The sequence below is a fragment of the Amycolatopsis sp. NPDC047767 genome, from assembly GCF_040704195.1.
Taxonomy (GTDB): Bacteria; Actinomycetota; Actinomycetes; order Mycobacteriales; family Pseudonocardiaceae; genus Amycolatopsis.
Genome location: NZ_JBEYSJ010000011.1, coordinates 1 through 115,343 on the forward strand (window position 1 = coordinate 1; position 115,343 = coordinate 115,343).

The 115,343-nt window shown below is 71.9% G+C and carries 101 protein-coding genes and 2 pseudogenes; 62 read left to right on the plus strand and 41 right to left on the minus strand.

Features of this window, described 5'->3' with window-relative positions; all coding sequences use genetic code 11:
* Positions 1–185: 185 nt before the first annotated feature.
* From AB0878_RS21045 to AB0878_RS21085, 9 genes are all read left to right on the plus strand, one after another.
* Positions 186–1,010, plus strand: coding sequence for an MFS transporter (locus AB0878_RS21045; protein WP_366582099.1), 825 nt, complete (start codon positions 186–188; stop codon positions 1,008–1,010).
* Between the two features lie 10 nt (positions 1,011–1,020).
* The gene (locus tag AB0878_RS21050) at positions 1,021–1,746 is read left to right on the plus strand and encodes an alpha/beta hydrolase (protein ID WP_366581930.1); all 726 of its coding nucleotides are present in this window, start codon (positions 1,021–1,023) and stop codon (positions 1,744–1,746) included.
* A 12-nt stretch (positions 1,747–1,758) separates the two neighbouring features.
* Entirely contained in the window at positions 1,759–2,247 is a 489-nt protein-coding gene (gene tsaA, locus AB0878_RS21055) for a tRNA (N6-threonylcarbamoyladenosine(37)-N6)-methyltransferase TrmO (RefSeq protein WP_366581931.1), read from the plus strand.
* 116 nt (positions 2,248–2,363) lie between these two features.
* Positions 2,364–3,692, plus strand: coding sequence for an LLM class flavin-dependent oxidoreductase (locus AB0878_RS21060; RefSeq protein WP_366581932.1), 1,329 nt, complete (start codon positions 2,364–2,366; stop codon positions 3,690–3,692).
* Positions 3,693–3,703: 11 nt separating this feature from the next.
* Positions 3,704–4,294, plus strand: a complete 591-nt coding sequence (locus AB0878_RS21065; protein ID WP_366581933.1) for an NADPH-dependent FMN reductase — start codon at positions 3,704–3,706, stop codon at positions 4,292–4,294.
* Complete coding sequence (locus AB0878_RS21070; RefSeq protein ID WP_366581934.1) at positions 4,291–5,187, plus strand: 3,4-dihydroxy-2-butanone-4-phosphate synthase; 897 nt, start codon at positions 4,291–4,293, stop codon at positions 5,185–5,187. Before AB0878_RS21065 ends, AB0878_RS21070 begins: the two co-directional genes overlap by 4 nt.
* 281 nt (positions 5,188–5,468) lie before the next feature.
* Positions 5,469–6,446: a polyphosphate kinase 2 family protein gene (locus tag AB0878_RS21075; protein WP_366581935.1), complete on the plus strand. Its 978-nt coding sequence runs from the start codon at positions 5,469–5,471 to the stop codon at positions 6,444–6,446.
* A gap of 38 nt (positions 6,447–6,484) precedes the next feature.
* On the plus strand, positions 6,485–9,256 hold the full coding sequence (locus AB0878_RS21080) for an HAD-IC family P-type ATPase (protein ID WP_366581936.1): 2,772 nt from the start codon (positions 6,485–6,487) through the stop codon (positions 9,254–9,256).
* Between the two features lie 16 nt (positions 9,257–9,272).
* Positions 9,273–9,920, plus strand: a complete 648-nt coding sequence (locus AB0878_RS21085; RefSeq protein ID WP_366581937.1) for an AAA family ATPase — start codon at positions 9,273–9,275, stop codon at positions 9,918–9,920.
* A 1,148-nt stretch (positions 9,921–11,068) separates the two neighbouring features.
* Here the strand turns inward: AB0878_RS21085 and AB0878_RS21090 are convergent.
* From AB0878_RS21090 to AB0878_RS21130, 9 genes and pseudogenes are all read right to left on the minus strand, one after another.
* Positions 11,069–11,677: pseudogene (locus AB0878_RS21090) on the minus strand (ATP-binding cassette domain-containing protein); the annotation flags it as partial.
* Positions 11,569–11,973, minus strand: coding sequence for a GntR family transcriptional regulator (locus tag AB0878_RS21095; RefSeq protein ID WP_366581938.1), 405 nt, complete (start codon positions 11,971–11,973; stop codon positions 11,569–11,571). The pseudogene AB0878_RS21090 and the gene AB0878_RS21095, both read right to left, overlap by 109 nt.
* A gap of 72 nt (positions 11,974–12,045) precedes the next feature.
* Positions 12,046–14,418: an arylsulfatase gene (locus tag AB0878_RS21100; protein WP_366581939.1), complete on the minus strand. Its 2,373-nt coding sequence runs from the start codon at positions 14,416–14,418 to the stop codon at positions 12,046–12,048.
* A gap of 112 nt (positions 14,419–14,530) precedes the next feature.
* Positions 14,531–15,397 (minus strand): LysR family transcriptional regulator, encoded by an 867-nt coding sequence (locus tag AB0878_RS21105; protein WP_366581940.1) that lies wholly within the window; start codon positions 15,395–15,397, stop codon positions 14,531–14,533.
* Between the two features lie 9 nt (positions 15,398–15,406).
* On the minus strand, positions 15,407–16,579 hold the full coding sequence (locus AB0878_RS21110) for an FAD-dependent oxidoreductase (protein WP_366581941.1): 1,173 nt from the start codon (positions 16,577–16,579) through the stop codon (positions 15,407–15,409).
* Positions 16,576–16,893: a bifunctional 3-phenylpropionate/cinnamic acid dioxygenase ferredoxin subunit gene (locus AB0878_RS21115; RefSeq protein ID WP_366581942.1), complete on the minus strand. Its 318-nt coding sequence runs from the start codon at positions 16,891–16,893 to the stop codon at positions 16,576–16,578. The genes AB0878_RS21110 and AB0878_RS21115 overlap by 4 nt, the downstream gene beginning before the upstream one ends.
* Positions 16,894–17,098: 205 nt before the next feature.
* Positions 17,099–18,757 carry a choline dehydrogenase gene (betA, locus tag AB0878_RS21120; protein WP_366581943.1) on the minus strand — a complete coding sequence of 553 codons (1,659 nt, stop codon included), beginning with the start codon at positions 18,755–18,757 and terminating at the stop codon, positions 17,099–17,101.
* Between the two features lie 14 nt (positions 18,758–18,771).
* A complete protein-coding gene (locus AB0878_RS21125) occupies positions 18,772–20,349 on the minus strand; it encodes an amino acid permease (RefSeq protein ID WP_366581944.1) in 1,578 nt (525 codons plus the stop codon).
* Between the two features lie 35 nt (positions 20,350–20,384).
* Positions 20,385–21,851 (minus strand): aldehyde dehydrogenase family protein, encoded by a 1,467-nt coding sequence (locus tag AB0878_RS21130; RefSeq protein WP_366581945.1) that lies wholly within the window; start codon positions 21,849–21,851, stop codon positions 20,385–20,387.
* Positions 21,852–22,048: 197 nt separating this feature from the next.
* Between AB0878_RS21130 and AB0878_RS21135 the strand changes: the two genes are divergently transcribed.
* The 4 genes from AB0878_RS21135 (at position 22,049) to AB0878_RS21150 (ending at position 26,494) form a co-directional block, all read left to right on the plus strand.
* The gene (locus AB0878_RS21135) at positions 22,049–22,630 is read left to right on the plus strand and encodes a TetR family transcriptional regulator (RefSeq protein ID WP_366581946.1); all 582 of its coding nucleotides are present in this window, start codon (positions 22,049–22,051) and stop codon (positions 22,628–22,630) included.
* 253 nt (positions 22,631–22,883) lie between these two features.
* A complete protein-coding gene (locus AB0878_RS21140) occupies positions 22,884–24,005 on the plus strand; it encodes an aromatic ring-hydroxylating dioxygenase subunit alpha (protein WP_366581947.1) in 1,122 nt (373 codons plus the stop codon).
* A 31-nt stretch (positions 24,006–24,036) separates the two neighbouring features.
* Positions 24,037–24,795, plus strand: a complete 759-nt coding sequence (locus AB0878_RS21145; RefSeq protein WP_366581948.1) for an IclR family transcriptional regulator — start codon at positions 24,037–24,039, stop codon at positions 24,793–24,795.
* 73 nt (positions 24,796–24,868) lie between these two features.
* Entirely contained in the window at positions 24,869–26,494 is a 1,626-nt protein-coding gene (locus tag AB0878_RS21150; protein ID WP_366581949.1) for an NAD(P)/FAD-dependent oxidoreductase, read from the plus strand.
* A gap of 21 nt (positions 26,495–26,515) precedes the next feature.
* Here the strand turns inward: AB0878_RS21150 and AB0878_RS21155 are convergent, their stop codons facing one another.
* Positions 26,516–27,178 (minus strand): GntR family transcriptional regulator, encoded by a 663-nt coding sequence (locus AB0878_RS21155; protein ID WP_366581950.1) that lies wholly within the window; start codon positions 27,176–27,178, stop codon positions 26,516–26,518.
* A gap of 80 nt (positions 27,179–27,258) precedes the next feature.
* Here AB0878_RS21155 and glyA point away from each other — a divergent pair, with 80 nt between their 5' ends.
* From glyA to AB0878_RS21210, 11 genes are all read left to right on the plus strand, one after another.
* Complete coding sequence (gene glyA, locus AB0878_RS21160; protein WP_366581951.1) at positions 27,259–28,566, plus strand: serine hydroxymethyltransferase; 1,308 nt, start codon at positions 27,259–27,261, stop codon at positions 28,564–28,566.
* Positions 28,563–29,795: a sarcosine oxidase subunit beta family protein gene (locus tag AB0878_RS21165; RefSeq protein ID WP_366581952.1), complete on the plus strand. Its 1,233-nt coding sequence runs from the start codon at positions 28,563–28,565 to the stop codon at positions 29,793–29,795. The genes glyA and AB0878_RS21165 overlap by 4 nt, the downstream gene beginning before the upstream one ends.
* Before the next feature lie 9 nt (positions 29,796–29,804).
* The gene (locus AB0878_RS21170) at positions 29,805–30,083 is read left to right on the plus strand and encodes a sarcosine oxidase subunit delta (protein WP_366581953.1); all 279 of its coding nucleotides are present in this window, start codon (positions 29,805–29,807) and stop codon (positions 30,081–30,083) included.
* Positions 30,080–32,713, plus strand: coding sequence for a 2Fe-2S iron-sulfur cluster-binding protein (locus AB0878_RS21175; RefSeq protein ID WP_366581954.1), 2,634 nt, complete (start codon positions 30,080–30,082; stop codon positions 32,711–32,713). The genes AB0878_RS21170 and AB0878_RS21175 overlap by 4 nt, the downstream gene beginning before the upstream one ends.
* Positions 32,703–33,347, plus strand: a complete 645-nt coding sequence (locus AB0878_RS21180) for a sarcosine oxidase subunit gamma family protein (RefSeq protein WP_366581955.1) — start codon at positions 32,703–32,705, stop codon at positions 33,345–33,347. Before AB0878_RS21175 ends, AB0878_RS21180 begins: the two co-directional genes overlap by 11 nt.
* The gene (gene purU, locus AB0878_RS21185) at positions 33,332–34,174 is read left to right on the plus strand and encodes a formyltetrahydrofolate deformylase (RefSeq protein ID WP_366581956.1); all 843 of its coding nucleotides are present in this window, start codon (positions 33,332–33,334) and stop codon (positions 34,172–34,174) included. The genes AB0878_RS21180 and purU overlap by 16 nt, the downstream gene beginning before the upstream one ends.
* 11 nt (positions 34,175–34,185) lie before the next feature.
* The gene (locus tag AB0878_RS21190; protein ID WP_366581957.1) at positions 34,186–36,630 is read left to right on the plus strand and encodes an FAD-dependent oxidoreductase; all 2,445 of its coding nucleotides are present in this window, start codon (positions 34,186–34,188) and stop codon (positions 36,628–36,630) included.
* A gap of 27 nt (positions 36,631–36,657) precedes the next feature.
* Entirely contained in the window at positions 36,658–37,137 is a 480-nt protein-coding gene (locus AB0878_RS21195) for a hypothetical protein (RefSeq protein WP_366581958.1), read from the plus strand.
* A 58-nt stretch (positions 37,138–37,195) separates the two neighbouring features.
* Positions 37,196–38,032 carry an oxidoreductase gene (locus AB0878_RS21200; protein ID WP_366581959.1) on the plus strand — a complete coding sequence of 279 codons (837 nt, stop codon included), beginning with the start codon at positions 37,196–37,198 and terminating at the stop codon, positions 38,030–38,032.
* A gap of 227 nt (positions 38,033–38,259) precedes the next feature.
* Positions 38,260–38,421: a hypothetical protein gene (locus AB0878_RS21205; protein ID WP_366581960.1), complete on the plus strand. Its 162-nt coding sequence runs from the start codon at positions 38,260–38,262 to the stop codon at positions 38,419–38,421.
* Between the two features lie 80 nt (positions 38,422–38,501).
* Positions 38,502–39,506 (plus strand): alcohol dehydrogenase catalytic domain-containing protein, encoded by a 1,005-nt coding sequence (locus AB0878_RS21210; protein ID WP_366581961.1) that lies wholly within the window; start codon positions 38,502–38,504, stop codon positions 39,504–39,506.
* 48 nt (positions 39,507–39,554) lie between these two features.
* Here AB0878_RS21210 and AB0878_RS21215 read toward each other — a convergent pair whose 3' ends face one another.
* From AB0878_RS21215 to AB0878_RS21240, 6 genes are all read right to left on the minus strand, one after another.
* The gene (locus AB0878_RS21215; RefSeq protein ID WP_366581962.1) at positions 39,555–40,991 is read right to left on the minus strand and encodes a glycoside hydrolase family 3 N-terminal domain-containing protein; all 1,437 of its coding nucleotides are present in this window, start codon (positions 40,989–40,991) and stop codon (positions 39,555–39,557) included.
* Between the two features lie 3 nt (positions 40,992–40,994).
* A complete protein-coding gene (locus tag AB0878_RS21220; RefSeq protein ID WP_364048234.1) occupies positions 40,995–41,825 on the minus strand; it encodes a carbohydrate ABC transporter permease in 831 nt (276 codons plus the stop codon).
* Positions 41,822–42,808: a sugar ABC transporter permease gene (locus tag AB0878_RS21225; RefSeq protein WP_366581963.1), complete on the minus strand. Its 987-nt coding sequence runs from the start codon at positions 42,806–42,808 to the stop codon at positions 41,822–41,824. The genes AB0878_RS21220 and AB0878_RS21225 overlap by 4 nt, the downstream gene beginning before the upstream one ends.
* A complete protein-coding gene (locus AB0878_RS21230; protein ID WP_366581964.1) occupies positions 42,805–44,097 on the minus strand; it encodes a sugar ABC transporter substrate-binding protein in 1,293 nt (430 codons plus the stop codon). Before AB0878_RS21230 ends, AB0878_RS21225 begins: the two co-directional genes overlap by 4 nt.
* A gap of 611 nt (positions 44,098–44,708) precedes the next feature.
* On the minus strand, positions 44,709–45,485 hold the full coding sequence (locus tag AB0878_RS21235) for a hypothetical protein (RefSeq protein WP_366581965.1): 777 nt from the start codon (positions 45,483–45,485) through the stop codon (positions 44,709–44,711).
* Positions 45,486–45,599: 114 nt separating this feature from the next.
* Positions 45,600–46,532 carry a MurR/RpiR family transcriptional regulator gene (locus AB0878_RS21240; RefSeq protein ID WP_366581966.1) on the minus strand — a complete coding sequence of 311 codons (933 nt, stop codon included), beginning with the start codon at positions 46,530–46,532 and terminating at the stop codon, positions 45,600–45,602.
* A 181-nt stretch (positions 46,533–46,713) separates the two neighbouring features.
* Here AB0878_RS21240 and AB0878_RS21245 point away from each other — a divergent pair, with 181 nt between their 5' ends.
* On the plus strand, positions 46,714–47,838 hold the full coding sequence (locus AB0878_RS21245) for an alpha/beta fold hydrolase (protein WP_366581967.1): 1,125 nt from the start codon (positions 46,714–46,716) through the stop codon (positions 47,836–47,838).
* 176 nt (positions 47,839–48,014) lie between these two features.
* On the opposite strand, the gene AB0878_RS21250 is transcribed toward AB0878_RS21245, so the two are convergent.
* Entirely contained in the window at positions 48,015–48,767 is a 753-nt protein-coding gene (locus AB0878_RS21250) for an FHA domain-containing protein (protein WP_366581968.1), read from the minus strand.
* 55 nt (positions 48,768–48,822) lie between these two features.
* Here AB0878_RS21250 and AB0878_RS21255 point away from each other — a divergent pair, with 55 nt between their 5' ends.
* Positions 48,823–49,296 (plus strand): hypothetical protein, encoded by a 474-nt coding sequence (locus AB0878_RS21255; protein ID WP_366581969.1) that lies wholly within the window; start codon positions 48,823–48,825, stop codon positions 49,294–49,296.
* 6 nt (positions 49,297–49,302) lie between these two features.
* Here AB0878_RS21255 and AB0878_RS21260 read toward each other — a convergent pair whose 3' ends face one another.
* Complete coding sequence (locus AB0878_RS21260) at positions 49,303–51,537, minus strand: protein kinase (protein WP_366581970.1); 2,235 nt, start codon at positions 51,535–51,537, stop codon at positions 49,303–49,305.
* A gap of 113 nt (positions 51,538–51,650) precedes the next feature.
* On the opposite strand from AB0878_RS21260, the gene AB0878_RS21265 reads away from it, so the two are divergent.
* Positions 51,651–53,282 carry an acyl-CoA synthetase gene (locus AB0878_RS21265; protein WP_366581971.1) on the plus strand — a complete coding sequence of 544 codons (1,632 nt, stop codon included), beginning with the start codon at positions 51,651–51,653 and terminating at the stop codon, positions 53,280–53,282.
* On the opposite strand, the gene AB0878_RS21270 is transcribed toward AB0878_RS21265, so the two are convergent.
* Complete coding sequence (locus AB0878_RS21270; RefSeq protein WP_366581972.1) at positions 53,258–53,758, minus strand: MarR family transcriptional regulator; 501 nt, start codon at positions 53,756–53,758, stop codon at positions 53,258–53,260. The genes AB0878_RS21265 and AB0878_RS21270 overlap by 25 nt on opposite strands.
* Positions 53,759–53,934: 176 nt before the next feature.
* On the opposite strand from AB0878_RS21270, the gene AB0878_RS21275 reads away from it, so the two are divergent.
* The 4 genes from AB0878_RS21275 (at position 53,935) to AB0878_RS21290 (ending at position 58,725) form a co-directional block, all read left to right on the plus strand.
* Complete coding sequence (locus tag AB0878_RS21275; protein WP_366581973.1) at positions 53,935–56,121, plus strand: FUSC family protein; 2,187 nt, start codon at positions 53,935–53,937, stop codon at positions 56,119–56,121.
* A gap of 113 nt (positions 56,122–56,234) precedes the next feature.
* The gene (locus AB0878_RS21280) at positions 56,235–56,429 is read left to right on the plus strand and encodes a hypothetical protein (protein ID WP_366581974.1); all 195 of its coding nucleotides are present in this window, start codon (positions 56,235–56,237) and stop codon (positions 56,427–56,429) included.
* A 27-nt stretch (positions 56,430–56,456) separates the two neighbouring features.
* Positions 56,457–57,185: a GntR family transcriptional regulator gene (locus tag AB0878_RS21285; protein WP_366581975.1), complete on the plus strand. Its 729-nt coding sequence runs from the start codon at positions 56,457–56,459 to the stop codon at positions 57,183–57,185.
* Positions 57,186–57,483: 298 nt separating this feature from the next.
* A complete protein-coding gene (locus tag AB0878_RS21290) occupies positions 57,484–58,725 on the plus strand; it encodes an MFS transporter (protein ID WP_366581976.1) in 1,242 nt (413 codons plus the stop codon).
* Here the strand turns inward: AB0878_RS21290 and AB0878_RS21295 are convergent.
* Positions 58,616–59,704 (minus strand): mandelate racemase/muconate lactonizing enzyme family protein, encoded by a 1,089-nt coding sequence (locus AB0878_RS21295; RefSeq protein WP_366581977.1) that lies wholly within the window; start codon positions 59,702–59,704, stop codon positions 58,616–58,618. The genes AB0878_RS21290 and AB0878_RS21295 overlap by 110 nt on opposite strands.
* A 112-nt stretch (positions 59,705–59,816) precedes the next feature.
* Between AB0878_RS21295 and AB0878_RS21300 the strand changes: the two genes are divergently transcribed.
* Complete coding sequence (locus tag AB0878_RS21300; RefSeq protein WP_366581978.1) at positions 59,817–60,356, plus strand: dihydrofolate reductase family protein; 540 nt, start codon at positions 59,817–59,819, stop codon at positions 60,354–60,356.
* Here AB0878_RS21300 and AB0878_RS21305 read toward each other — a convergent pair.
* Entirely contained in the window at positions 60,339–61,007 is a 669-nt protein-coding gene (locus tag AB0878_RS21305) for a TetR/AcrR family transcriptional regulator (RefSeq protein ID WP_366581979.1), read from the minus strand. The genes AB0878_RS21300 and AB0878_RS21305 overlap by 18 nt on opposite strands.
* Positions 61,008–61,108: 101 nt before the next feature.
* Here AB0878_RS21305 and AB0878_RS21310 point away from each other — a divergent pair, with 101 nt between their 5' ends.
* Together AB0878_RS21310 and speB are read left to right on the plus strand one after the other, a co-directional pair.
* Complete coding sequence (locus AB0878_RS21310; RefSeq protein WP_366581980.1) at positions 61,109–61,939, plus strand: SDR family NAD(P)-dependent oxidoreductase; 831 nt, start codon at positions 61,109–61,111, stop codon at positions 61,937–61,939.
* 121 nt (positions 61,940–62,060) lie between these two features.
* A complete protein-coding gene (gene speB, locus AB0878_RS21315; protein ID WP_366581981.1) occupies positions 62,061–64,370 on the plus strand; it encodes an agmatinase in 2,310 nt (769 codons plus the stop codon).
* A gap of 1 nt (position 64,371) precedes the next feature.
* Here the strand turns inward: speB and pip are convergent, their stop codons facing one another.
* Together pip and AB0878_RS21325 are read right to left on the minus strand one after the other, a co-directional pair.
* Positions 64,372–65,328, minus strand: coding sequence for a prolyl aminopeptidase (gene pip / locus AB0878_RS21320; protein WP_366581982.1), 957 nt, complete (start codon positions 65,326–65,328; stop codon positions 64,372–64,374).
* Between the two features lie 82 nt (positions 65,329–65,410).
* Positions 65,411–65,692, minus strand: a complete 282-nt coding sequence (locus tag AB0878_RS21325) for a hypothetical protein (RefSeq protein ID WP_366581983.1) — start codon at positions 65,690–65,692, stop codon at positions 65,411–65,413.
* Positions 65,693–65,819: 127 nt separating this feature from the next.
* Here AB0878_RS21325 and AB0878_RS21330 point away from each other — a divergent pair, with 127 nt between their 5' ends.
* Positions 65,820–66,284: a GNAT family N-acetyltransferase gene (locus tag AB0878_RS21330; RefSeq protein WP_366581984.1), complete on the plus strand. Its 465-nt coding sequence runs from the start codon at positions 65,820–65,822 to the stop codon at positions 66,282–66,284.
* Here the strand turns inward: AB0878_RS21330 and AB0878_RS21335 are convergent, their stop codons facing one another.
* Complete coding sequence (locus tag AB0878_RS21335; protein ID WP_366581985.1) at positions 66,285–67,607, minus strand: hypothetical protein; 1,323 nt, start codon at positions 67,605–67,607, stop codon at positions 66,285–66,287.
* Positions 67,608–67,922: 315 nt separating this feature from the next.
* Here AB0878_RS21335 and AB0878_RS21340 point away from each other — a divergent pair, with 315 nt between their 5' ends.
* Complete coding sequence (locus AB0878_RS21340; RefSeq protein WP_366581986.1) at positions 67,923–68,636, plus strand: hypothetical protein; 714 nt, start codon at positions 67,923–67,925, stop codon at positions 68,634–68,636.
* 149 nt (positions 68,637–68,785) lie between these two features.
* Positions 68,786–69,643: an SAM-dependent methyltransferase gene (locus AB0878_RS21345; protein WP_366581987.1), complete on the plus strand. Its 858-nt coding sequence runs from the start codon at positions 68,786–68,788 to the stop codon at positions 69,641–69,643.
* Between the two features lie 69 nt (positions 69,644–69,712).
* On the opposite strand, the gene AB0878_RS21350 is transcribed toward AB0878_RS21345, so the two are convergent.
* Complete coding sequence (locus tag AB0878_RS21350) at positions 69,713–70,621, minus strand: LysR family transcriptional regulator (protein ID WP_366581988.1); 909 nt, start codon at positions 70,619–70,621, stop codon at positions 69,713–69,715.
* A gap of 106 nt (positions 70,622–70,727) precedes the next feature.
* Between AB0878_RS21350 and AB0878_RS21355 the strand changes: the two genes are divergently transcribed.
* The 3 genes from AB0878_RS21355 to AB0878_RS21365 all read left to right on the plus strand — a co-directional run bounded on the left by AB0878_RS21355 (position 70,728) and on the right by AB0878_RS21365 (position 74,770).
* Positions 70,728–72,461 carry a pyruvate dehydrogenase gene (locus AB0878_RS21355; protein ID WP_366581989.1) on the plus strand — a complete coding sequence of 578 codons (1,734 nt, stop codon included), beginning with the start codon at positions 70,728–70,730 and terminating at the stop codon, positions 72,459–72,461.
* A gap of 44 nt (positions 72,462–72,505) precedes the next feature.
* Positions 72,506–73,720: a helix-turn-helix domain-containing protein gene (locus AB0878_RS21360; protein WP_366581990.1), complete on the plus strand. Its 1,215-nt coding sequence runs from the start codon at positions 72,506–72,508 to the stop codon at positions 73,718–73,720.
* Between the two features lie 99 nt (positions 73,721–73,819).
* The gene (locus tag AB0878_RS21365; protein WP_366581991.1) at positions 73,820–74,770 is read left to right on the plus strand and encodes an alpha/beta hydrolase; all 951 of its coding nucleotides are present in this window, start codon (positions 73,820–73,822) and stop codon (positions 74,768–74,770) included.
* Position 74,771: 1 nt separating this feature from the next.
* Here AB0878_RS21365 and AB0878_RS21370 read toward each other — a convergent pair whose 3' ends face one another.
* The 3 genes from AB0878_RS21370 to AB0878_RS21380 are packed head-to-tail and all read right to left on the minus strand — an operon-like array spanning position 74,772 to position 78,156.
* Entirely contained in the window at positions 74,772–75,518 is a 747-nt protein-coding gene (locus AB0878_RS21370; RefSeq protein ID WP_366581992.1) for a succinate dehydrogenase/fumarate reductase iron-sulfur subunit, read from the minus strand.
* Entirely contained in the window at positions 75,515–77,443 is a 1,929-nt protein-coding gene (locus AB0878_RS21375; RefSeq protein WP_366582100.1) for a fumarate reductase/succinate dehydrogenase flavoprotein subunit, read from the minus strand. The genes AB0878_RS21370 and AB0878_RS21375 overlap by 4 nt, the downstream gene beginning before the upstream one ends.
* Before the next feature lie 2 nt (positions 77,444–77,445).
* Entirely contained in the window at positions 77,446–78,156 is a 711-nt protein-coding gene (locus AB0878_RS21380) for a succinate dehydrogenase cytochrome b subunit (RefSeq protein ID WP_366581993.1), read from the minus strand.
* An 83-nt stretch (positions 78,157–78,239) separates the two neighbouring features.
* Here AB0878_RS21380 and AB0878_RS21385 point away from each other — a divergent pair, with 83 nt between their 5' ends.
* From AB0878_RS21385 to fdhD, 4 genes are all read left to right on the plus strand, one after another.
* Positions 78,240–79,169, plus strand: a complete 930-nt coding sequence (locus AB0878_RS21385) for a LysR substrate-binding domain-containing protein (protein WP_366581994.1) — start codon at positions 78,240–78,242, stop codon at positions 79,167–79,169.
* 42 nt (positions 79,170–79,211) lie between these two features.
* Complete coding sequence (locus AB0878_RS21390) at positions 79,212–80,120, plus strand: MBL fold metallo-hydrolase (RefSeq protein ID WP_366581995.1); 909 nt, start codon at positions 79,212–79,214, stop codon at positions 80,118–80,120.
* Between the two features lie 104 nt (positions 80,121–80,224).
* Positions 80,225–81,580: an OFA family MFS transporter gene (locus AB0878_RS21395; RefSeq protein ID WP_366581996.1), complete on the plus strand. Its 1,356-nt coding sequence runs from the start codon at positions 80,225–80,227 to the stop codon at positions 81,578–81,580.
* Positions 81,581–81,596: 16 nt separating this feature from the next.
* Entirely contained in the window at positions 81,597–82,448 is an 852-nt protein-coding gene (gene fdhD, locus AB0878_RS21400) for a formate dehydrogenase accessory sulfurtransferase FdhD (protein ID WP_366581997.1), read from the plus strand.
* A 62-nt stretch (positions 82,449–82,510) separates the two neighbouring features.
* Here fdhD and AB0878_RS21405 read toward each other — a convergent pair whose 3' ends face one another.
* The 8 genes and pseudogenes from AB0878_RS21405 to sucC form a co-directional block, all read right to left on the minus strand.
* Entirely contained in the window at positions 82,511–83,671 is a 1,161-nt protein-coding gene (locus AB0878_RS21405; RefSeq protein WP_366581998.1) for an NAD-dependent formate dehydrogenase, read from the minus strand.
* 103 nt (positions 83,672–83,774) lie between these two features.
* On the minus strand, positions 83,775–84,272 hold the full coding sequence (locus AB0878_RS21410) for a LysR family transcriptional regulator substrate-binding protein (protein WP_366581999.1): 498 nt from the start codon (positions 84,270–84,272) through the stop codon (positions 83,775–83,777).
* Positions 84,273–84,324: 52 nt separating this feature from the next.
* Positions 84,325–84,708 (minus strand): annotated as a pseudogene (locus AB0878_RS21415) (LysR family transcriptional regulator); the annotation flags it as partial.
* A 46-nt stretch (positions 84,709–84,754) separates the two neighbouring features.
* A complete protein-coding gene (locus tag AB0878_RS21420; RefSeq protein WP_366582000.1) occupies positions 84,755–85,612 on the minus strand; it encodes a LysR family transcriptional regulator in 858 nt (285 codons plus the stop codon).
* Between the two features lie 26 nt (positions 85,613–85,638).
* On the minus strand, positions 85,639–86,781 hold the full coding sequence (locus tag AB0878_RS21425) for a molybdopterin molybdotransferase MoeA (protein ID WP_366582001.1): 1,143 nt from the start codon (positions 86,779–86,781) through the stop codon (positions 85,639–85,641).
* 10 nt (positions 86,782–86,791) lie between these two features.
* Complete coding sequence (locus tag AB0878_RS21430; RefSeq protein ID WP_366582002.1) at positions 86,792–87,301, minus strand: carbonic anhydrase; 510 nt, start codon at positions 87,299–87,301, stop codon at positions 86,792–86,794.
* A 2-nt stretch (positions 87,302–87,303) separates the two neighbouring features.
* The gene (gene sucD, locus AB0878_RS21435) at positions 87,304–88,194 is read right to left on the minus strand and encodes a succinate--CoA ligase subunit alpha (protein WP_366582003.1); all 891 of its coding nucleotides are present in this window, start codon (positions 88,192–88,194) and stop codon (positions 87,304–87,306) included.
* Between the two features lie 3 nt (positions 88,195–88,197).
* Positions 88,198–89,379, minus strand: coding sequence for an ADP-forming succinate--CoA ligase subunit beta (gene sucC, locus AB0878_RS21440; protein ID WP_366582004.1), 1,182 nt, complete (start codon positions 89,377–89,379; stop codon positions 88,198–88,200).
* Positions 89,380–89,703: 324 nt separating this feature from the next.
* On the opposite strand from sucC, the gene AB0878_RS21445 reads away from it, so the two are divergent.
* The 4 genes from AB0878_RS21445 to AB0878_RS21460 all read left to right on the plus strand — a co-directional run bounded on the left by AB0878_RS21445 (position 89,704) and on the right by AB0878_RS21460 (position 96,419).
* Positions 89,704–91,446, plus strand: coding sequence for a thiamine pyrophosphate-binding protein (locus AB0878_RS21445; protein ID WP_366582005.1), 1,743 nt, complete (start codon positions 89,704–89,706; stop codon positions 91,444–91,446).
* A gap of 16 nt (positions 91,447–91,462) precedes the next feature.
* Complete coding sequence (frc, locus tag AB0878_RS21450; RefSeq protein ID WP_366582006.1) at positions 91,463–92,692, plus strand: formyl-CoA transferase; 1,230 nt, start codon at positions 91,463–91,465, stop codon at positions 92,690–92,692.
* An 11-nt stretch (positions 92,693–92,703) separates the two neighbouring features.
* Positions 92,704–94,842: an acetate--CoA ligase family protein gene (locus AB0878_RS21455; protein WP_366582007.1), complete on the plus strand. Its 2,139-nt coding sequence runs from the start codon at positions 92,704–92,706 to the stop codon at positions 94,840–94,842.
* Positions 94,843–95,015: 173 nt separating this feature from the next.
* A complete protein-coding gene (locus AB0878_RS21460; protein WP_366582008.1) occupies positions 95,016–96,419 on the plus strand; it encodes an OFA family MFS transporter in 1,404 nt (467 codons plus the stop codon).
* 60 nt (positions 96,420–96,479) lie between these two features.
* Here AB0878_RS21460 and AB0878_RS21465 read toward each other — a convergent pair whose 3' ends face one another.
* The gene (locus tag AB0878_RS21465; RefSeq protein ID WP_366582009.1) at positions 96,480–97,217 is read right to left on the minus strand and encodes a GntR family transcriptional regulator; all 738 of its coding nucleotides are present in this window, start codon (positions 97,215–97,217) and stop codon (positions 96,480–96,482) included.
* A 292-nt stretch (positions 97,218–97,509) separates the two neighbouring features.
* On the opposite strand from AB0878_RS21465, the gene AB0878_RS21470 reads away from it, so the two are divergent.
* The 7 genes from AB0878_RS21470 (at position 97,510) to AB0878_RS21500 (ending at position 106,229) form a co-directional block, all read left to right on the plus strand.
* Complete coding sequence (locus tag AB0878_RS21470; protein WP_366582010.1) at positions 97,510–98,496, plus strand: 2-dehydropantoate 2-reductase; 987 nt, start codon at positions 97,510–97,512, stop codon at positions 98,494–98,496.
* Positions 98,497–98,528: 32 nt separating this feature from the next.
* Positions 98,529–100,466, plus strand: a complete 1,938-nt coding sequence (locus tag AB0878_RS21475) for a molybdopterin-dependent oxidoreductase (RefSeq protein ID WP_366582011.1) — start codon at positions 98,529–98,531, stop codon at positions 100,464–100,466.
* Between the two features lie 10 nt (positions 100,467–100,476).
* The gene (locus tag AB0878_RS21480; protein ID WP_366582012.1) at positions 100,477–102,258 is read left to right on the plus strand and encodes an NAD(P)H-dependent oxidoreductase subunit E; all 1,782 of its coding nucleotides are present in this window, start codon (positions 100,477–100,479) and stop codon (positions 102,256–102,258) included.
* Positions 102,259–102,292: 34 nt separating this feature from the next.
* Entirely contained in the window at positions 102,293–103,216 is a 924-nt protein-coding gene (locus AB0878_RS21485) for a 2Fe-2S iron-sulfur cluster-binding protein (protein WP_366582013.1), read from the plus strand.
* Positions 103,217–103,337: 121 nt separating this feature from the next.
* The gene (locus tag AB0878_RS21490; protein WP_366582014.1) at positions 103,338–104,417 is read left to right on the plus strand and encodes an acyl-CoA dehydrogenase family protein; all 1,080 of its coding nucleotides are present in this window, start codon (positions 103,338–103,340) and stop codon (positions 104,415–104,417) included.
* Positions 104,418–104,514: 97 nt separating this feature from the next.
* Entirely contained in the window at positions 104,515–105,342 is an 828-nt protein-coding gene (locus AB0878_RS21495; protein ID WP_366582015.1) for a TIM barrel protein, read from the plus strand.
* Positions 105,339–106,229, plus strand: coding sequence for a 2-hydroxy-3-oxopropionate reductase (locus AB0878_RS21500; protein WP_366582016.1), 891 nt, complete (start codon positions 105,339–105,341; stop codon positions 106,227–106,229). The genes AB0878_RS21495 and AB0878_RS21500 overlap by 4 nt, the downstream gene beginning before the upstream one ends.
* 194 nt (positions 106,230–106,423) lie before the next feature.
* Here the strand turns inward: AB0878_RS21500 and AB0878_RS21505 are convergent, their stop codons facing one another.
* Together AB0878_RS21505 and AB0878_RS21510 are read right to left on the minus strand one after the other, a co-directional pair.
* Positions 106,424–107,236 carry a helix-turn-helix transcriptional regulator gene (locus AB0878_RS21505; RefSeq protein WP_366582017.1) on the minus strand — a complete coding sequence of 271 codons (813 nt, stop codon included), beginning with the start codon at positions 107,234–107,236 and terminating at the stop codon, positions 106,424–106,426.
* Positions 107,237–107,246: 10 nt separating this feature from the next.
* Positions 107,247–107,864 carry a hypothetical protein gene (locus AB0878_RS21510; RefSeq protein ID WP_366582018.1) on the minus strand — a complete coding sequence of 206 codons (618 nt, stop codon included), beginning with the start codon at positions 107,862–107,864 and terminating at the stop codon, positions 107,247–107,249.
* Between the two features lie 137 nt (positions 107,865–108,001).
* On the opposite strand from AB0878_RS21510, the gene AB0878_RS21515 reads away from it, so the two are divergent.
* Positions 108,002–108,346, plus strand: a complete 345-nt coding sequence (locus tag AB0878_RS21515) for a metalloregulator ArsR/SmtB family transcription factor (protein ID WP_366582019.1) — start codon at positions 108,002–108,004, stop codon at positions 108,344–108,346.
* A gap of 605 nt (positions 108,347–108,951) precedes the next feature.
* Positions 108,952–109,557: a cation transporter gene (locus tag AB0878_RS21520; protein WP_366582101.1), complete on the plus strand. Its 606-nt coding sequence runs from the start codon at positions 108,952–108,954 to the stop codon at positions 109,555–109,557.
* A 184-nt stretch (positions 109,558–109,741) separates the two neighbouring features.
* Here AB0878_RS21520 and AB0878_RS21525 read toward each other — a convergent pair whose 3' ends face one another.
* On the minus strand, positions 109,742–110,746 hold the full coding sequence (locus tag AB0878_RS21525) for a cation diffusion facilitator family transporter (protein WP_366582020.1): 1,005 nt from the start codon (positions 110,744–110,746) through the stop codon (positions 109,742–109,744).
* A 67-nt stretch (positions 110,747–110,813) separates the two neighbouring features.
* Here AB0878_RS21525 and AB0878_RS21530 point away from each other — a divergent pair, with 67 nt between their 5' ends.
* Both AB0878_RS21530 and AB0878_RS21535 read left to right on the plus strand, forming a co-directional pair.
* Positions 110,814–111,176, plus strand: coding sequence for a metalloregulator ArsR/SmtB family transcription factor (locus tag AB0878_RS21530; RefSeq protein WP_364177866.1), 363 nt, complete (start codon positions 110,814–110,816; stop codon positions 111,174–111,176).
* A 65-nt stretch (positions 111,177–111,241) separates the two neighbouring features.
* Entirely contained in the window at positions 111,242–111,739 is a 498-nt protein-coding gene (locus tag AB0878_RS21535; protein WP_366582021.1) for a MarR family transcriptional regulator, read from the plus strand.
* A gap of 595 nt (positions 111,740–112,334) precedes the next feature.
* Here the strand turns inward: AB0878_RS21535 and AB0878_RS21540 are convergent.
* On the minus strand, positions 112,335–112,811 hold the full coding sequence (locus tag AB0878_RS21540) for a single-stranded DNA-binding protein (protein ID WP_366582022.1): 477 nt from the start codon (positions 112,809–112,811) through the stop codon (positions 112,335–112,337).
* A gap of 195 nt (positions 112,812–113,006) precedes the next feature.
* Between AB0878_RS21540 and AB0878_RS21545 the strand changes: the two genes are divergently transcribed.
* From AB0878_RS21545 to AB0878_RS21555, 3 genes are read left to right on the plus strand one after another with little or no spacing between them, the layout of a single operon-like run.
* Positions 113,007–114,251 carry a hypothetical protein gene (locus AB0878_RS21545; protein ID WP_366582023.1) on the plus strand — a complete coding sequence of 415 codons (1,245 nt, stop codon included), beginning with the start codon at positions 113,007–113,009 and terminating at the stop codon, positions 114,249–114,251.
* Positions 114,248–114,430 carry a hypothetical protein gene (locus AB0878_RS21550; RefSeq protein ID WP_366582024.1) on the plus strand — a complete coding sequence of 61 codons (183 nt, stop codon included), beginning with the start codon at positions 114,248–114,250 and terminating at the stop codon, positions 114,428–114,430. The genes AB0878_RS21545 and AB0878_RS21550 overlap by 4 nt, the downstream gene beginning before the upstream one ends.
* Positions 114,431–114,481: 51 nt before the next feature.
* Positions 114,482–115,216 (plus strand): glycoside hydrolase family 15 protein, encoded by a 735-nt coding sequence (locus AB0878_RS21555; RefSeq protein WP_366582025.1) that lies wholly within the window; start codon positions 114,482–114,484, stop codon positions 115,214–115,216.
* The last annotated feature ends 127 nt before the right edge of the window (positions 115,217–115,343 follow it).

The following is a 115,343-nucleotide window of genomic DNA, read 5'->3' on the forward strand; positions in this document are numbered from 1 at the left end:
GGATGGGGCGGTCGGATCGGCCGGGGGCCGATCGCACCGCCCCATCCGGAAGCCGGCGCGATCTCGCGCCATGGTCGCCTCGGCATAACGAGTTGGGCGGGCGCCGCCGATTAAGACGAACACCAGCTGCGGAAGCGATCCGGCCGTGGCGACCGCGCTCACGGCGACCACCGTAGGCGAAACGGCTGCCCGATACTGTTGCGCCGGCACGGCTTGACGCGGCGAACGGCCGGTTGCAGGGCAGCCAGGTGATCGGGTTGCAGTTCGTCGGGCCGCCGCTGGGGGCGGCGTTGTTCGCGGCTTCGGCCGGGGCGCCGCTGGTCGTGGACGCGGCGTCGTTCGCGCTGGCCGCCGTGCTGATGTGGTTCGTCCGGGCGCGGCCCGCCGTGCCGGCGCGCTCGGGTCGGTCGATGCGCGCGGAGATCGCCGAAGGCGTTCGTTGGCTCTGGGGTCATCACGGGCTGCGGCTGCTCGCGTTCGAACTCGGGCTCGCCGCGCTGGCGGTGCAGCTCGCGACTTCGGTGCTGGTGCTGCTGGTTGTCCAGACGCTGCGGGCGCCGGAGTTCGCCTACGGTCTGGTCCTCGCGTCGGGTGCCGCCGGTGGCGTGCTGGGGTCGTTCGTGGCGGGGCCGCTGAAGCGGCGGTTGCCGCTCGGCGCGCGGATCGGCCTCGCGATCACGGCCATCGGTGCCGCCCTGGTGGTGACGTCGTTCGCGACCTCCGTGGTGCTCGTGGGCGGAATGTACGCACTGGGCAGTTTCGGCATCGTCGTCTGGAACGTGCAGGCCGTCTCGGTGCGCCAGCGCCTGGTCCCGCGTGAGCTGCGCGGCCGCGTGAGCAGCGCCTACCGCCTCATCGGCTGGGGCGGCATCCCGCTCGGCGCGGCGCTCGGCGGCGTCCTCGGCACGGCGGCGGGCGTCCGGGTCCCGATCCTGGTGGGTGGGTGCCTGGTGCTCGGTTCGCTCGTGCTGGTCCCGAAGCTGGGCAACCTGGAGCAGGACGCTCGCTAGGCTGGCCGGCATGGACCTCACCGTGCGGTACGGGCCGGAAACCGACCAGCTCGCCGACGTGTTCTTCCCCGGCATCGCTCCCGCGCCCCTCGTTCTCGTGCTGCACGGCGGATCCTGGCGGCTCGACGTCGACCGCGGGTACGTCGAACCACTGGCTCGGGCGTTGCCGCGCCACGGGTTCGCCGTGGCCAACGTGGAGTACCGCCGGCCCGGCGGCGGTGGTGGCTGGCCCGAGACCTTCGCCGACACCGGGCTCGCCGTGGACACGCTGCCGGGCCTCATCGAGCGCGCGGCGCCGGGCCGCATCGACCCGGCGCGGGTGGTGGTGCTGGGGCACTCGGCCGGCGGCACGCTCGCGCTGTGGGCCGCCCACCGCCCCGGTGCGCCCGGGGTCGTCGCGCTCGCTCCGGTGACCGCCCTGGCCGACGCCCACCGCCGTGATCCCGAAGGTCCCGTCGACCGGCTGATGGGCGGCGGACCGGAGGACGTGCCGGAGCGCTACGCCGAGGCCGACCCCGCCGCGCTCGGCACGCCACCGGGGCCCGTCGTCCTCTTCCACGGAGAGCTCGACACCGCGCTGCCGCCGCAGCTGTCCCGCGACTACGCGACCGCGATCGGCGCGGAGCTGGTGCTGGTTCCCGGCGCCGGGCACCTGGACGTCGTGGTGGCGGACGGACCGGCGTGGCCCGTGCTGGTCGACACCCTCGCCAAACTGTCCACAGTGGAGCGGTCCTGAATGGAATGTCCCTTGCCCGTCATCGGATTCGTCCGCACGGCCCGGACGGAACTCGAGCGCACGCCCGTGCAGGCCGGTGCCAACCGCGGTGAGGAGGGCGTGCTCGAACTCGCCGAGGAGTACGTCGAAGGTCTCGACGGGCTGGCCGGCTTCGACTACGCCTGGCTGCTGAGCTGGCTCGACCGCCCGGACCGGCCCCTGATCAGCCTCACCCAGGTCCCGTACCTGCTCCGGCGCGAGCAACGGCGCATGGGCATCTTCGCGATGCGCGGGCCGCGGCGGCCGAACCCGATCGGGCTGAGCCTCGTGCGGATCGTGGAGGTCGGCGGGAACACGGTGCGCTTCGCCGGGGTCGACCTGCTCGACGGCACGCCGATCCTCGACCTCAAGCCGTACGTCAGCACGTTCGACCGGCCTCCGGGCGAGCCGAGCAGCGGCTGGTTCGACGACGTCACGGTCGCCGAGGGCACCACCCCGGAGGACCTCGCGCCACCGGGGTGAGCGGAGGTGTTAGCCGCGCTAAGGGATCCCCTCACAGAACGCCGCTGGTCGCCGCCGCGGCGCGAACCTAGCGTCGATCGTGGCCCTGATCCCCGACGACGCCAAGGAGACCCCCAGTGGACGCCGGCACCCCCTCCATGATCCTGACGGCCGCGCTGATGCACGGCCTCGGCATGCACACCGGCGCGTGGATGGCGCGCGAAGGCGATGCCGGTGACCACCTGACCCCCGCGCTGTACAAGGACATCGCCCGCACCGCCGAAGCCGGGAAGCTGCACGCGATCTTCCTCACCGAGCAGATGACCAACCAGGAGGTCGGCACCGAGCGCCCGTGCGGCGCGCTCGACACCGTGACCGTGCTGTCGCTGATGGCCGGGATCACCGACAAGATCGGCCTGGTCGGCACCGCCTCGACCACCTACAACCAGCCCTACGACCTGGCGCGGCGGTTCGCGTCGCTGGACCACCTCAGCCAGGGCCGCGTCGGCTGGAACTCCATCGCCACGCAGAACCCCACCGTGATCGAGATGTTCGGCGGCGGCAGCCACCCCGACCACGCGGAACGCTACGCGCGCGCCGACGAGTTCATCGACGTGGTGCTCAAGCTGTGGGACAGCTGGGAGGAGGGCGCGCTCGTCGGCGACAAGGAAGCCGGCGTGTTCGCCGACCCCGACCGGGTGCACGAGATCAACCACGTCGGCGAGTACTTCTCGGTGAAGGGCCCGATGCCGTTCGCGCGCTCGCCGCAGGGCCGCCCGGTGATCTTCCAGGCCGGCTCGTCCGACCGCGGCCGCGACCAGGCGGCCAAGTACGCCGACGTGGTCTTCACCGCCCAGCACGTGCTCGAAGACGCCGTCGCCTTCCGCGACGACATGCGCCGCCGCGCCGCCGACTACGGGCGCCACCCCGACAGCATCAAGATCCTGCCCGGCATGTCCGTGGTCCTCGGCGCCACCGAGAAGGACGCGCAGGACCGCAAGCAGCTGATGGACGAGGTCTTCGGTGTCACCGCGAACATCAAGAAGCTCTCCAAGCGCGTCGGCCTGCCGGTCGAGGTGCTCAAGCTCGACGAGAAGTTCCCCGCCCACCTGCTCGGCCCCGACGAGGAGTTCACCGGCTCGATCGGGTTCCGCCGCAGCATCGTGAGCCTCGCGGTGAAGGAGGACCTGACCGTCCGCGAGCTCATCGGCAGCTACGGCGGCGGCCACCACCAGGTCGTGGGCACCGCGGAGCAGGTCGCCGACCAGATGCAGGAACGCCTGCTGGCCGGTGCCGCCGACGGCTTCACGCTCATGGTGGACATGCTGCCCTCGGGTGTGCACGACGCCGTCGACATGCTGGTGCCGGAGCTGCAGCGGCGCGGCCTGTTCCACACCGACTACGAGCACGACACCCTGCGCGAGAGCCTGGGCCTGCCCGCCCCGTCGCTCGTCCCGGCCGGCTGAAGGAGTCGATCATGACCGTTGTGCCGATCACCGGGGGAGACCCCGTGCGCGTGCTGGGAATCGGCGGCACGCTGCGGCCGGGTTCGACGTCGGAGCGCGCGCTGCGGCACGCGCTGGCGGCGGCCGAGGCCGAGGGCGCCGAGACCGAGCTGATCACCGCCGCCGAGCTGACGCTGCCGATGTACGACCCGGGCGTGGCCCCGCTGACCGACGAGGCCGTGCGGCTGCTCGAAGCCGTCCGGCGCGCCGACGCCCTCGTGCTGTCCGTGCCCGGCTATCACGGCGGGATCTCCGGGCTGCTCAAGAACGCGCTCGACCACCTGCAGGAGCTCGCCGACGACCCGGCGCCCTACCTCGATGGCAAGGCCGTGGGCTGCGTCGTTGCCACGGGCGGCTGGCAGGCCGGGGTCACCACGCTGACGTCGCTGCGTTCGACGGTCCACGCCCTGCGCGGCTGGCCGACGCCCCTGGGGGTCGTGGTGAACTCGGCGACCAAGCCGTTCGACGCGGCGGGCGGGCTCACCGACGCGAAGGTCGGCGACCAGCTGGCCACGGTGGGCCGGCAGGTGTGCGGGTTCGCGCGGCTGTGGAGTGCCGCGTGACGCTGTCACCGGCCCGGGAGACGGTCGCGGCGGCTGGTGTCACGGACGCCGCCGCGGCGCTGGCCCGGGGTGAGGTCGTGCTGGTCGCGGGCGAGGCGGGGGCGGCACTGGTCGCCGCCGCCGAGCTCGTCACCGACGAGACGGCCCGGTTCCTGGCCGCCCACGGCGGGCCGGTCGGCTGCGCGCTCCCCGGTGCGTGGCTCGATCGGCTGCGGATCCCCGCGATGGTGCCCGGCTCCGACGTCCACGTCGGGGTGGGGCAGGGGTCCCCGGCCCGCACTCTGCGCGCACTGGCGGATCCCGCGACGCGGCGTGAGGACTTGCGCGTGCCCGGGCCGGTGTTCCCCACCCGCACGCGTGAGCTCGGCGTGCTCGGCCGCTCCGGTCTCGCCGAGGCGGCCGTGGACCTGACCCGGATCGCGGGCTGCGAACCCGTCGCGGCCTTCGTGGAGCTCGACGCCACGGCCGAGGGCCTGGCGTGGGTGACCGTCAGCGAAGTGGCCGCGTACCGGCGAGCGCGCGAACGGCTCGTCGAACGGGCCGCGAACGCCCGGCTTCCCTTGGCGCACGGCGGTTTCCGGGCGCTCGGCTACCGCGACCTCGTCGACGGCGGCGAGCAGGTCGCCCTCGTCCACGGCGAACCGGAGCGCGGCGCGGTGGTGCGCGTCCACGTGGAGTGCCCGGCCGGCGACGCGTTCGGCGCCCGGCACTGCGGGTGCGCGCAGGCCGTGCGCGATTCACTCGCCGAGATCACGCGCGCCGGGTCGGGCGTGCTGGTCTACGTCCGCGGCCGCCGCTCGCTGTGGTCCACGCTCACCGCGCACGCGGTGCCGGACGGGCGCACGGACCAGGTCGCGGACCAGATCCTGCGCGACCTCGGGGTGAGGGACTGACCGCATCCGGGTTTCCACTGTGGACTTCCGGCCGCGAAGGCGGGCTCCCGCCGCTCGCCTCACCCGAAACGGGTGAGGCGACGCGCGTCGAACGGTGCCGGCAGCGGACCGTTGACCGAACCGGTCCGCCGGCGCCCGCGCCCGCACCGCCGGTGCGGAGGGCGGTGCGCGGGCCGGCGGGATATCTCGCCCTCAGCAGATGAGGGGGAAACCCGCGGACGCTGAAAGGTTCAGGCGTCACCGGGGGAAGGGACCCTGGTCGGTGCGAAGAGGACTGAACCATGGCGGGCGAGAAGCGGGCCGAGCGGATCGCGGAGTTCATCAGGCCGTTGCGCGTCGAGCCGGGGTCGAAAGTACTGCTTTCCCGGGACTTCGACCCGGCCTACCGAGGTGACGTGCTGCGCAAGAAAGACGGCCGCGAGCTGCTCGCGGCGGGAGTCACCCTGCTGGCGGACTACCAGCGCCGCCTGGCCGCTCAGAACACCTACGGCGTGCTGGTGTGCCTTCAGGCGCTGGACGCCGGCGGCAAGGACGGCACGATCCGGCACGTGATGAGCGGCGTGAACCCGCAGGGCGTGCGCGTGAGCGGGTTCAAGGTGCCCTCGTCCGAGGAGCTGGACCACGACTACCTGTGGCGCTACGCGCGCCGGCTCCCCGCGCGCGGCGACATCGGGATCTTCAACCGGTCGCACTACGAGGAGGTACTCGTGGTGCGAGTGCACCCGGAGCACCTGGACCACCAGCAGCTGCCCGCGTCCGCGCGCCAAGGAAAGGTGTGGGCGCGCCGGTTCCGCGAGATCAACGACTGGGAACGCTACCTGACCGGCAACGGATTCAAGATCGTGAAGATGTTCCTCAACCTCTCGAAGGAAGAACAGCGCGCGCGGTTCCTCCGGCGGATCGACCGGCCCGACCGCAACTGGAAGTTCTCCGCGGCCGACGCCCGCGAACGCCGGTTCTGGGACGACTACCAGCACGCGTTCTCAAAGGTGCTCTCGGCGACCAGCACGGAATGGGCCCCGTGGTACGTGATCCCGGCCGACCGCAAGTGGTTCGCCCGCACGTGCGCGGCCGCCGTCCTGGCGCACACCCTGATCGACATCGACCCGCAGTACCCCACGGTGAGCGACGAGCGGCGCGACGACCTCCTCGTCGCGCGGGCGGAGCTGGAAGCCGAAGCACCCGAAGGCGCGCCCGCCGACCCGTACGCGGCGGCCGCCGAGAAGAAGCGGGGCAAGAAGAAGAAAAAGAAGCACTGAAGGCCGCTGTTTCGGCTCACGGCGATCGGAGGGCGGAAATGGTCGCACAGGAGCACGTGCCGGCGAAGGAGCACAACTGGTACTCGCGCACGCCGGGTGACGTGGCGTCGGCGTTCGGCGTCGACCTGGAGTTCGGGCTCTCGTCGGCGACGGCGGCCGAACGGCTCAGCGTGAACGGCCCCAACGCGCTGCCCGAGGAGAAACCGAAAGCGGCCTGGCGGCGGTTCCTCGACCAGTACACCAGCTACATGCAGCTCATCCTGGTCGCCGCCGCCGTGGTGTCGCTGGTGATCAAGCAGTGGGGCACGGCCCTGCTGCTGCTGGTGCTGACCGTGGGCAACGCCGTCGCGGGCCTGCGCCAGGAGGGCAAGGCCGAGAGCGCGATGAACGCGCTGAAGTCGATGATGAAGGCGAGCGCGCGGGTCCGCCGCGACGGGGTCGAAGAGGCGATCCCGGCCGAGGAGCTCGTGGTCGGCGACGTCGTGCTGATCACGGCGGGCGACCAGATCCCGGCCGACTGCCGCATCGTCGCGGCCAACGCGTTGCAGATCGACGAGTCGGCGCTGACGGGCGAGAGCACGCCGGCGGCCAAGGACGCAACCGCGTTGCCCGCCGGCAAGCTCGGCCCGGGCGACCAGTCGAACATGGCCTTCATGAACTGCCCGGTCACGCACGGCAGCGCGACCGTCATCGTGACCGGCACGGGCCAGGACACGGAGCTGGGCAAGATCTCCGGGATGCTCTCGGCCACGGCGCGGGAGCAGTCGCCGCTGACCAAGCAGCTCAATACGCTGACGTTGTGGATCGCCGCGGCGGCCGGGATCACGATGGTCGTGATGTTCGTGCTGGGCCGCAGCCGGGACCTGTCCTGGGACGTCCTGTTCGTGAGCGCGATCTCCCTGGCGATCGCGGCCATCCCCGAGGCGCTGCCGACGGTGAGCCAGGTGATCCTCTCGCTCGGCAGCGTGGATCTGGCCAAGCGCAACGCGATCGTCAAAGACCTTCCGTCGGTCGAGACGCTGGGGTTCACCTCCGCGATCAACTCGGACAAGACCGGCACGCTGACGATGAACCAGATGACCGCCGTCGAGGTGGTGACCCAGACGGACCGCTACACCGTGAGCGGCATCGGGTACAGCACCGAGGGCAAGGTGCACCACGCCGCCGGTTCGGCGGGCGGCATCGAGAGCGCGATCCTGCCCTACCTGCTCGCCAGCGACGCGAAGATCGTCGAAGGCAAGGTCGTCGGCGACCCCACGGAGGGTGCGCTGCTCGTGCTCGGCGCCAAGGCCGGCCTCGACGTGGACGCGACACGGGAGAAGCTGCCGCGCACGGCGACGTTGCCCTTCGACCCGTCGTACAAGCTGATGGCCACCTTCCACCCGACGACCGACTACTTGGGCCGGGCAGTGGTGCGCTGCTTCGTGAAAGGTGCCGCGCCCGCGGTGCTGGACCGGGCCGCCACCGCCTTGTCGGGCAGCGAATCCGTGCCCTGGGACGAAGCTGTGAACCGGCGGGCCCGCGAACGCATGAAGAGCATGGAAGCGCAGGGCCGGCGCGTGATGGCCGCCGCCCAGTGCGACCTCGACCCGGCCGCGTTCGACGCGAACGGCGACCTGCTGTCCTTCGTGACCGGCCTGCAGGTGATGAGCCTGGTCGCGATGGTCGACCCGCCGCGGGAGCAGTCCAAGGCCGCGGTGGCCAGCGCGCAGGCGGCGCACATCCGGGTGCGCATGGTGACCGGCGACGACGTCACCACGGGCGCGGCGATCGCGAAGCAGCTCGGCATCCCGGGTGACGCGGTCCTGGGTTCGGACTTCGCGGACCTGCCCGAGACCGAGCGGCTGTCCCGGATCGAGGACATCGGCGTCGTGGGGCGAGTTTCCCCGGAGCACAAGGTGATCCTGGCCGACACACTCAAGAAGAAGGGCGATGTCGTCGCGATGACCGGCGACGGCGTGAACGACGCGCCGGCCATCAAGGCGGCGGACCTCGGGATCGCGATGGGCAGCGGCACCGACGTCGCGAAGAACGCGAGCCGGATGATCCTGTCGGACGACAACTTCGCGACGATCGTGTTCGCCGTCGAACAGGGCCGCAAGATCTACGACAACCTCACGAAGTACATCCGCTTCGTCCTGGTGCTGCTGGTCGTGTTCGTGCTGACGTTCCTGGGCGCCAGCCTGTTCAACATCGCCGCGGGGGAGCCGTTCACCCCGGCGCAGGTCCTGTGGATCCACTTCGTGGTCAACGCGCCCTTCGGGTTCGCGCTCGGGTTCGACCGCGAGACGCCGGGGCTCATGGGGCTGAAACCGCGGCCGCGCGGTGAATCCGTGCTCACGCGCCCGGTGTTCATCACCGTCGGGCTCTCGGGGCTGGCCGTGAGCGTCGGACTGCTCCTGCTGCTTTCGCTGGGCCAGGCGTACTACGGCAGCGCCGAGGTCGCCACGACGATCGCGTTGACAGCCTTCGCCCTGTGCCTGATCGTGGCCGCGGTCGAGTGCCGCAGCGAGACCGGGACGGCGCTGACCGTCGCCACGTTCGACAGCAAGCAGATGAACTGGGCGATGCTGGGCGAGTTCGTGCTCGCGGTACTGGTCATCAAGATGGACGTCTTCAACAAGCTGCTGGGCACCACGGACCTGACGCTGACGCAGTTCTTCTGGGCCCTGGTCCCGGCGGCCTCGCTGCTCATCCTGTGGGAGGCCGGCAAGGCCGTGGCGCGGTGGCTGAAGGGGAGCGGCGCGCACCGGGTCACCCGCACGCGAGGCGAGAGTAAAGGAACCATTACCTTTCGTCGCGCGTTGTGAGGGCATGGAGCGCACGGTGATCGAGCTCGGGAGCCGCGACCTGCTCGTGGTGGCGGGACTGCCCGGCGCGGGCAAGACGACCCTGCTGCGGCACGCCGCCGGCTCCCTGCGCGTGCTCGATTCGGACCAGGTCCGCGGCCGCCTCGGCGCCGTGCTGCCCGCCGCCGTGCCGTACCGGCTCTACCGGCCGGTGGTGCACGTGTGCCACCGCGCGCGGATCGTGCTGTTCGCGGCGCTGCGGCGCGGGCCGCTGGTCGTGCACGAGCCTGCCACCCGCGCCTCGACGCGGCGGTGGCTCGGGCTGGTGGCCCGGGGCACCCGCCGTCCGGCGCGGCTGCTGTGGCTCGACGCGACCGCCGAGGAGGCGCTGGCCGGGCAGCACAGCCGGGCCCGGATCGTGCGCGGCCGCTCGTTCGCCCGGCACGTCGCGAGGGCCCGCGTCGTGCGGGAGGAGCTGCGTGCGGGGCGGGTGCCCCCGGGCTTCGGCAGTGCCCAGGTGCTCACCCGCTCCGCCGCGTCGCACGCCGTGCTCAGGCCAGGCGCCGGCGGACCCACCAGAACGCCACCGCCACGCACAGCGCGGCCAGCAGCACGAACAGACCCGCCTCGCACAGCTGCAACGTCCAGAACCGTCCGGCCGGCTGCACGGGGTACAGCCGGGTGAACCCGGCCGCGGCCAGCCGGCCGACCGGCTCCATCCCCGGGATCGGGGGCCGCGGGATCCCGGCCAGGGCGAGGGTTTCGTCGTACCCGTGGATCTTGCCGGCGGTGTCGCGGAACACCTGCGTGCCGACGGCGAGGTCGCCGAAGTGGATCTGTTCGGTGAGCACGGGGGAGAGCAGCCGCGGGCGCACGAGGTTCTTCACGACCACGATCACCGGCAGGAAACCGACCAGTGCGACGGCCGCGCCGGCGAGCGTCCGCCGGAACACCGCACCGCCCGCCACGCCGAGCGCGTACCCGAACAGGCAGGTCGCCGGAAACGAGACGAGCCCGAAGTCGAAGGTCGGGAACCAGCCGTCGAACCGCGTGGCCGGCGCGTGCCACCACGCGTACGCGGCGGCGAAGACGAGCCCGTAGGCCACGGAGAACGCGCCGCCCAGCAGCAGCTTCGAGCCCAGCCACCGGCCGCGGGTCACCGACTGCGTCCAGGTGAACCGGAACGTGTGGTGCTCCAGCTCCGTGGCCACGACGGGCGCGCCGAGGAACATGCCGAGCGCGGCGGGCAGGAGCGTGAGCAGCAGCTGCGCGTAGTTGTGCACGAAGGCGATCAGCGCCGGCCAGTCGCCGCACCGCGGGTCCGGCGCGCCGGAGAAGCAGCCGGGCAGGTCCACTGTGGACAGCGAGCCCCGCATGCCGGCGCCCATCGCCACGTAACCCGCGGCCAGGACGACGAACAGGACGGCGAGGCCCAGCAGGCGGGCGCGGTCCTGCCGCCAGGAAACCCAGATCACGCCACGGCCTCCTTCGGCTGCCCGGCCGCGAGGTGGTGCAGCACGAGGTCTTCCAGTGACACCGGCTCGGCGCGCCAGCCGGGGGGAGCTCCGGCCGCGGCCCGCGGAAGAGCAGCGTGGCCGCCTCGCCCCGGCGTTCGACGGACAATGCGAGACCGCGGATCTCGTCCACAGTGGACGCCGGGCCGGTGAGCCGCACGTGCTCGGTCATGAGGTCGTCGACGTCGCCGGACAGCACGACCCGGCCGTGGTCGAGCACCACGAGGTGGTCGCACAGCCGCTCCAGCTCGGACACCACGTGCGAGGACAGCACCACCGTGCAGTCGTGGTCGGCCTTCGCCGCCATGAGGCTGCCCATGAGGTCGCGGCGGGCGAGCGGGTCGAGGCTCGCGACGGGTTCGTCGAGCACCAGCAGCTCCGGGCGCCGCGCGAGGGCGACGCTCAGCGCCACCTGCGCCCGCTGGCCCCCGGAGAGCTCGCCGACCCGGCGCCGCAGCGGAATGCCCAGCTCGCGCACCCGGTCGAGCGCGGCGCGGTGGTCCCAGCGCCGGTTGAGGCGGCGGGCGGCTTCGAGCATCTCGCGCACGCGGAACGACTCGTAGAGCGAATGCCGCTGGTCGAGGTACGCGACGCCGTCGGACGGCTCGCCCGGCTTCACCGGGCGGCCGAACAGCTCGAGGTCCCCGGCCGAGGGCCGCAGGAGCCCGGCCAGGAGGTTCAGCAGGGTCGACTTCCCCGCACCGTTGGGCCCGACGAGGCCGACCACGCGACCCTCGCCGATTTCGAGTGTGCAGTCCCGAAGCCCCCAGGTGCGACCGTAGCGCCGGCCCAGGCCGTGGGTCGCGATCGCCGCTGTGCTCACTCGTTCTCCTTCCCGGAACGTTTTCCGATGCGCAGGAGCACGGACGAGACGAGGGCCTCGACGTCGGCGACGGTCAGGCCCGACGCGCGGGCTTCGTTGATCCACCGCTCGAACCCGGCGCGCAGCTGCGCCTGCCGTTCGGGCGACACGCCCGCCGGGTCGTCGCGCGCGACGAACGTGCCCATCCCGGGCCGGCCGCGCACGATGCCGCGGTGGTCGAGCTCGCGGTACGCCTTCTGCACGGTGTTCGGGTTGATCACGAGCTGCCGCGCGACCTCCTTGACCGTCGGCAGCCGGTCGCCCCGCTTGAGCTCACCGAGCCGCACGGCGTGCTCGACCTGTCGCACCAGCTGCAGGTACGGGGGCACCCCCGAACCACTCTCGAACCGGAACTCGAACACCGCGTCCGTTCCCTCTGTCTCCGTTACCCCAATTGACTAGGGAACTAGGTTAACGGCCGGTCAGAGCCCTGATCATCCGGGGGTGGTCACTGGGCGCCCAGGATCCGTCGCTGCAGGCCACCGTCGGATTCCGCGCCTTCGGCGGCCGGACCGAGGTCGATCCGGACCGTGTGCACGAGCCCCGGTGAACGCGGTGGTCCCGGCGGCGTAGGCCTCGGACACCGGCGTGCCGAGGTCGACACCCACGTCGAGCGTCTCGTCGAAGGAGAAGTAGTACGCGATCGTGCGCTCCACGCGGGCCGCGGCGAGCTTCTCGCCGTCGGCGGTGAGCACGGCTTCCCCGCCGAGGCCGGGTCCGCCGCCGTCGTAGGTGAATTCGAGGCGCAGTTCGTGCCGGCCCGGGGCGAGCGGGTCGGTCGCGGCGGCGGTGAAGTGCTGGAGGCCGAAGTAGTTGTAGACGTAGACCGGGCGCCCGTCGGTGAAGTACAGCGCCCAGCCGCCGAAGCGGCCGCCCTGCGCGATCACGACGCCGGACGCGGGCGCGCCGGCGAGTTCCACGTCGGCGGTGACGACGTGGGAGCGGTTCTTGACGTTCGGGGTGGTCTCCTCGGTGAAACGCCGCATCCCGCCGCGGTAGGTCACCGACGTCCGCGCGCCGAGCAGGTCGAGCCGGCCGGCCGGCACGGGGTTCTCGCGTTCGGTGACGCGGTCGTCGAGCGGGAAGACCTGGTGTTTCGCCGCTTCCACGAGGAAAAGGTCCTGCAGTTCCCGCAGTTTCGCAGGGTGGTCGGCGGCGAGATCGTGGGCCTGGCTCGGATCGCGAGTGAGGTCGTAGAGCTCCCAGACGTCGTCGGAGAACGGCCGCCGGTTCGTCGCCACCATCTCCCACGGGACGCCGTGGCGCGTCACCGCGGTCCAGCCTTCGTGGTAGATCCCGCGGTTGCCGCACATCTCGTAGTACTGCGTGTGGTGGCGTTCGGGCACGGCGGCGTCGGTGATCGTCTCGCGCAGGCTGACGCCCTCGATCGGTTGCTGCTGCACGCCGTCCACGCTGTGGGGCGCGGGGATGCCCGCGCAGTCGAGGATCGTGGGCAGCACGTCGATCACGTGGCCGTACTGGTGGCGCAGCCCGCCGGCCTCGGCGCCGCCCGCGGGCCAGTGCACGATCAGCCCGTCGCGGGTGCCGCCGAGGTGCGAGGCGACCTGTTTCGTCCACTGGTACGGCGTGTTCAGCGCCAGCGCCCAGCCGGCCGGCGCGATCGGGTAGGTGCTCGGGTCCCCGATCTCGTCGAGGTGGCGGATCATCTCCTCCGGGTCGTCCACGAGGCCGTGGCCCAGCCGGTGTTCCACGAGCGTGCCCTCGATGCCGCCTTCGCCCGACGCGCCGTTGTCGCCGAGCAGGTAGAGGAACAGCGTGTTGTCGAGTTCGCCGAGCTCTTCGAGCGCGGCGACGAACCGGCCCACCTGCGTGTCGGCGTGCTCGACGAACCCGGCGAACGTCTCCATGAACCGCGCGGCCAGCCGCCGGCGGGTGTCGTCGAGCTCGGCCCACCGTGGCACGCCTTCGGCCCAGGGCGCGAGTTCGGCGCCCTCGGGCACCACGCCGAGCTCTTTCTGCCGCGCCAGCGTGAGCTCCCGTTGCCGGTCCCAGCCGTGGTCGAACCGGCCGCGCCGGCGTTCGCGCCATTCGCGGCCGACGTGCAGCGGCGCGTGGGCGGCGCCGAGGGCGAGGTAGGTGAAGAACGGGCGGTCGGGCGTGAGCGTGCGCTGCGTGCGCACCCAGTCGACGGCGTGGTCGACGAGGTCCTCGGTGAGGTGGTAGCCGTCCTCCGGTCGCCGGTCCGGCTCGACCGGCGTGGTTCCCTGATACAGCAACGGGTACCAGTGGTTCATCTCCGCGCCCAGGAAGCCGTAGAAGGTGTCGAACCCCTCGCCGGTCGGCCAGCGGTCGAAGGGGCCGACCGCGCTGATCTCGCGCGGCGGCGTCTGGTGCCACTTGCCGAACGCGGCGGTGCTGTACCCGTTGCCCTGCAGGATCTGCGCCAGCGTCGCGGCACTGCGCGGGCGAAAGCCGTGGTAGCCCGGCGCGGAAGTCGCCATCTCCGTGGTGCCGCCCATGCCGACGGAGTGGTGGTTGCGCCCGGTCAGCAGCGCCTGGCGGGTCGGTGAACACAGCGCGGTGACGTGGAAGCGGGTGTAGCGCAGCCCGCCGGCCGCGAGCCGGTCGGCCGTCGGCATGGTGCACGGACCGCCGAACGCGCTCGACGTGCCGAAGCCCAGGTCGTCGGCCAGCACGAGCACGACGTTCGGCGCGCCCGCCGGTGGGGGCACCGGCCCGATCGGTGTTCCCTGCCCGCGTTGCTCGCGCACGTCGAGTGCCGTGGACGCGGTCACGGGGACGTCCGGGCGCGGCAGAACGTGACGCCCGGCGGGGAACGCGGACATGAAGGCTCCTTCCGAAGTGGACGCCACCGAGCTTCACAGCGCCGCACCCCGGCGGCCAGGCTCCGGACGGGGGTGGCCCAGACCGGAATCCGATCAGGCCGAGAGGCGATCTTTATGGGGTCGGGCCGGCCAGGGCCAGAAACCGTTCCGCGGCGGGGGAGAGCGGCCCGGCGCGCCAGACCATCCGGCCGCGCCGCAGCAACGGCGGGTCCAGCGGCACGGTGACCGCGCCCTGGCGGCGGGCGTCGTCGGCCATCGCGCGGGGGAGCAGCGCCGCGCCGGCCCCGGCCAGCACGAGGGGCACGATCATGGCGCGGTGCTCGGTCTCCACGACGACCCGGGGCTCGGCCGTGCCGCGCAGCGCTTCCTCCACGATCCACCGCGTGGCCGTGCCGGGTGGGGTGGTCACCAGGTCCAGCGCGGCCAGCTCGGTCACCGGCAGCACGTCGCGCACCGGCGAGTCGGCGGGCAGCACGGCGAGCACCTCCTGCTCGGCGAGGTCGAGCCCGGCGAGCCCGGGCGTTTCGGCTCCGGACTCGACGAGTCCGACCTCGCTCTGTCCATTTCGGACCCGGTTGACCACGTCCGAGCCCGTCTCCGGCGCCCGCACGCGCACGAGGACCTTGGGGTGTGCCGCGCGGAACCGGCCGAGCAGCTTCGCGAGCGGGTCGACGGCGAGCGTGGTCTGCGACGCGAGGTCCAGCGTCCCGCCGCCGAGCCCGAGGACCTCGCGCACGGACGCGTCGGCCGTGCGCAGGTCGCGCAGGATCTGCCGCGCCGGGGCGACGAGCGCCGCGCCGGCCGGGGTCAGCGTGGCGCCGTGGGGCAGGCGGTGGAACAGCAGCCCGCCGAGCTCCTTTTCCAGCGTGCGCACGGCGTGCGAGAGCGACGGCTGCGCGAGGTGCAGCCGCCGGGCCGCGTTGGTGAAGCCGCCGTGGTCGACGACGGCGAGGAAGTACTGAAGCTGGCGGCGTTCCATCCCCGCAGTTCAGGCCACGGGGGCGGGCCGCCGCAAGGCCTGGCGCCGCAACCGCGTGAACTGCTTGGCACTGTTGAGGGCGAAGACCCCGACCGTCACGCCGTTGCGCTGGTAGGTCGCCACGAACGCGGGGTCGTCGGGGCCGCCCTCGGTGAACACGACCTCGTCGCCGGGCTCGGGGTGCCCGGCGAGCTGCAGGGTGCCCTCGTACTGGTCCGACCAGACGTAGCCGCTCGGCGCGTAGTGCCGCGTGGTGGCGCCGGCGAGCAGGTTCGCGACGGCGACGCCCGCCTGCTCGCTCGCGTTGGTCCAGTGCTCGTGGCGGTGCCGCCGCCCGCTCTCGGCGGAGGTGTACGCCGCGACGTCGCCGATCGCCACCACGTTGGGCAACGCGGTGACCAGCCCGCTCGAGACGTGCACGCCGTTGCCCACCTCCAGGCCCGAACCGGCCAGCCACTCGGTCGCGGGCACCATGCCGATCCCGACGACGACCACGTCGGCCGGCAGCTCCTCCCCGCCCACGAGCCGGACACCGGTCACGCGCCCGCCCGCGGTGACCAGCTCGTCGACGGCGGCGCCGCAGCGCAGGACCGTGCCGTGACGGTCGTGCAGGCGCGAGCACACCTCGGCCAGCCGCGGCCCCAGCGCGCGTTCGAGCGGTGTGGCCAGCGCTTCGAGCACGGTGACGTCGAGACCGAGCGAGCGGCAGGTCGACGCGACCTCCGCCCCGATGAACCCGGCGCCCACGATCACCACCCGCGCGCCCGGCACCAGTTCCGCGCGCAGGGCGAGTGCGTCGTCCAGTGTCCGCAGCACGTGGACGCAGGCGACGCCTTCCGTGCCGGGCAGCGCCCGCGCGCGGCCACCGGTGGCGAGCACGACGCCGTCCACGGCCAGGTCGGCGCCGTCGGAGAGCACGAGCCGGCCGCCGGCGGCGTCGAGCCGTTCAGCCCGGGTGCCCAGCCGCAGCTCCAGCGACCCGGTGTCGTCGGCGTCGAGGAGCTCCAGCGACTCGCGCTCGGCGGTGCCGGCGAGGAAGGCCTTCGACAGCGGCGGCCGGTCGTAGGGCAGGTGCGGTTCGGCCCCGACGAGCACGACACGGCCGTCGAACCCCTGCGCGCGCAGCTCCTGCGCGGCTCGCGCCCCGGCGAGCGAAGCGCCGACGATCGCGACGCTCTTCACGCGGCGTCCTCGGCGCGCTCCGCCTGTACGTAGATCACGCCACTGTCGACGAGCACCTCGTAGGTGCGCACCGGCTGCTTCGCGGGCAGGCACGACGGCATCCCCGTCCGCAGGTCGAACAGCGCCGCGTGCAGCGGGCATTCGACGAAGCAGCCTTCGAGCCAGCCGTCGGCGAGAGACGCGTCCTGGTGGCTGCACGTGTCGCCGATCGCGTAGAGCTCGCCGTCGGCGTTGAACACCGCGATCGGCTCGGGCCCCGCGATCCGCACGGATTCGCCGGGGGGCAGTTCGTCCATTGTGCACGCGCGCAGCATCTGGGCCTCCGGGAGGAGCTGGGGTGGGTGGTTTGACTGTTGCGTATGAGGGAACGCGGAACGCGATACGCAACAAGTCTGAGTGCGCGGGCGGGGCGTCGTCAAGGGGTGCCCGGGGTCCGATCGGGACGGATTTTGTGGCCTGTCCGCAGACACGCCAGAGACCCGTGCGCCGCGGAAGCGCACGGGTCCGGCCGGCCGGCGGTTACGCGGGACTGTGGCGGTAGAAGGGCTGCTTGATCGGCGCGAGCGGGGTGTTGCCGAGGATCAGGTCCGCGGACTTCTCGGCGGTCATCATCACCGGCGCGTAGATGTTGCCGTTGGGGATGTAGGGCAGCACCGACGCGTCGACCACCCGCAGGCCCTCGGTGCCGTGCACGCGCATGCTGCCCGGGTCCACCACGGACAGCTCGTCCACGCCCATCTTCGCGGTGCACGAGGGGTGCAGCGCGGTCTCGGCGTCCTTGGCGACCCAGTCGAGGATCTCCTCGTCGGTCTCCACCGCGGGTCCGGGCGAGATCTCGCCGCCGTTGAACGGGTCGAGCGCGCTCTGGTTGAGGATCTTGCGGGCCACCCGCACGGCCTCCACCCACTCGCGGCGGTCGTTCTCCGTGGACAGGTAGTTGAACCGCAGCGCCGGGTGCTCGCGCGGATCGGTGGAGGTGATCTTCACCGATCCTCGGGTGTCGGCGTACATCGGCCCGACGTGCACCTGGTAGCCGTGCCCGCCCGCCGGCACCGAGCCGTCGTAGCGGATGGCGATGGGCAGGAAGTGGAACATCAGGTTGGGGTAGGCCACCTCGTCGTTGCTGCGGACGAACCCGCCGCCTTCGAAGTGGTTGGTGGCGGCCGGTCCCGAGCGCAGGAACAGCCACTGCGCGCCGATCCACGGCCGCTTCCACTTCGCGAGCGAAGGCTGCATCGACACGGGCTGCTTGCACGCGTACTGGATGTAGACCTCGAGGTGGTCCTGCAGGTTTTCGCCGACGCCCGGCACGTCGCGCACCACGTCGACGCCCAGCTTCTCCAGCTCGGCCGCGTTGCCGACACCGGAGAGCTGCAGCAGCTGCGGCGTGTTGATCGCGCCGCCGCACAGGATGATCTCCTTGCCGTACACCTCACCCGGCGCGCCGCGGCCCTGGGCGTACTCGACGCCGATCGCGCGGGTGCCGTCGAAGAGGATCTGCGACACGAACGCACGGGTCTTCACCGTGAGGTTCTTGCGGTGCAGCACCGGGTGCAGGTACGCGCGGGCGGCCGAGAGGCGCCGTCCTTTGCGGACGTTGCGGTCGAAGGCGGCGAAACCCTCCTGCCGGAAGCCGTTCACGTCGTCGGTGCGCGGGTAGCCCGCCTGCACCGCGGCGTCGAAGAAGGCCTCGAACAACGGGTTCGTGGCCGGGCCGCGTTCCAGCTCGAGCGGGCCGTCGTGGCCACGCCACGGCCCGTCCGGCGCGTCGGCGAGGCAGTTCTCCATGCGGCGGAAGTACGGCAGGCAGTGGGCGTAGTCCCATTCGGACATCCCCGGGTCACCCGCCCAGCGCTCGTAGTCGAGCGGGTTGCCGCGCTGGAAGATCATCCCGTTGATGCTGCTGGACCCGCCGAGCACCTTGCCGCGCGCGTGGTAGATCCGCCGCCGGTTCATGTGCGGCTCGGGTTCGCTGCGGTAGCCCCAGTCGTAGTACTTGCTGCCGATGGGGAACGTCAGCGCGGCGGGCATGTGGATGAACACGTCCCACTTCGCGTCTTCGCGACCGGCTTCGAGAACCAGCACCTTCGTCGCGGGGTCGGCGGAGAGGCGGTTGGCGAGCGCGCAGCCCGCGGACCCACCGCCGACGATGACGAAGTCGTAGGTCTCGGTACTCATGTCTCCTCCTTCTCTCAGCCGGTCACGGAACCGGGCGCCGGGGTGTCCGGCTGGTGTTCGGGGCTCGTGTGCGCGGCCGCCCAGTGCCTGCGGCGCACCCACAGCAGGACCCCGCCCACGAGCACGATCAGCCCCGTGATGAGCACCGCGCCCCACTGGAAGTACCAGTGGTCGTCGCCGTAGACCTCGGCCCGCGGCCAGATCAGGTTGATCGTCATGCCCGCGCCGTAGAGGACCGCGACGAAGTTCACGAGCGTGCCCCAGCGGCCGAGCTTGAAGTACGGGCCGTGCCCGGGGCGCGGCCACTGCCCGCGCAGGCGGCGTACCAGCATCGGGCCGGTGACCATCAGGTAGGGGATGTAGAACAGGATGATCGCCGTCGAGGTGAGCACGAAGAACGCCCGCTGGTTGCCGAGATTGATCAGCAGCACCACCACGGTGAGCCCGCCGGTGATCAGCGCCGGCAGGATCGGCGTCTTCGAGCGCGGCGACACCTTCGCCAGCGCCTTGCTGAACGGCAGCCGCCCGTCGCGCGCCATCGCGAACGTCATGCGGATCGCGGCGGTCTGCACGGCCAGGCAGCACACGGTGATCGCGATGGCCGAGCAGATCAGGAACGCGTCGCCGAGGCCGGTGCCGAGCGTGCTCTTGAGCAGGTACGGCATGCCGGACGTGGAGAGCTCCTCGGCGTTGAGGTCGCCGACGGCCATCATGCCGACGAGCATCATCAGCCCGCCCACGATGAAGGCGGCCGTGATCGCGCGGATGATGGCCCGGGGCGCGTGCTTGCGCGGCTGCGTGGTCTCCTCGGCGAGCGAGCCCGCGGTGTCGAAGCCGTAGAACACATACGCGCTCATCAGCGACGCGACCAGGAACGCGCCGAGGTACCCGAGCGACTGGCCGTCGCCGGTGCCGTGGGTGTCGAACACCAGACCGGGGCCGCGCTTGATGTGCACGGCGAGCGCGATGATCAGCAGGACGCTCGCGCCGAGCTCCACCGCCACGCCGAAGTTGTTGATCTTCGCCATCAGCTTCACGCCGATGATGTTCACGATCGTCGCGAACACCACGAGCACGAGCGCGAGGATGATCGCGTTCTGCGCGCCGCCGGGCGTGGAGGTGAGGCCGGCGTCGGAGTCGCTGCCGACGATCTGGAACGCGGTGGAGACCTGCGGCAGGATGATCTGGTACGCGACCGCGACGGCCGCGGCGGTCACGATCGCGCCGATGATCATGATCCAGCCCGCGAGCCACGACGTCGCGGGTTTCGCGATCTGCTTGGCCCACTGGTACACCGAACCGGCGAGCGGGAACTGCCCGGCCAGCTCGGCGAAGCACAGCGCCACGGCCAGCTGGCCGATGAACACGAGCGGCCAGGTCCAGATGAAGGCCGGGCCGCCCGAGCCGAAGCCGAAGAAGAACAGCTGGAACACGCCGGTCATGATCGAGATGTAGCTGAACCCGGCGGCGAAGCTGGAGAAGGAGCCGAGGGAACGCTCGAGCTCCTGGCGGTAGCCGAACTTGGCGAGCTCGGAGCTGTCGGAGTGGTCCCCGGCGGACCCCCCGCCCGCCGGCTTGGATCGTGTGGTCATGGTTCGTCGTCCTCGAAGGTGGTGGGGGAGGGGAATCAGCCTTTGAACCAGCGCTGCGGTACGGGATCGATGTTGTGGTAGACGTGCTTGGTCTCGCGGTACTCCGCCAGCCCCGAAGGGCCGAGCTCACGGCCGATGCCCGACCGGCCGAACCCGCCCCACTCCGCCTGCGGCAGGTAGGGGTGGTAGTCGTTGATCCACACGGTGCCGTGGCGAAGTGCCCCGGCCACGCGCTGCGCCCGCCCGGCGTCCGACGTCCACACGGCACCGGCGAGCCCGTAGTCGGTGTCGTTGGCGAGTGTGATCGCCTCGGCCTCGTCGGTGAACCGCTCGACGGTCACCACCGGCCCGAAGACCTCCTCCCTCACCACGGCCATGTCGCGGGTGCAGCCGGAGAACACGGTGGGGCGCAGGAAGAACCCCCGCTGCAACGCGGGATCGTCGGGCCGGCCGCCGCCCGCGCGCAGCGTCGCGCCCGCTTCGATCGCACCGGCGATGTAGCCCTCGACCTTCGCCCGGTGCTTTTCGGACACGAGCGGGCCCGCTTCGCTGGCGGGGTCGAGCCCGTCGCCGACGCGGATCCGGTCGGCCCGCGCGGCGAGCTCGGCGACGAAGCGGTCGTGTACGCCGTCCTGCACGATCAGCCGCGCGCCGGCCGAGCAGACTTGTCCGGAGTGGACGAACGCGGCGGCCAGCGCGTAGTCGAGCGCGGTCTCGAAATCGACGTCGTCGAACACCACGTTGGGGTTCTTGCCGCCCAGTTCGAGCGCCACACGCCGGACTCCGCGCGCGGCCGCGGCCATGATCTTCTCGCCCGTGGCGAGCCCGCCGGTGAACGACACGAGGTCGACGCCGGCGTGCTCCACCATTGCCGCGCCGACCGCGCCCGGGCCGAGCAGCAGGTTCACCACCCCGGCCGGCACGCCCGCTTCTTCGGCGAGCGCGACGAGCCGGATCGTGGACAGCGGGGTGACCTCACTCGGCTTGAGCACGGTGGTGTTGCCCGCGGCCAGCGCCGGGGCGAGCTTCCACGACATCTGCAGCAGCGGGTAGTTCCACGGCGCGATGAGCGCGCAGACGCCCACCGGCTCGTGGGTGATCCGGCTGATCGCGCGCGGGTCGCCGGTGTCCACCACCCGGCCGGCGTCGTGCGCGGCGAGGGCGGCGTAGTAGCGGAAGACCGCGGTGACGTCGTCGATGTCGATGCGGCCCTCGGCGAGGGTCTTGCCGGTGTCGAGCGTTTCGGTGCGGGCCAGGTCCTCGCGGTCGCGCTGCAGCAGCGCGGCGATGCGGGTGAGCAGGTCCGCGCGGTCGGCCGCGGTCGTTCTTCGCCAGGGCCCGCCGTCGAACGCGCGGCGGGCCGCGGTCACGGCGGCGCCGACCTCGGCGGGACCCGCCACGGCCACGGTGGCCAGCACCTCGCCGTTGGCCGGGTTGAGCACTTCCGAGCGCGCCTCGCCGGCGGCTTCGGTCCAGATTCCGTCGATGTGGAGGTCCTTCATCAGGCCTTCCCAAGCAGCTCGCGGAGCCTTTTGCCACGCGGGGTGTGACGCGCGGCACTTCGAGTGCGTACATTTGTACGCTAAGCGTGTACACATGTCCACAACGAGTTCTCGGAGCCGACACCGGGCGTTCGCGCGAGGCCGTGCGACGATCAGCGGTGCCCGACGAGACCGGTGAGTGAAGGAGCTTGGCGGCGATGACGACGCGTGACACCGCCGGGCGCAGGAAGCTGCGCGGCCCCAACGACCCCGAGCGGCGGGCCCGGATCGCGAAGGCGGCCATCGAGGTCGTGGCCGAACGCGGCATCGACGGGCTGACCCACCGCGCCGTCGCGGCCGCCGCCGGGGTGCCGCTCGGCTCCACGACCTACCACTTCGCGACGCTGGACGACCTGCTCGAGGTGGCGCTGCACGAAGCCGCCGCGAACAACGTGCGCGAGCTTCAGGAGTGGGAGCAGGCGCTCGACCCGGAAGCCGACTTCGCCGCGGCGCTGGCCGATCTGGTGATGGGCTACATCCACGAGCTCTACCCGCACACGGTCGTCGAGTACGACCTCTACGTCGCCGCCCTGCACCGGCCGCGGTTGCGTCCGGCGAGCGCGGCGTGGGACGACGCGCTGATCAAGCTCTTCTCCACCCGCACCGACCCGCTCACCGGGCGGCTGCTCGCCGGATTGTTCTGCGGCCTGCTCATGCAGGCGGCGCTGGCCGACCCGCAGCCGGCCCGGCCGGAGATCGAAGCCCTCTTCCGGCGGGCCATCGAAGGTCCCTCGGCCTGACGGGTTTTCGTTGGGGTTGAGCCGAAACCGGTTCCGCGCACCGGTTTCCCGGCCGCGTCCGGTAATCGGGTGACGCGAAAATCCCGTCCTTGACAGCGCCCTCGAGCGCCCGCATTGTGTTCCGGAGAGAGCAACGCGGCGCGCCCTGCGCAACATCAACGCCGGTGGCTCTCCCCATGACTTCTGCCGGTCACGCACCCGGCGCTTCCCGCACTCCCGCACCGACCGTCCCGCCCCGAGAGGAGCACCGCCGGTGACCACCACCGACCTCCCGCAGAGCCTGCTGCCGACGCTGACCGGCCGCCACTACACCGACCCGGAGATCTTCGCCCGCGAGCAGGAGCGGATCTTCGAAACCGACTGGTTCTGCGCCGTGCGCACCGCGGACCTGCCGACCGCGGGGACCTTCGAGACGGTGCAGATCGGCCGCGAGAGCGTGCTCGTCGCCCGCGGCCGCGACGGCAAGGTGAACGCGTTCCTCAACGTGTGCCGCCACCGCGGCGCCCGCCTGTGCACCGACCGGAGCGGGCAGGTGAAGCGCGCGTTCCAGTGCATGTACCACGCGTGGACCTACGGCCTCGACGGCAAGCTCATCGCCGCGCCGAACCTCACCGGCATGCCCGACGTCGACCGCACCGAGTACGGGCTCACGAAGCTCGCCGTGCGCGAGTGGCTCGGGTACGCGTGGGTGTGCCTGGCCGAGGAACCGCCGTCGTTCGAGGCCACGGTGATGGCCGACGTCGCGGAGCGGCTCGGCGGCCCGGGGGAGATCGAGGCGTACGGGCTCGAGGGGCTCGCGCTCGGCCGGCGCATCGAGTACGACGTGAAGGCCAACTGGAAGCAGATCATCGAGAACTTCATGGAGTGCTACCACTGCGCGACGATCCACCCGGAGCTCACCGAGGTGCTGCCGGAGTTCGCCGACGGCTACGCCGCGCAGTACTACGTGGGCCACGGCGCGGAGTTCGGCGAGCAGATCGCCGGGTTCACCGTGGACGGCAGCGCCGGCGTCACGCGGCTGCCGGGCGTGGGGGAGCACCAGGACCGCCGGTACTACGCGATCACCATCCGGCCGCAGGTGTTCGTGAACCTCGTGCCGGACCACGTGATCCTGCACCGGATGTTCCCGCTGGCCCCCGACCGCACCCTCGTGGTGTGCGACTGGCTCTACCTGCCGGAGGTCGTGGAGTCCGGAGTGGACCTCGACCGCTCCGTGGAGCTGTTCCACCGCGTGAACCTGCAGGACTTCGAGGCGTGCGAACGCTGCCAGCTCGCGATGGACTCGCGCTCCTACGCGCGCGGCGGGGTCCTCGTGCCGAGCGAGCACCACATCGGCGCGTTCCACGACTGGGTCCGCGCGCGGACCGAAGGCTAGGTCCGCCGCCGCGCGGCGGTAGCGTGACCGCGTGATCGGTGTGGAGCAGGGTGGCGAGACGACGCTGAGCCGGGCCACCCGGGTCCTCGAGGCGTTCGGACCCGCGACGCCGCGGCTGTCCGCCTCCGAGATCGCCCGCCGCACCGGGATCCCCATGGCTTCCACCCACCGTCTCGTCGCGCAGATGGTCGAACTCGGGTTGCTCGAGAAGGGGCCGGACAAGCTGCTGCGCGTGGGCGTGCGGCTGTGGGAGCTGGGCTGGCGTTCGACGGCGGCGCTCGGGCTGCGCAACGTCGCCCTGCCCTACCTCGAAGACCTCCACGCGGTGGTGCGCCAGCACACCCAGCTCGCCGTGCTGGACAGCTTCGACGTGCTCTACCTCGAACGGCTCAGCGCCCGTGGCCGCACGACGGTGAACATCACCCGCGTCGCGGGCCGGCTGCCGGTGCACACGTGCTCGTCCGGGCTCGTGCTGCTCGCGTTCGGCCCGAAGGACCTCCAAGAGGACGTGCTCGCGCAACCACGCCTGTCCGCCTACACCTCCGCGACGATCACCGATCCGAAGGACCTGCGCCGCGCCCTCGCCCACACCCGGCGGACCGGCGGCGCGGTCCAGCGCGGCTCGGTGCACCCGGCGGCCGCGGGGATCGCCGCGCCGATCCGCGACCACGCGAACGTCGTCGTGGCGGCGGTGTCGGTGATCGTGCCGAATTCCCCTTCGGACGTTTCGGCCGCGACGCCGGCCGTGCTGGCCACCGCTCGCGGCATCAGCCGCGCACTTTCTCGCTGAACGGGAAACGGTGTGGTCCTCGCCCGCCCCGACCGCCGATCGTGGCGGGGCACGGCGAGCAGGAAGGCGGACCATGACGACCACCCGGACACCCGCGGCGACCTCGACCGGACGGCTCGACGCCGTGGTGGTGGGCGCCGGCTTCACCGGCCTGTACCTGCTCGACCGCCTGCTGCGCCTCGGGTTCTCGGTCCGCCTGTTCGAAGCGGGTTCGGGCGTCGGCGGCACCTGGTTCCACAACCGCTACCCCGGCGCCCGCTGCGACATCGAGAGCATGGACTACTCGTATTCGTTCGACGACGACCTCCAGCAGCAGTGGAGCTGGCACGAGCGCTACGCCGGGCAGCCGGAACTGCTGCGCTACCTCGACCACGTCGCCGACCGCTACGAGCTGCGCCCGCACATCACCCTCGACGCCCGAGTCACCAGCGCGCATTTCGACGACGCCACGGCGGAATGGACCGTCACCACGCAGACCGGCGAATCCGTCGTGGCGCGCTGGTGCCTGATGGCGACCGGCTGCCTGACCGTGGCCCAGGTGCCGGAGTTCCCGGGGCTCGAGAGCTTCGCCGGACAGTGGTTCCACACCGGTGACTGGCCGAGGGGGCCCGTCGACTTCTCGGGGCGGCGCGTCGGCGTGATCGGCACCGGCTCGTCCGGCACCCAGCTCATCCCGATCGTCGCCGAGCAGGCCGAGCACCTGCACGTGTTCCAGCGCACGGCCAACTACTGCATGCCGGCGCGCAACCGGCCGCTCGGCACCCGGGAAGAGGCGCTGTGGAAGGCGGAATATCCCGAGCGGCGCGCGCGGGCGCGGGTGTCGGGATTCGGGCACAGCCAGCCGCAGAACCCGAACCGGTACCGCGATCTCACCGCCGCGCAACGGCTTGACGAGCTCGAGTCCCGGTGGCAGTCCGGCGGGCTCTACATGATGCGGGCGTTCCAGGACGTGCTCACCGACCCCGAGGCGAACGAGGCCACCGCCGAGTTCGTGCGGGGCAAGATCCGGGCCACCGTCGAGGACCCCCGGGTGGCGGAACTCCTCGTCCCGAAGGGCTTCCCCTTCGGGACCAAACGGCTCTGCTCGGGAACCGGGTACTACGAGACGTTCAACCGGGACAACGTGTCCCTGGTCGACGTGCGCTCCGCGCCGATCGAGGCCATCACCCCGACGGGGCTGCGCACCGCCGCCGCGGACTACGACCTCGACGTCCTCGTGTTCGCCACGGGATTCGACGCGATGACCGGGTCGCTGTCGCGGATGGACATCCGCGGTGCCGGTGGCCGGCCGCTCACCGAAAAGTGGGCCGCCGGCCCGCGCACCTACCTCGGCCTCTCCGTGGCGGGCTTCCCCAACCTGTTCCTGCTCACCGGCCCCGGCAGCCCCTCGGTGTTCAGCAACATGGTCAACTCGGCCGAGCAGCACGTCGAGTGGGTGGCCGGTTTCCTCGACCACGCCCGCGAGTACCGGGTGCGCCGGGCCGAGGCCACCGTCGAGGCCGAGGACGCCTGGGTCGACCACGTCCGGGAAGCGGCGGAGGCGACCCTCTACGCCCGATCGACCGAGACGTGGTTCTTCGGCGCGAACACGCCCGGCAAACCCCGGGTGTTCATGCCCTACGTCGGCGGGGTCGGCGCCTACCGCCGGCGGGCCGACGAGATCGCGGCCGACGGGTACCGCGGATTCCTGCTGTCCTGACCGGAATCCGGCGGGCCCGCCTCAGATCAGCTCGCGGATTGCCGCCTCGAAGCCGGTCACGTGGTCGAGCGTGAGATCGGCGGCCTTCTTCGCGTCGCCCTCGATGATCGCCGTGAGCAGCGGCACGTGCTCGTTCACGTGGCCGGCCATGCCGCGCAGGCGCGGCAGGAACACGCACCAGATGCGGGTGGCGAGGTTGTCGTAGTGGATCAGGGTGTCCTCGAGGAACGGGTTGTGCACGCAGCCGTAGATCGCACGGTGCAGTTCGAGGTCGGTGCGCAGCAGTTCGGTGTTGCCGGCGGGGTTCGCCGCGTCGAGCTGCTCGCGCAGCACCGTGAGGCCCGCTCGGTCCGCCTCCGACGCGCGTTCGGCCGCGGCCGCCGTCGCCATCGGCTCCAGCGTGCGGCGCACCTCCGAGATGTGTGCGAGGTCGGAGATGTTCACGTCGGTGGCGAAGGTGCCGCGGCGCGGGTAGGCGACCACGAGGTGCTCGGTCTCGAGGCGTTTGAGCGCCTCGCGCACCGGCGTGCGGCCCATGCCGAGCGTGCTGCCGAGCCAGTCTTCGTTGATCGGGTCGCCCGGTTTGATGTCGAGCATGACGAGGCGGTCGCGGATGAACAGGTAGGCCTGTTCCGCGAGTGACGGGCCGCTGACCGGGATCGGGCTGTTGACCTGGGTGCGCACCCCGCCTACCCTACATCGAAGATTGATATATCAGAAGTCGACCAGCCAGTTCTGAGTTCAGCGAACGGAAGCAGGCAGGAATGACCTCGACGATCGGGAAAGCGGCCGCCGTGCTCGGCCGTTCCCTGCAGGACTTCGACCCGGACGTGGCCGCCGCGATCGGTGCGGAGCTGCGCCGCCAGCAGGCGACGCTGGAGATGATCGTCAGCGAGAACTTCGCGCCGAGGTCGGTGCTGCAGGCCCAGGGCTCGGTGCTCACCAACAAGTACGCCGAGGGCTACCCCGGCCGGCGCTATTACGGCGGGTGCGAGCACGTGGACGTGCTGGAGAACCTGGCCCGCGAGCGCGTGAAGGAGCTCTTCGGTGCCCGCTTCGCCAACGTCCAGCCGCATTCGGGCGCGCAGGCCAACGCCGCGGCCATGGCCGCGCTGCTCAAGCCCGGCGACCGCATCCTCGGCCTCTCGCTCGCCCACGGCGGGCACCTCACCCACGGCATGCGGATCAACTTCTCCGGCCTGCTCTACGAAGTCTCGGCCTACGAGGTGTCCGAAACGGACTTCCGGGTGGACCCGGACGAGGTCGCGCGGCTCGCGCGGGAGCACCGGCCGAAGCTGATCATCGCCGGCTGGTCGGCCTACCCGCGGCAGCTGGACTTCGCGCGGTTCCGCGAGATCGCCGACGAGGCCGGCGCGTACCTGATGGTCGACATGGCCCACTTCGCCGGCCTCGTGGCCGCCGGGCTGCACCCGTCGCCGGTGCCCCACGCGCACGTCACGACCACGACCACGCACAAAACCCTCGGCGGCCCGCGGGGCGGCGTCGTGCTGACGAACGACCCCGAGCTGTCGAAGAAGGTGAACTCCGCGGTGTTCCCGGGCCAGCAGGGCGGCCCGCTGGAGCACGTGATCGCGGCGAAGGCGGTGGCGTTCAAGATGGCCGCCGAACCGGAGTTCGCCGAGCGCCAGCGGCGGACACTGCGCGGCGCGAAGCTGCTCGCCGAACGCCTGCTGGCCGAGGACACCGCGGCCGCCGGGATCTCCGTACTGACCGGCGGCACCGACGTGCACCTGGTGCTCGTGGACCTTCGCGATTCCGTTTTGGACGGTAAGCAGGCCGAGGACCGCCTGCACTCGGTGGGGATCACCGTCAACCGCAACGCCGTGCCGTTCGACCCGCGCCCGCCGATGGTCACCTCCGGCATCCGGATCGGCACCCCGGCCCTGGCCACCCGCGGCTTCGGTGCCGACGAGTTCCGCGAGGTCGCGGACATCGTCGCCACGGCGCTGCTGCCGAGCTTCGACGAAATCGTCGCCGGGAAGCTGCGGGCCCGAGTCGCTGCCCTCACCGAGAAGTTCCCGCTCTACCCGGACTTGGAGGCCCCGCAGTGACCCCGACGGCTCCCGGTGCCGACCTGCCCGAGCACCCCGACTTCCTCTGGGACAACCCGGAACCGAAGAGCTCCTACGACGTCGTCGTGGTCGGCGGCGGTGGCCACGGCCTCGCCACCGCCTACTACCTCGCGAAGGTCCACGGCATCACCAACGTCGCCGTACTGGAGAAGGGCTGGCTCGCGGGCGGCAACATGGCGCGCAACACCACCATCATCCGCTCCAACTACCTGTGGGACGAGAGCTCCGGCATCTACGAGCACTCGCTGAAGCTGTGGGAAGGCCTCGAAGAGGACCTCGGCTACCCGATCCTGTTCAGCCAGCGCGGCGTGCTCAACCTCGCGCACAGCCTGCAGGACGTGCGCGACAGCGTCCGCCGCGTGGAGGCCAACAAGCTCAACGGCATCGACGCCGAGTGGGTCGACGCGGCCGGGGTCAAGGAGATCTGCCCGATCGTCAACACCTCGCCCGACGTGCGCTACCCGGTGCTGGGCGCCACCTACCAGCCGCGCGCGGGGATCGCGAAGCACGACTACGTGGCGTGGGGCTTCGCGCGCGCCGCGGCCGCGCTGGGGGTGGACCTCATCCAGGACTGCGAGGTCACCGGCATCGAGACCGCGGCCGGCCGGGTCACCGCCGTGGACACGACTCGCGGCCGGATCGCGGCGGGCAAGGTCGCGCTGTGCGCCGCCGGGCACTCGTCCGTGGTCGCGAAGCTGGCGGGGTTCGACCTGCCGCTGGTGTCGCACCCGTTGCAGGCCTTGGTGTCGGAGCTGCTCGAACCGGTGCACCCGACCGTGGTGATGTCGAACGCGGTGCACGTCTACGTGTCCCAGGCGCACAAGGGCGAGCTCGTGATGGGCGCCGGCATCGACTCCTACGCCGGCTACGGCCAGCGCGGCGCGTTCCACATCATCGAGGACCAGATGGCCGCCGCGCTGGAGCTGTTCCCGGTGTTCGCGCGGGCGCACCTGCTGCGCACGTGGGCCGGGATCGTGGACGTCACACCCGACGCGTCGCCGATCGTCGGCCTCACGCCCGTGGAGAACCTCTACGTCAACTGCGGCTGGGGCACCGGCGGGTTCAAGGCCACGCCCGGCGTCGGCGACTGCTTCGCCCACACCGTGGCGAAGGGCAAGCCGCACCCGTACACCGAGCCGTTCACCCTCGACCGGTTCACCACCGGCGCCCTCGTCGACGAGCACGGCGCCGCCGCCGTCGCTCATTAGGAGCTCCCTGTGCAACTCATCCCGTGCCCGTGGTGCGGTCCCCGCGAGGAGACCGAGTTCCACTACGGCGGCCAGGCGCACGTCGCCTACCCGCAGGATCCGGCCGCACTGTCCGATGAGGACTGGGCGAAGTTCGTTTTCTTCCGCGCCAACCCGAGCGGTCCGCTGCCCGAGCGGTGGACCCACAGCGCGGGCTGCCGCCGCTGGTTCAACGCCGTGCGCGACACCCGCACCCACGACCTCCTGGCGGTCTACCGCCTCGACGAGACCAGGCCGGTGATCCCGTGACCCGGCTGCCCGGCCGCGGCGCCGTCGACCGCGCCGCCCCGCTGAAGTTCACCTTCGACGGCCGCGAGCTGACCGGCTTCCGCGGCGACACCCTCGCTTCGGCCCTGCTCGCCAACGGCGTGCACCAGGTGGCCACGAGCATCAAGTACGGGCGCCCGCGTGGCATCCTCGCGGCGGGCGTCGAGGACGCGACCGCGCTCGTGCAGATCGAAGCGCCGTTCCCGGAGCCGATGCTCAGCGCGACCACCGTCGAGCTGTACGACGGCCTGGTCGCCCGCGGCCTGCCCGGGCAGGGCCGGCTCGCCGCCGGGCCCGACCCGGCGCGTTACGACGCCAAGCACATCCACTGCGAAGTCCTGGTCGTCGGCGCCGGGCCGGCCGGGCTGGCCGCCGCGGCCGAGGGCTCCGGCCGCGTGCTCCTGGTCGACGACCGGCCCGAGCCGAGAGGGGAGATCCCCGACGGCGTCCGGTTCCTCTCCCGCACGACGGCGTTCGGCGTGTACGACGACGGGTTCGTGCTGGCGCTGGAACGCCGTGGTGAGAACGCGGCACCCGAGCGGATCTCACGCCAGCGGGTGTGGCGGATCCGCGCGAAACGGATTGTGCTCGCGACCGGCGCGCACGAGCGGCCCGTGGTGTTCCCCGACAACGACCGGCCCGGCATCATGCTCGCCGGCGCCGCGCGGACGTACCTGAACCGCTACGGCGTGCTCGCCGGGCAGCGCGCGGTCGTGTTCACCACGAACGACAGCGCGTACGACGCCGCTTTCGACCTGGCCGATGCCGGAGCGGAGATCGCGGTGATCGCCGACGCGCGGCACACCGTGTCCGCCCGGCTGAGGGAGGACGCCGCGGCCCGGGGCATCGAGATCCGGACCGGGCACGGGGTCGTCGGCACCGCGGGCGGTGACCGCATCACGTCGGCGGTCGTCGCGGAACTCGGGGCCACGCAAGGGGATCGCTTCGCCTGCGACCTGCTGCTCGTGTCCGGCGGCTGGAACCCGGCCGTGCACCTGTTCAGCCAGGCCCGCGGTACGCTGCGCTACGCCCCCGAGCTCGGCGCCTACGTGCCCGACGATGACCTGCCGGCCGTGAGTGTGGTCGGCAGGGCCTCGGGGGAAGGCCTGCCGGAGGCGAAGGTGCTGTGGCAGGTCCCGGCGGCGGAGTCCGAAGTGGACACCCGGTTCGTCGACCTGCAGCGCGACGCCACCGTGTCCGACGTCCTGCGCGCGACCGGCGCCGGCCTGCGGTCGCTGGAGCACGTGAAGCGCTACACGACCATCGGCACCGCACACGACCAGGGCAAGACGTCCGGGCTGCTCGCGGCGGGCATCACCGCCGAGGCGCTCGGGCGCGACCTGGCCGGGCAGCGGCCGACGACGTTCCGCCCGCCGTACACCTCGGTGTCGTTCGCCGCACTGGCCGGGCGCAACCGCGGCGAACTGCACGACCCGGTGCGGGTGACGGCGCTTCACCCGTGGCACGTCGAGCACGGCGCGGAGTTCGAGAACGTCGGCCAGTGGAAGCGGCCGTGGTACTACCCGCGGCCCGGTGAGGACCTCGAAACGGCGGTGCTGCGGGAATGCCGCGCGGCCCGCACCGGCGTCGCGCTGATGGACGGCTCCACGCTCGGCAAGATCGACGTGCAGGGCCCGGACGCCGCGGCATTCCTCGACCTGCTCTACACGAACCTGATGAGCTCGCTGCAGGTCGGCCGCATCCGCTACGGCGTGATGTGCGGCGTCGACGGCATGGTGATCGACGACGGCACCGTGATTCGCGTGGCCGAGGACCGGTTCCTCGTCACCACGACCACCGGCAACGCCGCGATGGTGCTGCAGTGGATGGAGGAGTGGCTGCAGACGGAGTGGCCGCACCTGCGCGTGTTCGCCACGTCGGTGACCGAGCACTGGGCCACGATCCCGCTCGTCGGCCCGCGGTCCCGCGCGGTGCTGGCGAAGGTCGCGCCCGGCCTCGACGTGTCGAACGACGCCTTCGGCTTCATGACCTGGCAGGACGCGGTGGTCGCCGGCATCGACGCCCGCGTCTGCCGGATCAGCTTCTCGGGTGAGCTGGCGTACGAGATCAACGTGCCCTCCTGGCACGGGATCACGCTGTGGGAAGCGCTGCTGGCGGCCGGCGCCGAAGACGGAATCACGCCGTACGGCACGGAAACCATGCACGTGCTGCGCGCCGAGAAGGGCTACCCGATCATCGGCCAGGAGACCGACGCCACGGTGACGCCGCAGGATCTCGGCATGAGCTGGGCCGTGTCGAAGAAGAAGCCCGACTTCCTCGGCAAGCGGTCCTTCACCCGCGCGGAGAACCTGCGGCCCGACCGCAAGCAGCTCGTCGGCCTGCTGCCGCAGGACCCGGCCGTGCTGCTGCCGGAGGGCTCGCAGCTGATCGAGACCGACCACGTGCCCGAGCCGCCCGTGCGCATGCTCGGCCACGTCACGTCCAGCTACCGCAGCGCCGCGCTGGGCCGCACGTTCGCCCTCGCCCTGCTGCGGTCCGGCCGGGAACGCGTCGGCCAGACGCTGTACGTGCCGGTGGGCGACGCCGTGGTGCCGGTGACCGTGACCGAGTCCGTGCTGTTCGACAAGGAGGGGACCCGTCGTGACGGTTGACCTGATGCGCCGCGCCCCGCTCGCGGACCACGCGGCGGCGCTGGCGGCTCTCGCGCCCGCCTTGGTCGCGCAGGAACGGCCGTTCCGGACGCAGCTGACGGTGCGGGTGCGCGAAGGCCACGATGCCGTGGGGGAGGTGCTGGGGGTGCCGTTGCCGGCCGAGCCGTGCACCTTCACCTCGGGTGCCGGTCCCTTCGGCACCGTCGACGTGGCGTGGCTGGGCCCGGACGAATACCTGGTCCTCGCCGAGCCCGGCGCGGTGACCGAAGCGGATCTGCGGCCGGCGATCGGAGTGGGCGCGGTGACCGACACGTCGGCGCAGCGCACCACCGTCCGGCTGGCCGGCCCGGCGGTGCGCGACGTGCTCGCGCACGGCTGCGCGATCGACCTGGACCCGGCCGTGTCGCCGCCCGGGACCTGCGTGCAGACGTTGCTGGCCCGCACGGGAATCGTGCTGCTGGTCCGCGAAGCCGGCGAGTTCACCGTGCTCGTGCGCCAGTCCTTCGCGCCCTACTTCGCCGCCTGGCTGGCCGACGCCGCCACCGAGTACACCCACGAACCCGTGTACACCGAGGAGGCCGTGTACACCGAGGAGGCCGTGTACACCGAGGAGGCACTGTGGCCTTCACACTGACGCTCAAGTGCCCGGAACGCGCGGGCATCGTCCACGCGGTCACCACGTTCCTGCTGGAACGCGGCTGCGACATCGTCGAGCACCAGCAGTTCGACGACGACGTGCGCGGCTCCCTGTTCCTGCGCACCTCCTTCACGTGTTCCGTACCGGCCACTGTGGACGATCTCCGGCGCGCGTTCGTGCCGGTGGCCGGTGACTTCGGCATGGAGTTCGAGTTCGCCGACGGCACGCCGCCGCGGGTGCTGGTGATGGTGTCGAAGTTCGGGCACTGCCTCAACGACCTGCTGTTCCGGTGGCGCGCCGGCAGCCTGGGCGCGGAGATCGCGCTGGTGGTGTCGAACCACGAAGACCTGCGTCCGATGGTCGAGGCCGCCAGGGTGCGGTTCGAGCACGTGCCGGTGACGCCGGCGACGAAGGCCGGGGCCGAGCAGCGGCTGCTGGACCTGCTGTGGGAACACGAGATCGACCTCGTCGTGCTCGCCCGGTACATGCAGGTGCTCTCGGACGAGCTGTGCGGCAAGCTCGCGGGCCGCGCCATCAACATCCACCACTCGTTCCTGCCGGGGTTCAAGGGCGCGAAGCCGTATCACCAGGCCTACGACCGGGGCGTGAAGTACGTGGGCGCGACCGCGCACTACGTGACGCCCGACCTCGACGAGGGCCCGATCATCGAGCAGGAGGTGCAGCGGGTGGACCACACGTACTCGCCCCGGGAGCTGGTCACCGTCGGACGTGACGCGGAGGCGCTCGCCCTGTCGCGAGCGGTCCGCTGGCACAGCGAACGCCGCGTCCTGCTCAACGGCAACAGCACCGTCGTCTTCCGGTAAGGAGTTCCGCCATGACCCGAGTCGTGATCATCGGCGCCGGCATCGTGGGCGCCAACCTCGCCGACGAGCTCACCGCGCGCGGCTGGACCGACGTCACCGTGCTGGACCAGGGGCCGCTGCCGCTCACCGGCGGCTCCACCTCGCACGCGCCCGGTCTCGTGTTCCAGACCAACCCGTCCAAGACGATGACCGAGTTCGCGCGCTACACCGTCGAGAAGCTCAGCGGCCTGGAGGTCGACGGGCTGCCGTGCTTCAACCAGGTCGGCGGGATGGAGGTGGCGAGCACGCCGGCGCGGTGGCAGGACCTGCACCGCAAGCACGGCTGGGCCACGTCGTGGGGCGTCGAGGCGCACCTGATCGACGTCGACGAGTGCCTGCGGCGCTGGCCACTGCTCGACGGTTCGCGGATCCACGGCGCGCTGTACGTGCCGACCGACGGGCTGGCGAAAGCGTCGCGCGCGGTCGTCGCGCTGGCCCGCCGCGCCGAGTCGCGGGGCGCGCGGTTCGTGGGGTCGACGAAGGTGACCGGCCTCAAGCAGGCCGGTGGCCGGGTGACCGGCGTCGAGACGGACCAGGGCGAGTTCTCCGCGGACATCGTGGTGTCGTGCGCCGGGTTCTGGGGCGTCGAGTTGGGCGCGCTGGCGGGGATGTCGGTGCCGCTGCTGCCGCTCGCGCACCAGTACGCGAAGACCGGCCAGGTCGCGGAACTGGTGGGACGCAACACGGAGGCGAGCGAGGCGAGCCTGCCGATCCTGCGCCACCAGGACCAGGACCTGTACTTCCGCGAGCACGTGGACCGGCTCGGCATCGGCTCGTACGCGCACCGGCCGATGCCCGTCGAACCCACCGGTGTGGCCGGCGAGGTGACGGAGACGTCGATGCCCTCGATGCTGCCGTTCACCGACGAGGATTTCGCGCCGTCGTGGGAGGAGAGCAAGCTGCTGCTGCCCGCGCTCGGCCGGACGAAGGTCGAGGAGGGCTTCAACGGCATCTTCTCCTTCACCCCCGACGGTGGGTCGCTGGTGGGGGAGTCGGAGCACGTGCGCGGGTTCTGGATCGCCGAGGCGGTGTGGGTGACGCATTCGGCCGGCATCGCCAAGGCCGTGGCGGAGCTGCTCGTGCACGGCCGTGCCGAGACGGACCTGCACGAGGTGGACGTGCACCGGTTCGAGGAGGTGCAGCTCGCGCCGGAGTACGTCCGCGAGACGTCGCAGCAGAACTTCGTGGAGATCTACGACGTGCTGCACCCGTTGCAGCCCAAGCTTTCGCCGCGCGACCTGCGGGTGAGCCCGTTCCACGTCCGGCAGCGCGAGCTCGGCGCGGTGTTCCTGGAGGCGGGCGGGTGGGAGCGGCCGCACTGGTTCGAGGCCAACGCACCGCTGCTGAAGAAGCTGCCGCACGAGTACCTGCCGCCGGCGCGTGACGCGTGGGCGGGGCAGTTCCACTCGCCGATCGTGGCGGCGGAGGCGTGGCACACGCGCAACGGGGTGGCGCTGTACGACATGACACCGCTCAAGCGCGTGGAGGTGAGCGGGCCCGGCGCGCTGGAGTTCCTGCAGGGGCTGACGACGAACCAGCTCGACAAGTCCGTCGGGTCGGTGACCTACACGCTGATGCTCGACGACGCCGGTGGGGTGCGCAGTGATGTCACGGTGGCACGGCTGGAGCCTGCGGTGTTCCAGGTGGGGATCAACGGGAACATCGATGTCGCGTACCTGAACTCGCTGGCGCCCGACGGGGTCCGCGTCCGGGACATCACCGGGGGCACGTGCTGTGTCGGCGTGTGGGGACCGCTCGCGCGGGACCTGGTGCAGCCGCTGTCGGCGGAGGACTTCTCGCACGCGGGGCTGAAGTACTTCCGGGCGCGCTCGGCGCGGATCGCCGGGGTGCCGGTGACGGCGATGCGACTGTCCTATGTGGGCGAGCTCGGCTGGGAGATCTACACCTCGGCGGACAACGGCCTGCGGTTGTGGGACGCGCTGTGGGCGGCGGGGCAGTCCCTCGGCGTGATCGCGGCGGGGCGGGCGGCGTTCAACAGCCTGCGGCTGGAGAAGGGCTACCGGCTGTGGGGCACGGACATGACCACCGAGCACGATCCGTACGAGGCCGGGGTCGGGTTCGCCGTTCGCCCGGCGAAAGGTCCGTTCGCGGGGCGGGCGGCGATCGAGGGCCGTTCGGAGGAGACGGCCGCGCGGCGGCTGCGGTGCCTGACCGTCGACGACGGGCGGACGGTGGTGCTGGGCAAGGAACCGGTGTTCGTAGACGGTGCGGCCGCGGGATACGTGACGAGCGCGGCGTACGGCTACACCATCGGGCGGCCGATCGCGTACGCCTGGCTGCCGGGGACCGTCGGCATCGGGGACGCGGTGGAGATCGAGTACTTCGGCCGTCGGGTCGCGGCGACGGTGGCCGCGGAACCGCTGGTCGACCCGGGTATGGAACGCATTCGACGCTGAGAGGGCCTTTTCATGCGGGATCAGATCATGAGCGAGTTCCTGAAGTCCCTGGCGACGCCGCCGGTCGGGCCCGCGGTGCCGGCGGGCGGGACCGTCGCGGCGCTCGCGCTGGCCCAGGACGCGGCCCTGCTGGCGCGTACCGGCGACGGTGCGGGCGGCGGCTGGATGCACGGGCTGCGGCTGGCCGAGCAGGACGCGTTCGCCGTGCGGACGGCGGATCTCGAGGCCTGGCGGCCCTCGGCGGACGTGATCACCGCGGCGGCCTCGGTGCTGGCCGCGGCCGAGCGCCGGCTGTCCGAGGTGAGCGGCGCGGCGCTGCTCGACGTGGCGGCCGCGGCCGAGGCGGTGCGCTCGGCCGTGGTGATCGCGCGGGTGGCGATCGAGAGCCGGACGGATCCGGTGCCGGCGCTCGGGGTGGAGGAGCTCGGGGTGGAGGAGCTCGTCACGCGGGCGGAGCGGATCACGGAGGCGGTGCGGAGTGGTCTAACTAACCAACTGGTTGGTTGACGGGTTGCTCGGATCGTTGTCTGATGGAGAGGTAGGCACGAACTCCCGGAAGGCACTCATGTCCAAGACCTGGCTCATCACCGGCAGCTCCCGCGGCTTCGGGCGGGAGCTGGCGAACGCGGTCCTCGACCACGGCGACCGGCTCGTCGCGACCGCTCGCCGGCCCGAACAGCTCGACGACCTCGTGGCTCGCCACGGCGACCGCGTGCGCGCCCTCGCCCTCGACGTCACCGACCCGGCCGCCGCCCGCGCGGCCGTGCAGGCGGCGGTCGACGCGTTCGGCTCGCTCGACGTCGTGGTGAACAACGCCGGCTACGCCAACTCCGCACCCATCGAAGACATGCCCGACGACGACTTCCGCGCCCAGGTGGACGCGAACTTCTACGGCGTCGTCAACGTCACCAAGGCCGCCCTGCCGATCCTGCGCGCCCAGCGCTCGGGGCACATCGTGCAGTTCTCCTCCGTCGGCGGCCGCGTCGGCGGCTCACCCGGCATGGGCGCCTACCAGGCCGCGAAGTTCGCCGTCGAGGGCTTCTCGGAGGTGCTGGCCAACGAGGTCGCCCCCTTCGGCGTCAAGGTGACCATCATCGAGCCCGGCGCCTTCCGCACCGACTGGGCCGGCTCCTCCATGCGCGTCGACCCGGTGCGCCCCGAGTACGACGAGACGGTCGGCGCCATGAACCGCCGCCGCACCGGCTCCGCCACCTGGCCCGGCGACCCCGCCCGCGCCGCGCGCATCATCATCGACGTCGTCCACCACACCGACCCGCCCCGCCGCCTCCTGCTGGGCGCCGGCGCGGTGGAGCTGGCCGCGCGCTCGTCCGCCGAACGCGCGGCGGAGGCCGAGAAGTGGGCCGACGTGAGCCGCTCGGCGGACTTCCCGCCGGGGGAGTGACTGTGCTGACCCGGCGCTCCGTTCCGGTGTTTGCTCGGGGTGCGGCGGTCGACCTGGCCACGCCTCATTGGCCACGAAGCCTCCGGCAGGCTGAAAAAGTAGGCGATCCTGCGATGTTCGATCGACTCCTGCCGGGCGAGTGATGCCAGGATGTTCGATCCGCCGCGCCGTCTCGCATCGCGCGCGACGCCGGCCGCGTCCGACCTGGAATTCTGCCCGATGCTGGTGTGCGCAGCCGAGTACCGGGCGCGCGTGCCGACCCGCCCCGCCGCCTCCTGCTGGGCGCCGGCGCGGTGGAGCTGGCCGCGCGCTCGTCCGCCGAACGCGCGGCGGAGGCCGAGAAGTGGGCCGACGTGAGCCGCTCGGCGGACTTCCCGCCGGGGGAGTGACGTCGGCCCCTCGAAGGAGTCGCGGGGTCGGCGCGGGGCACTAGCATCGGGCGCATGAGTGGACGCGCTGGGTTCCGGCAGTGAGGGCCTTCGTCGTCACCGGGCCCGGTGAGGCCGGGGTGGCCGAGGTGCCCGAGCCGGTCGCGGTGATGGGCGAGGTCGTGGTGGCCGTGGAGCGCGCCGGGGTGTGTGGCACCGACTTCGAGTTTTTCACCGGCGAGATGCACTACCTCGCCGACGGCCAGGCGCGCTACCCGATGCGGATCGGGCACGAGTGGTGCGGCACGGTGGTCGAGACGGGGGAGGGCGTGCACCCCGCGTGGGTGGGGCGGCGGGTCGTCGGCGACACGATGCTGGGGTGCGGGCAGTGCCGGCGGTGCCGCGGCGGTCACCAGCACGTGTGCGCGAACCGGCAGGAGGTCGGGATCCGCGGCGGGCGGGCCGGGGCGCTGGCGGAGAAGATCGCGGTGCCGGTGACGTCGCTGCACGAGCTGCCCCCGCACCTCGACGCGACGGCCGGCGCGCTGGTGGAGCCCGGCGGGAACGCGCTGCGGGCGGCGCAGGCCGCGTTGGGCGAGAAGGACGGGATGCGGGTCGCGGTCTACGGGCCCGGCACGATCGGGCTGCTCACCGCGATGTTCCTGCGCGCGGCCGGCGCCGAGGTCCACCTGGTCGGCGCCACGGCCGACTCCATCGCCTTCGCCCGCGGGCTGGGGTTCTCCGCGGCCGCCGAGCCGCCCGCGCCGCCGGTGGACGCGGTCGTGGACGCCACCAGCGACCCGGCCGTCCCGGCGGCCGCGCTGGAGCTGGTGGAGCCGTCGGGCCGGATCGTCTACATCGGACTCGCCGGGGAACCGAGCGGGATCGACACGCGGCAGCTGGCACTGAAGGACGTGACGGCCGTCGGAATCCTCAGCGCGTCGCCCGGGCTCGACGCGGCCATCGACCGCTACGCCGACGGGGACGTCGACCCACGGCCCATCGTCGCGGCGACGGTGGGGCTGCACGAGGTCGCCGGCGTCTTCGCCGGGCGCCGCCCGCCGCGCGCGGGGCCGAAAATCCTCGTTGACCCGAACCGGATGTGAAGGCCGGTCCGTGGGCCCGGGTCGGGGCACCGCGCCCACGGACCGGGGTCAGGCGAGGTACTCCGCGGCCGCGCGCAGGCTCACGTACGAGCCGCTGAACGTGTCGATCCGCGGCCCCGAGCCCGCCGGCCCGGGCACCCCGGTCTCGACGCGGATGTAGTCCACATCGGACAGTTCCGCGAGGAACGCGAGCACCGCCGGATGCCGGTGCGCCTCGCGCGTCACCACGACCACGCTCGCGAACTCCCGAGCCCGGGCCCGCACCACCTCGGCGTCGGCGGGCGACACGGTCAGCGCGACTGTTCCCGGCACCAGCGAGGTCAGGTGCGGGCCGAGGCCCCACGGCATCGGCCCGGCCGCGATCGTCGGATCGGTGCCGACGTCGACGACCAGCGGCGCACCCGCCAGCCGGGGCGAGCCCTGGATCCGCAGCGCCGCGCGAGCCGCCGAGAGACCGAGCGTGTAGTCGACCGGCTGCAGCTCGGCGGGTGTCGGCGACGTGCCCAGCGCCGCCGTGCGGGCCGCCGCGTCCGCCAGCCGCTCCGCGGAAAGCGTCCCGTCCGAAACCGCGGCCACGATCGCGGCCGTGATGGCGTCCAGTGTGTCCGCCTCGAACGCCGCGCCGCCGATGCACAACGCGTCGGCGCCCGCGGCCAGGGCCCGGACGGCCGCACTGCCGAGGCCGTCGTGCCGGCCGTAGGCGCCCGAGACCGCGCCCATCTCGAGCGCGTCCGTGATCACCGCGCCGTCGAAGCCCAGCTCGCCCCGCAGCACGTCGGTGAGCGCGACCCGGTTCAACGTCGCCGGTTCGTCACCCCAGGCCCGCACCACGAGGTGGCCCGACATGATCGACCGCACGCCCGCCGAGATCGCCGCGGCGAACGGCACCAGCTCGATCTCCCGCAGCTCCTCCACCGTCCGCGGCAGCACGGGCAGCGCCACGTGCGAATCCTCCGTCGCCGCACCGTGGCCGGGGAAGTGCTTCGCACACGCGGCCACGCCGTACTTCTGCAGCCCCGTCACGAACGCCGCCACGTGCGGCGACGCCTTGGCCGGGTCCGACCCGAACGCGCGCACCCCGATGATCGGGTCCTCGGCCGCCAGCGTCAGGTCCGCGCACGGCGCCAGGTTCACCGTCACGCCGCACGCGGCCAGCCGCTCGCCGAGCGCCGCCGCGACCGCCGTGGTGAGCTCCGGGTCGTCGGCCGCGCCCAGCGCGAGCGGGCCGGGCACGAACGAGCCGGTGTTCACGTCGAGGCGGGTGACGTCGCCGCCCTCCTCGTCGATGCCCACCACCACGTCGTCGCGTTCGGCCCGCAGCGCCGTGGTCAACGCCGCCACCTGCGCGTCGTCGACCACGTTGCGCCCGAACAGGATCACGCCACCGAGGCCCTCGCCCAGGCGGCGCCGCAACCAGTCCGGCGCCGTCGTGCCCGCGAAACCGGGCAGCAGCACCGCTTCCGCCCACGCCCGAGGATCAGACATCGCTCACCCCTTCACCGCGCCGGCCGTGAGGCCCGACACCAGCTTGCGCTGCACGATCAGGAAGAAGATCAGCGCCGGGATCGCGTACACGACCGACGCCGCCATGATGCCGCCCCAGTCGACCGAGAACGCGGTCTTGAACGACGAGAGCCACACCGGCAGCGTCTGTTTCGGCTTGTCCTGCATGAACACCAGCGCGAACAGGAACTCGTTCCACGCGGTGATGAAGCTGAACACCGACGTGGTCACCAGACCCGGGCCCAGCAGCGGCAGCGTCACGCGGCGGAACGCGCCCGCGCGGCTGCAGCCGTCGATCATCGCGGCCTCTTCGAGGTCGTACGGGATGCCGTTGATGAACCCGTAGAGCATCCAGACGGTGAAGGGCAGCGACGTCGCGAAGTACACCAGCAGCAGCGAGGGCAGCGTGTTGAGCAGCCCGAGGTCGCGCATCAGCAGGTACATCGGGATGAACAGCGCCGAGAGCGGCGCCAGCTGCGCGACCAGGATCAGCAGCAGGAACCCCTTGCGCCCCTTGAAGCGGAACCGCGCGAGCGGGATCGCCGCGAGCACCCCGACGACCAGCGCCGCGAGGACGGCCCCGAGCGTGACGATGAGGCTGTTGCTCAGGTAGGTCACGAACCCCGGCTTGGTGAGCGCCGACGCGAAGTTGGCCAGCGTCGCCGAAGTGGGGAACAGGTCGTACTTGGGGGAGAGCACCTCGCCCGGCGTCTTGAGCGACGTGGTGAACATCCAGTACGTCGGGAAGAAGAACAGCAGCGCGACGAGCACGCCGACCACCGAGAGCGTGACCCGCTGGGTCAGGGACTTCCTCACGCGAGCTCACCGTCCTTCGAACGAACCAGCAGCTGCACGTACCGCCCGGTGACCAGCAGCAGGAGCACCAGCATGATGGTGGCGATCGCGGCGGCCGAACCGAAGTGGCTGCCCGCGATGCCCTTGAGGTACTGCAGGATCGCGAGCGTCGTGCTCGCGCCGTCGGGCCCGCCCTGGCGGATCGCCCAGACCTGGCCGAACATGTTGAAGTCCCACAGCACCGACAGGAACGTGACCATCGTCAGGATCGGCCGGATCGCGGGCCAGCTGACCGCGCGGAACGTCTGCCACGGCCCGGCGCCGTCGATGCCCGCGGCCTCGTACTGCTCCCGCGGCACGCCGAGCAGGCCCGCGTACAGCGTGAACGCCACGAACGGCACGGCCTGCCACAGCACCAGCAGCCCGATCACCGTGAGCGTGCTCGCGCCGGTGGAGAACCACGAGTAGCCGATGAACGAGTGGAACCCCAGCCGGTCCAGGGTCTTGTTCAGGATCCCGTACTGCTGGTCGAAGATCCACTGGAACACCGTGGTCGTCGCGATCACCGGCACGGCCCAGGCGAGCACGAGCGAGATCTGCAGGATGATCCGGACCACCGGGTTGAGGTGGCGCATGAGCACGGCGATGACCAGCGCGACCAGCAGCGTGGCCGCCACCAGCAGGGCGGTGAACACGACCGTCCGCACCGCGACCGACCAGAACTCCGGGTCGGTCAGCTCTTCGGTGTAGTTGTCGAACCCGATCCACACTGCCTTGCCGGTCACGAGCTCGTGCAGGTCGAGCTTGCGCAGGCTGATGCCGAGCATCTGGATCGTGGGCCAGCCGAGCAGCACCAGCACCGCGACGAGGGCGGGCAGGAGCAGCAGGTACGGCATCATCCGCTCGCCGATCCCGACCCGGCGCCGCGGCTTCTCCGGGGTGACGCGCGCCGATGCCGGCGGGGTGGCCCCCGCCGGCATCGGCACGACTTTGGTGGCGGTCATCCGCCGATGATCTTGTCGAGGGCGGCGTTGGCGTCAGCCGTGGCCTGGTCGATCGACTTCTTCCCGGTCAGGTACGCCGTGAGCATGTCCTTCAGCGGGTTCTGGCCGGCCTCGACCTCGCCCCACTTCGGGCTGGTGGGCACCGCGCGGCCGTTCTTCGAGGCCTTCGCCATCACGCCGCCGAGCGGGTCCTTGTCCAGCGCGCTGGTGTCGGTCGAGGTGCCCGGCACGTAGCCGGCGGCGGCCATCTGGCTCATGTACTTGGTGCTGGTGAGCAGCTTCAGGTAGTCCTTGGCGAGGTCCGCGTGCTTGCTGTTGAGCGGGATCACCAGGTTCGAGCCGCCGAGGAACACCGGGGCCGACTGGCCGGCGGTCTTGCTCGGGATCGGGAACGCGCCGGTCTTGTCGGCGATGCTCGGGTCGGTCTTCGCGGCCGTGGCGACCTCGCCCGGCGTGCCGATGAACATCGCGACCTTGCCGCCGCCGTAGATGCCGGCCTGCTGCGGCGTGGCCTCGTCGTTGTCCTTCGGCGCGGTGGTGCCGGAGGCGTCCACGAGCTGCTTGTAGAACTCGAGGCCCGCCTTCGAACCGGCCGAGTCGAGCGTCGACTTGAAGCCCTTGCCTTCGGCCTTGGCGACGTCGCCGCCGTTGTCCCAGATGAACGACAGCAGGGCGTACCAGTACTGACCCGGCAGGTACAGCGGCTGGAAGTCCTTGTCGCTGCCGAACTTCGCCTTCAGCTTGGCGATGTCGTCGAGCCACTCCGCGTCCGTGGTCGGCGGCGCGGTGATGCCGGCCTGTTCGAACATGTCCTTGCGGTAGAGGACCTCGCGGTTGGCGGCGTAGAACGGCACGCCGTAGGTCTTGCCCTCGTACTCGCCCGAGGCCTTGAGCCCGGTCAGCCACTGCGAGCCGTTGAGGCTGTTGACGTCGGCCGACAGGTCGGTGAGCACCTCGTCGGAGGCGAACGCCGGGGTCTGGGTGTTGCCGACCTCGATCACGTCGGGCGGGGTGTCGCTCGCGAGCGCGGTGGTCAGCTTCTGCTGGATGCCGTTCCACGGCTGGATCTGGTAGTTGACCTTGACCCCGGCGTGGGCCGCCTCGAACTCCTTGTTGAGGGCACCCGTGAGGCTGTCCGGCGCGGAGCCGTCCATGAGCCAGACCGTGAGCGTGCCACCGTCCGAACCACCCGAGCCGGACGCGGTGTCACCGCCGCCCGAACCGGCACACCCGGCTGTCGCGAGGGTGAGGGCGGCGGCACCCGCCGCCAGTTTGAGCCAGCGCTTCACTTGTCTGTCCTTTCGGTGTCCGGCCCCCAGGCCGGTCGAGTGACAAATGGTGTAGACCAATGTTGAGCAGAGTGGTCCGGACCACAGCTGGTGTCAAGCCGGTTGCCAAGACGTTGTAATCGCGACGCGGAGTTTGACGCTGCGTGTCCGGCCGGTTACGAACGCGCGGCGCAAAAGTGCAGGTGGCGCACCGGAAAACCTTTACCGGGCAGGGTTTGTCCCGCCGTGGCGGTTGTTCGTGAAGACCTCGCCGGAACGCGGGACGCGGACAGAAGCTGTCCGCGAAAAGGGGCGCGGCCCGGTCCAGTGGTACGGGCTGGTCCGCCTGGCGCGCGGACGGCGGGAAATCGGCGCGGCTCGGTGAGGCCTCGGAACGGACATCGCTCCCGCGAGCGTACGGAAGGCCGCTGCCGTGGTTCGGGCGGGCGGGTCCCGCTGTCCGGGACACCGCGAAACGACTGCCGGGCGGGGGCGCAGATGCGGAAAGGCCCCGCCCGGCAGGTGCCGGGCGGGGCCGTGGTGCGCTCCCCGAGCGGGTCAGGGCCGACCGTTCGGCGGTGGACCGAGCGGTGCGGGATCGTGCGGCGTTCGAAGGTCCAGTGGCGGACCGGTCAGTGGTTGACCTTGAACCACGGCTGCGACCAGCCGAGGTAGGTCTGGCCCCACTTGCTCTTGATCTCCGAGATCGTGGTCTGGGTGTAGGTGCCCGCGCCGTGGATGTCGTTCGACAGGAACTGGCCGCCGCCGATGGAGATCATGGTGTGGCCCGCGCCGCCGTTGGAGAAGAAGGCGAGGCCGCCGGCCGGCACGTTCTGGTCGCCGGCGTGCTTGTACTGCGCGGGGATCTGGGTCCAGTGCACGTACGCGGTCTCGGACCCGCTGGCGGAGAACCCGTAGTTCTGGGCGTTGATGCGGTCGCACCAGCCGTCGTAGGACGCGATGTTGGTGGTGTGCACGCGGGTCTTGGCGTACGCCACGGCCTCCGCGCAGGTCTTCGCGTCACCCAGGCCCGAGGTGGAGCAGGTGCTCTGCGGCGGCGTCGGGACCCCGGTGCAGTCGGGGGCGATGCGGCCGTCGGAACCGGTGTAGACGTAGGTGTCGGTGATGTAGCCGCCCTTGGCGGCGACGTGGTCCCAGATGTTGCTGGTGCCGTACTTGCCGGTCACGGTGTCGCCGGTGGTCTGGCAGTCGATGACCACGGCCGTGCCGTCGGCGATGGTGCCGACGGAGCTCGCGCCGGTGCCGGGCGCCGAGCGCACCGTGAGCGGCGCGCCGGAGTCGGTGTGCACGGTGCCGCTGGCGTCGGCGGCCAGCGCCGGCGCGATGCCCGACAGCGTCAGTGCCGCGGCGAACGCGACCAGGCCCAGCGTGCGTTTCGCGATTCTCATCCTCGGTCCTCCTGATCCCCAGTGGGTGTGGGAACCAGGTTCGCCCGAGCCGATACACGCGCCGTACAAATGCGATCACGCCGGCCGTGAACCCCGGACATTCCGGGCGCGCGGTCAGCCCTTGCGGGGGTTGCCGGACTTGCGCCGCGGCACGTAGTCGCGGCTGTCGCCCTGGATCAGCCGCGAGCGCAACGTGGTGAGCAGCTCCGAGGTCCGGTTGGCGTGGTCCTCGTCGCGCGAGGCCAGCCCGAGCAGCAGGGCGTCGGCCAGCACCTCGGCGCTGAGCATCTCGCCGGTGAAGTTGCTGGGGGAGTGCGTCGCCTGCAGGGCCACGGCCACGCGGTCGCCGAACACGGGCGCGAGCGAGTCGGTGATCAGCAGCGTGTGCGCGCCGACTTCGCGCGTGCGGTCGAGCAGCACCTCGATGTCGCCGAGGAGCCGGCTGGGCAGGAACAGCACCACGACATCGCCCTCGCCGAGGCCGAGCAGGTCGTCGGCGAGGCGGAACCCGGTGGCGCCGCTGGCGCGGGCGCGCCGCCCCATCCGGCCCAGGCGCAGCGCGACGTACCCGGCGAGGAAGCTCGACGGGCCGATGCCGAAGGCCAGCACCTCACGCGCGCCGGCGAGCAGGTCGACCGCCTTCTCGAAGTCCTCCTCCGAGACGAGGCGCCAGGTCTCGGCCAGCCGTTCCGTCGCCTCGGTGAACACGCGCGCGAGCACGGTCGTGGGCTCGCCGGTCGGCTCGCCGATCTGGCGGTGGCGCAGCTCGATCGACGGGCTGGTCTCGGTGACCACCTGCCGGGCGAGGTGCTGGCGCATGTCGGCCAGGCCGCTGTAGCCGAGCGTCTTGGCGGTGCGGACCACGGTGGCGTCGCTCGTGCCCGTGGCCGAGCCGATCTGCTCGGCGGTGGCGAAGATCGCCTCGCGCGCGTGGTGGCGCAGGTACTCGGCGACGGCGCGCTCGGCCCGCGACATCCCGGCGAGGCGGCCGGTGATCCGCTCGGTGAGCGAATCGCCGCCGTCGGCGGGGGTGGCGTCGTCGGGCATCGGATCACTCTCCTGTCGGCTCGCCTGCATCGTAGTGGTCCGCGGCGCCGCCGTGTGCGGGACCACAGTGGACGGTGTGGCGTGGCCCGCCGATCCGCGGCGCGGGTTGCCCGCCGGGAATGGGGTGGCTAGGGTCCGTGTTAGTCATTTTTGGTGACTAATTCGACCCGAGGAGCCCACGATGTCGGTGATCGAGCTGACGACCTTCACGGTCCGTCCCGAGCGGACCCAGGCGATGCTGGACGCCCGCCCCGGCATGGTGGAGGCGTTCCGACGGGACCGGCGCGGATTCGTGGCCGCGCGCCTGGTGCGGGTTTCGGCGGACACCTGGCTGGACTTCGTCGAGTGGACCGACGACACGGCGTGGGACGCCTCGCGGGCGAAGGGGGCGAACCAGCCGGAGATCGCCGCGTTCTTCGCCACGCTCGACACTCTGGTGAGCTCCGAGCGGGGCGTCCGCTACGACGACCCGGCGGGCGCGAGGGTCCGGACCATTGCCTACGGGGCTTCGCCGTCGCAGGTGGGGGAGCTGTACCGGCCCGAGGGAGCCGGGCCGTTCCCGGTGGTGGTGCTCGCCCACGGCGGGTTCTGGACGGCGCTGTACGACCGCCGCCAGATGACCCGCCTGGCCGACGACCTCGTCGCGCGCGGGTTCGCGGTGTGGAACGTCGAGTACCGCCGCCTGGGCGAACCCGGCGGCGGCTGGCCGGGCACCTTGACCGACTTCGCCGCGGCCGTGGACGCCGTCGCCACCCTCGACCCGGCGCTCGACGTCTCGAAGGTGGTCCTCGTCGGCCACTCCGCCGGCGGCCAGCTCTCGGCCTGGGCCGCGGGGCGCTCGGCTCTGCCCGCTTCCGCGCCCGGCACGGGCCCGAAGATCACGCCGGTCGCCGTCGTGTCCCTCGCCGGCCTGCTCGACCTGCGCGGGGCGGCCGACGCCCGCCTCGGCCGTGAACTGGCCGACCCGGATCTGCCGGCTCCGGCCGGCGCCCCTGTCGAAGCAGACCCCGCGTACGTCCCGGCCGTCGCCGCCCTCGCCGGCGACGGCCTGGTCGCCGCCCTCCTCGGCGGCACCCCGGCCGAGGTCCCGGACCGCTACACCCTCGCGACCCCGTCCGACACGGGCGTCCCGTTGCTGATCGTCCACGGCGACGCGGACGAGATCGTCCCGGCCGCCCAGGCCAGCAGCCCCTACGCCGCCGAGACCCTCAACGTCCCGGGCGCGGGCCACTTCGAGGTGATCGACCCGGCGAACCAGTCGTGGGAGCGCGTGGTGGCGTGGCTGGAGACGAAGCTCGGCGGGTGACCAGCCCCGGTCGCCGCGGTGCCGCACATGGCCGCCACTCGTCCGGCTTTGCGCGGGTTTGCCCGGGTCCGTGCTCGTCGGGTGGTTCGGCAGCTGGCCCAGCCGGTCGGCGTGGCGACGGTGGTCACGGTGCGGATCTTCGCCGAGGACTTCCGGCCGCCGCACCGTGGCGCCGGTCAGTCGAGCCGGTCCAGGACGTCGAGGTCGGCGCGGGTCAGGGAGTTCGTGGTGATCGCCAGCTCCGTCAGCAGGTTGTGGTTGAGCGAGTTCCCGATCGGCTCCGGCACCTCCGTGCGCTTGAGCCCGCGCACGCCCTGACCCGAGAGCCGGTCGCGCACGGCGGCGATCACGCGGTCGACCTTCTTCACGTCCCACTCACCGCCCGGCTCGAGCACGCCCATGATCTCGGCGACGTGGCCGCGGCTCATGGGCTGCGACTGGATCTCCCGCCGCAGGTACTGCTGGCCGAGAACCGTGAGGACGAGCCGCTGGGCGGGAGTGAGGTCCCACCGCCGGCCGGGCAGGGTCGGGCCGGTGACGGGCATCGGGCGGTTGTGGTCGGGCGCGTTGACGCGGACTTCGAGCGGGTGCTTGCGCCCGCCCGAGCCGACCACGAGCAGCGTGGTGAAGCCGGCCGGCAGCGGTTCGGGCTCGTCGTCGGAGTGCAGCAGCCGCGTGGGGGAGAACTCGATCGGCGTGTGGCCGGAGTTGCTCAGCAGCCACCAGCCCCGCCGGTAGGTCAGCGCGCCGTGCTCCCGGCTCACGCGCGGGTCGTCCTCGCCGACCTTGACGCCATCCGGGCCGGGCTGCCGGCCGAACGGCAGCCGCGCGTACTCGGCGGGCAGCACCACGGCCGTGCCCGCCAGGCCGCGGACCACGACGGCACCCGGTGTCTCGGACGCCGGATCGTCAGCGGGAAAAGGGGCCACCTCGGGTCCTCTCGAATCGGGGACCGGTCCCGTCGCAGGCCGGTACGGTGCGCGCATGGATCTTCGCACCACCGCCAGGGCGGCCGCCGCCGCGGCTCTGCTCGCCGCCCTCACCGCGTGCGGGAGCGACCCGGCCCCCGCGGCGGCGCCGCCGGCGACCTCCGCACCCGCGCCGTCCACCTCGGTCGCCCCGCCCCCGACCTCGGTGCCCGACCGCGAGCCCCACACCCTCGTGCTCAACGCGACGGGCGAGGGCAAGCTGACCCAGATCAAGTACACCCTCGACGGCGTGACGAAGCAGACCGGCGCGGTGACCCTGCCGTGGCGCCAGTCGCTCACCGTGCCCGCCGACGGCAAACCGCACCAGTGGACACTCGAAATCTCCTACGCGGGTGGCACCAAGGGCACCGTCGACATGTTCTCGATCGTCGACGGCAAGGAAGGCATCCACACCGGCGCCGCCGGCGCGGGTTCGCCCGGCTCGCACATCAGCGGCAGCGCGTCCGTCGGCGGGACCGTACAGGGCTGAAAGCGCTCACACCGGCCCGGCGTCGTGGGTCCACCAGTCGATCAGCGCGAACGGATCGTTGCCGCGGTGGGCGACCGTCTCGATGCCCGTCGCGTCGTCCGTCCACTTGAGCACGCGCTCGCCGCCGGGATCCTCGGTCGCACAGGAAAGCCGGCCCGTGCGCCCGCCGCGTGAGTACGGCCGGTCGCCCGAGAAGCCCTTCGGCAGGCTCGTGCACGCGGCCTCGCTGTCGCCGGTGCTGTTGAACACCTGCCGCATCGTCGCGGCGTCGGGCAGCTGGTAGTAGACCACCAGCCCGGCGCCGCTCGTCCGTCCACACGCGACAGCCGCGACCGCGGTCACCGCACCGAGGTCCTGCCACTTCTGGTCCGCCGCCGGGCGCACGCAGTTCAGCCGCGACTGCGGTGGCACGTGCTGCAGCAACGCGCGCTCGGCGTCGGTGGGGAACGCCGGTGTGGCGTGGGTGTTCACCTCGCGCACGATCCGGCTCAACGGCGCGAGGTGCCACTGCGACCACCACCCGCCGGTGGCGTCGGGCGAGGAACCTGTGACGTGGCCGATCATCGAGAACGCTTCGAGGCTCCAGTCCATCGCCACCGTGCCCTCGGGACCGGGGTGGCACAGCACCTGCCCGAGGTCCACGCTGAGCCAGTCGAATCGCGTCGTGCCGAGGAAAGCGCCGCCCGGGCACCCGCTGCCGCTGGGCGCTTTCGCCGCGCCGACGAGACCGGTGAACGCCGAGCGCAGCGCCGGCACGTCGGCGAACCGGTAGTACGACACCTGGCGGGCGCCCGTGCCCTGCGGCGTGCAGGTGATCCCCGCGACGGCCCCCGAGTACGCGTCGAGGTCCGCGGGTGCCGCTCGCCGGCACGCGGAGCCGGCGGCGACGTCGAGGAGGGCCTTCTCGTCCGGGGTGGGAAACGCGGCGGGAGCCCAGTTCGTCCAGCCGGCCCACGCCCTGCGCAGCGCGACGTCGTCGGGTGCTTCGGCGCGGGTGACGGTGCGGGCCTGCTCGTCGGTCCAGACCACCGTCGCGGTGCCGTCGCGGTCCTGGCACAGCACTCGTCCCCGCGCGGGCCCGGTCGCGGGGTACCGGTGTTCGCCGCCGGGCGCGCTCGCGCAGTCGCCCTGGTCCGTGTCGACGCCGGCCCCCGTGACAGCCTCGGCGTACGCGGCCGCGACCTGCTGCGCAGTCGCGTAGAGCGCCGTGGTCGTCGCCTGCCCGGACGCGTCGTGGCACGTCACCGTGGCGGTCGCGCCGGGTGCCGGGCGGTTCGCCGCGGCGCACCCGTCGCGCAGAGCGGTCGGCACGCGGGCCAGCGTCGAGTCGGCGGTGCCCGGCGAACCGCCGGTGGTGAACCACAGCACGAGCAAGCCCACCACCACGAGCGCGGCGGCCGGGATGCCCACGACCTGCCATCGGCGCTTGCGCCGCGCGGCCCCTTCGGCGGCCCGGGTCGTGGCCACGAGGTCGTCGACGAGCTCCGCGCACGTCCGGTGCCGCTTGGCCGGATCCCGGTCGAGGGCACGGCGCAACGCGGCGACGCCCGGGTGCGCGAAGTCGGCGTGGTGGTGCGGCGGACTGCCGGAGAGGCATTCGTAGAGCACGCAAGCCAGCGCGTACACATCGGCGGCCGCGCCGACCGGCCGGCCCTCGCGCTGCTCCGGCGCGGCGTAGTTCATCGTGCCCAGGAACCCGCCGGTCGCCGTGAGCCGCGTGAGGTCGAGGTTGCGCGCGATGCCGAAGTCGCACAGGTACACGCCACCGGTCGCGGCTTCGAGCAGGATGTTGCCCGGCTTCACGTCGCGGTGCACGAGGTTGCGGGCGTGCGCGGCGTCCAGCGCGGCGCCGACCCCGCGTCCGATCGCCACGGTCTGCTCGAACGACAACGCGCCGCGCCGGTGGATCAGCCGTGCGAGGTTCGTGCCGGGCACGAACTGCATCGCGAGGTAGCCGAGGTGCCCGTCGGCGGAGAACCCCGCGTCGTAGGACGCGACGACGTGCGGGTGGTCCAGCGCCAGCGCGATGCTCGTCTCACGCTCGAAGCGCCGGCGGAACCCCGGCTCGGCCATGAACTCCGGCCCGACGACCTTGAGCGCCACCGGCCGTTGCGCCACGAGGTCGTAGGCCTCGAAGACCTCGCTCATGTTCGTCTTGGCGAGCTGGCGCAGCAGCCGATATCGGGGCAGCCGGCCGGTGATGTCCGGCCGATCGAGCGTCGGTGCTTCCGTCTCGTCCACTTCTTCGTCCCCCGAGGTGCGCCGACGGAGCTTAACCGGTGCCGCTCGGCTCGGCCGCTTGCGGCCGCGCGCCAGGGTTGCGCCCCGCGCGGCGGTGGATGAAACTCCGGACCATGCCGAGCCCGTTCAGCGCCGAAACCGGCGAAGCGATCCAGCACGCGCGTCAACACTCCGTCGGTGACCTGCTGCGGCGCACGGTCGCGCGGTACCCGGACAAGGTCGCCGTGGTCGACGGTGAGCGGCGGCTGAGCTTCGCGGAGTTCGACGCGGCCGTGAACCGCTGCGCCCACCGCCTCGCCGAGCGCGGGCTCGCCAAGGGCGACCGGCTCGCGCTGCTGAGCCACAACTGCCTGCAGTACGTGGTGCTGACGTTCGCGACGGCCCGGCTCGGGGTCGTTCTCGTGCCCGTCAACTTCATGCTGGGCGCCGACGAGATCGCCTACATCCTCGGCCACGCCGGAGCGTCCGGGCTGATCGCGGAAGACGCGCTGCTCGCCACGGGAGCCGCGGCGCTGGAGCGCGCCGGGCTCGGGGACGTGGTGCGCGGCCGCCTCGGCGGCACCGCCGAAGACTGGGCAGACTGGGAAGACGTCGACACCTGGATCGACGGCCCGGGCGACGAGACCGACCCCGGCGTGGCCGTCGCCGACGACGACCCGCTGCGGCTGATGTACACCTCCGGCACCGAGTCGCGGCCGAAGGGTGTGCTGCTGTCGAGCCGTTCGCTGATCGCGCAGTACGTGTCGTGCGTGATCGACGGCGGCATGAGCGCCGACGACGTCGAGGTCCACTCGCTGCCGCTGTACCACTGCGCACAGCTGGACTGCTTCTTCTCCGTGGACGTCTACCTCGGCGCCACCAGCGTGATCCTGCCCGGCCCGGACCCGGCCGCGCTGCTGGCGGCCGTCGAGCGCGAGCGCGCCACGAAGCTGTTCGCGCCGCCGACGGTGTGGATCTCGCTGCTGCGCCACCCGGCGTTCGACACCACCGACCTCTCCAGCCTGCGCAAGGGCTACTACGGCGCTTCGGCGATGCCGGTCGAGGTGCTGCGCGAGCTGGCCCGGCGGCTGCCGGACGTCGAGTTCTGGAACTTCTACGGCCAGACCGAAATGGCGCCGCTCGCCACGATCCTGCGCCCGCACGAGCAACTGCCGAAGGCCGGCTCGGCGGGCCGCGCTTCGCTCAACGTCGAGACGCGCATCGTCGACGAGGACGGCCGCGAGCTGCCGCCCGGGGAGGTCGGCGAGATCGTGCACCGCAGCCCGCACGCGACACTCGGCTACTACGAGGACGAGGAGAAGACGGCCGCCGCGTTCGCCGGCGGCTGGTTCCACTCCGGTGACCTCGGGGTGCTCGACGACGAGGGCTACCTGTCCGTGGTGGACCGCAAGAAGGACATGATCAAGACCGGCGGCGAGAACGTGGCCAGCCGCGAGGTGGAGGAAGCCCTCTACCGCCTGGACGGCGTGGCCGAGGTCGCGGTGTTCGGCGTCGCGCACCCGCGCTGGATCGAAGCGGTGACGGCGGCCGTCGTCCCGCGCGAGGGCGTGGAGCTGACGGCCGAGGCCGTGCTCGTCCACGCGCGGGAGCACCTGGCCGGCTACAAGTGCCCGAAATACGTGGTCTTCACCGACGCGCTGCCGAAGAACCCGAGCGGGAAGATCGTGAAGCGGGCACTGCGAGACACCCACGCGGACCTGGCCGCGGGGGAGCAGGGCGCTCAGTCGTCGGGTGCCGTCAGGTAACGCCGGGCGACGGCCTTGTTGTAACGGCTCAGCAGCGAGCCGAAGGAGCGCAGGTCCTCTTCGCTCCAGTCGCCGAGCAGCTCCGCGGACGCGTTGCGGCGGCGCGACTGCGTCACGCGCATGCGGTGGCGCCCCTCCTCCGTCGGCGTGAGGATGCTGCGCCGGCGGTCGGCGGCCGAGGGGCTGCGCTCGACGAGTCCTTTGCCGAGCAGCACCGAGCCCTGCCTGCCGACGGTGGACGGGTCTAGCCCGAGTGCCCCGGCGAGCGTTCCGACGTCCGCCGAACCCAGTTCGTCCAAAGTGCGCAGCAGCAGGTACTCCGCTTGGTCCAGTTCGGCGTAGGCGTCGGTGCGCCGCCGCAGCAGCTCGAAGTTGCGCACGAGCACCGCGGTGGCCAGTTCGAGCACGTCGAGTGTGTCGCCGGTCTCGGCGAGCCGATCCGCGCGCTTCGAGGCTGCGAAAGTCGGTTCGATCACTCGGACTCCAAACCCCTGTATGACACCGGTATTTATCGGTATCATACCGGTGATCACTCCGTACGCACGGGAAGGCGGGTTTTGTGCTGCCCACGGCCAGGGAGTTCCGGGACAGGGTCGTCGCTTCGGATCCGGGTCTCAACCGGTTGAGATCGGCCGGTTCCGCGACCATCGGCATGGCCAGCGCACTGGCGGTGGAGTACCTCGTCGCCAAGCTCACCGGTGCCGACGCCATGGGCACGCTCACCTCGATGCTGCTCGGCGCGGTCGTCGGGATGATGGGCGCGATGGCGCTCGGCGACGGCAGCCGGTGGGTCAAGACCCGCACGGCCGCGTTCTTCCCGGTCGCGCTCGGCACGGGCATGACACTCGGCGTGCTCGTCGGCGACAACGGCAACCTGATGCTGGCCGTGTTCGTGCTGGTGATGTTCCTGTCGGTGTACGTCCGCAAGTTCGGCGGGCCGTTCTTCTTCTACGGCTTCATGGGCTGGATGGGCTACTTCTTCGCGGCGTTCCTGCACGCGACGTTCGCGACGCTGCCGAGCCTGCTGCTCGCCGTGGTCGTCGCGAGCGCGTGGCTGCTGCTGCTCTTCGTCACCGTGCTGAACACCAGCACCACGAGGACGCTGCGTCGCGTGCTGCGCGCGTTCGACGCGCGCGGCCGGGCCGTGGCGCGGGCGTGCGCCGACCTGCTGGCCAACCGCGACCCCAAGCAGGAGGCGCGGTTGCGGCGCCGGCTGCAACGGCGGCAGGCCCGGCTGGCCGACACCGCGCTGATGGTCGAAGGCTGGTCGGCGCAGCCGGGCGCGGTGCCGCGCGGGCGCTCGGCGGCTTCGCTGCGGCGGCAGATGGTTGACGCGCACCACCTGCTCGACGAGCTCGCCACGGCGGCGGACTCGTTGCTGCGCAGCGGTTCCGGCCTCACCGTGCTCGCCGCCGAGGTGGCCGATCGCCTGGCCCGCCGTGACGACCGCGGCGCGAGCGAGGTCGCCTACCGGCTCGCGGGGCACGCCGAGGGCACCGGCGGTGCGGGGGGCGGCTGGTGGCCCGCTCGGCACTTCGCGGCGGCGGCCCTGGAGGTCGTCGCAGTGTTCGACGCCGCGCCGAAACCCGAGGAGATCGCGGCCGAACCGGTGGACGACTTCGAACCCGCCGTCGGGCTCGCGTTCGGCAACCTGCCCGGCTCGCCCGCCGCGGCGGGCGACGTACTGCCGCGGCAGTCGAAGTGGAACCCGTTGGCGCGGCTGGACTTCATCACACGCCAGGCGGTGCAGAGCGCGATCGCGGGCGGGCTCGCCATCCTCATCGGCAAGGAGCTGTCCTCGGCGCGCTACTACTGGGCGGTGCTGGCGGCGTTCTTCATGTTCACCGGCACGGCCACGCGCACCGAGACGTTCATCAAGGGCTTCAACCGCGTGCTCGGCACGCTGGTGGGGCTGCTCGCGTCGGTCGGGTTCGCCGAGCTGACGGCGGGCAACACCGCCGCCGTGCTGGTCACGATCTGCGGCGCGATGTTCTTCGGCTTCTACCTGATCCAGATTTCCTATGCGTACATGATCTTCTTCGTCACGATCATGGTCGGGCAGCTCTACAGCGTGCTCAACGAGTTCTCCGCGGGACTGCTGCTGCTCAGACTCGAGGAGACCGCGGCCGGCGCCGTGGCGGGGCTGCTCGTGGCGGTGCTGGTGATCCCACTGTCCACCCGGGACACCGTGCGCAACGCGCGGAACAACCTGCTGACGGCCCTCGGGGACATCCTGCAGGCCGCGGCCGAGCGGCTGGAGCACGGCAAGGCCGTGGACCCGCAGCCCGACTTCGACGCCCTCGCGCGCGCCCTGGACCACCGCCGCTACCAGCTCGCGCTCGTCGCGCGGCCGCTGACCCGGCCCATCCTCGGCGGCACGGACTCGCCGAGGCTGCGGCACCGGCTTTCGCTCTACGCGGCGCTGGCCACGCACGGCCGCGCGCTCGCCGTCGCGGTCCGCTGGCCGGAAGGCGCGTGCAGCGCAAACCCGGAAGGTCCGGTCGCGGCGTGCACGGCGCTGGCGGCGGCGGTCGAGGAGCTGGCCGCGACGCCCGTGGGCGAGCCCACGACGGCGGTGCGCGGTCCCCTGGCGAGCGCGGATGTGGCGTTGTTCGCGTACACGCCGGCGGCGCCGGGCGACCGGGCGAAGGATCCGGTGCTGCGGGCGTTGAGCCACCTGTACCTGGTGCTGCGCGACCTGACGGCGACCGGCCCGGTCGAGCTGCGTCCCGTACCGGGGCTCGTGTCGCCGGGGCCGCGGCTCTACCGGCAGATCCGGGCGGGCCTGCCGCCGCTGCCGGCCGCCGTGCCGGACCCGGTGTCGACGCGGGAGAACTGACGTCCGCGCACGAACCGTGCCCTGGGCGACCTTCCTCTCGGATCGGGCTGCGCTTTTCGGGCGGTGGAGGGGCTATCACTCTTCTGCTGGGGATTTCCGGGAGGAGGGCTCCGATGGCCGCGGAACCGAGGCAGACCGTGCAGCTGTGCCGGTGCGTGTGTTCGGTGCTGGGACACCACCACTCGGTGTGCGACGAGCTCGCCGTGCCGGGTGCCACGGTCGCGCTGGTGTCCGGCACCGACGTGCGGGCCGTGCCGGCGTGCCTCGGCTGCCACACGGCGGTCAACCGGCAACTGGCGCGCCGCTGAGCGTTCGCGGGGGACTACGCTTTCCGGGTGGCGCGACGGAAGAACCCTGCGGTGGACCTGCCCGAGCACCCGAGGCTGACCCTGCCGCCGCGCACCATCCTGCGTGACAGCGTGTACGAGGCACTCAAGGCGATGCTCATGGACCTCGACGTCGCGCCCGGCAGCCGCCTGTCGATCGACGGCATCGCCCGACGCCTCGACGTCTCGCCGACCCCCGTGCGCGAGGCGCTGACCAAGCTGGAGTCCGACGGCCTCGTCGCGACCCGGCCCAACGCGGGCTACGTCGTGGCGCCCGTGCTCGACGAGACCGAACTGGACCATCTGTTCGACGTCCGCGTCCTCCTGGAACCCGAGGCCGCCCGCCTCGCCGCCGGCGCCGCCTCGAAGGCGTCGGTGGAATCCTTGCGCTCGGCCTGCGCCGCCATGACCGCCCACCCCGCGGCCGACGACTACCACGCCTACCGCGACTTCGCCGTCCTCGACGCCCGCCTCCACCGCGTCATCGCGGAGGCCTCGGGAAACCCGCTGATCGCCGACGCGCTGGCCCGCCTCCACGCCCACACCCACGGCTACCGCCTCTACTTCCGCGTGGGCATCGCCGCTGAGACGACCCGCGAACACACGGCGATCGTCGACGCCATCGCCTCCCACGACGGCCCCGCCGCGGCGGCCGCGATGCGGACGCACCTGGACCGCTCGCGCGCCCGGCTGCACAACGCCTACGACGCCGGATCGGAGCAGTCCGAAGAGGACTGATCCGGTGCGCGCCCGCGGGCCACTCTCCTGCTTCGCCTGACGGCTGCACGACCCAGGCCGCGGTCCGCGGACCGACCGCGCCCGAATTTCGGAGGCGGCGGCGCGACCGGCCTTTCGGCGACCGGTGCGGGGTGAGTCGCGGTGCGTCGGGCGCGGGCTGCGCGCACCTGAATTTCGGTAGAGGGTGACCGGCCGTGTGCTGCTATGTTCGCGAGAGTCGTCCGGGCCCGCATTGGTTCGGGCCTGGCTTCCCCCGGCGTGCGTGGCTCGCCCCACCGGGTGGCGAGAAGGACTGGTCATGTCTCGCGCCGGTGGTTATCGGTCGCTGTTGGGTACGCGGGGTGCGGCGGCGTTCTTCGGGGCAGCCGCGGTGGGGCGCGTGGGGATTGCCATGACGGGGCTCGGCCTGGTGTGGCTGGTGCACGCGCGCACCGGGTCTTTCGGCGCCGCCGGCCTCGCCAGCGGTGGGTTCGCGCTCGCCGAGGCGGTGGTGGGGCCGCAAGCTGCCCGGCTCATCGACAAGTTCGGGCAGCCGCGCGTGCTGCCGCTGTGTCTTGTTCTGCATGGTGGCGCGATGGCCGTGGTGCTGGGGACTTCCAGCGCGGCGGTGGTGGTCGTCGCCGCCAGTGGGGCCGGCGCGGTCGTGCCGCAGCTCGGTGCGCTGTCCGGGGCGCGGTGGGTGTACCTGTTGCGAGAGCGGATCGACGAGGCGCCCACCGCGTTCTCGCTGGAGTCGCTGGCCAATGCCGGCGCGTTCCTCCTCGGCCCGGTCCTGGTCACCTCGCTCGGCGCGGCCGGACACCCGGCCCTGGCCACTGCGCTGGCCGCCGGGTTGCTTCTCAGCGGGGGAGCGGTGCTGGCCGCCCAGCGCGGCACGGCACCCCGGCCCGCGCCGAAAGTCCACACCGGACGGAAGCTGCTCGACCCGGCCTTCGTTCGGATCGCCCTGATGAACCTGGCCCTCGGCCTGTACTTCGGCACCACGCAGGTCTCGGTGAGCTCCTTCGCCCTCGGCCACCGCACCCCGGCCGCGCCGATCGTCGCCGCGGCCGGCGTCAGCGGGCTGCTGTCGGGCTGGGGCTACGGGCTGCGCCGCCACCGCGCCCCGGCCCGGCGGCAGCTGTCCGGAGCCGCCGCCTGCCTCACCGTTGCGTCCCTGCTGCTTCCCTTCGCGCCCAACGCATTCTGGCTCGCGATCGCCGTCGCCCTCACCGAGGCGGCGATCCCGCTCACGCTGGTCCTGCTGAACGTCGAGACCGAGAAGGCCGTTCACCCCACGGCACTCACCCAGGCCTTCACCTGGAACAACTCCGCCGGCGCGGCCGGCTCCGCGCTCGCCGCGGCCGTCGCCGGACAGGCCGCCGACGCCTGGGGCGCCTCCGCCGCACTGGCGTTGGCCCTGGTCCCTGCGGCCAGTCTCCTCGTGTTGACTAGGCCACCCGGCGGTCGTCCATCGCGTCGAGGTTCCATGGGATGCCCAGGCCCGGCGTCTCCGGGGCGACGGCGTGCCCGTCGGAGATCGTCATCTCGGCGGTCGTGATGGCGCGCAACTGAGGGATGTGCTCGACGTAACGGCCGTTGGGAATCGCGGCGGTCAGGCTGACGTGCAGCTCCATCAGGAAGTGCGGGCACACCTGCACGTTGAACGCCTCCGCCAGGTGCGCGACCTTCAGCCACGGCGTGATCCCGCCGACGCGCGCGACGTCGACCTGCACGATCGAAGCGGCACCGCGGTGCAGGTAGTCACGGAACTGCGCCACGGAGTACAGGGACTCTCCGACGGCGACGGGGATCGACGTGGCGGCGGACAGCCGGACGTGGCCGGCGACGTCGTCGGCGGGCAGCGGTTCCTCGAACCAGAACAGGTCCACCGCCTCGAACGCCTTCGCCCGCCGGATCGCCTCGGCGGCGGTGAGGGACTGGTTGGCGTCCACCATCAGGTCGAACCGCGGCCCGACGGCCTCGCGCACGGCGGTGAGCCGCTCCAGGTCCTCGTGCGCGGTGGGCTTGCCGACCTTCACCTTCACCCCGCCCCAGCCCGCGGCCGCGGATTTCCGTGCCCCCGCGACGAGCTCGTCGGTGCTCAGGTGCAGCCAGCCGCCTTCGGTGTCGTAGAGCGGCACGCGCGGGGCGAACCCGCCGGCGACCCGCCACAGCGGCTCACCCGCGCGCCGGCACTTCAGGTCCCACAACGCCGTGTCGACGGCCGCGAGCGCGAGCGACGTGATCGCGCCGACGGTGGTCGCGCGCGTCGAGGCGAACAGGTCGGTCCAGACCGCCTCGACCCGGCGCGAGTCCTGGCCGATCAGCCGGGGCAGCAGGTGGTCGCGCAGCAGCGCGAGCACGGCCGTGCCGCCGGTGCCGATCGTGTAGGAGTAGCCGAGCCCGGTGCCGCCGTCGGCGGTGGCCAGCTCGACGAACACCGTCTCCTGCTTGAGAAACGCCTGCACGGCGTCGGTGCGCTGCTGCTCCACTTCGAGATCGACGAGAAACGCCTCGGCCTTCACGACCACCGTCACGCGGTCCTCCTCGCTGACTCGGCAGGGACAGTGCACGATCCTATAGGAAAATGCACCGATGAGTTTCCGGGCCCGCGCCGGTCGGTACGGGAAACGACCACGGAGGTGCGGAATGGCCAAACTGCTCTACTCGGCGGCGATGTCGCTCGACGGGTTCATCGCGGGACCCGGCGGCGACATGCAGTGGGTGAAGGAGTTCTTCGGCCCGAACCCGGAGATCGACCGGCTGGTGGCCGACATCGGCTCGCTGCTCGTCGGACGCCGCACGTACGGCGGCGACGACCCGTACCGCGACACCGAAGCCGAGGGCAAGGCCTTCGGCGGGGCCTGGGCGGGGCCGCAGTTCGTGCTCACGGACCGGCCCGCCGAGCCGGCGCCCGACGTGACGTTCGTCGACGACCTGCACCGCGGGGTCGAGCTGGCGAAGGCGGCCGCGGGGGAGAAGTACGTGAACGTCCTGGGCGCGACCGTGGGTCGCGCGTGCCTCGACGCCGGGCTGCTCGACGAGGTCCTCGTGTCGGTCCTGCCCGTGATGCTGGGCGACGGCGTGCGGCTGTTCGACCGGCCCGGTGGCGAGCCGGTGCGGCTGGAACGCAAGTCGCAGACCGAGGCCCCGCTCGCGACGAACCTGTGGCTACGCGTCGTCCGCTGAGTAGATCAGGCCGGTGATGACGGCTTCCGTGAGGTGGCGCAGCCGCGGCGTGAACTCGACGACGCCGTGGCCCAGCCGCGGGTCCTCGCGGTAGAGCTGCGCGAGCGTGTCGGGCGGGTGCGAGATCTGCCAGAACGAGGCGGCCAGCGACGTCACGGCACCGACGACGTGGCGCCCGCCTGCCGCGCCGATGCCGGGCAGCGTCCGCGTGAAAAGGGCGGCGATGTCCCTGACGGCTTCCAGCGTCGAGAGCTTGAACGCCCGTACCGAGTCCAGGGACACGTGCCGCTCGAGCGTCAAGGGCGCGTGGGCGAGCAGGTCGCAGAACAGCGGCCGTTCGTCGAGCGTGCGCGCGATGACGTCGGCGACCTCGGCCGGCGTCGCGCCGGTGGTCTCGTCCAGTGCCGCGTGCAGGCCGGCGGCCCAGTCGTGCCAGCCCTCGGCCGTGAGGTGCAGGTAGATCTCCTCGCGCGTCTCGAAGTACCGCAGCAGCGCCGACTTGTGCACGCCGACCTCGCCGGCGATGTCCCCGAGCGTCACCGACCGCACGCCGTCGCGGGTCGCGAGCGTGCGCGCCGCGGCGAGGATCGCGTCGCGACGCTGCTCCTTGTGCTCGGGACGCCGGGCGCGCTGGAACTCGGAGGTGACCACCTGCACAGTTTACCGCAACGCCGTTGTGTTGTTAAGAGAACGTCGTTGCGCTAACTTGGTGGAGCGGGGATCGGCCCCGCGGAGGCGAGAGGGAACGAACGATGAGCAAGGTGTGGCTGGTCACGGGCGGTTCGCGCGGTCTCGGCCGGGCGGTGGTGGAGGAGGTCCTCGCGGCCGGCAACGACGTGGTGGCGACGGCCCGCACGGTCGATTCGCTGAAGGACCTCGACGAGCGCTACGGCGACCACCTCCTGCGCTTCCCGCTGGACGTGACCGATCCGGCGCAGGCCGAGGCCGCCGTCGCCGCGGCCGTGGAGCGGTTCGGGCGGCTCGACGTGGTGGTGAACAACGCGGGCTACGCCAACATGGCCTCGGTCGAGGAGGTCGACCTGGCCGACTTCCGCGCGCAGGTCGAGGCGGTGTTCTTCGGGACGGTGCACGTGACCAAGGCGGCGCTGCCGGTGTTCCTGGCGCAGCACTCGGGGCACTTCGTCCAGGTCACCTCGGTCGGCGGCCGCGGCACGGCACCCGGTCTTTCCGCCTACCAGAGCGCGAAGTTCGCGACGGAGGGCTTCTCCGGAGTGCTCAACGACGAGGTGTCGGGCCTCGGGATCAAGGTCACCATGGCCGAGCCGGGCCTGATGCGCACGGACTGGTCCGGACCGTCGATGGAGGTCCGCGCGTTCAAGCCCGAGTACGCACCCACGATGGGCCCGCTGATCGAGCACCTGCGGAGCAAGCGGGGCGTCGAGCCGATCGACCCGGCCGCGGTCGCCCGGGTGTTCCTCCAGGTCGTGGAGCTGGCCGAGCCGCCGCTGCACCTGGTGCTCGGCGGTGACGCAGTCGCCATGATGCGGGCCGGGATGACGAAGCTGATGGCGGAGGACGAGCGCTGGGCCGAGCTCGGCCGCTCCGTCGACTTCGCGAACTGAGCCGAACCGAGCTGAACTGAGCTGAACTGAGCCGCGCCGCGTCGGCCGGGGTGTGACCGGTGGGCGAATCCGGGCAGATCCAGGGCGTCGCGCGGGTAGGTTGGCCCGCAAGGAGGACGTCATGGCTCGCTACGGCACCCAGTTCGGCCCGGACCTCACCTTCCTCGGCGTGGCGCGCTGCGACTGGGCCGACCCCGCCACCTACCCGGGCGCCGACGTCGTGATCCTCGGCGCGCCGTTCGACGGCGGCACCTCGCACCGCGCCGGCACCCGGTTCGGCCCGCAGTACATCCGGCAGAGCTGCTACCTGCCCGCCGATGGTTCGCGCCCGTCGCTAGCGCTGCGCGTGGACGCGTTGCGGGACCTGAAAGTCTTCGACGCCGGCGACGTCGAGATGTACTCGGGCGACGCCGAACGCTCGGTGCGTTCGCTGCAGGAGGCCGTGCACGCGGTCACCGCCGCGGGTGCGATCCCGCTGGTGCTGGGCGGGGACCACACGATCGCGTGGCCGGACGCGGCCGGAGTGGCACAGCACCTGGGCCAGGGGCGGGTGTCGATGCTGCACTTCGACGCGCACGCCGACACCGGCGACATCGCGTTCGGCTCGCTGGTGGGCCACGGCCAGCCGATGCGCCGGCTGATCGAGTCGGGTGCGGTGCGCGGCGACCGGTTCCTGCAGCTCGGCCTGCGCGGCTACTGGCCCGGCCCGGAGACGCTCGACTGGATGGCCGCGCAGGGCATGCGGTCCTACGAGATGACCGAGATCGTCGCGCGAGGGCTCGAAGAGTGCCTGACCGAGGCGTTCGGGATCGCCACCGACGAGTGCGACGGCGTGTTCCTGTCGGTGGACATCGACGTGTGCGACCCCGGCCACGCACCGGGAACCGGCACGCCGGAGCCGGGTGGGCTCACCGCCCGGCAGCTGCTGGACTCCGTGCGGCGCATCGCGTACGAGCTGCCGGTGGTGGGTGTCGACGTGGTCGAGGTGTCGCCGCCGTACGACCACGCGGACATCACGTCGTTCCTCGCGAACCGGGTGGTGCTGGAAGCGTTGTCAGGCATCGCGCGCCGGCGTCGTGACCACGCCGACGGCACGGTGTGGGACCCGGCGACGCCCTCTTGCTGGCCGAGCGGCCCGACCGTCGTCCGTGACGGGCGCGGTGACCCGAACGCGCGACGTTTTCCGCCCGTGCGGCCGATGCCGCGTGCCCCCGCCCGCCCCTACGGTGGTGAGTCCTCGGAGTGGGGAGGGCACGTGGCCAAGTCGGTCGAGGAGATCCTGGCGAACGTCGACCTGTACGCCGAAGACCAGCGCGAGAACCTGCTGGCGGCGGCCGCGGCCGCCAGAAGTGGCTGTCCCGTCCCGCACACCGACGCGGACGGCGGCTACCACATGCTCACCCGCTACGAGGACGTGCGCGCGGTCTGCGCCGCGCCGGAGCTGTTCAGTTCGGCGCAGCCCGCGATCCGCGGCGTGCCGGTGCGGGTGATCCCGATCGACACGGACCCGCCGGAGCACCGCGAGTACCGCCGGATCCTCAACCCGTTCTTCACCCGGGCCGCCCTCGCACGGCACGAGCCGCAGCTGCGTGAGCTCGCGCGCACGGCGATCGAGTCCTTTGTGGACCGCGGCGCGTGCGACATCGTGAGCGACTTCGCGATCCCGTTCAGCGCCGGTCCGCTCGCGCGGATCGTGTTCGCGACGGACAACCGCGACCTCGTGGACCGCGGGGTGGCGGCGGCCAAGGACGCCGCGGTCACCAGCAGTCCCGAGGCGTTCCAGACGCTCGCGGGCCTGGCGATGGAGGCGCTGGCCGAAGCGGAAGCGAAACCGGACGACGGCGAGGACAGCGTGCTGCGCGCCCTCGTCACCGCGACGATCGGCGGCCGGCCGCTCACCCTCGAGGAACGGCTCGGCATGGTGACCACGCTGTTCCTCGGCGGCCTCGACACCACGCGCGGCGTGATCGCGAACATCGCCTACCACCTCGCGACCCGCGACGACGTCGAACCGATCCTGCGCGCCCCCGGCGGCTGGCAGCGCGAGCTGGAGGAGTTCCTGCGGCACGAGACCACGGTCGCGTTCATGGCCCGCACGGCCACGCAGGACACCGAGATCGCGGGCACGCCGGTGAAGGCGGGGGAGCGCGTCGCCGTGTTCTTCGCCGCGGCCAACCGGGACCCGGCCCGGTTCGAGCGGCCGGACGAGCTGGTGTTCGACCGTGGCGGTGTGCCCCACGTGTCGTTCGGCTTCGGCATCCACCGCTGCCTGGGCCTGCACTTCGCGCGGATTCAGCTCGCGGTGGCGTTCGAGGAGCTGCTGGCCCGGACCACGCGGTTCCGGCTCGCGCCGGGCGCGGAGATCCGGCGGCAGGTCGGGCTGAGCCTGGGCAGCCCGTACCGGCTGGACGTGACGTTCGACCGCGTCTGACTCACGCCGGTGTGAAGCCGGCGATCGCCTTCAGGACCGCCTCGCCCATCGCGGGGCTGCCGGTGTGGCCGGAGTCGTCGATCACCACGAGCTCGGCCGAGGGCCAGGCCTGCGTGAGGTTCCACGCCGCCCGCAGCGGCACGCTGAGGTCGAGCCGGCCCTGGATGAACACCGCCGGGATGTCGTGCAGGCGGTGGACGTTCGCGAGGATCTCGCCGGCCTCCAGCCAGGCGTGGTGGCCGTAGTAGTGCGCGCACATCCGGGCGAGCGTGATCAGCTGGTCCTCGGGGCCGGCGCTGTACTGGCCGGGTTTGCCGTTGGTCTCGTGCGCGATCACGGCGTCTTCCCAGGCGCACCAGTCGCGGGCGGCCCTGAGCTGCACCGCGCGGTCGGGTGAGGCGAGCAGGCGGGAGTACGCGGCGAGCAGGTCGCCGTCGCGCTCGGCCTCGGGTACGCCGTCGCGGAAGGCTTCCCACTCGCGGGGCAGCAGCCGGCTGACGCCGCGGTAGAGCCAGTCGACCTCGTCAGGAGTGCTGGTGAAGCTGGCGATCATCACCATCTCCGACACGCGTTCGGGGTGGCGCTCGGCGTAGGCCAGCATGAGCGTCGGACCCCAGGAACCGCCGTACAGCATCCACTTCTCGACGCCGAGGTGCTCGCGCAGGCGTTCCATGTCCGCGATCAGGTGGTGGGTGGTGTTGTGCTCCAGGCCCACCGCCGGGTCCGCGATGTTCGGCACGCTCTCGCCGCAGCCGCGCTGGTCGAACAGGATGATCCGGAACTTCTCCGGGTCGAAGCCCTTGCGGCTGTTGCGGGCACCGCCCCCGCCGGGGCCGCCGTGCACGCACAGCACCGGTTTGCCGTCGGGGTTTCCGCTGGTCTCCCAGTAGATCCGATTGCCGTCGCCGACGTCGAGCAGTCCGTGCGCATACGGTTCGATCGGCGGGAACGGGGCCATGGCGGGATCCTCCAGGGGGTCGGCGGCCCGGGAAGACTACTGATCACTTCACGTGGTGGCACCTGGTTTTCGCCGATGGCCGTCAGCTGTCGGCGGGGGCCTCGCCGGCCGTGGCCCGCGCAGGCTGACCGGTATGACCGAAGCCGAGCGCATCCGGGCTTGCCGCATCGACCGAGACGGCCGAGCTGGACCTGGTGACCGCGACCCAGCTCCGCGGGTCCAGCTCCAGCAGTAGCAACTCGCCCTGCCGGCCGACCGTCGCGGAGACCAGCCGGTCGGGAGATTCGGCGTGCGCTTCCAGCTCGGCTGTCTTGTCTCGCGACGTCCGCAGGCCGTCGCGAAGTGCGGCGACGATGTCGTCCATTGTGGACCTTACTGGTGTCGTGCCGCCAGTGTCCGCGTGCAGTACTGGAAATCGGGTGGGATCGCCGGTTGAGGCCGGCGCACCTTCGATATTTACAGGTTTAATCGGCGTGGTTACCGTTTCCTGGATGGATCCCACCATCACCGCGGTGTCCGCGGACCTGATTCCTGCGCTCGTCTCCTCGGTGGAGGCGCTGTTCCGCGAGGACGGAGGCCGCCACGACACGCGCATGGACCTCGCCTGGCCGCAGCGCGAAGGCCCGGCCTACTACACCGCCCTGCTGGCCGACGAGGACGCGCTTTGCCTTGTCGCACACGGAGAACGCGGCGTCTCCGGGCATCTCGTGGGCCGGCTCAGGCGGCAGGACCCGCTGCACCCTGGTGCAGTGACGGCGGTGCTCGAAAGCATGCGAGTCGCCGCCGCGCGACGCCGCACCGGTGTCGGCACCGTGCTCGTCGAGCGATTCGACGAATGGGCGAAAAACCGCGGTGCGGACGGATTCGAGGTCACCGCCTATGCCGCCAACGCCGGCGCCCGCGCGTTCTACCTGCGGCACGGATTCCGCGAGTTCGAGGTCACCCTCCGGCGCTGATCACCCCGTCGAGATGTCGAGCACGGCCTTCCCGTCGAGGACCCCGGAGAGGCGGACGGTCACCATGTGGCCCGCGGTGCCGAAGGAGCCACTGCCGCCCATGCCGAAGCTCAGCTCGCCCGAGTCCTGCAGGATGCGGACGCCGTTCGAGGTGACGGACGCGGTGAACGTCAGGCCGCTCGCGGTGATGTCGGCCTGGCCGGTGACGAGGACCTGGCACTTGCCGCCGGCGCACGCGCCCAGGTCGGTGCCGTTGGCGGCGGGCGGCAGCGTCGGGGGCGGTGAGCCGAGCGGGCGGCACTGTGGCGCGACGTCGTGGGAGTGCGCCAGCACCGGGTTCGCGGCCGCGATCGTGGGCACGTCGGGCGTGGGCAGGGCGATGCTCGCCAGCACCCCGATGATCTGCTCCGCCTGCGGTTTCAGCTGCTCGACGGGCTGGAAGGCCAGGTCGGCCGTCCGCGAATCGCTGGACGGCAGCATCGGCGCCACCGCGCGCAGCGCGGCGAGCAGGCTGTCGTGGTACTTGTCGGCCGCGGGGATGCCCGACGGCGTGACGGTGCCGAGTGTCTCGACCAGCCGGGAGACGCTGGAGCCGGCCGAAGAGATGAAGCTGCCCAGGTCGAAGCCGCTCAACCGGGCGTAGCGCGGGTCGCTGATGATCAGGTCTTCGATCTTCTGCGCCTTGAGGGCCGTGGCGGCGGTGACGGCGCCGCACATCGTGTCCGCCCACGTCACGAGCGGGCGGGTCGGCGCGGCGGCGTCCACGGGGCCGAACTGCCGCACGGGCGCGCAGGCGGGCGCTACGTTGTACGACGCGTTGAGCTTCGCGTCGCCGCGCACCGCCCTGGTCAGGTCGGCGGCCGCCGGCGTCAGGGCGGCGACGGCGGTGGCGAGATCGCGGGCCTGCGCGAGGGTCGGCTGCGCGGTGGTGTCCGGCGGCGCCTTCTTGGCCACCTCGTCGAGCGATTTGCCCAGCTGCGTCACGTACGCGTCGGCGGCCTTGATCCCGGACGGCGGCACGGACTTGAGGCCCTGCCCCGCTTGGCCGACCTGCCCGGTGATGCCGCTGACGTAGGAGGTGATCTGCGAGGCGAGGAAGTCGGCCTGCGCCGGGTCGGCCGCGGTGTGGTTCACCTCGTCGATCCCGGTCTGCAGGCCCTGCAACGCCTGCACGCTCGTGCACACCGCCTGCGACCACGCCACGAGCGCCCGCGCCGCGGCCGGCACCGGGGGCAGCGGCGCGGGCAGCGCGTGCCCGCCCGTGGTGCACCCGGCCGCGACCAGCGCGAACGCTCCCAGCACCACAGCCGCCCGAACCCGCATCTCCGACTCCCTTTCCCCGGCGGGCGCAGACTAGGCCGGCGCGGCCGGGAGGGGTCCCCGGCGACGGGGCGGCTTCCACTGTGGACGGTAGCGGGCCAGGCCGGGGTCAGCACGTAACCGACTCCGGGCGCGGCGTGGATCAGGGGCGCAACTGCCGGATCTGCGCGGCGCTCGCGCGGGGTCGTGTGTCACCCGTGAAAATCCGTCACCCTGGGTGAGCAAGTGGGGGCGGGTTTACACGATCGGGCGGAGGTTCATAGGATCTTGCCGCCGGTCGTGCCGCGGGCCCGCGGCCCCGGCGGTGTGGAGGTCTGGATGGCAGGCACGGGGCCCGGCGAAGGTCGCGACGAGCTCGACTCCGTCGCGAAGCTGGTGAGCCTGTCGGAGACGGCGCCGATGCCGCGCATCGACGGCGAACGGCCGCCGCTCGTCACGCGGCCGAAGCCCGAGTCCGATCCGAGCGGGCTGTACCCGGAGCCCGCCACCGCGCCGCGCACCTCGGGCGAGGGCCCGGCCACGAAACCGCAGTCGATCGTCGGCGAGCTGCCCCTGGGCCTCGACGCGATGTTCGCCGCCGCGGGACCCGAGCACGAAACCGAGCGGACGCAGACCTCACCTCCTGTGACGAACCGGCGCAACACGCGGTACGTGGTGATCGCCGGCGCGGTGGTTGTCGCACTGGCCGGGCTCGGCACGTGGGCGCTGTGGCCGGCACCGGAAAGCGGTTCGGCCGGGCGGCCGGCGGAAGTGCCGGTCGCGCCGTCGAAGCCCTCGTCCGCGCCGCCCGCGGTCACGACCATGACCGCGAGCCCGACGGCGCCGACGGCGACCGACCAGGTGGACCACACCACGGTGCACACCACCGAGGAGCAGAAGCCGCCGCAACGGCCGGCGAGCGGGCACCCGAGCGCTCCGCACCAGACCTCGGCGGGCACGACGTCGGAGGACATCTGGAGCTCGGCCGTGAGCTCGTACCTCCAGGACTGGAGCAGCCGCCACCAGCAGCCGCCGCCCCGCCACCGCGGCTGACGGTGTCCGGCCGGGCGCGGAAGGCCCAGGTGGCACCGATTTAGGCGCCCGGCGTGCAGCTGAACGGGCGACCTCCCGTAACCGGAGGGGGCCGAGGTACTACTCTGAGTGGGCCAAAGCCGCCCCCGAGCCGCCTTGCGAGGTTACCCATGCCCAGCGCTCCGCCGTCCACGCTGTCGCCCAGCCAGGTTCCCGTGGGGGTCGACCCGAACCGGCCGAGCATCGCGCGGATCTACGACGGCTTCCTCGGCGGGAACCACTACTACGAGGTCGACCGCGCGGTCATGGAGAAGATCAACGCGGCGGTGCCCGAGGCCGTGCACATCGCGCGCGGCAACCGCGGTTTCCACAACCGCGCGCTGCGGATGCTGGCCAACCAGACGGGGATCCGCCAGTTCCTCGACTGCGGTTCCGGCCTGCCGACCGCGGAGAACACGCACCAGATCGTGCAGCGCGCCCACCGCGACGCCCACGTGGTCTACATCGACAACGACCCGGTGGTCCTCGCCCACGGCCGCGCACTGCTGGCCGAGAACGAGTACACGCACATGGTCGACGCCGACATCTTCCAGCCGGAACTGGTGCTGGAGAACGAGACCGTGCGCGAGTACATCGACTTCTCGCAGCCGCTGGGCCTGCTGCACATCGGCACCATCCACCACTTCGAGGGCGACGGCGCCGTCGACGTGATGCGCCAGTACATCGACGCCCTCGCCCCGGGTTCGTTCGTGGCGCTGGCGCACTTCTACGACCCCGAGGTGCCGGAGCTGACCGCCGTCGCGAAGCGGATCGAGGAGATCCTCGTGTCCGGGCCGCTGGGCGCCGGCCGCTTCCGCACGCGCGCGGAGATCGAAGGCATGCTGCCGGGCCTGGAACTGCTGCCGCCCAACGCGACCAGCGGCCCTGGCATGTCCGTCTGCGACGAGTGGTGGCCGGACGGCCCGCGGCTCACCCCGCTCAGCGACTCCGCGAAGTGCGTCGCCGGGATCGTCGGCCGCAAGCCGTGAGCTGACTTTCCCTCAGCAGATCCCCGGTGCCCGGGTGGCACCGGGGATTTTTCTTGTCCGGCAACGGGTTCACGCCGGCAACGCGCGGGGCGCCGTCGCCAGCACGTGCTTGCGGAACGTCTCGCTCGCCGGCGGCAGCACGCGCCCGGCGAGCTGGGCCAGGCCGATGTCGCGAGCCGCGGGCACGTCCGTGACGCGCAGGTGCGGGGTCGTCGGCGCGGTCGCCGCGGGCGGGAACGTCGCGGTGTGGGGGAGCGGCAGCAGGGACACGCCCAGCCCCGCCGTGACGAGCCCGCGCAGCGTCTCCACCTCCTCGCCCTCGAACCCGACGCGCGGCGTGAACCCGGCCTGGGCGCACAGCTGCTCGGTGGTCTCGCGCAGCGCGTATCCCCGGCGCAGCAGGATGAACGACTCCTCGGCGACGTCGGCCAGGCGGGCCTGCTTGCGGCGCGCGAGGCGGTGTTTCGGCGGCACGGCCAGCAGCAGCGGTTCCTCCAGCAACCGGACCCAGTGGATCAGCGGGTCACCCGGGTCGCCGCTGGTGAGGACGAGATCGGCCGTGCCGTCGAGCAGCTCGCGCGCGAGGCCTTCCTCGCCGTGCTGGCGCAACTCGAACCGCGCCCGCGGGTGCTCGGCGCGGTAGCTGCTCACGACGGGCGGCACGAGCCAGGTGCCGAACGTGTGCAGGAACGCCAGCGGGATCACCCCCGACTCGGGATCGACGGCTTCGGCGACGGCCCGCATGCCTTCGTCGTAGCGCTCGAGGATCGCGTCGACGTGGGTCGCGAAGGCGTGGCCCGCGGGCGTGAGCCGCAGCGCGCGGCCCGAACGCTGGAACAGGGCGGCGCCGGCTTCGCGCTCGATCCGGTGCAGCGCACGGGAAAGCGCGGGCTGGGTGAGCCGGGCGCGGGCCGCCGTGTCGGTCACCGTCGCCCCGCGGGCGACCTCCCGGAAGAGCCGGAGCACGTGCAGGTCCATGCCATCCATACTGCCACGGCATGGAACCGAGGAAAAAGAGGCATTGGACGCATATGCGCTGGCAGCACATGCTGGAGGCAGGTTTTCCGAGAGAGGAGCGTGGCTCATGGCCACTGTGGCCGAACAGCTCGTGCGGACCCTGCGCGACGCCGGCGTGGAACGGATCTACGGCATCGTCGGCGACAGTCTCAACCCGATCGTCGACGCGGTGCGCCGCACCGACGGCATCGAGTGGGTCCATGTCCGCCACGAGGAGGCCGCGGCGTTCGCGGCCGCCGCCGAAGCCCAGGTGACGGGGAAGCTCGCGGTGTGCGCGGGCAGCTGCGGCCCGGGCAACCTGCACCTGATCAACGGGCTCTTCGACGCCCACCGCAGCGGCGCGCCCGTGCTGGCGATCGCGTCGCACATCCCGTCGGCGCAGATCGGCACGGGGTTCTTCCAGGAAACGCACCCGGAGCAGCTGTTCACCGAGTGCAGCTTCTACAGCGAACTCGTGTCGCAGCCGGAGCAGATGCCGCGGATGCTGCGGATCGCTATGCAGACGGCCGTCGGCAAGGGCGGCGTGTCCGTGCTGACCATCCCGGGTGACATCGCCGACCGCAAGGCCGCGCACCCGGGTGTGGAGAAGGTCCGGCTGGTGACGCCGTCGCCCGTCGTGCCGCCGGCCGAGACGATCGAGGAGCTGGCGCGCCTGCTCAACTCCGGCGAGAAGGTGATGCTCTTCGCCGGCGCCGGGACCCGCGGCGCGCACGACGAGGTACTGGCCCTGGCCGAGCGGCTCAACGCCCCGGTCGGCCACTCGCTCGGCGGCAAGGAGTGGATCCAGTACGACAACCCGTTCGACGTCGGCATGAGCGGCCTGCTCGGCTACGGCGCCTGCTACGACGCGATGCACGCCGCCGACCGGATCGTGTTGCTGGGCACGGACTTCCCGTACGACAACTTCCTCCCGCAGGCCCGCACGATCCAGGTCGACACCGACGTCGCGCGCCTGGGCCGGCGCACTCCGCTGGAGCTGGCGATCCACGGCGACGTGAAGGCGACGATCGAGGCCGTGCTGCCGCTGCTGCGCGAGCGGACCGACCGCACCTACCTCGACCGGATGCTGCGCGAGCACGTGCGCAAGCTGGAGAAGGTGGTTTCGGCCTACACCACGAAGATCGAGCACCGCCGGCCCATCCACCCGGAGTTCGCCGCGGCGATCCTCGACGAGGTGGCCGACGACGACGCGGTGTTCACCGTGGACACCGGCATGGGCAACGTGTGGGCCGCGCGCTACCTCACGCCCAACGGCCGCCGCCGCGTGCTCGGCTCGTTCCGCCACGGGAGCATGGCCAACGCGCTGCCGCACGCCATCGGCGCCCAGTTCGCGCAGCCGGGCCGCCAGGTCGTGTCGCTCTCGGGCGACGGCGGGCTCGCGATGCTCATGGGCGACCTGCTCACGCTGCCCGCCTACGACATCCCGGTGAAGGTGGTGGTGTTCAACAATGCCACGCTCGGCATGGTGAAGCTCGAGATGCTCGTGGACGGCCTGCCCGACTTCGGCACCGACCACGCGCCCGTGAACTTCGCCGCGATCGCCCAGGCGTGCGGCATCCACGCGACGCGCGTCGAAGACCCGCGCGACGTGCGGGAGGCGCTGGCGAAGGCGTTCGTCCACCCCGGACCGGCCGTGGTCGAGCTCGTGACCGACCCCAACGCGCTGTCGATCCCGCCGCACATCACCGGTGCGCAGGTCCGCGGCTTCGCGCTCGGGGCGAGCAAGACGGTGCTCAACGGCGGCGTCGGCAAGATGATCGAGCTCGCCCGCACCAACCTGCGCAACACGCCGGGGTTCTGAGTCGGCGCCGGCCCGTACGCTGGTCGCCGAGGAGGTGACCGACGTTGCGTGAGCTGGCCGGGCGCATGCGGGCGATCGACCCCGGAGCCGGGGCCGCCTTGCAGGTGGTCGCCCACTTCGACGCGCTGGTCGAAGCCCGCGCCGGTCTCGAAGCGACGGTGCGGGCCGCCGCCGTCCTCGCCGGCTGCGCCGCGGGTCTCGCGGTTCCGGGCCGCCGCTTGCGGGTCCGGGTGGAGCCGGACGGCCGTCGGGCAGACGGGCAGCCCGTGGGCCTTTCGGTGCCGTTGCCGGGATACGCGGGCGCGGTGGTGTGGGTGGAGCGCGTGGCCGAGGACCCGGGCCGCGCCGAGTTCGACCGCGTGCTCGCAGACCGGCTCGCCACCACGGCCGCGATCGTGCTGGACCGCACCGGCGCCGCGGTTCCGCCGGGTGACCCGGCGTCGGTGGAGCTCCTGCTGGACGCCACCGCCGACGAAACGGGGCGTCTGGCCGCCGCCCGGCGGCTCGGGTTGTCGGCGGACGGATCGTTCACCGTGACGGTGCGCGCGAACGGCCCGTCTCCACCCGGCGCGGCCCGCCTCGGCGACCTGGCGGTGACGATCGACCCGGTCGCCAGCCCACCGCGAGCCGCGCCGGGGTCCGCTCGCTTCGACGCTTCGGTGACGCAAGTCGGCGCAGCCGCGACCGCCGAGCGCGCTGGAGAGGCGAAGCTGGAGCGGCCCGTTGCGCGAATGCGCGAGGTTGGCGCGGTCGCGGTGCCCGCATCGGGCGGCAGCGGTCGGGCGACGAGGCCCGCTTCGGCCGTGGTCAATCCGGCCTCGGCCGGCGCGCCACCGGCGGTGCGGTCGGCGTCGGGACCGGCGGTCCCCGTGCGGGAGCTGCCGGTGTCGTACGCGCAGGCGGTTCTCGCGTTGCGGCTCACCACCGTCGACGAGCCGGGACCGTCGCATGTGGACGCCGCCGAGCTGGGTGGGCTGCTGGCGCTCGCGGACGGGTGTGACAGCCCGGCGGCCACGGCGGAGGTTTCACGCCTCGACCGCGTCCTCGCCGCGCACCCGTGGGCGCTCGCGACCCTGACCGCCGTCGCGGCGGAGCCGAGCCTGCGGGCCGCCGCGGCCGTCCTTCACGTGCACCACTCGACGTTGCAGAGCCGGGTGGACTTGCTGGCCCAGGCGCTGGGCTACGGCGTCGCGTCGCCGGCGGGGCGGACGCGGCTGACGGTGGCGTTGGTGTTGCGGCGGTTCCGCGGTACCCGCTGAACCGCCGTGTGGCGGGCAATGGCCGCCGCGTGCCGGGTTCACCTGGGGCGGGGGCGGCGCCTAGCGTCGGGGGTCGACGTCCCGAGAGGAGCAGGCGGCATGAAGAGGGTGCACCCACCGTTCGACCCCGAGATCGCGGCGGCGCTGGTGGCGGTGAACGAAGCGTTGCCGTCGTCGGTGACGCCGGAGCTGGTGGGCCGGCTGCGGGAGCTGACGGCGGCCGGGCACACGATGAGCGTGGCCGAGATCGGCGAGCACGCCGACGTGCGCGAGATCGACGCCGGGGTTCCGCTGCTGGTGCTGCGGCCCAAGGGCAGTGATCCCGCCGTGCCGTTGCCGGGCGTCTACTTCATGCACGGCGGCGGAATGATGGCTGGGAACAACCGCACGGGCGCCGACTGGCTGCTCGGCTGGCTGGCCGAGATTCCGATGGTCGTGGTGAGCGTCGGCTACCGCCTCGCGCCGGAGCACCCGCATCCCGCGCCCGTCGAGGACTGCTACGCCGGGCTGACGTGGGTCGGCGAGCACCTCGCCGAGCTGGGCATCGACCCCGCCCGGCTCGTGGTGGCGGGCGGCAGCGCCGGCGGCGGGCTGGCGGCCGCCACCGCGCTGATGGCGCGCGACCGCGGCGGCCCGGCGCTGCGGGGCCAGCTGCTGGTGTGCCCGATGATCGACGACCGCGCGTGCACCCCGTCGAGCACCGAGCTGGTCGGCGAAGGCGTGTGGGACAGCGTCTCCAACGCCACCGGCTGGTCCGCGCTCCTGGGCGAGGACGCCGGCGGCCCGGACGTCTCGCCCTATGCCGCGCCCGCCCGCGCCGGCGATCTCGCGGACCTGCCGCCGGCGTTCATCGAGGTCGGCTCGGTCGAGACCTTCCGCGACGAGGCCGTCGCCTACGCGTCGCGCCTGTGGCAATCGGGCGGGCAGGCGGAGCTGCACGTGTGGCCGGGCGGCTGCCACGGCTTCGACGAGGTCGTCCCGCACGCTCCGATGTCCCGCGAGGCGCGGGCGAGCCGGGTGAACTGGCTGCGCCGCGTCCTCGCCGAATAACTCACTTGCGGGCTTTGCGCGCCGCCTTGAGGAATTCGCGGTTGAGGGTGGTGATGCTCGTCAGCGGGATGCCTTTGGGGCAGGCGAGGGTGCATTCGCCGCTGTTGGTGCAGCCGCCGAAGCCTTCGGTGTCCATGGTGTCGACCATGTCCAGCACCCGCTGTTCGCGTTCTGGCTGGCCTTGGGGCAACGAGTTGAGGTGGCTGACTTTGGCGGCGGTGAACAGCATGGCGGAGCCGTTGGGGCAGGCGGCGACGCAGGCGCCGCAGCCGATGCAGGTGGCGTTGTCGAAGGCGAGGTCGGCGTCGGGTTTGGGGACGGGGGTGGCGTGGGCGTCGGGCGCCGCGCCGGTGGGGGCGGTGATGTAGCCGCCGGCCTGGATGATGCGGTCGAACGCCGAGCGGTCGACGACCAGGTCCTTGATCACCGGGAAACCCTTGGCGCGCCAGGGTTCGACGTCGATCACGTCGCCGTCGTTGAACGCGCGCATGTGCAGCTGGCAGGTGGTGGTGGTCTCGGGGCCGTGGGCTTGGCCGTTGATGACGACGCCGCAGGAGCCGCAGATGCCTTCGCGGCAGTCGTGGTCGAACGCGACCGGTTGTTCGCCCGCGTCGATGAGTTGCTGGTTGAGGGTGTCGAGCATTTCGAGGAAGGACATGTCGGTGCTGATGCCGTCGACGGGGTAGTCGACGAGGCGGCCTGGGGTGTCGGGGCCGGTTTGGCGCCAGACACGCACGGTGAGTTTCACGTGTAGCTCCGCTGGGTGGGGTGGACGTAGTCGAAGGTGAGGGGTTCTTTGTGCAGGACGGGTTTCTCGCCGTATTCCCAGGCCGAGACGTGGGAGAAGTTCTCGTCGTCGCGGGCGGCCTCGCCCTCGGGGGTTTGGTGTTCTTCGCGGAAGTGCCCGCCGCAGGATTCCTCGCGCACGAGGGCGTCGAGCAGCAGCAGCTCGGCCAGTTCGAGGAAGTCGGCGACGCGGGCGGCTTTCTCCAGTTCCTGGTTGAGTTCTTCGCCGGTGCCGGGGATGCGGACGTCGCGCCAGAACTCCGCGCGTAGCTCGGGGACGCGTTCGAGGGCTTTGCGCAGGCCTTCGGCGGTGCGGGCCATGCCGCAGTGGTCCCACATCATCAGCCCGAGTTCGCGGTGGAACGAGTCGACCGAGCGGGTGCCGTTGACGGCGAGGAGCCGCTGGAGGCGGTCGTGGACGCCGGTCTGGGCCTCGAGGACGGCGGGGTGGTCGGGGGTGACGTCGGTGAGGCCGCCCTGTCCGATGTAGTCGTTGAGGGTGGCGGGCAGGACGAAGTAGCCGTCGGCCAGGCCTTGCATGAGGGCCGAGGCGCCGAGCCGGTTGGCGCCGTGGTCGGAGAAGTTGGCTTCGCCGATCACGAACATGCCGGGGATGGTGGACTGCAGGTCGTAGTCGACCCACAGCCCGCCCATGGTGTAGTGGATGGCGGGGTAGATGCGCATCGGCACCTCGTACGGGTTTTCCGCGGTGATGCGCTGGTACATGTCGAACAGGTTGCCGTAGCGGGCCTCCACGGCGGGGCGGCCGAGACGGGTGATGGCGTCGGCGAAGTCGAGGTAGACCCCGAGCCCGCCGGGCCCGACGCCGTAGCCGGCGTCGCAGATGTTCTTCGCCGCCCGCGAGGCGATGTCGCGCGGCACCAGGTTGCCGAAGCTGGGGTAGAGCCGCTCCAGGTAGTAGTCGCGTTCGTCCTCGGGGATCTGCGCCGGGGGGCGCGGGTCCTGTTTCTGCTTGGGGACCCAGATGCGGCCGTCGTTGCGCAGCGACTCGCTCATCAGCGTCAGCTTCGACTGGTGCTCACCCGAGCGTGGGATGCAGGTGGGGTGGATCTGGGTGAAGCAGGGGTTGGCGAAGTAGGCGCCGCGTTTGTGGGCCCGCCAGATCGCCGAGGCGTTGGAGCCCTTGGCGTTGGTGGAGAGGTAGAACACGTTGCCGTAGCCGCCGGTGGCCAGCACCACCGCGTCGGCCAGGTGCGTGGAGACCTCGCCGGTGACCAGATCCCGCGCCACGATCCCGCGGGCCCGGCCCTCGACCACGATCAGGTCCAGCATCTCCGTGCGCGGGTGCAGCTCGACGTTGCCGGCGTCGATCTGACGCGAGAGCGCCTGGTAGGCCCCGATCAGCAGCTGCTGCCCGGTCTGGCCCCGCGCGTAGAAGGTCCGCTGCACCTGCACCCCGCCGAACGAGCGGGTGTCGAGCAGCCCGCCGTACTCCCGCGCGAACGGCACCCCCTGCGCCACGGCCTGGTCGATGATCTGCGCCGACACCTCGGCCAGCCGGTACACATTGGACTCCCGGGACCGGAAGTCGCCGCCCTTGACCGTGTCGTAGAACAACCGGTGCACCGAATCACCGTCGTTGCGGTAGTTCTTCGCCGCGTTGATCCCACCCTGCGCCGCCACCGAATGCGCCCGCCGCGGCGAGTCCTGGAAACAGAACTGCACCACGTGATAGCCCTGCTCGGCCAGCGTCGCCCCGGCCGACCCCCCGGCCAGCCCGGTCCCGACCACGATCACCCGATGCTTGCGCCGGTTCGCCGGGTTCACCAGCTTCGCCGAGAACTTCCGCGCACTCCACCGCTGGTCGATCGGCCCCGACGGCGCCTTCGTATCGGTGATCGGCTCACCGATCGTGTACTCGAGCATGCTCAGCTCACCCATCCCGTCATCACGGAAACCGGCACGATCATGAACCCGGCCGTGATGACCACCGCCAGCACCGTCCCGACCGTCTTCACCGTGCGGTCCTTGGTCGCGCTCTTGATCCCCAACGTCTGCGCCGCACTCCAGAACCCGTGATTGATGTGCAACCCCAACATCAACAACGCCACCAGATAGATCACATTGACCCACCACACCTGGAAATCAGCCACCACGTTGTGAAACGGCTGCCCCTCCACGAAATCCCGGTTCGCCACCCCCACCGTGAGATCGAGAATGTGCCACACGATGTACACCGCGAGCGTCGCACCACCCCAGCGCATCGTGTGCGTGGCGAACGTCGCCCGCGGCCGCTGCCCGTGCGCGTACCGCACCGGCCGCGCGCGCCGGTCGCGTTTGGACAGCTGCACCGCCGCCGTGACGTGCAGCACCAGCGCCACCACCAGGACCGCGCGCTGGATCCACAGGAACCACGCGTACGGCAGCGCCGGCTCGCCGATCGTGCGCAGCCAGGCCGCGTAGTGGTCGAAGGTCTCGGGCCCGAAGAAGATCTTCAGGTTGCCCGCCATGTGCGCGAGCAGCCAGACCACGAACAGCAGTCCGGTCGCCGCCATCACGACCTTCTTGCCGATCGACGATTCCCAGAAAAGCCGCACCGCCGGGCGTTTGCGCCGGGCGGTGGCGAGTTCACTTGCCACGCCTGCGACGTTAGGTCTGAGTGAACGAGAGGGCAAACACATGATTCCTCTCATCACCAGAGTCAAAGCCTATGATGGGCCCTATGCAGTTCCAGCAGCTGGCATATTTCCTGGCAGTGGCCGACACGCGGCATTTCACGCGTGCGGCCGAGCAGGCGCGTGTGGCGCAACCCTCACTGTCCCAACAGATCCGCGCGCTCGAACGCGACGTCGGCGCCACGCTGTTCCACCGCGTCCGCGGCAACGTCACGCTCACCGAGGCCGGCGAGACGCTCCTGCCCATCGCACGGCGCATCCTGGCCGAGACCGAGGCGGCGTACCGGGCGATCCGCGAGCTCGACGAGCTGGGGCGCGGCCGCGTGCGCCTCGGCGCCACGCCCAGCCTGTGCACCGGCCTGCTGCCGGTGATGCTCGCGGCGTTCCGGCGCACCTACCCCGGCATCGAGCTGGTGCTGCACGAAAGCGGTTCCCGCGACTTGCAGACCGACCTGTCGGAAGGCGGGCTCGACCTCGCGATGATCGTCGACAGCCGGGTCCGCGACGACCACCGCCTGGAGAGCACGCCGCTGTTCGTCGAAGAGCTCGTGGTGATCTCGCCGAAGCACGAGCCGGCGCCGGTGCGCGGCAGGCTCGCCATCCAGGACCTGAAGGGCCGGCCGCTGGTCATGTTCCGCCGCGGTTACGACCTGCGCGAGGCCACGGTGAACGCCTGCCGCGCCGCCGGGTTCGACCCGGCCTTCGCCATCGAGGGTGGCGAGATGGACGCCGTGCTCGAGCTCGTGCAGGCGGGCCTCGGCCTCGCCGTCGTCCCGAGCACCGTGGTGGGGGACCGCTTCCGGATGACGCAGTTCACCGAGCCCGGCCTCAGCCGCGTCGTCCGGCTCGCCTTCCGCCGCGACGTCGAGCTCACCCGCGCGGCCCGCGCTCTGCAGGAGGAGATTGTCCGGTTCCTGGCCGGGGAGGGTGGGCTCGGTCACCTGCCGCCGGGGATCCGCTCGCTCGCCGGGCGCTGACGGGGGCATGATCAACTCGACGGGCGGAGAAGGGAGTGCGTGGTGGCGGGAGCGCTGAACGAGCAGTCGGCTGTACGGGTGCTGGAGCTCGGGGGAGTGCGGTTCACCTATGTGGTCGACGGCGCGCTGGCGATGGTGCCCGGCGGCTTCTTCCCCGCCATCCCGGCCGCCTACTGGACCGAACACCCCGAGGTGCTCGACACGAAGGGCCGCGTCACGGCGTCCGCGGGCGGTCTGCTCGTGGAGCGCGACGGCCGGTCGCTGCTCGTCGACGCCGGACTCGGTGTCGAGACCGACCCGGTCGAGATCGGCGGTGAGCCGGTCGCCTTCAGCGATTCCGGCGCCCTGCCCGACATCCTCGCCGCGCTCGGCCACCGGCCCGAGGACATCGAGGCCGTCGCGTTCACGCACCTGCACGTGGACCACACCGGATGGGCGTTCGTCGACGGGCGCAAGTTCTTCCCCGCGGCCACCTACCTCGTCGCGGCGCAGGAGTGGGCGCCGCACGGGCGCGGGGAGCTCATCCCGGGCGCACCGGGCCGGGCCGAGGTGATCGAGCCGCTGGCGGGCACGCACCAGGTGATCGGCGACGGCGACGAGGTTTTCCCGGGCGTGCACGCGATCGTGACGCCCGGACACAGCCCGGGGCACACCTCGTACGTGATCGAGGCGGGGGAGCGGCGCGTGGTCGCGTTCGGCGACGTCTTCCACATCCCCGCGCAGATCACGCACCCCGACTGGCCTTCGCTGCCCGACGTCGACGCCGCCGGCGTGCTCGCCGCTCGGCGCCGGATCGTGGCGGAGCTGGAGCGGCCCGGCGCGATCGGGTTCGGCATCCACTTCGGGGACCAGGCCTTCGGGCGCGTCGAGCGCGACACCGACGGCTCGCTGAAGTGGGTCCCGGTCCAGGCCGAAGCCGTGCTGCCCGCGCCGCGCGTGCTCGGGGACTGAGGCCGCTCCACCCGTCGGGCGACGCTCGTGGACAGGGTGCGGTGCGGGTGCTATAACCGGACTACTCCATACTGCATACAACATCCAGTCGAGCGGGTGACGCCATGTCCGAACCCCAGACCACCACCGCCGTTCGCGAGCTGAACGACGTCTACGGGCGCCGGTACCGGGTCGGGGAAAGCGATCTGGACCTGCTCGGGCGCCCCCGGAGCTGGATGCTCTGGCTCAGCGGCGCCGCGATGTTCGCCGCCGGGCTGCAGCAGTACGGCTTCGGCGCCATCGCGCCGGTGCTCACCGGCGCGCACGGCTGGACGTTCACCGAGGTCGTGGTGTCGCTCGCCGTGTGGGCGGTGGCGCAGGCGAGCGTGGTGTTCCCCGCGGCCTGGCTGCGCGACCGCGGCCGGCTCTCACCGTCGTTCGCCGTGGTGCTGGGCGGGATCCTGTGCGCGATCGGCCTCGTGACGCTCGGCCACGCGTCGAGCCTGGTCGTGGTGTTCGCGGGCTACTCGCTGCTCGGCGGCATCGGCACCGGGCTCGTGTACGCCACGTGCGTCGGCGCCGTCATGAGCTGGTTCCCCGACCACACCGCCACCCGCGTCGGGGCGGTGAGCGGCGCCTTCGCCTACGGCAGCGTCCCCTTCGTCCTCGTCGCCGGCTTCGGCCTCGGCGTCGGCAACCGCGGGGTGCTCCTCGACGTGACGGCTGCACTCGTGCTGGTCGTCGTGGTCGGCGCGGGCGTGCTCCTGCGCTACCCGCCGCGCAACTGGTGGCCGTCGGGCGCGCCGGACCCGCGCGAGTGGGCGCGGGACAAGGTCCGCAACCGCACCGTCTCGGTCAACCGCCCCGCCGTCCGCCACTACCGGCCGGCCGAGCTTCTGCGCTGCGGCACGACGGCGGCGTTGTACGGCACGGTGGTGCTGGCCGCCGCGGTGCTGCTGTTCGACCTCGCCTATCTGGCCACGTTCGTCGCCGAGCAGGGCGGCGGCACCGGCCTCGCGGCGGTCGCGCTCGCCGTGCTCGCCGGTGTGACCGGCACGGGCCGCGTGCTGCTCGGGTGGCTGTCCGACCGCGTGGGCCGCCGCCGCATCCTGCAGCTGGCCCTGGTGGCCGGCGGGATCGGCCAGTTCGTGCTGTTCTACTCCGGCGAACACCGGCACGCCTTCGGCCTCGTGCTCGGCGCCGCGCTCGCCGGGCTCGGCAACGGCTGCTGCTACACCCTGCTGACCGGACTCGTGCGCGAGTACTTCGGCGAGGAGTCGGCGTTGCAGAACTTCGGCGTGCTCTACAGCGCCAAAGCCGTCGGGGCGCTGCTCGGCATCGGGCTCGCCGCCCTCGTCGTCACGGCGCACGGCTACTTCGGCGCCTTCGCCGCGGCCGGGCTCTTCAGCCTCGCCGGCGCGGTCCTCACCGGACGGCTCGCGCAGCCGGGCCGGCCCAAGTCCCTGCTTCCCGCGCGCTGAACCCGGAGGTGGCCCCATGGGCCGGATGACGAGCCGACGCCGCGTGTTCCGCGTCGTCGACGGCGAGCTCACGATGCGCCCGGACACGCTCAGCGCCGAGGAGCCGCTGGAGATCCGTGTGGCCGGCAAGGCGCTCACGATCACCATGCGCACACCCGGCAGCGACTTCGACCTCGCTGCCGGGTTCCTGGTCGGCGAGGGGATCGTGCACGAGGGCGCCGATGTCGCCGGGATCCGGTACTGCGCCGGGGCCACTGTGGACGGTTCCAACACGTACAACATCGTCGACGTCGTCCTGCGCGCCGGCGTGCCGCTGCCGGACCCGTCGCTGGAGCGCAACTTCTACACCACGTCCTCGTGCGGCCTCTGCGGCAAGGCGAGCCTCGATGCGGTGCGCACGACGCTGCGGTGGCCGGTGACCGCCGACCCGCTCGCCGTCGGGCCGGAGGTCCTGACCGGCCTGCCCGACGCGTTGCGCGAGGCGCAGAAGGTGTTCGACCGCACCGGCGGCCTGCACGCGGCCGGGCTCTTCGACGCCACTGGAGAGCTGCTGTGCGTGCGCGAGGACGTGGGGCGGCACAACGCGGTCGACAAGGTTGTGGGCTGGGCCGCGCGGGAGGGCCGGCTGCCGCTGACCGCCACGATGCTGATGGTCAGCGGGCGGGCGTCGTTCGAGCTCGTGCAGAAGGCCGCGATGGCGGGAATCCCGTTGCTGGCGGCGGTTTCCGCACCCTCGTCGCTCGCGGTGGAACTGGCGGAGGAAGTCGGGCTCACGCTCGTCGGATTCCTGCGGGGCCGCTCGATGAACGTCTACACCCGGGCCGACCGGCTCGGCCTGCACGATCCGCTGCAGCTCGTCGAACACTGAGGCGCCACACGAAGAAGCCCCCTTCGCCGCAGAATCGGTGAAGGGGGCTTCTTCGGCCGGGGTCAGCGGTTGGTCGAGTAGGAGTGCGCGCCGGTGCCGGCGAGCTTGCCGCCGTCGACGATGAGGTACTCGTCGCGGATGGGCGTGCCGGCGAACCACGATTCGAGGATCTCGCGGGTGCCCGCGGCGTAGCGCGTCTGGGCCGAGAGTGAAGAACCCGAGATGTGCGGCGTCATGCCGTGGTGCGGCATCGTGCGCCACGGGTGGTCGGCCGGCGCGGGCTGCGGGAACCAGACGTCGCCGGCGTACCCGGCGAGCCGGCCACTCTCCAGGGCCCGGACGATCGCGTCGCGGTCGGCGATGCGGGCGCGCGCGGTGTTGATCAAGTACGCGCCCCGCTTCATGGTGGCGATGAGGTCGTCGTTGAACAGGCCCTCGGTCTCCGGGTGCAGGGGCGCGTTGACGGTCACCACGTCGCAGTGGGGCACCATCGCCGCGGCACTCTCGTGGAAGGTCAGGCCCAGCTCTTGCTCCACCTCGGCGGGCAGGCGGTGCCGGTCGGTGTAGTGCAGGTGCACGTCGAACGGCTTGAGGCGGCGCAGCACCGCGAGGCCGATGCGGCCGGCGGCGACGGTGCCGACGTGCATGCCCTCGACGTCGTAGGACCGGGCGACGCAGTCGGCGATGTTCCAGCCGCCGTCGAGCACGGTCCGGTACGAGGGCAGGTAGTTGCGCACCTGCGAGAGGATCATCATCACCACGTGCTCGGCGACGCTGATGCTGTTGCAGTAGGTCACCTCGGCCACGGTCACGCCGTGGGCGATCGCCGCGTCGAGGTCGGTGTGGTCGGACCCGATGCCCGCGGTGACCACGAGCTTGAGGTTCTTCGCCCGCTCGAACCGCTCCGCCGTGAGGTAGGCGGGCCAGAACGGCTGCGAGATCACGACGTCGGTGTCGGGCAGCTCCTGGTCGAACACCGAGCCGTCGCGGTCCTTGTCGGACGTGACGACCAGCTGGTGGCCCTGGCTCTCCAGGAACTTCCGCAGGCCGAGCTCACCGGAGACACTGCCGAGCAGGGCGCCGGGCGTGAAGTCGATCGCTTGGGGCGTCGGGAGGGTCTGGCCGCCGGGATAGCCGTCGAGGTGGGGCAGATCGTCGCGCGCGTAGGTCTTGGGGTACCCGTCGACCGGGTCGTCGTACAGCACGCAGAGCACCTTTGCCATGGTCTGTCTCCCGAGGTTTTTCGTTGGCAGCTAACGACTTTTACCTTCCTCCGCCGCAGAGAGGGGGTCAAAGCGTTAGTGCCTATGCCGAGATAGGTCCCGGCTATCGCGCGGGCGCGAGAAAACCGGCGAGGACGCGCTCCAGGACCCCCCGGACGTCGACCTGCGGAGTCACCGCGAGCAACGCCCGGGCGAGGATGGGTTCCGGGTCCCGGTCGGCCATCACGAGCCCGATCTGGGGCGGCCGGGCCGGGGTTTCCAGCGGCACCACGCGCATGCCCGGCGGCACGCCGAACATGTGCAGCCACGCGTGGGAGATCACGCTCGACCAGCGCCGCGAGGCGACGTGGGCGTAGAGCGCCGACACGGTGTCGGTCTCGATCGCCGGGACGACCGACGCCCCGGCGTCGGCGAATAACCCGTCGAGGATCCGCCGGTTGCGCATCTGCGGGCCGAGCAGGCACAACGGAACGGTGGCGACCTCGGCCCAGCGCACGCGCTCGCGCCCGGCGAGCTTGCCGTCGCGCGGTGTCAGGAGCAGGTAGCGCTCCTCGTAGAGCGGGAAGGTGCGGAACGGCGCCGAGCTCCTCGTCGTCCACATAGGTCAGGGCGATGTCCAGTTCGTACTCCGCGAGCCGGCGCGTGATCTCCCGGGACGGCAGGGATTCCAGCGACACGCGGGCGTGCGGGTGGCGTTCGCAGAACGGGGTCGTGAGCAGTGTCGCGGCGGTCAGCGACGTCGGGATCGTGCCGACGCGCAGGACGCCCGAGAGGTTGCTGCGCATCGTGGAGAGGTCCTGGCGCATCCCGTCGCACTCGGCGAGGATCCGGTGCGCCCACAGCAGCACCCGCTCACCCTCGGGTGTCAGGCCCTCGAACCGCCGGCCCCGGCGCACGATCGGCGCGCCCAGCTCGTGCTCCAGCTTCCGGATCGCGGCTGAGAGCGAAGGCTGCGAGACGTGACAGGCGTCGGCGGCGCGGGCGAAGTGACGTTCCCGCGCGAGCGCGACGAGGTACTCCAGTTGGCGTAGCAGCACATCTCATCATGGCGCACGCCCCGGACCGCCGAAAGGCTTTGCGGCTTCAGGTCAGGTGCCGCAGCACGGCCGCCACCGCCGGCGGGGGATCACCGGCCGGGCGGGTCACGGTGATGTGCCAGGTCGGGCCGCCGCGGGAGAAGGGCCGAGAGGTGAGATCGGCGAACCGCGCGGCCACGGACGCGGGCAGGATGCACGCGCCCAGGTCGTGGCGGACGAGCTCCGCCGCCGCGGCGACGTCGGTGACCTCGTGGGCGACGGTGCGGCGCACCTGCGCGGTGTGGAACGCGCGGTCGGTCGCTTCGCGGTTGGCCCAGCCCGGGGCGAAGTCGACGACCGCCGCGGCGGCCGCGTCGGCCGCGGTGACCGGCCGGTCGGCGCCGCGATCGCCCGCGGGACTCACCAGGACCATCTCCTCGCGCCGCAACGGCCGGCTGATCAACCCGTCACCGGCCACGCAGTCCTCCACGGCGACGAGAACGTCCACACTGGACTCGTGCACCGCCGAGCGCAGCTGCCTCGGCGGGACCAGCAGGACCTGCACCTGCACACCCGGGTGCTCGCGGCGCAGCGCCGCCAGCGCGCGGTGCGGGTCGGGCCACGCGCCGGGCATCACGCCGACGCGCACGCGGCCGGCGAGTTTCCAGCGCGCCCCGTCCACGGTCGCCCGCGCGTGTTCGGCGGCCTTCAGCGCGGCGCGCGCGGCGGGCAGGAACGCCCGTCCGGCCGGGGTCAGCGCGACACGGTGGGTGGTGCGCTCGAACAGCGACGTGCCGAGGTCGCGTTCGAGCGCGCGCACCACTGTGGACACCGTCGACTGCACGGTGTGCAGGCGGTGCGCCGCGGCGGTGAACCCGCCTTCCTCGGCGACCGCGACGACGATCTCCAGCTGCCGCAGGTCCATCCGCGGTCCTCCTCGGGTGCTCGTGGTCAGGGCAGGGGCAGCAGCTCGACGTCACCGCCCCGCCAGCCCGGCGGCACCACGGCGAGGGCATCGGCGAGCGCCGCGCCCCACAGCGAACCGGGCCGGTCGTGGCCCACCGGCGTGACGTCGCCGCCGGAGCGCACGACGGGCACGAGCCGGGTGTCGCTCGGGTGCGCCGGCAGGGGTTCGGCGGCCCACGCCGTGACGGGCCTCGGCTCGCGGTGCCCGCCGAGCTCGGTCAGCAACGGCAGGAGCAGGGTCAGCCCGGCCCCGAGCGCCGCGAACGGGTTGCCCGGCAACCCGACCACGCACCGGCCGTCGGGCAGCACCGCCAGCAACTGCGGGTGCCCGGGCCGGACCGCGACACCGTCCACGCGCACGTCGGCGAGCAGTGCGCGCAGCACGCCACGCAGGTGGTCGGCCGGGCCTTTCGAGGTGGCGCCGCAGACCACCACCACGTCGGCGTCGTCGTCGGTCAGCGCCGCGGTGAGGGCGTCGGGCCGGTCGGCGAGCCGGACGAGGCCGTGCTCGTCGGCACCCGCGGCGCGCAGCAGGCCGGGTAACAGCGGTCCGATCGCGTCACGCACCCGGCCCGGCCGCGGCAGCCCCGAGGTCTGGACCTCGTCGCCGGTCACGACCACCGACACCCGCGGCCGGCGGTGCACCAGCAGCGTGTCGTGCCCGACGGCCGCCGCCGCGCCGAGCACCGCGGCCGTCACGGTGGTCGACGTGGCGAGCAGCTCCTCGCCCTCGGGGCAGTCCTCGCCGCGGCGGCGCACGTGCTTGCCGGTCACCACGGTGCCGCTCACCCGCCGTCCACTGTGGACGGCGTGCTCCACCGGCAGCACCGCCCGCGTGCCGGCCGGGACCGGCGCGCCCGTGGCGATCTCGAGGGCCGTGCCGTGGGCCAGCACCCCGGCGTACGGGGCGCCGCCGGCCCGGACCGCGCCCACCACGGTCCACGGTCCGGGCCCGGCGACGGCGTACCCGTCCATCGCCGAGTTGTCGTACGCCGGCATCGGCACCAGGGCCCGGACCGGGCTCGCCAGCGCCCGGCCCAGCGCCTCGCCCAACGGCAGCTCGACCGCCTCGAGCGGCTTCACCGCGTCGCGGGCGATCCGGCGGGCCTCGGCCCATCCCCGGTGCATGGCGTACCTCCTAGTCCGGCCGGCCCGCGGCGCCGACCTCGGTCATCGCCCCGGTCCGCTCGTCGTACACGAACCCTCGCACGGACGCGGTGTGCGGCAGGAACGGACTGCTGCGCACGCGGCGCAGGCATTGGCGCACGTCCTGTTCGGCGTCGGTGAACGCCTCGGCCGACCAGGGCGGCCGGATGCCGGTGCCCTGCTCGACCTGGCGCGCGAACTCCGTGTCCGTGAAGGTTCGCATGCCGCAGTCCTCGTGGTGGACGAGGATGATCTCCCGGGTACCCAGCAGCCGCTGGCTCACCGCCAGCGACCGGATCGCGTCGTCGGTCACCGCGCCGCCGGCGTTGCGGATCACGTGCGCGTCGCCCTCTTCCAGGCCCAGCAACCGGTAGACGCTGATCCGCGCGTCCATGCACGCCACCACCGCCACGCGCCGGCGTGGCCGCTTCACCAACCGGGTGTGGTCGAGGCTGCCGTGGTAGCGCCCGGCGTTGGCGACGAGCGCGTCGATCTCGCCCACGGCTACGGCGTTCCCGCGAGGACCTCGCGCACGAGCCGCGCGGTCTCGCTCGGCGTCCGCCCGACGCGGATGCCCGCCGCCTCCAGCGCCGCCTTCTTCGCCACGGCCGTGCCCGCGGAGCCGGAGACGATCGCGCCGGCGTGGCCCATCGTCTTGCCCTCCGGCGCGGTGAACCCGGCGACGTAGCCGACCACGGGCTTGCTCACGTTCTCCCGGACGTAGGCGGCCGCGCGTTCCTCGGCGTCGCCGCCGATCTCGCCGATCAGCACGATCACGTCGGTGTCCGGGTCTTTCTCGAAGGCCTCGACCGCGTCGATGTGCGTGGTCCCGATCACCGGGTCGCCACCGATGCCGACGCAGGTGGAGAAGCCGATGTCCCGCAGCTCGTGCATGAGCTGGTAGGTGAGCGTGCCCGACTTCGACACCAGCCCGATGCGGCCCGGGCCGGTGATGTCGGCCGGGATGATGCCCGCGTTGGACAACCCGGGGGAGACGATGCCCGGGCAGTTCGGGCCGATGATCCGCGTCTTGCCGCCCTTGGCCACGGCGTGCGCCCAGAACACCGCGGAATCGTGCACCGGCACGCCCTCGGTGATGACCACGGCCAGGCCGATCTCGGCATCGACGGCCTCGATGACAGCGTCCTTCACGAACGGCGGCGGCACGAACAGCACCACCACGTCGGCGCCGGTCCCGGCCATCGCGTCGGCGACACTGCCGAACACGGGCAGCTCGTGCTCGCCGACCGCCACCTTCTGCCCGGCCTTGCGCGGGTTCACGCCGCCGACCACGTTCGTGCCCGCGGCCAGCATCCGCTTGGTGTGCTTCATGCCCTCGGCGCCGGTCATGCCCGACACGACGACACGGCTGTTCTCGTCCAGGAAGATCGCCACTTCTCAGGCCTCCGCGCTAGCAGGAACGGTCGCGAGCTTGGCCGCCTCGCGGGCGGCGTCGTCCATGGTCTCCACCACGGTCACGAGCGGGTGGCCGGCTTCGGCGAGGATGCGCCGGCCCTCGGCCACGTTGTTGCCGTCGAGGCGCACCACCAGCGGTTTCGTCGCGCGGTCGCCGAGGATCCCCAGCGCCTGCACGATGCCGTCGGCCACCGCGTCGCACGCGGTGATGCCGCCGAAGACGTTCACGAAGACGCTGCGCACGTCCGGGTCGCCGAGGATCACGCCGAGCCCGGCCGACATGATCCCGGCCGAGGCGCCGCCGCCGATGTCGAGGAAGTTCGCCGGCCCCCGCGCGCCCACCTCGGCTGCCGCGGCCGCGACGACGTCCAATGTGGACATCACCAGGCCGGCGCCGTTGCCGATCACGCCGATGTCGCCGTCGAGCTTCACGTAGTTCAGCCCCTGCTCGGCGGCTTCGCGCTCCAGGGGGTCGCCGGCGTTCGGGTCGGCGAAGGCCTCGTGGTCGGCGTGGCGGAACTCGGCGTTGGCGTCGAGGGTGACCTTGCCGTCGAGCGCGATCACCTGGCCGTTCTCGGTGCGCGCCAGCGGGTTCACCTCGACCAGCGTCGCGTCCTCGCCGACGAAGACCTCCCACAGGCGCACGAGCGCGTCGGCGATGTGGTCGGCCACCTCCGCCGGGAACTGCGCCGCGGCGACGATCTCGGCCGCCTTGGCGCGGTCCACGCCGGTGCGCGCGTCGACCGGCACCTTCGCCAGCGCCTCGGGCCGCGTCGCCGCGACCTCCTCGATCTCCATGCCGCCGGCCACCGACGCCATGGCGAGGAACGTCCGCTCCGCGCGGTCGAGCAGGTAGGACACGTAGTACTCCTCGGCGATCTCGCTCGCCTCGGTCACCAGCACCTTGTGCACGGTGTGGCCCTTGATGTCCATGCCCAGGATGTCGTCGGCGATCTGTTCGGCGTCGTCGGGCGTCGCGGCGAGCTTCACGCCGCCGGCCTTGCCGCGCCCGCCGGTCTTGACCTGTGCCTTCACCACCACGGTGCCGCCGATCACCGCGGCCGCCGCGCGCGCTTCCTCCGGGTTCGCGGCGACGCGGCCGCGGGGGACCGGTACGCCGTGCGAGGAGAACAGCTCGCGCGCCTCGTGTTCGAAGAGATCCATCTGAGTCCTTCCTGGCGGGCCCGGTGGGCCGCGAACGGGACTGGGGAGGAAAAGGGCCGTCCGGCGTGCCGTCATCCGCCGCGGCTCCGGCGAAAAAAACCTCCGGACAAACCTGCGGATGGCCCTGGACAGCGGGTCGCTCGGAGAGTAATCCTAATGCCTACCTCATACGGTATGCAATCTACAGTTTTCGGCGAAGGTGCCGCTGACCTGGAGGGATGCCCTTCGCCGCGGCTGTGGACCGACGGCAGTGCAGACCGGGGAGCGCACCGGAACGAGCGCCCGGATCAGAGAGGTCCGGCGTGAGACCAGAGGAGTTGAGCAATGGCGCCAACCACGACCGGCCAGAACGTCGACAAGGACCGGGCCGCCCCTGCGACGAACGGCGGCCAGCCGGCTCCGGACACGATCTCCGGCGGGCACCTGGTGGCCAAGGCGCTCAAGGCGGAGGGCGTCGACACGATCTTCACGCTGTGCGGCGGGCACATCATCGACATCTACGACGGCTGCGTCGACGAGGGCATCAACGTCATCGACGTACGCCACGAGCAGGTCGCCGCGCACGCCGCCGACGGCTACGCGCGGATCACCGGCCGCCCCGGCTGCGCGGTCGTCACCGCGGGCCCGGGCACCACGGACGCGGTGACGGGCGTGGCCAACGCCCTGCGCGCGGAGAGCCCGATGCTGCTGATCGGCGGCCAGGGCGCGCTGAGCCAGCACAAGATGGGCTCACTGCAGGACCTGCCGCACGTGGACATGATGACCCCGATCACCAAGTTCGCCGCGACCGTGCCCTCGACCGCGCGGGCGGCCGACCTGGTGTCGATGGCGTTCCGCGAAGCTTTGGCGGGCGCGCCCGGTCCGGCGTTCCTGGAGATCCCGCGCGACGTGCTCGACGCGCGCGTGCCGTTGTCGGCCGCGCGGATCCCCGAGGCGGGCCGCTACCGCGCGTCCACCCGCAGCGCCGGCGACCCCGCCGACGTCGAGCGCCTCGCCGACCTGCTGGTGCACGCGAAGAAGCCGGTGATCCTGCTGGGCAGTCAGGTCTGGACCACCCGCGCGGCCGAACCGGCGGCCGAGCTCGTGCGCACGCTGAACATCCCCGCGTACATGAACGGCGCGGGCCGCGGCACCCTGCCGCCCGGCGACCCGCACCACTTCCAGCTTTCGCGCCGCTACGCGTTCGACAACGCGGACGTGATCGTGATCGTCGGGACGCCGTTCGACTTCCGCATGGGCTACGGCAAGCGGCTCTCGCCCGACGCCACGGTGGTGCAGATCGACCTGGACTACCGCACCGTCGGCAAGAACCGCGACATCGACCTGGGGCTGGTCGGCGACGCCGGCCAGATCCTCGCCGGCGTGACCCAGGCGGCGTCGGGCCGCACCGACAACGGCGCGGTGGCCCGCAAGCCGTGGCTGGAAGAACTGCGCGCGGTGGAGGACAAGGCGAAGGAGAAGCGCCTGCCGCAGCAGCATTCCGACGCGAACCCGATCCACCCGTACCGGCTCGTGCACGAGATCAACGAGTTCCTCACCGAGGACTCGATCTACATCGGCGACGGCGGCGACATCGTCACCTTCTCCGGCCAGGTCGTGCAGCCGAAGTCGCCCGGCCACTGGATGGACCCGGGCCCGCTGGGCACGCTCGGCGTCGGCATCCCCTTCGTGATGGCCGCCAAGCACGCCCGCCCGGACAAGGAGGTCGTCGCGCTGTTCGGCGACGGCGCGTTCTCCTTGACCGGCTGGGACTTCGAGACGCTGGTGCGGTTCAACCTGCCCTTCGTCGGGATCGTCGGCAACAACTCGTCGATGAACCAGATCCGCTACGGCCAGGCCCAGAAGTACGGCCTCGCGCGCGAGCGCATCGGCAACACCCTCGGCGACGTCCGCTACGACGAGTTCGCCCGCATGCTGGGCGGCTACGGCGAAGAGGTCCGCGACCCCGCCGACATCGCGCCGGCACTGCAGCGCGCCCGCGAATCGGGCAAGCCGTCGCTGATCAACGTCTGGGTCGACCCGGACGCGTACGCCCCCGGAACCATGAACCAGACGATGTACAAGTAGTCGGGAGGCACGAGAAATGGGAAAGGCACTCGAAGGCGTCCGCGTCCTCGACATGACCCATGTCCAGTCGGGACCGTCGTCGACCCAGATCCTCGCCTGGCTGGGCGCGGACGTGATCAAGCTGGAGACACCGGGCCGCGGGGACATCACCCGCGGTCAGCTGCGGGACCTGCCCGGAGTGGACAGTCTCTACTTCACGATGCTGAACGGGAACAAGCGCAGCATCACGCTCAACATGAAAAGCGACGAGGGCAAGGAGATCTTCACGAAGCTGGTGTCCGGAGTGGACATCCTCGTGGAGAACTTCGGCCCCGGTGTCGTCGACCGCTTCGGCTTCTCCTGGGAGAAGCTGCAGGAGATCAACGACCGGCTGATCTACGCGTCCATCAAGGGTTTCGGCCCCGGCCGCTACGCCGACTTCAAGGCCTACGAGGTGATCGCGCAGGCCATGGGCGGCTCGATGAGCACCACCGGGTTCGAGGAGGGCCCGCCGACCGCGACCGGCGCGCAGATCGGCGACTCCGGCACCGGCATCCACCTCGTCGCCGCGATCCTCGCCGCGCTGTACCAGCGCACGAACTCCGGCCGCGGGCAGCGGGTGCAGGTGGCCATGCAGGACGCGGTGCTCAACCTCTGCCGCGTCAAGCTGCGCGACCAGCAGCGCCTGGCGCACGGCCCGCTCGGCGAGTACCCCAACGAGGTGTTCGGCGACGAGGTGCCGCGCTCGGGCAACGCGTCCGGCGGCGGGCAGCCCGGCTGGGCGGTGCGCTGCGCGCCCGGCGGCCCGAACGACTACATCTACGTGATCATCCAGCCCGTCGGCTGGCAGCCCATCACCGAGCTGATCGGGCAGCCCGAGCTCGCCGAGGACCCGGAGTGGGCCACGCCCGAGGCGCGGCTGTCCAAACTGGACAAGGTGTTCGCGCTCGTGGAGCAGTGGACCGAGCGCCACACCAAGTGGGAGGTCATGGAGAAGCTCAACGCCCGCAACATCCCCTGCGGGCCGATCCTGTCCACCCAGGAGCTCATCGAGGACGAGACGCTCGCCGAGCTCGGCAGCGTGGTCGAGGTCGACCACCCCGAGCGCGGCAAGTTCAAGACCGTGGGCTGCCCGCTCAAGCTGTCGGACTCCCCGGTCGACATCGGCCGCTCGCCGCTGCTGGGCGAGCACAACGACGAGGTGCTGGGCGAGCTCGGCTACGCAGGCCAGGACCTCGAGCGGCTGCGCACCGCAGGCGTGATCTAAGGAGAAGCTGGATGACCACGGGAACCGGCCGCGCTGCGGTCGAGAAGATCCTGGAGAAGGCGGCGGCCGAGGGGCGCTCGTCCCTCACCGCCCCCGAAGGCCGCGCCGTGTGCGAGGCCTACGACATTCCCACCCCGGCCGAGCGGCTGGCGACCTCGGCCGACGAGGCGGTGGCGCAGGCGCAGGAGATCGGCCTGCCGGTGGTGCTGAAGATCGTGTCGCCCGACATCCTGCACAAGACCGAGGCCGGCGGCGTGCTCGTCGGCCTGCGCACGGCCGAGCAGGTGGCCGACGGGTACGCCACGATCCTCGCCAACGCCGAGGCGTACGACGCCGACGCGGACATCGTCGGCGTGCAGGTGCAGCAGATGCTCACCACCGGCCAGGAGGTGATCATCGGGTCGGTCACCGACCAGACCTTCGGCAAGATCGTCGCCTTCGGGCTCGGCGGCGTGCTCGTCGAGGTGCTCAAGGACGTGACCTTCCGGCTGGCCCCCACGAGCGAGGCCGAGGCACTGTCCATGGTGGACGGTATCGCGGCGGCCGAGGTCCTCGACGGGGTGCGCGGCAGCGAGGCGGTGGACAAGAAGGCGCTCGCGGGCATCGTGAACAAGCTCTCGCAGCTCGTCACGGACTTCCCGCAGCTGGCCGAGGTCGACCTCAACCCGGTGCTCGCCACGGCCGCCGGCGCGACCGCGGTCGACGTGCGCATCCTGGTCGACCCGGACGCGGCCAAGGAGCCGGTGCGGTTCACGCAGGAGGAGATCCTCGCGTCGATGAACCGGATCATGAAGCCGGCCGCCGTCGCGGTGATCGGGGCTTCGGCCGAGGCGGGCAAGATCGGCAACTCGGTGATGAAGAACCTCGTCAACGGCGGCTACGCGGGCGAGATCTACCCGATCAACCCCAAGGCTTCGGAGATCCTCGACCGCAAGGCGTACGCGAGCATCAGCGAGGTACCCGGCGACGTCGACGTCGCGGTGTTCGCCATCCCGGCGAAGTTCGTGCCCGCCGCGCTCGAAGAGGCCGGCGCGAAGGGCGTGGCCGGCGCGATCCTGATCCCGTCCGGGTTCGGCGAGACCGGCAACATCGAGCTGCAGGACGAGGTTGTGGCGATCGCGCGCAAGCACGGCGTGCGCGTCCTGGGGCCGAACATCTACGGCTACTACTACACGCCGGAGAACCTGTCTGCGACCTTCTGCACCCCGTACGACGTCAAGGGCGGTGTCGCGCTCTCCTCGCAGAGCGGCGGCATCGGCATGGCGATCCTGGGCTTCAGCCGGTCGGCCGGCATGGGCGTGTCGTCCATCGTGGGCGTGGGCAACAAGGCGGACATCGACGAGGACGACCTGCTCACCTTCTTCGAGCACGACGACAACACCCAGCTCGTCGCGATGCACCTCGAAGACCTCAAGGACGGCCGCTCGTTCGCGGAGACCGCCAAGCGCGTCTCGGCGAAGAAGCCGGTCGTCGTCCTGAAGGCCGGGCGCACGTCGCAGGGCGCGAAGGCGGCCAGCTCGCACACCGGCGCGCTGGCCGGCAACGACAAGGTCTACGACGACATCCTGCGCCAGAGCGGCGTGATCCGGGCGCCGGGGCTCAACGACATGCTGGAGTACGCCCGCGGCATCCCGCTGCTGCCGGCTCCGCAGGGCGAGAACGTCGTGATCATCACCGGCGCCGGCGGCTCGGGCGTGCTGCTGTCGGACGCCTGTGTGGACAACGGCCTGTCGCTGATGGAGATCCCCGACGACCTCGACGCGGCGTTCCGGGAGTTCATCCCGCCGTTCGGCGCGGCCGGCAACCCGGTGGACATCACGGGTGGCGAGCCGCCGTCGACCTACCGGAACACGATCGCGCTCGGTCTTTCCGACGAGCGCATCCACTCCCTGATCCTCGGCTACTGGCACACGATCGTCACGCCGCCGATGGTGTTCGCCGAGCTCGTGGTGGACGTGGTCGAGGAGTTCCGCCGCAAGGGGATCCACAAGCCGGTGGTGGCGTCGTTGTCCGGGGACGTCGAGGTGGAGGCCGCGAGCGACCACCTCTACGCCAACGGGATCGTCGCCTACCCGTACACGACCGAGAAGCCGGTGGCGGTACTCGGTGCCAAGTACCGCTGGGCGCGGTCGGCCGGGCTGCTCGGCTGATCACTTCCGGCGAGGAGGAAGGAGGCGTATCTTGCCGGACACCTAGCCGTCGGCCACAGCGGGGGACACGAGCACGCAAGAAGCGCCGGGCGCGCGCGGTCGCGCCCGGCGGGGGACAAGGAGCCACCCCACTCAGAGGGAACCGAAGTCAACGTTGACGAAAGAGAACTCTCATGACCGCAGCCCTACCGACGTACCAGGAGATCGTCGACGACAACGGACGCAAGTACCGGATCGGTGAGAGTCCCAGAGACATCATGGGCCGCTCACGCGCATTCATGGTCTGGCTGCCGTGGGTCGCCATGATGGCGGTGAGCGTGTTCGAGTACGGCTGGGGAGCCGTCGAAGGCACGCTCGAAGAGAAGTACGGCTGGTCGTTGTCGGACGCGTTCTGGCTGGCCAGCATCTGGGCCGTGTTCCAGGCCGGGGTCGCGTTCCCGGCCGGCCGGCTGCGCGAGAAGAACATCGTCTCGGCGAAGACCGCCATGCTCGTCGGCGCGGTCTTCTCCGGGATCGGCTACTTCACCATCGCGCACAGCGGCAACCTGGTGCTCGCCTTCATCGGGTACTCCGTGCTCGGCGGCACGGGCGCCGGATTGGTCTACGCCACCTGCATCAACATGGTCGGCAAGTGGTACCCCGAGAAGCGCGGTGCGCGTACCGGCTTCGTGAACGGCGGGTTCGCCTACGGTTCGGTGCCGTTCATCTACCTGTTCAGTGCCTTCCTCGGGCACGAGAACCTGACCATCACGCTCGACGCCATCGGCCTCTACATGCTGCTGGTCGTCGGGATCTGCGGGTTCCTGTTCAAGGACCCGCCGAAGAACTGGTGGCCGTCCGAGGTCGACCCGATCGCGTGGCTGAAGGGCAAGGCGGCGGGCAGCGCCAAGAGCCTGGAGAAGAACCCGCCGGCCGTCCGGCAGTTCACGCCGATGGAGGCGATCAGGACCGGCATGCTCCCGCTGATGTGGGTCACGCTGATCGTGATCGGCGGCGTGTCGTTGTTCGGCATCAACTTCCAGGTGCCCTTCGCCGAGGAAAGTCACTTCGGCGCGTTCGTGGCGGCCTCGTCGGCCGGCATCCTGGCGATCGTCAACGGCGTCGGCCGCGGCCTGGTCGGCTGGGCGTCGGACCGCATCGGGCGCAAGCAGACGCTGTTCTGGGTGCTCGTGATCGCGGCGGTCGCGCAGTTCGGCGTGATGTGGTCGGGCAACACGCACAGCCTGTTCTGGTTCATGGTGTTCGCGGTCCTGACCGGGTTCGGCAGCGGCGCGTTCTACCCGCTGTTCGCCGCGCTCGTGCCGGACTACTTCGGTGAGAACCACAACGCCACGAACTACGGCCTCGTCTACAGCGCCAAGCTCATCGGCGGTGTCGGCGGCGGTGGTCTCGCCGCGGGCGTGATCGCGGCGTGGGGCTACACCGGTGCCTACGTCCTGGCCGGCTGCATCGCGTTGCTGTCCGCCGTCATGGTGCTGTTCCTGCGCCAGCCGGGCCGCCGCAGTGGCCCGACCGCCTCGGAGCAGACCGGCGTGGTCGCGCAGGCCTCACCGGCCACCGGGAGCGCCGGCAGCTGACGCCTGCCGGGGTTTTCGGTACAGGGCCCGGGAGTGAGGGGGCGGCTGACGCCCGCCCCGTCACTCCCGGGCTGCTTCGGGCCGCTCGTGGAACGCCTGACGCGTGCGTTCCGTGTGGTGGGCCATGATCTTTTCCGCCTTCTCGACTTCGTGGGCCGCGACGGCTTCGATCAGCTCGGCGTGCTCCGCCCACGCGTCGTGGCCGCGGGGCCGGGCGATCGGCGTGTAGTACCAGCGCACGCGGCGGTCGACGAGCCCGATCAGCTCGGCCAGCACGGCGTTGCCGGTCAGCTCGGTGAGGAACGCGTGCAGGTCGGCGTTGGCCGAGACCAGGCCTTCGCTGTCGTCGGCGGCCAGGGCTTCGAGGCCGGCGTTCTGCAGCTCCCACAGCCGGGCGACGTCCGCTTCGGTCGCGCACGCGGCCGCCAGCCGCGCAGAGTGGGTCTCGAGGACGGCGCGGACACCGAGCAGCTGGTCGGCCTCCTCGTCGGTGGGCATGTGCACGAACGCGCCCTGCGCGGGCCGCAGGTCGACCCAGCCCTCGGTCTGCAGGCGCTGCAGCGCTTCGCGCACCGGCTGGCGGCTCACGCCGAGGTACTCGGCCAGGTCGGCCTCGACGAGGTGCTGCCCGGGTTCGAGCGTGCGGTTGATGATGAGCTCGGCCAGCGCGTCGTACACGACCTGGCGCAGCGGCGCCGGCCGCTCCACGCGCTGGGCGGACTTGGCCGCGAGCGACCCCTTGGCCGTCCGCCGACCGGTGGGCCCGCGCTCGGGCAGGGGAGAGGCGGTCTGGGTCACGGGGCACCTCTGGTCCGGGTAGACGCGGTCCGGCCGAATGCGGGAAACCGCGGGAGTTCGTGGAGCTGAGGCAAGAATACAGGTTTTGGTATGCAAAATCCCAACTCTTCACTCTGTGGCCTGGATCTCACCCGAAGTGGATCAATCGGACAGGCCTGAAATGACAATCAGTATCGGGTGCGCCTGCTCCGCCCGGGTGTCATCGGCGAATCCCATCACCGGATCCTGGCATCGCACGGCTTCTCGGGATACTGTATGCAATCGCTGTGTTCGACCGAGCGGGAGGCACACCATGCGGGTTGCTGTTCTGGGCGCGGGCGCGATCGGCGCCTACGTCGGTGCGGCCATGCACCGAGGCGGCACCGAGGTCCATCTGGTCGCGCGCAAGGCGCACCTCGAGGCGATGCGCGAACACGGAGTGCGGGTGCTCAGTCCCCGCGGCGACTTCACCGCGCATCCCCACGTCACCGACGACCCGGCCGAGATCGGCCCGGTCGACTTCGTCTTCCTCGGGCTCAAAGCCCACTCCTACCCGAGCAGCGGCCCGCTGCTCGAGCCACTGCTGGGCCCGGACACCGCGCTCGTCGCGGCGCAGAACGGGATCCCGTGGTGGTACTTCCACGGCCTCACCGGACATCCGCTGGAAGGCCACCGGGTCGAGACCGTCGACCCGGACGGCGAGACCAGCCGGGTGATGGCCGTCGAGCGCGCCATCGGGTGCGTCGTCTACTGCTCCACCGTGATCGAGGAGCCGGGCGTGATCCGCCACCTCGAAGGCACACGGTTCTCCCTGGGCGAGCCGGCGGGCGGGGTCTCACCCCGCTGCGTCGCGCTGTCGGAGGCGATGATCGAGGGCGGTCTCAAGGCGCCGGTCGAGCCGAACCTGCGCGACGACATCTGGGTCAAGCTCATGGGCAACGTCGCCTTCAACCCGTTGAGCGCCCTGACGCGGGCGACGATGGCGCAGATGTGCGAACACCACGACACGCGCGAGCTCGTCGCCACGATGATGACCGAGACCCTCGCGATCGCCCGGGCCGCGGGGGCGGATCCCCAGGTCTCCGTGGAGAAGCGGATCGACGGCGCCTGGCGCGTCGGGCACCACAAGACCTCGATGCTGCAGGACCTCGAGGCCGGCAAGCCGCTGGAGATCGACGCGATCATCGGCGCCGTCGTGGAGCTGGCCGAGCTCACCGGGGTGCCCGCGCCCGCGCTGCGCCACGTGCACGCGGCCATCGGCCTGCTGAACCGCACGGCCACCGCCGTGCCGGTCGGCTGACACCCATCCCACCACCTCCTGGAGGCAGAAAGATGAAGCGCAGGAAGGACACCACGCCGTACGCCCGGCTCACGGAGCCGCTGGTGCGGGACTCCGGTGTGCTGCGGCCGGCGACGTGGGAAGAGGCGCTCGACCGCGCCGCCGCGGGGTTCCGGCGCACGCTGGAGACGAAGGGCCCCGAGGCGTTCGGCATGTTCTCCTGCGCGCGGGCCACGAACGAGATGAACTTCGTGGCCCAGAAGTTCACCCGCGCGGTGATGGGCACGAACAACGTCGACTCGTGCAACCGGACCTGTCACGCGCCGAGCGTGGCAGGCCTGGCTCGGGTGTTCGACAGCGGCGGCGGCACCTCGTCGTACGCGGAGATCGAAGACGCCGACGTGATCGTGATCTGGGGCGGCAACCCGCGCGAGGCACACCCGATCTTCTTCCAGCACGTGCTCAAGGCCGTCCACAAGGGAGCGAAGCTCTTCGTGGTGGACCCGCGCCAGACGAGCACCGCGAAGTGGGCGCACCGGCAGCTGCAGCTGGAGGTGGGCACCGACATCCCGCTCGCCAACGCGATCGCGCGGGAGATCATCCACTCCGGACTGGCCAACACCACGTTCATCGAGCGGGCCACGGAGGGCTACGAGGAGTTCGCCGCCTCCGTGGAGCCGTGGACGCTCGAGGTCGCCGAGCAGGTCACCAAGGTGCCGGCCGAGCTCATCAAGGAGCTGGCCCACACCTACGCGCGTGCCGACCGCGGGCAGATGTCGTGGACGCTGGGCATCACCGAGCACCACAACGGCACCGACAACGTGCTGTCGCTGATCAACCTGTCGCTGCTGGCCGGGCAGGTCGGGCGCTACGGCGCCGGGTTGAACCCGTTGCGCGGGCAGAACAACGTGCAGGGCGGCGGCGACATGGGCGCGATCCCGGACCGGATGCCGGGGTTCCAGGACATCCTCGACCCGGCCGTGCGCGCGAAGTTCGACGCGGCGTGGGGCTCGCACATCCCGCCGCACAAGGGCAAGAACCTCACGCAGATGCTCGAGGCGATGGAGGACGGCCTGATCACCTGCGTGTACGTGATCGGGGAGAACCCGGTGCAGTCCGAGGCCGACTGCGAGCACACGATCAAGCGCCTGTCGAACATCGAGCACCTGGTGGTGCAGGACATCTTCCTCACCAAGACCGCGCAGCTCGCCGACGTGGTCCTGCCGGCGTCGGCCGCGTGGTGCGAGAGCGACGGCACCTTCACCAACAGCGAGCGGCGCGTGCAGCGGGTGCGCAAGGCCGTGAACCCGCCGGCCGGCGCGCGGGACGACATCGAGCTGCTGAGCGAGCTCGCCCGCCGGTTGGGCCACGACTGGCACTACAGCGGCGACGACGGCCGCGAGGTGTGGGACGAGCTGCGCTCGCTCTCGCCGATGCACGCCGGCATGAGCTACAAGCGGCTCGAGGAGCTCGGCGGCATCCAGTGGCCGTGCTACAGCGAGGACACGCTGGAACCGTCGTACCTGCACGGCCGGCTGTGGGCCGAAGACCCGGCCGAGCGTGGCCGCCCGGCGCCGTTCACCGTGCTGCGCCACAGCCCGCCGGTCGACGTGCTCGACGACGAGTTCCCGCTGCGGCTCACCACGGGCCGGCGGCTGGACTCGTACAACACCGGCGTGCAGTCGGGCGGGTTTCCGTCGCCGCTCCGGCGGGGCGAGACGCTCGACCTGTGCTCGGCCGATGCCGCGCAGCTCGGGGTGGCGGAGGACGAACTGGTGCAGATCTCGTCGCGGCGCGGTGCGATCGTCGCGCCGGTGCGGATCGACGAGGGGCTGCGCCCGGGCCTGGCGTTCATGACGTTCCACTTCCCGGACGAGATCGACGTCAACGTGATCACGATCGAGGCGACGGACCCGGTGGCCGGTACCGCGGAATACAAGGCCGCGGCCATCCGCGTGGACAAGCTGCCCGCCGACGCGGTCGCGGGCTGAGGGGGCGGGGATGGATCTCCAGTTCCTCGACGCCAAGGCTTCCTTCGAAGAACGCGCGGCGATCGACGCGCTTCCCGAGGGCGCGGCCCGGGACCAGCTGCTGCCCGCCTTGCACGCGGTGAACGACCGCGTCGGCTGGATCAGCCAGGGCGCACTGAACTACATCTGCGAGAAGCTGCACGTGCCGCCGGCCGAGGCGTACGGCGTCGCGAGCTTCTACTCGCTGTTCTCGCTCACCGAACGGCCGGAACGCGTGGTGCACGTGTGCACCGACCTCGCGTGCCGCGTCAACGGGGCCGACACGGTGTGCGACACGCTCACCGAGCACGTCGGGCCCGCGGGCAAGGCGCGCGGGGGAGTGACGTGGCTGCGCAGCCCGTGCCTGGGCGTGTGCGAGAAGGCGCCCGCGGCGCTGGCGTTCGAGGCCGGCGACCCGCCGGGCAGCGAGCTGCTCGCGCCCGCCACCGGCGCGTCGGTGGTGCTGGCCGCGCGCCGGTCGCCGTCCACTGAGGACGGCCCGGCGCCGGTGCTGCACCAAACGGATCGGGAGTCGCTGCGGCTGTTGCGCCGGGTCGGGGCGGTCGACCCGGAGAGCCTCGACGACTACCGCGCCACCGGTGGCTACGCGGCCCTGCGCAACGCGTTGCGGCTCGGGCCGAACGGCGTGATCCGCGAGGTCACCGACTCGGGGCTGATGGGTCGCGGCGGCGCCGCGTTCCCGACCGGGCGCAAGTGGGAGGGCGCGGCCCGCCAGCCCGCGCTGCCGCACTACCTGGTGTGCAACGCGGACGAGAGCGAGCCCGGCACGTTCAAGGACCGGGTGCTGCTGGAGGGCGACCCGTTCGCGCTGGTCGAGGCGATGACCATCGCCGGGTTCGCGACCGGTGCCACGCGGGGTTTCCTCTACCTGCGCGGCGAGTACCCGCGGGCACGCCGGCTCGTGCAGAACGCCATCGACGTCGCCCGGGAGCGCGGGTTCCTCGGTGCGGACATCATGGGGCACGAGGGGTTCTCGTTCGACATCGAGATCCGCCGCGGCGCCGGTGCGTACATCTGCGGCGAGGAGACGGCGATCTTCAACTCGATCGAGGGCTTCCGCGGGGAGCCCCGGTCGAAGCCGCCGTTCCCGACGGAGCAGGGCCTGTTCGGCAAGCCGACGGTGGTCAACAACGTCGAGACGCTGGTCAACGTGCCCCTGATCCTCACCGCCGGCTACGCGGCCTACCGGGAGATCGGCACGGAGAAATCGGCCGGGCCCAAGCTGTTCTGCCTCTCGGGCAACGTGCGCAAGCCCGGCGTGTATGAGGTCCCGTTCGGCACCACGCTGCGCGAGCTGCTGGAGCTGGCCGGGGGCGTGCCGGAAGGCCGTGAGCTGCGGGCGGTGCTGCTGGGCGGCGCGGCCGGCGGGTTCGTGCGGCCCGACGAGCTGGACCTGCCGCTGACGATGGAGGACGCGCGCGCCGCCGGCACCACGCTCGGCTCCGGCGTGGTGCTGGCGCTGGACGATCAGGCCGACCTCGGCGGGTTCCTGCTGCGCATCGCGTCGTTCTTCCGCGACGAGTCGTGCGGGCAGTGCGTGCCCTGCCGCATCGGCACGGTCCGGCAGGAGGAGGCCGTCAGCCGCATCGTCGGCGGCCGCAAGCTGAGCACCGGTGCCGACGATCTGGCGCTGCTGCGCGAGGTCGGGCAGGTGATGCGGGACTCGTCGATCTGCGGGCTGGGGCAGACGGCGTGGAACGCGATCGAGTCGGCCGTCGAGCGGCTGGGCGCGTTGGACGGAGGACAGCGATGACTACCGACGACACACTCCCTCCCGTGGAGGAGTCATGACCATTGTCGAGATAGGCCTGCCGAAGCGGCTGGTCGAGTTCACTGTGGACGGTGAGACCGTCCGGGTGCCCGAGGGCGCGACGATTCTGGACGCGTGCTCGGCTGCGGGGAAAGAGATCCCCACGCTCTGCTACGGCGACACGCTGAAACCCGCCAACGCGTGCCGGGTGTGCATGGTCGAGGTCGAGGGTTCGCGCACGCTGGTGCCGTCGTGCTCCCGCAAGGCCGAGCCGGGCATGGTCGTGCACACGGATTCCGAACGCACCCGCACGAGCCGCAAGGTGGTACTGGAGCTGCTCGGCTCGGCCACGGACCTGTCGACCACGCCCGGCGTCGCCGAGTGGATGGCGGAGACGGGCGCCGACCCCGAGCGGTTCGGCCCGCCGGCCCCGCCCTCCGACGAGCGCGACGACGCCTTGCCGGGCGAGCACGAGCCCGTCGACGGCCTCACCGCGGCCACCGTCCGTCAGCCGGTCAAGGTCGACAACGCTCTCTACGTGCGGGACTACGGCAAGTGCATCCTGTGCTACAAGTGCGTCGACGCCTGTGGCGACCAGTGGCAGAACTCGTTCGCCATCTCCGTGGCCGGCCGCGGTTTCGGGGCGCGGATCTCCACGGAGTTCGCGACTCCGTTGCCCGACAGCGCGTGTGTCTACTGTGGAAACTGCGTCGAGGTCTGTCCCACGGGCGCGCTGAGCTTCAAGGCCGAGCACGACAAACGCGAGGACGGCACCTGGGACGAGTCCGCGCAGACGCAGACCACCACGGTCTGCACGTTCTGCGGGGTGGGCTGCAACCTCACGCTCCACGTGCAGGACAACGAGATCGTGAAGGTCACGAGCCCGCACGACAGCTCTGTGACCCACGGCAACCTCTGCATCAAGGGCCGCTTCGGCTGGCAGCACGTGCAGAACACCTGACGGCGGCCCCGACCCGCCTGCCCCGGACCCGCCGTCCCCCGTCCCGGCTGCCTCAGCCGACGTGCGCGGGCGGCGGGTCCCGCGCGCTCTTTCCCTGCCGAAAACCTGAGCGAAGGGGGCAATGGTGCCTTCCGTCGAAGAAATCTCCCGAGTCGTGACTTCCGCTGTCGCACCGGCCGCGGCCGAGGCCGATCGGCTCGCGCGGTTCCCGCGAGGGGCGATGGCCGCGTTGAGCCGCAAGGGCGTGCTGGCGCTGACGGCGTCGCGGCGGCAGGGCGGGGGCGGCCACGGGCTGGCCGAAGCCGCGCGGGTGGTCGAGGTGGTGGCGCGGTCGTGCGCGAGCACGGCCACGGTGCTGCGTTCGCACTTCGCGGCCGTCGCGGTGCTGGAGGCGCACGCGGACCAGTCCGTGCGCGCGGAGCTCGCCGCGGGCCGCCACCTCAGCACGCTGGCGCTCGTCGACGCGGGGCCCGGCAGCCGCCTGCTCGCGCCGGACGGCGGGGCCGGTGCGCACGGCGGGGTCGTGGACCTGACCGGCCGCAAGGCCGGGGTGATCGCGGCGGGGGAGGCCGACAGCTACGTGTGGTCGAGCCGGCCGGCGAGCGGCCGGGGTGGCGCTTCGGTGTGGTTCGTGCCCGGCCACGCGCCCGGGCTGTTCGTGCCCGCCGCCGGTGGCGGCCTGGGGCTGCGGGCGAGCGCGACCACCACCGTGTGCGCGGATCCGGTGCAGCTGCCGGAGAACACGGTCCTCGGCCGGGACGGCGACGGAGCCGAGGTGGTGCTCGATCTGGCGCTGCCGTGGTTCCTCGGCCTCGGCGCGGCGGTCGCACTGGGCCTCGCGGAGGCGGCGATCGAGCGGGTCTCGCGGGACGGGTCCGGCGCGGATCTCGCGCGCCTGCGCCTGCGTTCCTCCGCTGTGCGGGTGCTGGCCGCCGACGCGTTCGCCACCTACAGCTGGGATCCCGTGCACGCGTTGCCGAAGTTCTTCCACCTCTGGCTCACCGCCGCGGAAACCGTCACGGCGACCACCGAGGTGGCGCTGCGGCTGTGCTCGGGCTACCCGGGTGACCCGGTGCTCGAACGCTGCTTCCGCGACGCGCGGGCGCACTGCGCGCTGGAGCCGACTGTCGACACCGTGGTGGACCTCGCCGCCCGTGTGAACGGCGACGGCGCGAGCCGGGAACTGCACGCGGCCCGTTGACCCGGCACAGCTCTGACGGCTATTCTCGAACTACGGAAGAAAGCTTCCACGATACGAAATCAAGAGGTCAGAGCAATCCGATGAGCCGAGGTATCCGATGACCGGTCCCGCCGGGGTGCGGCACTCGCTGCCCTACACCGCCAACCTGTCGATCCTGTTCACCGAGCTCCCGCTGCTCGAGCGCGCCGAGGCCGCTCGGGCAGCGGGCTTCACCGCGGTCGAGTACTGGTGGCCGTTCGACGGCGCCGACCCGCGCCCGGTCGAGGTCGAGAGGTTCGTGCGTTCCATCGAGCAGGCCGGGGTGCGGCTGACCGGGCTCAACCTGTTCGCCGGCGACATGGCCGCGGGCGAGCGCGGGCTCGTGTCGTGGGTCGGGCGCGAGGCGGAGTTCGCCGTGAGCCTCACCATCGCGATCGGCATCGCGGAGCGGCTCGGCTGCCGCAGCTTCAACGCGCTGTACGGCAACCGGCTCGACGGCGTCGCACCGTCCGAACAGGACGCCCTGGCACTGGAGCACCTGGCGACGGCCGCCGAAGCGGCGGGCAAGATCGGGGCTCGGCTGGTGCTGGAGCCGCTCTCGGGCACTCCGGCCTACCCGCTCAAGACGGCCGCGGACGCCGTGGCGGTGATGGACCGGCTGGGGCTCGACAACGTCCGGCTGCTCGCGGACCTCTACCACCTGGCGGTGAACGGCGACGACCTCGACTCCGTGATCGCCGGGTACACCCCGCGCACCGGGCACGTCCAGATCGCCGACGCGCCGGGCCGGCACCAGCCGGGCACGGGGGAGCTGGACCTCGAAGGACACCTGGAAAAGCTGGAGGCGGCGGGCTACCGCGGGCACGTGGGGATCGAGTACAAACCGGACGGTCCCACACTCGCGTCGCTGGCCTGGCTGCCGGAAGAGCGAAGGGGAGACAAATGAGCAAGGTGGGCTTCATCGGTCTCGGCGTGATGGGCACGCCGATGGCCGCGCACCTGGCCGGTGCGGGACACGACGTGAGCGGCTTCGACCTGAGCGCGGACGCGCTGGCGAAGCTGACTGCGGCGGGCGGGCGCGCGGCGTCCGATGTGGCCGACGCGGTGGCCGAGGCGGACGTGGTCGTCACGATGCTGCCCGACCACCCGCAGGTCGAGCAGGTGGTGCTGGCGGCGGGCGGGGTGCTCGACGTCGTGAAGCCGGGCACGCTGCTGGCCGACATGAGCACCATCCGGCCGGAGACGTCGATCGCCGTCGCCAAGGCCGGTGGTGCCAGGGGGATCCGGGTGCTCGACGCGCCGGTCTCCGGGGGCCAGGCGGGCGCGGAGCAGGCCGCACTGTCCATCATGGTCGGTGGCGAGGCCGAGGACTTCGAGGCGGCCAAGCCGATCTTCGAGGTGCTGGGCAAGACGATCGTCCACGTGGGACCGCACGGCGCGGGCCAGGTCGTGAAGGCGGCCAACCAGCTCGTGGTCGGCGGTATCTACGGGCTGGTCGCCGAGGCGATCGTGCTGCTGGAGGCGTCCGGAGTGGACGCGGGCACCGGGCTCGACGTGCTGGCGGGCGGGCTCGCCGGCAGCCGGATCCTGGAGCTCAAGCGCAAGTCGATGGTCGCGCGGCAGTTCCAGCCGGGCTTCCGGATCGACCTGCACCACAAGGACATGGGCATCGCGCTCGCGGCCGCGCGCCAGGCCGACGTCGCCCTGCCGCTGACCGGGCTGGTCGCCCAGCTGGTGGCCGCCGGGCGCGCCATGGGCCACGGGTCGCTGGACCACTCGGCGCTGCTGAAGGTCGTCGAGGAACTCTCGGGCCGCGAGTCGGCGGAGGTCTGACGAGAATCCCGGTCGTGGTGGGCGACCGGTTCTCGTAGGCCCCGTGATCGAGCTGATCCACTCGTCGGTTGTGGGCACTCGGAAGCCGAGCGCACCGCGGCCGGTTGTCGAGGGCCCGTGATCGAGCGCGAGGTGAGTTTCTGCCGTGGGCGGGCCCGGGTGTGCGGGGCCCGCCCACGGCAGTGCGTTGCCTGCTACCTGCTCTCGACGAGCGTGGCCAGCGACGCGAGCGCCTCGGCGTGGCCGGTGCCCGGGGCGGCGTGAAAGACCACGAGCGACAGGGCGTCCGGGCCGGGGAGGTTGAGTTTGTCGCTGTGGAGGTCGAGGGGGCCGGCCGCCGGGTGGCGGAAGCGGGCGAGGTGGCCGGTGCGGGGCTTGATGTCGTGGCGGGACCACAGTTCGCGGAAACGCTCGCTCTTCGCGGAGAGTTCCGTGACGAGTTCGGTGGCGGCGGGGTCGCCGACGTCGCGGCCGAGCGAGGCGCGCAGGCCGCCCACGCCGTCGGCGGTCGTCTCGTGCCAGTCGACGCGGAAGTCGCGCTCGGCGGGGTCGAGGAAGACCTCGCGCAGGAGGTTGTGGCCGACCGCGTAGTGCGGGGAAAGCGCGGTGGCGATGGCGTTGGCGGCGAGGACGTTGGTGAGGCGGTCCTGCACGTACGCGGGGGTGGTCGGCCACGTGTCGATCAGCTCGGCGATGCTCGGCGGCACCACCGGCGCCGGGCCCGCGGTGGTGGCGGGCGCGGGGGCCGTGAGGCTGTGGAGGTGGTCCGTGGCGTCGTCGTCGAGGCCCAGCACGCGGGCGAGCGCGTCGAGGACCTGCGCGGACGGGTTCTGGTCGCGGCCCTGCTCGAGGCGCATGTAGTAGTCGCTGCTGATTCCGGCCAGCAGAGCCAGCTCCTCGCGGCGCAGGCCGCGTACGCGCCGGCGCCCACCGGCGGGCAGGCCGACGTCTTCGGGCGAGACGAGCTCGCGCCGCGCCCGGAGGTAGTCGCCGAGGAGGTTGTCCACGCGCCCCAGTCTACGAGAGCGCGGCCAGGAGTCCGAAGTAGACGGCGCCGCCCACCACCGCGCCGACGAAGGCGCCGCTGGTCACCTCGGGCACCGTGTGGTCACCGAGCTCCACGCGCGACCACGCGACGCACAGCACGAACGGCGCCAGCAGGAGCAGCCACGGCCCGTACACCCACACCAGCATCACCGTCGCGCCCGCGGCGACCTCGGCGTGGATGGAGATCTTGAACTTCAGCGCGAACGTGATCGCCACCGCCACCGCGAGGCACGCCAGCTCGGTCGCCGTCAGCGCGATCAGCTCCCGCGGCGCCCCGCCCGCGATCAGCACCACGAACCCCGCCGCCAGCGAGCCCAGGCACACCGCGAACGGCACCACCCGCCCCGCCCGGTTCGTCACGTGGTGCGAGTCCCACTTCCCGCGCCGCGCCCCGCGCACGATGACAGCCATCGGAATCAGCGAAGCCGTCACCCCCACGACCAGCCCCCACAGCACGGTCGCCCCGACCCGGTGCCCGGTCACCTCCCACGCCACCGCGAGCGGCAACCCCAGCACCCACACCCACGGCGCCAGCACCTCCGTCGCGACGCGCGCCGCGCCCCGCTGCACCGTGCCGGTCGCCGACATCGATCTCCTCGCGTCGTGGGGGATCCGCCGCTTCACGCGCCGGCTCGCAAATCCTACGGCGGCCCGCGTTCGCCGTTGTCTCGTTCTTCGGTTCAGGGTCTGTCCAATAGATCAGCCGGTGCTGTACTGTTCGGCCCATGCTGAGCTGTGAAACCCGCGAATCAGCCCTCGCCCGGATCGGCCGCGCCCTCGCCGACCCGACGCGCTGCCGCATCCTCGTCGCCCTGCTCGATGGTGTGGCCTACCCGGCACGCCTGGCCGAGACGCTCGGGTTGAGCCGGTCCAACGTCTCCAACCACCTGTCCTGCCTGCGTGGCTGCGGTCTCGTCATCGCCACCTACGAGGGCCGCCAGGTCCGCTACACCCTCGCCGACCCCCACCTGGCCCACGCCCTCTCCGAACTGACGCAGGTCGTCCTCGCCGTCGCTCCCACCCCCGACTGCGCGAATGAGGACGTACCCGCGGTGGAGGCCACCCGATGACTCCCGAAGCGCAGCTCACGGCGGCGGCTGTCGAAGCGCGCGGCGGTGGCGCCGGCTGCTGTGCGCCGGCCGCTCGTCTGACCGCGCCGACTGCTGTAGACGGGACCGGCGCCGGATGCTCTTCCGCCGCGCCGCATGCCTCTTCCGCTCGGCGGCGCCGCGGTTGCGATCGTTCGCGCGGGCGAGGACCGGCTCGGCAGGGAGATGCCTTGATGAGTCATGAATCGCGGGCCGAACCGTCGGCCGCCGACGACGACCGCGGCGTTCCCCGGCTACTGCGCGCCCGAACGGACGGCCTCGAACGATCGGCGCCGCGCGGCCGCACTTCTGGATGCGATGCCCGCGAACCCGCCGTCTCGGGCGGATCTGAGGCGCGTGCCGGCGGCTGTTGTCGAGAGGCGTGGTGGTGCTGGTTGTTGCGTGCCCGCGCCGGTGGTTGTGGATGGTCGGCGCGGCGTGGGCGCGGTGGGTTGCGTGGGTGAAGGTGTGGCTGCTGTGGAGGTGGCGTAGTGAGTCACGAGGCGTGGGTCGAACCCGCTGCGGTCGACGAGTGTTGCGGTGGCGCCGGCTGCTGTGCGGCCGAGGAGCCGGCGGGCGACCGGCGGGTGCCTGTCGTCGCGGAGCGGCGGCGCGTGTTGGCGCGGCGGGTGCGGTGGCTGGTGGCGGGGACGATCGCGTACAACGTCGTCGAGGCGGTGGTCGCGCTGGTGGCGGGGGAGGCGGCGGGGTCGGGCGCGCTGGTGGGGTTCGGGTTGGATTCCGTGGTGGAGGTGGCGTCGGCGGCCGCGGTGGCGTGGCAGTTCGCCGGGGCGGATCCGGAGCGGCGGGAGCGGGCGGCGCTGAAGGTGATCGCGGTGTCGTTCTTCGCGCTGGCGGCCTACGTCGTGACCGATGCCGGGTTGGCGCTGGCGCGGGGGAGCGAGGCGGGGCACTCGACCGTCGGCATCGTGCTGGCGGCGGTGTCGCTGGCGGTGATGCCGGTGCTGTCGGCCGCGCAGCGCAGGGCCGGCCGCGAGCTCGGCTCCGCGAGCGCCGTGGCCGACTCCAAGCAAACGCTGCTGTGCACTTACCTCTCGGCTGTGTTGCTGGCCGGGCTGCTGCTCAACACGCTGTTCGGCTGGTACTGGGCCGACCCGGTCGTCGCGCTGGTCATCGCGGCGGTCGCGGTGCGGGAAGGCCGCGAGGCCTGGCGCGGAGAGCACTGCTGCTGAGTGCGCCTCAGCCCGCGGTCGCGGGCGAGCCACCACTGCAACCCCCGCAACACGACCGCGAACGCGATGAACACGCCCACCAGCAGCACCGAACCGTCGAAATCACTCACCGCACGCTCTCTTCCCACGCGTCACCCTGACGAACCCCAGCGTGCGACGGCGGCGCCCGGCTCGCGCCCGGCGCTCACGCTTCCTTGACGCCAGCGGCGACGACGTTGACGTCACGCGCCGGATGCGCGTGGATCAACGCCCGCGCGAGCCGCGGCAAGGCCGTCGCCATGCGCTGCTCGGCGGCGTGCGCGATGCCGTGCGCCTCGGCCAGCGTGCGACCGGGGTCCACCGACACCTCCGCCTCGGCCGCGAGGGTGTGCCCGATCCAGCGCAACCGGATCACGTCGACGCCCAGCACGCCGGGCGTCTCGGCGAGCGCGTGTTCGGCGTCGTCCACCAGGTGCGGGTCGACGGCGTCGAGCAGCCGGCCGAACACCTCGCGCGCGGCGTCGCGCAGCACCAGCACGATCGCCACCGTGATGAGCAGCCCCACCACCGGATCCGCCCACGTCCAGCCGACGAGCGCCCCGCCCGCCGCGAGCACCACGGCGAGGCTCGCGAACCCGTCGGTCCGCGCGTGCAGCCCGTCCGCGACGAGCGCCGCCGACCCGATCCGCCGCCCGACGCGGATGCGGAAGCGCGCGACGAGCTCGTTGCCCACGAAACCGATCACGCCGGCGAGCGCCACCCATCCGGCGCCCGTCATCGGCCGCGGGTTCAGCAGGCGGTCGATCGCCTCGTAGCCCGCGAGCACCGCGGACCCGGCCATCACCACGAGAATCACCAGACCCGCGAGGTCCTCGGCGCGCCCGAGCCCGTGCGTGAAGCGGCGCGTCGCCTGCCTCCGCGCGAGCAGGAACGCGACCGCCAGCGGCACGGCGGTCAGCGCGTCGGCGAAGTTGTGCAGCGTGTCGCCGAGCAGCGCGACCGACCCGGTGAACCCCACGACCACCAGCTGCGCGACCGCCGTCGCCAGCAGCCCGGCGAACGACAGCCACAACGCGCGCATCCCGGAGCGGCTCGCCTCGAGCGTGTCGTCGACGAGCTCCGCCGACTCATGGCTGTGCGGTTTCAGGGCGTGCTTGAGCCGGCTCCAGTGCCCGTGGCCGTGCCCATGCCCGTGTCCTGCGCTTTCCATGTCCGGAACGGTAACAGAACGAATGAAGATATGTTCATGTCTCCTGTCGTGTTCTAGTCTCCTCTCCATGGGACACGGGGTCGAAGGGCGTCGCCGCCCCGCGGGACCGCTCGACGCGACCACCGCGGCCGCGGTCGCCACCACACTGCAGGCCCTCGCGACCCCGAGCCGCCTGCTCATCCTCAGCGCACTGCGCGAACAGCCCCTCGCCGTCGGCGACCTGGTGGCCGCGGTCGGGATGGAGCAGTCGGCCGTGTCGCACCAGCTGCGGCTGCTGCGCAACCTCGGGCTGGTCGTCGGCACCCGCAACGGCCGCAGCATCGTCTACAGCCTGCACGACAACCACGTCGCCCAGCTGCTCGACGAGGCCGTCTACCACAGCGAACACCTGCGGCTCGGGGTCGCGGACCGCGCGGGTGAGGCCGGGTAAACCGCGGCGGCGCCGGGGTGTGTCTCGGGCGGTGGGTGCTCCTCTCGTTCGCCTAGACTTCAAGTGTGAGTGAGACTTGCGATACCGTCGACGAGGTCATCGCTCAGTGGCGGCAGGAGCGGCCGGACCTCGACCTGTCCGCCATGGACGTGTTCGGCCGGCTCTCCCAGCTGACCCGGGTGGTCGAGTCCGTCGTGGAACGGGTGTTCACCGAACACGGCCTGCGCCCCGGCGAGTTCGACGTGCTCGCCGCGCTGCGCCGCACGGGCTCGCCCTACACGCTCACCCCCTCCGAACTCTCGGCCGCGCTGATGACCTCCCGCGCCGGCATGACCAACCGCCTCGACCGCCTGGAGGCCGCGGGCTACGTCGAGCGCAGCCTCGACCCGGCCGACCGCCGCAGCTTCCGCATCACCCTCACCCCGGCCGGCCGCGACGTCATCGACGCGACCCTCACCGACCACGCGGCCGGTCTCGCGAAACTCCTTTCTTCGGCCACGACCCCCGACGACGCGGCGACGTTGAGCCGCATCCTCAAGGCGATGCTTGCGGAACTCCGTTGAGGACCGGCGGACGACCCGAACCGTCCTGTATGGACGGACCTGGCGGCGGCTGATCGCGGACAACCACCGCGGCGGTCGTCGGATGACCGCATCGACCGGCAGCCGCATGGCTGCGGCCAGGCAAGCTCGGCCGCGGTCCAGCCACGGTGATGGCCCGCAGCGCCATCCCACACGGGACGACACGTGACGACGGTGCAGGCCGCACGGATCGCCGACGATCGAACGCCGGCAGCCGGCCACCGAACCTCCGCGACGGCCGGGCGGTGTTCAAGCCCGCCCGCCGGTCGGGTGTGGTGCCGAGGGCAGCCGGCCTCTGTGGCGGCCACTGCCGGACTGTCGGCGGTGCGCTCCGGGCAGTCCCGATGATCGGGGTCGGGTCTGCGACTGGGTGCCTCAGCACTAAAGCGGTGTCGTCGCAACCGATCCGCGGCATCCGCAAGTCGCAGTGCTCATCCTCCAAGCCGGAATCGCGCGATTGCTGATCCTCCCTTTGGCGCGCGACGACGAAACGTCCATCCCGGCCTGCCCGACGCCACCGCGCCCGGCAACGCACCGCGGCCGAGCCGAACGCCCCAGCGTGTGCCGGCGGGTGACGTCAGAACGGCGGATCCCCCGCGCCCGCGGTGACCGGCATCGGGGCAACCGGGGACCACGGGCTGTCGGAACTGCCCGAGCTTTCCGGGGAATCGCCGGACGGCGGCCCGGAACGGTTGGCGCGATTGACTTTGGCCGTGGCGTAGCGAAGGGAGGGGCCGATCTCGTCGACCTGGAGTTCCACGACGGTGCGGCGTTCGCCTTCCTTGGTGTCGTAGGAGCGTTGGGTGAGGCGGCCCTGGACGATGACGCGCGCGCCGCGGGTGAGGGATTCCGCGGCGTTTTCGGCGGGCTGGCGCCAGAGCGAGCAGCGTAAGAAGAGGGCTTCGCCGTCTTTCCATTCGCCCGTGGCGCGGTCGAAGGTGCGCGGGGTGGACGCGACGGTGAAGTTGGCGACCGCGGCGCCGGACGGGGTGAAGCGCAGCTCCGGGTCGGACGTGAGGTTGCCGACGATGGTGACGACCGTGTCTCCGGCCATGGTGTTCTCCTCGGGTTCCGGCGGCGCCCCGGGGTGGGGGCCGCTTCCGGGATTCAGGAGACCATCCGGGTACGACAGTTTCTCCGGCAGCGGCCGTCACCCCATCAGGTGGTGTGCCGGAACCCTTCCTTCGGCCGTGGCCGGACGGGCGCGGCCACGGCACGATAGGCGGCCGAGGCGGTGGAGAGGGAGCGGATGAGGATCTGGCGGAAGGCCCGCGCGGCAGTGCTGGCGTTGGCGTTGGTGGGGAGCACCGCGGCAACCCCCGCGAGTGGCACCGCGACCGACTGCTGCGGTGGCCCCTCGTCGTGGACCACCGGGGACAAGTCCGCGCTCGGCACCTCGGCGACGACGCAGAGCCCGGTCTGGTTCACCGTCGCGGACGGCGTGACGTCGGAGGTGTTCTACCCGCGCGTGGACGTCCCCGAGACGCAGGACATGCAGTACGTCGTCACCGACGGCTCCTCGTTCGTCGACCTCGAGCGCGACGCGACCGACCACGCCGTCTCGATGCCCGACGAGAAGTCGCTCGAATACACCGTCACCAACACCGCGAAGAGCGGCCGCTACCGCATCACGACCACGTACGTCACCGACCCGGCCCGCGCGACGCTCGTGACCCGGACCCGGTTCCAGGCGCTCGATAGTGGCACGTATCGGCTTTACCTGCTCGCCAACCCGTCCATGGCCGGCGGCGCGGGTGGCGACACCGCGTCGTGGGACGGCAATGGGCTCGTGGCGAGCGGTACGGAGAACCTCTTCGGCACGACGACCACCGTCGTGTCCTCACTGCGCGCGTCGACCGGATTTTCGGCGCACGACAACGGATACTCCGGCGCCGCCAGCGACTGTCTCGTCGACCTGCGCGCCGACCATCGGCTGGACAACGGGTTCGATGCGGTTTCGGGCGCGGGCAACGTGGTCCAGTGTGGACAGATCCCGGTCGCCGCGGACACCACCTTCACCGTCGCCCTCGGCTACGGATCGACCGCGCAGGCGGCGACGAGCGCGGCAACCGGCTCGCTCACCGCGGGGTTCAGCGCGCTGGAAGCCGGTTACCGTACGGGCTGGAACTCCTACGTCGGCAGCCTCAAGCCCGCCCCGGCGAGCGTCGCGGGGGACCAGCAGCGGCGGCGCGCGTATTACGTCGCCGCGATGGCGTTGCACGCGGCCGAGGACAAGACGTTCCGCGGGGCCGGCTGGCCGGGCTGGCGACGCCGTGGGGCGACGTCGTCAACGGCGACAGCCTCGGCGACGGTTACCACCGGGTGTGGGGTCGCGACCTCTACCAACAGGCCACCGGTCTCCTGGCCGCCGGCGACACGGCGCAGCCGAAACGCATGGCGCAGTTCCTGTGGAACTCGCAGTGGATCGGCTCGCCGACCGCCGGCGACGGCACGACGTACCCGGCCGGCGCGTTCCCCCGCTACAGCCCCGTGAGCGGCGTCGCCGGCGCCAGTGCGCAGCAGCTCGGGTGCTGCGAGCAGCTCGACCAGGACGCCGACGCGATCGTGCTCGCGTGGCTGACCGGTCTCACCGACGCCGCCACGTACGCGAAGGTCAAGGTCACCGCCGAGCACCTGCGCACGAGCGGTCCCGCCACGACCGAACGCTGGTAAGAACAGTACGGGCGGTCGCCCTCGTCGATCGCCGCCGAGATCGCGGGGCTGGTGACGGCGGGCGCGATCGCCCGGGCCAACGGTGACACCGCGAGCGCCACCACGTGGGAGTCCACAGCGGACTCGTGGCGGGCTTCGCTCGACTCGTGGACCGTGACGACGTCCGGTTTCTGGGGCGGCCACACGTACTACGAGCGCCTCGACAAGGGCACCGACCCCAACGACGGCGGGCAGATCTGCTTCGACGAAGGCTGCTTCTACGAGCACGACGTGGTCGACTTCGGCTTCCTCGACCTCGTTCGGCTCGGCGTGCGCGCGCCGGCCGACCCGACGATCGCCGCCTCGATCGCCCCGACGGCCGCCGCGTCGGACGGCAACGCACCGATGCAGGTCACCCGGCCCAACGGCGACGTCTACTTCCACCGCTACCCGCACGACAACTACGGCGAAAGCACCTCCGCGTGCACCGGCTGGCCCGCCGGCGGCCCGCAACGCTTCGGGCGGCTGTGGCCCGTGCTGTCCGGCGAGCGCGGCGAGTACGAGCTCGCCAACGGCCGCTCGGCCGCGGTCTACCTCAAGTCCATGGCCGACGCCGCCAACGACGGCTACTTCATCCCCGAACAGGTGTGGGACCGCGCGAGCGGCTGCTTCGCCCTCGGCCGCCCGACGGGCAGCGCCGCACCCCTGATGTGGGCGGAGGGCCAGTACCTGCGGCTGGCCCAGAGCATGGACGCGGGGCACAACCTCGACACGCCTTCGGTGGTGAAGGAGCGGTACGGCAGCTGAGGTCCGCAAGCCGCGGCCGGCGCGAAGCATTGCTAACGAGTTCGGCCCGCAAGCGCTTCGGGTCGGAATGGACCGGCACGGCGGATGCGGCGCCGGATCGCGTGACTTCGGCGGCGAAGCACCGCGG

Coding starts and splice junctions, on each gene's coding strand:
- AB0878_RS21340 (WP_366581986.1), top strand. CDS start 67,923: ATGGCAGGCACGGGGCCCGGCGAAGGTCGCGACGAGCTCGACTCCGTC.
- AB0878_RS21425 (WP_366582001.1), bottom strand. CDS start 86,781: ATGCACCGGGGATGGGCCGAGGCCCGCCGGATCGCCCGCGACGCGGTG.
- AB0878_RS21355 (WP_366581989.1), top strand. CDS start 70,728: ATGGCCACTGTGGCCGAACAGCTCGTGCGGACCCTGCGCGACGCCGGC.
- AB0878_RS21420 (WP_366582000.1), bottom strand. CDS start 85,612: ATGGACCTGCGGCAGCTGGAGATCGTCGTCGCGGTCGCCGAGGAAGGC.
- AB0878_RS21065 (WP_366581933.1), top strand. CDS start 3,704: ATGACCGTTGTGCCGATCACCGGGGGAGACCCCGTGCGCGTGCTGGGA.
- AB0878_RS21115 (WP_366581942.1), bottom strand. CDS start 16,893: ATGCTGCGCGCGTGCACAATGGACGAACTGCCCCCCGGCGAATCCGTG.
- AB0878_RS21325 (WP_366581983.1), bottom strand. CDS start 65,692: ATGGACGACATCGTCGCCGCACTTCGCGACGGCCTGCGGACGTCGCGA.
- AB0878_RS21525 (WP_366582020.1), bottom strand. CDS start 110,746: ATGGAAAGCGCAGGACACGGGCATGGGCACGGCCACGGGCACTGGAGC.
- AB0878_RS21485 (WP_366582013.1), top strand. CDS start 102,293: ATGACCATTGTCGAGATAGGCCTGCCGAAGCGGCTGGTCGAGTTCACT.
- AB0878_RS21225 (WP_366581963.1), bottom strand. CDS start 42,808: ATGACCGCCACCAAAGTCGTGCCGATGCCGGCGGGGGCCACCCCGCCG.
- AB0878_RS21455 (WP_366582007.1), top strand. CDS start 92,704: ATGACCACGGGAACCGGCCGCGCTGCGGTCGAGAAGATCCTGGAGAAG.
- AB0878_RS21545 (WP_366582023.1), top strand. CDS start 113,007: ATGAGGATCTGGCGGAAGGCCCGCGCGGCAGTGCTGGCGTTGGCGTTG.
- AB0878_RS21275 (WP_366581973.1), top strand. CDS start 53,935: ATGGCCAGCGCACTGGCGGTGGAGTACCTCGTCGCCAAGCTCACCGGT.
- AB0878_RS21510 (WP_366582018.1), bottom strand. CDS start 107,864: ATGTCGGCGACCGGCACGGTGCAGCGGGGCGCGGCGCGCGTCGCGACG.
- AB0878_RS21445 (WP_366582005.1), top strand. CDS start 89,704: ATGGCGCCAACCACGACCGGCCAGAACGTCGACAAGGACCGGGCCGCC.
- AB0878_RS21385 (WP_366581994.1), top strand. CDS start 78,240: ATGCAGTTCCAGCAGCTGGCATATTTCCTGGCAGTGGCCGACACGCGG.
- AB0878_RS21310 (WP_366581980.1), top strand. CDS start 61,109: ATGAGCAAGGTGTGGCTGGTCACGGGCGGTTCGCGCGGTCTCGGCCGG.
- frc (WP_366582006.1), top strand. CDS start 91,463: ATGGGAAAGGCACTCGAAGGCGTCCGCGTCCTCGACATGACCCATGTC.
- AB0878_RS21405 (WP_366581998.1), bottom strand. CDS start 83,671: ATGGCAAAGGTGCTCTGCGTGCTGTACGACGACCCGGTCGACGGGTAC.
- glyA (WP_366581951.1), top strand. CDS start 27,259: ATGACCTCGACGATCGGGAAAGCGGCCGCCGTGCTCGGCCGTTCCCTG.
- fdhD (WP_366581997.1), top strand. CDS start 81,597: ATGGGCCGGATGACGAGCCGACGCCGCGTGTTCCGCGTCGTCGACGGC.
- AB0878_RS21480 (WP_366582012.1), top strand. CDS start 100,477: ATGGATCTCCAGTTCCTCGACGCCAAGGCTTCCTTCGAAGAACGCGCG.
- AB0878_RS21050 (WP_366581930.1), top strand. CDS start 1,021: ATGGACCTCACCGTGCGGTACGGGCCGGAAACCGACCAGCTCGCCGAC.
- AB0878_RS21500 (WP_366582016.1), top strand. CDS start 105,339: ATGAGCAAGGTGGGCTTCATCGGTCTCGGCGTGATGGGCACGCCGATG.
- AB0878_RS21215 (WP_366581962.1), bottom strand. CDS start 40,991: ATGTCTGATCCTCGGGCGTGGGCGGAAGCGGTGCTGCTGCCCGGTTTC.
- AB0878_RS21365 (WP_366581991.1), top strand. CDS start 73,820: ATGAAGAGGGTGCACCCACCGTTCGACCCCGAGATCGCGGCGGCGCTG.
- pip (WP_366581982.1), bottom strand. CDS start 65,328: ATGGCCCCGTTCCCGCCGATCGAACCGTATGCGCACGGACTGCTCGAC.
- AB0878_RS21350 (WP_366581988.1), bottom strand. CDS start 70,621: ATGGACCTGCACGTGCTCCGGCTCTTCCGGGAGGTCGCCCGCGGGGCG.
- AB0878_RS21335 (WP_366581985.1), bottom strand. CDS start 67,607: ATGCGGGTTCGGGCGGCTGTGGTGCTGGGAGCGTTCGCGCTGGTCGCG.
- AB0878_RS21495 (WP_366582015.1), top strand. CDS start 104,515: ATGACCGGTCCCGCCGGGGTGCGGCACTCGCTGCCCTACACCGCCAAC.
- AB0878_RS21460 (WP_366582008.1), top strand. CDS start 95,016: ATGACCGCAGCCCTACCGACGTACCAGGAGATCGTCGACGACAACGGA.
- AB0878_RS21330 (WP_366581984.1), top strand. CDS start 65,820: ATGGATCCCACCATCACCGCGGTGTCCGCGGACCTGATTCCTGCGCTC.
- AB0878_RS21135 (WP_366581946.1), top strand. CDS start 22,049: ATGACGACGCGTGACACCGCCGGGCGCAGGAAGCTGCGCGGCCCCAAC.
- AB0878_RS21190 (WP_366581957.1), top strand. CDS start 34,186: ATGACCCGAGTCGTGATCATCGGCGCCGGCATCGTGGGCGCCAACCTC.
- AB0878_RS21530 (WP_364177866.1), top strand. CDS start 110,814: ATGGGACACGGGGTCGAAGGGCGTCGCCGCCCCGCGGGACCGCTCGAC.
- AB0878_RS21410 (WP_366581999.1), bottom strand. CDS start 84,272: ATGTGGACGACGAGGAGCTCGGCGCCGTTCCGCACCTTCCCGCTCTAC.
- AB0878_RS21280 (WP_366581974.1), top strand. CDS start 56,235: ATGGCCGCGGAACCGAGGCAGACCGTGCAGCTGTGCCGGTGCGTGTGT.
- AB0878_RS21245 (WP_366581967.1), top strand. CDS start 46,714: ATGTCGGTGATCGAGCTGACGACCTTCACGGTCCGTCCCGAGCGGACC.
- AB0878_RS21105 (WP_366581940.1), bottom strand. CDS start 15,397: ATGGAACGCCGCCAGCTTCAGTACTTCCTCGCCGTCGTCGACCACGGC.
- AB0878_RS21300 (WP_366581978.1), top strand. CDS start 59,817: ATGGCCAAACTGCTCTACTCGGCGGCGATGTCGCTCGACGGGTTCATC.
- AB0878_RS21240 (WP_366581966.1), bottom strand. CDS start 46,532: ATGCCCGACGACGCCACCCCCGCCGACGGCGGCGATTCGCTCACCGAG.
- AB0878_RS21475 (WP_366582011.1), top strand. CDS start 98,529: ATGAAGCGCAGGAAGGACACCACGCCGTACGCCCGGCTCACGGAGCCG.
- AB0878_RS21345 (WP_366581987.1), top strand. CDS start 68,786: ATGCCCAGCGCTCCGCCGTCCACGCTGTCGCCCAGCCAGGTTCCCGTG.
- AB0878_RS21195 (WP_366581958.1), top strand. CDS start 36,658: ATGAGCGAGTTCCTGAAGTCCCTGGCGACGCCGCCGGTCGGGCCCGCG.
- AB0878_RS21375 (WP_366582100.1), bottom strand. CDS start 77,443: ATGCTCGAGTACACGATCGGTGAGCCGATCACCGATACGAAGGCGCCG.
- AB0878_RS21470 (WP_366582010.1), top strand. CDS start 97,510: ATGCGGGTTGCTGTTCTGGGCGCGGGCGCGATCGGCGCCTACGTCGGT.
- speB (WP_366581981.1), top strand. CDS start 62,061: ATGGCTCGCTACGGCACCCAGTTCGGCCCGGACCTCACCTTCCTCGGC.
- AB0878_RS21395 (WP_366581996.1), top strand. CDS start 80,225: ATGTCCGAACCCCAGACCACCACCGCCGTTCGCGAGCTGAACGACGTC.
- AB0878_RS21490 (WP_366582014.1), top strand. CDS start 103,338: ATGGTGCCTTCCGTCGAAGAAATCTCCCGAGTCGTGACTTCCGCTGTC.
- AB0878_RS21235 (WP_366581965.1), bottom strand. CDS start 45,485: ATGAGAATCGCGAAACGCACGCTGGGCCTGGTCGCGTTCGCCGCGGCA.
- AB0878_RS21125 (WP_366581944.1), bottom strand. CDS start 20,349: ATGACCACACGATCCAAGCCGGCGGGCGGGGGGTCCGCCGGGGACCAC.
- betA (WP_366581943.1), bottom strand. CDS start 18,757: ATGAGTACCGAGACCTACGACTTCGTCATCGTCGGCGGTGGGTCCGCG.
- AB0878_RS21075 (WP_366581935.1), top strand. CDS start 5,469: ATGGCGGGCGAGAAGCGGGCCGAGCGGATCGCGGAGTTCATCAGGCCG.
- AB0878_RS21100 (WP_366581939.1), bottom strand. CDS start 14,418: ATGTCCGCGTTCCCCGCCGGGCGTCACGTTCTGCCGCGCCCGGACGTC.
- sucC (WP_366582004.1), bottom strand. CDS start 89,379: ATGGATCTCTTCGAACACGAGGCGCGCGAGCTGTTCTCCTCGCACGGC.
- AB0878_RS21150 (WP_366581949.1), top strand. CDS start 24,869: ATGACGACCACCCGGACACCCGCGGCGACCTCGACCGGACGGCTCGAC.
- AB0878_RS21200 (WP_366581959.1), top strand. CDS start 37,196: ATGTCCAAGACCTGGCTCATCACCGGCAGCTCCCGCGGCTTCGGGCGG.
- AB0878_RS21255 (WP_366581969.1), top strand. CDS start 48,823: ATGGATCTTCGCACCACCGCCAGGGCGGCCGCCGCCGCGGCTCTGCTC.
- AB0878_RS21515 (WP_366582019.1), top strand. CDS start 108,002: ATGCTGAGCTGTGAAACCCGCGAATCAGCCCTCGCCCGGATCGGCCGC.
- AB0878_RS21265 (WP_366581971.1), top strand. CDS start 51,651: ATGCCGAGCCCGTTCAGCGCCGAAACCGGCGAAGCGATCCAGCACGCG.
- AB0878_RS21130 (WP_366581945.1), bottom strand. CDS start 21,851: ATGAAGGACCTCCACATCGACGGAATCTGGACCGAAGCCGCCGGCGAG.
- AB0878_RS21080 (WP_366581936.1), top strand. CDS start 6,485: ATGGTCGCACAGGAGCACGTGCCGGCGAAGGAGCACAACTGGTACTCG.
- AB0878_RS21540 (WP_366582022.1), bottom strand. CDS start 112,811: ATGGCCGGAGACACGGTCGTCACCATCGTCGGCAACCTCACGTCCGAC.
- AB0878_RS21290 (WP_366581976.1), top strand. CDS start 57,484: ATGTCTCGCGCCGGTGGTTATCGGTCGCTGTTGGGTACGCGGGGTGCG.